Origin of the sequence: Microbacterium sufflavum, assembly GCF_023091155.1 — a bacterium.
Taxonomy (GTDB): domain Bacteria; phylum Actinomycetota; class Actinomycetes; order Actinomycetales; family Microbacteriaceae; genus Microbacterium; species Microbacterium sufflavum.
The window spans coordinates 943,247-1,056,161 of record NZ_JAHWXK010000001.1 but is presented as its reverse complement, the minus strand read 5'-3'; the positions used below and the strand labels follow the sequence as shown (position 1 = coordinate 1,056,161).

Below are 112,915 nucleotides of genomic sequence, written 5' to 3'. Positions count from 1 at the left end.
CATGAGAGTCGGTCGGAGAGAACCGCCGGGCTCAGCTGGGGATGTCGTGCGGGCCTTGCTTGCGTGAGGGGTGGGTGCGCGGTGCGGATGACGATGGCGTGGGGGAGTGGAGGGCATGTGGCACGCGGCGGCACGGTGTCGGCGGAGTGCCCAGGTGCGGCGAGGGACATCGGGGCCAGCTGCACGAGCCGTGAGTGCAGGGCATCTGCCCGAATCGGGCCGTTCCGCACCGGAAGCTGTGGGGCGAGGCACGGGGAGACGGGACTGCACGGCCATGAGCGGGCCTGCCGAGTCAGGAGCGGGGGGCTCCGACCGGCTGTCGCGGGCTGGTGGCGAGTCGTCGGTGAGCGCAAGACGCACGAGCGGGCGCGACCGCCGAAGGTGTGGTGTTCATGCGGGGGAGGAGGTGGGCGTGAGGAGGAGGCGGGTCTGGGGAAGAGGCGGGCGTAGGGAGGGGGCGGGCGTAGGGAGGAGGCGGGCGTAGGGAGGAGGCGGGCGTACGGAGGAGGCGGGCGTAGGGAAGAAGCGGCCGCTGGGGAAGAAGCGCGCGTAGGGAGGAGGCGGGCGTAGGGAGGAGGCGGGCGTAGGGAGGGGGCGGGCGTGGGGGAGAAGCGGGCGTGGGGCAGAAGCGGGCGCGGGGGAGAAGCGGGCGCGGGGGAGAAGCGGGCGTGGGGGAGAAGCGGCCGCAGGGACGAAGCGGCCGCAGGGAAGAAGCGAGCCTGGGGAAGAAGCGTGCGTAGGGAGGAGGCGGGCGTAGGGAGGAGGCGGGCGTAGGGAAGAAGCGCGCGTAGGGAGGAGGCGGGCGTAGGGAGGAGGCGGGCGTAGGGAAGAAGCGGCCGTTGGGTAAGAAGCGGCCGTTGGGAAGAAGCGAGCCTGGGGAAGAAGCGGGGTGGGGACGAAGCGGGGTGGGGAAGAGCGGGCGCCGAGGGTGGAGGCATGCGGGCCCCGACAACACGGAGGTCCGTCGGCTCACGAGACGCAGTGGACGACGGACCGCACCAGGGAAATGCGCGGACATGCGGTGTTGGCCCGATGGGGGCAAGCCCGGACGGAGACGGGACCGCGTGTGCTGGATCGCGGGGAGGGCTGGGTGAGCCGCGAGGTCGGGGCCATGAAGGGCGAGACGACGCGGTCGCTGACGGACCGAACACGCCGCGGAACGGGCGCAGTGTTTCACGTGAAACGGTGAAAGGCGCTCATGCGGGGCGGCGTTCGCCGGGGGGCAGGTCGGGGCTTCTTCAAGAACCGTCGCGGGTGGGGGAGGAGGTGCTGAGGGGGCAGCTCACGCGGCGGTTCATGTAGACGTGATCCTGGATGCGCCTGGTCGGGGATCTCCGGCGCGAGCGAGGAGGCCCGGCAGCTGTTTCAGACGACCGATTGCGGTCATCGATGCGGCACCGTGAGCGCGCGGCGCTCGCTCGCTGCGACGAGGAACTCCCGGAATCGATGCGGCTGCCGGTCGTGGGCCGGCACGAGCCGCGGACGGAAGTGCGCTCAGCGTCGATGCTGACGGGCGTGCGCGGTTCGAGGTCGGTCCCTGCGATTAGAGTGGGATGCGGCCCCGAAAGGAGTGGATGTTTCACGTGAAACAGTCCGAAAAGACACCGGCGAACGACTCGTTCGGGATGGATACGCCCCTCGCGCGTGAACTCGCCGACCTTTCCGCGCGCCGCAGGGCGCTGGAAGCCGTCGAGGTGGAGTTCACGGGGGAGACTCGGGTGCTCACCGTGTCGAACCAGAAAGGCGGCGTCGGCAAGACCACGAGTGCGGTGAACATCGCCTCCGCGCTGGCCGGACTCGGTGCCTCGGTTCTCGTGATCGACCTCGACCCCCAGGGGAATGCGTCCACGGCACTCGGGGTTCCGCACAACGCGGACACGCCGAGCGTGTACGACGTGCTGATCGATGAGTTCCCGCTCGCGGAGATCGTGCAGCCCAGCCCGGAGAACCCACGACTGTTCTGTGCTCCGAGCACCATCCACCTGGCGGGCGCCGAGATCGAGCTGGTGGCACAGGTCGCGCGGGAACATCGGCTCCGACGCGCTCTGCAGGACTACCTCGTCGACCACCCGGTGGACTTCGTGATCATCGATTGCCCGCCGTCGCTCGGGCTTCTGACGATCAACGCCTTCACCGCAGCGTCCGAGGTCTTCATCCCCATCCAGTGCGAGTACTACGCGCTGGAGGGTCTGAGCCAGCTTCTGGGAAGCATCCAGATGATCCAGAAGCACCTCAACCCGGCTCTGCACCTCTCCACCATCCTGCTGACGATGTTCGATGGCCGTACCCGGCTGGCGCAGCAGGTTGCGGAAGAGGTTCGGACGCATTTCCCCACCCAGGTGCTGAACACCGTCATCCCTCGGTCGGTCCGCGTGTCCGAGGCCCCCAGTTTCGGCCAGACGGTCATCGCGTACGACGGACAGTCCGCCGGCGCGATCGCCTACCGCGAGGCCGCTGTCGAGATCGCGTCGCGTGTGACGCAGAGCAAGGAGAAGTAATGGCGAAGCGCACTGGACTCGGCCGGGGCATCGGTGCCCTCATTCCGACCGCGGATCAGGCGGAGCGACCCGTCGACGTGTTCTTCCCCGGCGCGAGCCTGCGCCCGGACACGACCGACTCCGGCGCAGCCGCGGTTGCGGAAGCTACCCTCGAGGCGGTCCCCGGCATCCACCTGGTGCAGGTCGACCCGCACGCGATCGTGCCGAACCCGCGTCAGCCGCGGACGCACTTCGACCCGGAGGACCTGGCCGAACTCGTGCACAGCGTGCGGGAGTTCGGGGTGCTCCAGCCGGTGGTCGTGCGCAAGAACGGCGACGGCGACTACGAACTCATCATGGGGGAGCGTCGGACGCGGGCTGCACGCGAAGCCGGGCTCGACGCGATCCCGGCCATTGTGCGCGACACCGCCGACGAGGACCTCCTGCGCGATGCGCTCCTCGAGAACCTGCACCGCTCCGAGCTGAACCCGCTGGAAGAGGCATCGGCCTACCAGCAGCTGCTCGAGGATTTCGGCATCACCCAGGAAGAGCTCGCAACCCGCATCGGCCGGTCTCGTCCGCAGATCAGCAACACCATCCGCCTGCTCAAACTGCCCGTCCCGGTGCAGCAGCGCGTCGCCGCAGGAGTGCTGTCGGCCGGTCACGCCCGCGCGATCCTGAGCCTTGACACGCCGGAGGCGATGCAGCGCCTTGCCGACAAGGTCGTGAACGAAGACCTGTCGGTGCGCGCGACGGAGGTCGCCGCCAAGGCGCAGCCGAGCGCGGGGAAGACCCCGAAGGCCACGCCGGGAGCGCGACGGGCCTATCTGGACGAGGTGGCGGGCAAGCTCGGCGATCGCCTGAACACGCGGGTGAAGATCTCGCTCGGGACGCGAAAGGGCCAGGTCACGATCGATTTCGCGTCGATCCAGGACCTCAACCGCATCCTGGAGGAGCTGGGCGAAGAAGGGTACGGCTCCGCGCGCTGACCCCGCACGGTGTCAGGGAGGGCCTAGACTCGCGTCATCTTGACGATGCGGGGGTAGGTCATGAGCAGAGCAGCTGACGCGGCGAGCATCAAGCGCCGTGTGATCGCGGTCAGTATCGCCGCGGCATTGGGTGGCTTCCTCTTCGGCTTCGACACCGCGGTGATCAACGGTGCCGTCGACGCTCTCGCGGGCGACGTGTCCGGGTTCGACCTCGGTACCGGCCTCAAGGGCTTCGCCGTGTCGTCCGCGCTGATCGGTTGCGCGGTCGGCGCCTGGTTCGCCGGCCCGATCTCGAACAAGTTCGGGCGCATCCCGGTCATGGTCGTCGCAGCCGCCATGTTCTTCGTCTCCGCGATCGGCTCCGGTCTGGCCTTCAGCGTGGTCGACCTCATCATCTGGCGCGTGATCGGCGGACTGGGCGTGGGGGCAGCCTCGGTCATCGCTCCGGCGTACATCGCCGAGGTGTCGCCGGCCGCCATCCGCGGAAGACTCGGCTCGCTGCAGCAGCTCGCGATCGTCACGGGTATCTTCGCCGCCCTCCTCTCCGACGCGCTGCTCGCGGGAATCGCCGGCGAAGCGGATCAGCCGCTGTGGGGGCTCACCGCCTGGCGCTGGATGTTCATGGTCGCGGCCATCCCCGCGCTCGTCTACGGGCTCGTCTCGCTCCGGCTGCCGGAGTCGCCGCGTTACCTGGTGCGCAAGGGCGAGACGAAACGCGCCGCAGAAGTGCTCCAGACCGTCACCGGCACGATCGACACCGAGGCGAAGATCAAGGAGATCACCGGGACGATCGACACCGAGCGCGCCGAGTCGCTGCGTGACCTGCGAGGAAATCGCCTCGGGCTCAAGCCGATCGTCTGGATCGGCATCCTGCTGTCGGTGTTCCAACAGTTCGTCGGCATCAATGTCATCTTCTACTACTCCACGACGCTCTGGCAGTCGGTCGGGTTCGACGAGTCCAGCGCCCTGTTGACCTCGGTGATCACCTCCGTGACGAACATCGTGGTGACGATCGTGGCGATCCTCCTGGTCGACAAGGTGGGTCGACGGATCATGCTGCTGGTCGGTTCGGTCGGCATGACCGTCACCCTCGGATTGATGGCGCTGGCGTTCTCCTTCGGCACGCTGGATGCGCAGGGCACCGCGACGCTGCCCGACCCCTGGGCCACCGTCGCCCTCGTCTGCGCCAACGGATTCGTGGTGTTCTTCGGCGCCAGCTGGGGACCGCTCGTCTGGGTGCTCCTCGGCGAGATCTTCCCGAACTCGATCCGCGCGGGCGCCCTGGCGGTCGCGGCCGCCGCGCAGTGGGTCGCGAACTTCTTCATCTCCACGACGTTCCCGGCGTTCGCGGAGATCGGACTCACGTTCGCCTACGGGTTCTACGCATTCTTCGCCCTGTTGTCGTTCTTCTTCGTGTTCTTCAAGGTGCCCGAGACCAAGGGCCGGGAGCTCGAGGACATGACCGAGGACGCGAAGGTCGAGCGCCGACGGGGTCCCGCACGCGCGTAGGCTGGACGGATGACCGAGTCCGTCCCGCGCCGCGCCAGCCTGGAAGTGCTGCGCGCCGAAGCGGCCGACGAACTCGCCGTGCTGATCCAGGAGCGGCTGCTGGGCGGGGAAGACCCGTGGGAGTTCATGGAGGAGCTGCCGAGCGTCGACGAGCTCGTGGTGTACCTGCTCCGCGCTGACAACATCGCCGCGAACGACGGCGTGCGACCCAACGCCGCGCGGCACTACCGCGTGCTGCGACAGATCGCCCTGGAGTACCCGGAGCTCACCCCGGCGGTGTGGGGACTGCTCGACGAACAGCAGCGCCACCGCCGGTGGGATCCGCGCATCGCCGACGCCTCCTGACGGCTCTTTCGATTCCTCCGCGCGGCGTCCGCACGCATCGGCGGTGAGGCTCGACACGCGTGGATGCGTGGGGCGGTGCAACGGCGTGTGCGCGCGATGCGGCGGCGCGGGAAATGCGTGGGCTGGGCGGGCGAGGGGACGGCATCGGGCGATGCACGGGCGTGCGGGCGCGACGTGGCGGGGCGGGCGATGCGTGAGGCGGGCGCGATGCGGCGGCGCGGGGGATGCGTGGGCCGGGCGCGCTGCAGCGCGGGGGGCGGTGTGGGGGCAGTGCGAGGTGGGTGCGCGGCCGGCGCCGGGGCGAGGGAGGCGCAGGATCAGGGACGGGCGCGATGCACAAGACTTCTGAACATGATTTTCATAAATCGCTTCATGCTGGTAAAAAGGTGACAGCAACGCGGCGGGGCGGGCACTGACCGGCACTTCCGTGTGTTCATGAAAGACAAGGGAGTTCGCCATGACGTCACGCCTACGCATCGGAGCGGAGCGTGCAGCAGACCGGGCCGACCTGATCCCCGGGAGCAGGATCGGCCTGCTCACCAACTTCACCGGGACCATGCCCGACCTGTCCCGGAACATCGATGCGTTCACGGCCGCGGGTGTGCGACTGCATCACCTGTTCGGGCCCGAGCACGGTCTCGACGGCTCGGTGCAGGCGGGGGAGAGCACCGCGATCGAGCGCGACGAACGCTCCGGGCTCCCGTTCAGCGACACCTACCTCACCGAGGGTGCGGCGCTGGACGACATGATCGCCGCGTCCGGCGTGGATGCCCTCGCCTTCGACATGCAGGACATCGGGGTGCGCTTCTACACCTACATCTGGACCATGTACGACGCGATGCGCAGCGCCGCGCGCCTCGGGCTGCCGTTCACCGTGCTCGACCGACCGAATCCGTTGGGCGGCGCCGTGCTCGCGGGCCCCGGGATCGAGGGCGAGCGCTTCACGAGCTTCGTGGGGCGCAGCGACATCCACCAGCGCCACGGCCTCACCGCCGGGGAGCTGGCACGCCTCTTCGCGCGCCGCGACCTCGCCGCGGAGGGCCTCGAGCTCGACCTGCACGTGGTGACGCTGACGGACTGGGACCCCACGCGGGACTGGACCGCCACCGGACTGCCGTGGGTGCCGCCGTCGCCCAACATCCCCACGCTCGACTCGGTGTACGCGTTCGCCGGCACCGGGCTCGTCGAGGGCACGACCCTGAGCGAGGGGCGCGGCACCACGCGGCCGTTCGAGACCATCGGCGCTCCGTTCCTGACGGCCGCGTTCGCGGAGGACCTGCGCGGGCGCGACCTGCCGGGTGTGCTGTTCCGCGACATCGCCTTCCAGCCGACGTTCCACAAGCACGTGGGGGAGACCGCTCGGGGCGTGCAGCTGCACATCACCGACCACCGGGCGTATGACCCGGTGGGGACCGCCCTGGCGGTGCTGGAGGCCGCCCGTACGTCGGCGCCGGAGGACGTGCACAGCCTGGATGCGGGACAGCGGCTCGATCCAGGCGACTCCGGCTACGCGCTCGACCGCTTGTGGGGGTCCACCAGCCTCCGTGAGGCGCTGAACGCCGGGCGAGACCTGGCGGCGCTGTCCGCGGGGCCTCAGCGAGTCGCGGACGCGTACGGCGACGACGTGCTGCTCTACCCACGCTGAAAACTATTTCCGTCATGTTAATCGTGGCCAAAACTTATTGACATCGACGCGACGGTGAATGTACTTTCATTCCCATCGCGCTGCCGCACCCCCCTTCACCCGAGGAGATATCAATGGAGAGCATCGTCCGGACCTTCCGCGCGGGAGACGGCCCCGAGATCGCGCGAGCCTGGACCGAAGCGGCGCCCGCCGACGGCATCAGCTACGAGCGGTTCCGCGACCTGATCCTGCTCGACCGCAACTTCGACGCCGACGGCCTCTTCCTCGCCGAGTCCGACGGCGACATCGTCGGCGCGGTCTACGCCGTCCGCCGCCAGATCGCGGCCGACGGCGACGACCTGGAGCCCACCTCCGGCTGGATCCCGTTCTTCTTCGTCGTCCCGTCCGCCCGACGCCACGGCATCGCCACCACCCTGATGGCCGCCGCGAAGGAGTGGCTGCGCGGGCACGGCGTCGAGACCGTCTACTTCTCGTCGTACACGCCCAACTACTTCCTCCCCGGGCTCGACGCCGACCGCTACCCCGAAGCCGACGCGTTCCTGCGCTCCGTCGGCTTCCAGACGCAGTACACCTCGGTCGCCATGGACCGCACGCTCAACGACTACGCCATGCCCGACGACGTGCGCGCCCGCATCGCCGAGCTCCGGGACCAGGGCTGGACGTTCTTCTCGCCGACGGGCGACGACCTGGTCGACCTGATCGAGATCGCCGGCACCTTCAACGCCGACTGGTCGCGCGGTATCCGCGAGGGCGTGCTCGGCGGACAGTCGCTCGAGCGCATCATGGTCTGCCGCAACCCCGAGGGCGCCATGCTCGGCTGGGCCATGCACGGCACGTACGAGAACGTGCTGGAGCGCTTCGGCCCGTTCGGGGTGCTGCCGGAGAGCCGCGGCACGGGACTCGGGAAGATCCTGCTGCACCTCACGCTCGAGCGCATGCGTGCCCTGGGCGCCCACAGCGCCTGGTTCCTGTGGACCGAGGAGACCTCCGCCGCCGGACACCTGTACCTGAACACCGGGTTCGAGATCACTCGCACCTTCACGATCCTGCACGCCCCCACCGCCGCCTGACGCGGCCCACCCGAGAGGAATCACATGAAGTCTGCAGCACAGCGTCACCGCCGACGCCTGGTGACCACCGTCGCGCTCACGGGCGCGGCCGCGCTCGCCCTCGCCGGATGCACCACCGGGGCGGAAGGGGGCGGAGACGACGGCGTCGTGAAGCTCACCTTCCTCAGCCACTACGGCAGCGACCCGTTCAAGACCGGGATCGGCGACCTCATCGACCAGTGGAACGAGGAGAACCCCGACATCCAGGTGACCTCGCAGGCCGTCAACTTCGACGAGCTGCTCACCACCCTCAACGTGCGCCAGACCGGCGGACGCGGTGCCGACATCGTCAGCTCGTACTCCCTGTGGGGTGGGCAGCTGCAGGCCAACGGCGTGCTCTCCGCTCCGCCCAAGGACGTCGCGGCCGACATCACCGACAACTACAGCCCCGCGGCGCTCGCCTCGGTCACGACCGGTGACGGCGAGATCCTCGGATACCCGACCGAGTTCAACACGTACGCGCTGTTCTACAACAAGCAGCTCCTCGCCGACGCGGGCTACGACGCCCCGCCGGCGAACTGGGACGAGCTGGTCGAGGCCGCCAACGCCACCACGAAGAAGGACGGCTCGGGCAACACGATCGTGCAGGGCCTCTCCCTCATCCAGGACGGCGACAACCACACGGTGCACCCGTTCCTGTCGCTGCTCGACTCCGCCGGTGGCGAGTTCCTCGCGGCCGACGGGAAGTCCGCCATGGACGATAAGGCCGAGGACGTGATGCAGCTCGAGTCCGACCTGGCCGAGACCGGCGCCACCTCGACCTCGATCATGCCGACGAAGGCGTTCCCCACGGGCGGCGTGGCCATGGCCGTGCAGGCCGGCTGGTGGATCGGCAGCCTGAAGGCCTCGATGGGCGACGACTACGCCAACGTCGGCGTCGCCCCCGTGCCCGGCCCGGAGACCGGTGACGTGGGCTCCCTCGCCTACAGCTTCTTCACCGGCGTGAACTCCGGCAGCCAGCACCAGGAAGAGGCCTGGAAGTTCCTCAGCTGGCTCAACTCGCACGAGAACGAGGACGGCGTCACCGCCCTCGGCGACTTCCTCGCCACGCAGGGCCTGATCCCGCCGCGCACCACGGACGCGGAGATCCTCGGCCCGAAGTACCTCGCCGAGGAGCCGAACCTCGAGGCGATCTACGCCGCCGCCGACTACGCGATGGCCGAGTCGAACGCGTCGAACGCCTACGAGGCGAAGACCGCCACCAACACGGCGCTCAACGACATCATCGTCAACGGCGCCGACGTGAAGACCACCTTCTCGAAGCTGGTCAAGGAGATCGACGCCCAGTAGCACCACCGGAGGGCGGGGACCACGCGCGTCCCCGCCCTCCACCCCGAGACCACCCACGGAGGGCCGATGGCCAACCCCACTCTCATGACGGCGGCGCAGGAAGCCGCGGAGGACACGATCGCGGTGACGACGGTCGGGAAGAAGGCCAAGCCGCGTTCGCGTCGCTTCCGCCGCGAAGCCCGCGCCGGCTACCTGTTCCTCGCGCCCTCCCTGCTGTTCTTCACCGTCTTCCTGATCCTGCCCACCTTCTTCGCGATCTTCCTGTCGCTGTCGACCTGGGGCGGATACGACCTCACGAAGATCGAGTTCACCGGGTTCCAGAACTACCTGGAGATCCTGCAGATCGACAGCACGTTCGTGCAGCCGATCCTCATCAACACGTTCCTGTTCGCGATCATCGCCGTGATCCTCGCGGTCGGCGGCTCGGTCGTCGTCGCCCAGCTCATCGAACGCCTCAAGTTCCAGGGATTCTGGCGGTTCCTGTACTTCCTCCCCGTCGTGGCCACCGTGGTCGCGATCGGCAATGTGTGGAAGATGCTCTACCAGCCGGCCGGCCTCATCAACGCCGTGCTCAACGCCCTCGGCGTGAACTCCATCGGCTTCCTGTCCGACCCGAACCTCGCCCTCCCCGCGGTCGCCGTGGTGCAGGCGTGGGCCTCGATCGGCGCGGCCGTGCTCATCCTCACGGCGGGCATCAAGGGCATCGACAAGACCATGTACGAGGCCGCGGAGATCGACGGCGCGAACTCCTGGCGCACGTTCTGGAGCATCACGCTGCCGCTGCTGCGGCCCTCCCTGGTGTTCGTCTTCATCACCCAGTGCATCGCCGGCCTGCAGTCGTTCGCGCTCATCATCGTGATGACCAAGGACGGCGGACCCGCGAACGCCACGAACGTCGCCGCGTTCGAGATGTACCAGCAGGCGTTCAAGTTCGGCGCCTGGGGCACCGCGAGCGCCATGGCCATGGTGCTCTTCCTGATCATCTTCATCATCACGCTGCTCCAGCTCTGGATCAGCCGTCGCACCGGAGGAGACGACTGATGGGCGTCCGTCAGCGCAAGCGCCACCCGTTCCCGTGGATCTCCTACCTCGTGGTCGCCATCGGTGGCGTGATGATGGTGGTCCCGTTCTTCGACACGGTCTTCAGCTCGCTGAAGGGCCCCGGTGAGTACGGCATCTTCCCGTACCGGTTCTTCCCGGAGAACTGGACCTGGGACAACTACACCGCCGCGTTCGAGCAGCTGCAGCTGGACAAGCTGTTCTTCAACAGCACGGTCGTGACGCTCGTGGTCACCGCGTCGGTGCTCATCACCTCCGCGATGGCGGGCTACGCGCTCGCGAAGCTGCGGTTCCGCGGTCGCGACGTGATCTTCCGGTTCGTGCTCGCGACCATGATGCTGCCGCCGTTCCTGCTGCTGATCCCCGACTTCCTGATCATGCTGAACTGGCCGCTGGTGGGCGGCAACAACATCCTCGGCCAGGGCGGGTTCGGCGGTATGACGAACAACATCGTCTCGCTCATGCTGCCGTTCCTCGTCAGCGGGTTCGGCATCTTCCTGATGCGCCAGTTCATGGTGGGCGTGCCCGACGAGATGCTCGAGGCCGCGCGCATCGACGGCGCGGGGGAGTGGCGGCTGTTCTTCAACATCGTGCTGCCGCAGGCGACGCCGGTGGCCATCACCCTCGGCGTGATCACGTTCGTCGGCCAGTGGAACGAGTACATCTGGTCGTCGCTGATCGCCTCCGCGAACCCCGACCTGATGACGCTGCCCGTCGGCATCCAGATGCTGCAGAGCTTCATCGACCCGAACCGCACCATGCCGATCGTGATGGCCGGCATCGTCATCAGCACCCTCCCGGTGCTGCTGATCTTCCTGTTCCTGCAGAAGTACTACGTCCGCGGCGTCATGCTCAGCGGAATGAAGTGACCCCCACGAAACGGAGTGATGACAATGGGTAGGACCGTACTCGCCATCGGCGGGCACATCGGCGACATGGACCTCACGGCGGGTCCGACCCTCGCCAAGATGGTGCAGGAGGGGGACCGGGCGATCATCCTCGCGTGCACCTACGGCGAGCGGGGCCACCCCACGATCGCGCCCGACGAGTACCGGAAGCAGAAGGTGGCGGAGGGCGAGGCCTTCGCGGCGGCGATCGGTGCCGAGTTCCGCGTGCTGGACTACTCCGACGGCTTCCTGCCCGACGACGACTCCGCCGCGGAACAGATCGCCGACATCATCCGGCAGGAGAAGCCCGAGATCCTCATCACGCACTGGACCACGAGCATCCACCGCGACCACGAGCGCGCGGCGATCCTCGCGGAGCGCGGCCGGTTCCTCGCGTCTCTCCCCGTGGACAGCCCGTACGGACGCCACGGCATCTCGCAGTTCCTGCACGCGGACAACTGGGAAGACGCGGAGGGTTTCACGCCCGACCTGTACGTGGACATCCCCGACGCCGCGTTCGAGACCTGGCGGGCAGCCATCCAGGGCCAGGCCTTCGCCCGCGGAGAGACCTACGGGTTCCGGTACATCGACTACTACAGCGCGAACATGCTCGCGAAGGGCTGCCTGGCCGGCACCACCCGGGCGTGCGGCTTCAAGCGCGGCGACAAGGGCGCCGAGCTGGCAGGGCCGTGAGCCCCGAGCGCTCGACCGAAGGGCCGGAGGTGCGTCTGCGCCTCCGGCCCTTCCGCGTGGGCGACGAGGACGACCTCGCCGCCGTGTGCCTGCGCACCGGAGACTCGGGCGCCGACGCCACGGGCCTCTACCGCTCGCCACGGCTGCTGGGGGAGGTGTTCGCGCTGCCCTACGCGGCGTGGAGCCCCGAGACGTGTCTCGTGCTCGACGCCGGCGACCGCGTGGTCGGGTACGTGGTGTGCGCGCCCGACACGACCGCGTACGAGCAGTGGTTCCGGCACGCGTGGTGGCCTCCCCGCGAGGCGCGGCACCGGGGCGACCGTGCCGACGAGGGCAGGGATGCGACCATCGTCGCGTTCGCCCGGAGGATCGGTGAAGGTCGGGTGCCGTTCGTGGACCGCTACCCCGCGCATCTGCACATCGACCTGCTGCCCGAGGCGCAGGGCCACGGGTGGGGGCGGCGGTTGATCGACACGCTCGCGACGCTGCTGCGCGACCGGGGCGTGCCGGGGCTGCAGCTGACCGCCGGGACGCGCAACACCGGCGCCATCGCGTTCTACCGTCGCCTCGGCTTCGCGGAGCTGCATCGGACGGACGACGGCGTGACGTTCGGGATGCTCCTCGACGACGTGACCCCGCGGCACTGAGGGGCGGGGACGCAGAAGGGGTCGCACCCCCGGGAGGTGCGGCCCCTTCTCGTCGTCCGGGAGGATCAGCCGATGAAGTCGGCGAGGTCCTTCTCGAGGGCGAACTTCGGCTTGGCGCCGATGATGGTCGTCTTGACCTCGCCGCCGTGGAAGACCTTCATCGCCGGGATCGACGTGATCTGGTACTTCATGGCGAGCTCGGGGTTCTCGTCGACGTTGAGCTTGAGGATGGTGATCTTGTCGGGGTTGTCGGCCTGGATCTCGTCCAGCACCGGCGCGACCATACGACACGGACCGCACCACTCGGCCCAGAAGTCCACCAGCACGGGACCATCGGCCTGCAGCACGTCCTGCTCCCAGGTCGCCTGGCTCGTTGCCTTTGCACTCATCAGAGTTCTCCTTGTTCGAGGTTCGCCTGCTACAACAACGGGCGAGGGGAAAGTGTTCCCGGCGCTGATCAGGCCGTGATGACCTCGGCGGCCTCCGCGGCGGGGACCTCGACCGAGGCGTCCTCCAGATCGGCGAGGAAGTGCTCCGCGTCGAGCGCGGCGACCGTGCCGGTGCCGGCGGCGGTGATGGCCTGACGGTAGGTCGGGTCGATCACGTCGCCCGCCGCGAACACCCCGGGGACCGAGGTGCGGGAGGAGCGGCCGTCGACCCAGATCGTGCCCTCGGACGTGAGCTCGAGCTTGTCGTGCACGAGGTGCGTGCGCGGGTCGTTGCCGATCGCGATGAAGAGGCCGTCGAGGGGCAGGTCGCGCAGCGAGCCGTCGACCGTGGACCGCAGCTGCACGCCGGTGACCGCGGTCTCGCCGAGGATCTCCGCGACCTCGCTGTTCCACACGAACTCGATCTTCTCGTTCGCGAACGCCCGCTCCTGCATGATCTTCGAGGCGCGCAGCGTGTCCTTGCGGTGGATCACGTACACCTTGTCGGCGAAGCGCGTGAGGAAGGTCGCCTCCTCCATCGCCGAGTCGCCGCCGCCGACGACCGCGATGGTCTTCTGGCGGAAGAAGAAGCCGTCGCACGTGGCGCACCAGGACACGCCGAAGCCCGACAGGCGCTCCTCGCCCTCGATGCCGAGCTTGCGGTAGGCCGAGCCCGTCGCATAGATGATGGTCTTCGCCTCGTGCGTGGTGCCGGAGCCGAGCGTGACCTTCTTGACCGGGCCGGCGACATCGAGCTCGGTGACGTCGTCGTACAGGACCTCGGTGCCGAACTTCTCGGCCTGCTCCTGGAACTTGGCCATCAGCTCGGGGCCCTGGATGCCCTCCGGGAAGCCCGGGTAGTTCTCGACCTCGGTGGTGTTCATCAGCTCACCGCCGACCTCGACCGAGCTCGCGATGAGCAGCGGCTCCAGGTTCGCGCGTGCGGCGTAGATGGCAGCCGTGAATCCGGCGGGGCCGGAGCCGATGATGATGACCTGACGCATGTGATCTCCGTTAGAAAGGCGGTGCCGTCGAAAGGCGTCCGACTGCTTCAACCCATGGTAACCGCGGGGCATTCCCCAGCGGCAGGAGCGCGGGCCTCAGCGACCAGGGAGGAAACGGCGCACCAGGCCCCCCGCCGCCTTCAGCTCGGGCGCCCGCATCGCCGCCAGCAGCGCGATGTACACCGCGACCACGACGAGGCCGATGATCGCCGTGCCCACGGCGCCCTGGATCTTGTCCGAGGCGGTCCAGCCGTCGGCGCCGCCCATCAGCTGGAACACGCCCCACCCGGCGAAGCCCGCGGGAATCGCCGCCACCGCGAAGCGGCCGATCGAGGTCGCCCACGTGCGCACGCCGAGACCGCCGAGGCGACGATGCAGAAGCCAGGTCGCGACGACCGTCTGCAGGGTGCTCGCGACGGACTGGCCGAGGGCGACCGCGGCCGCGAGCATCGTGATCGGGATCACCCCGGCCTGGTACAGCCCGCCCGCGAGCAGCGCCGTCGCGACGATGAGGACGCACTGGAAGATCGTGAACCAGAACGGCGTGCGGGTGTCGTCGTAGGCGTAGAAGGTGCGCTGCACGATGAACAGGATCGTCAGCGGGATCAGGCTCACGAGGTAGCAGAGCAGAACCAGCGCGGCGGCCTCGGCGTCGGGCGCGGAGCTCGTGAACACGCGCGACGCGGGGATCGCAGCGGCGGCCACGGCGGCGACGGCCGCCACGATGAAGAACAGCAGCGTGCGGATGCTGCGCGAGATGTCGGCGCGCACCTCGGGGTCGCGTCCGGCCGCGGCGTGCTCGCTGATCTGCGTGAAGTAGGGCGTCCCGATCGACAGCACGATCACGGAGTACGGCAGCATGAAGATCAGCCACGCGTTCGCGGTGACCGTCGCGGAGGCGCCCGAACCGGAGGCCTCGCTCACGATGTTGCCCTGGAGCACGCCGGCGGCCAGGCTCGCGAACGCCATCAGGAAGGTCCAGCCGGCGAGCTTGCCGACTGTGCCGAGGCCCACGCCGCGCCAGTGGAAGTCGGGCTTGAGGGCCAGCCCGGTGCGCCGCCAGAACACGAGCAGCACCAGCGCCTGCAGCGCGATGCCGAGCGTGGCCGTGCCGCCGAGCGTGGCGATCATCGCGGGCGTCCACTCCGCCGCCTTCGTCGGCACCGGGGCGAACAGCGCCCCCAGGATCAGGAAGCCGATGATCGAGACGATGTTGTTGACGACCGGTGCCCACGTGAACGGGCCGAAGATGCGTCGCGCGTTGAGGGCCTCGCCCAGCAGCGCGTACAGGCCGTAGAAGAGGATCTGCGGGAGGCACCAGTAGGCGAGCGCGGTCGCCAGGGCCTGCGCCTCCAGCGGCGCCCGGCCAGCGACGAGCACGACCAGCCACGGGGCGGCGATCGTCGCGACAGCGGTGGTCGCGACCAGCACGACCGTGCCGAGCGTGAACAGCTTCGAGATGAACGCGTTGCCGCCGTCGGCGTCGGCCGTGGCCTTCACGATCTGCGGCACGATCACCGCCGTCAGCACGCCGACCGAGATCAGCGAGAACACGCTGTTGGGCAGGGTGTTGGCGAAGGTGAAGGCGTCGGCGGCCTCCGAGCCCACGGCGCCCAGCACGCCCACCAGCACGATGCTGCGGAGCAGACCGGTGAGGCGTGACACCAGGGTGCCGGCGCCGATGATGGCGCTCGCGCGTCCGAGGCTCGTCACGGGGTCTCCTTCGTCGGCGGGGCGTCGCGGTCGAGTGCGCGCTCCTGCGCCGCCGCCTCGGCCTCCTTCTCCTCGATCAGCTCGTCGACGGCCACCTCGACCGCGTGCTCCTCGATGGCCTCCCGGCGCTTGCGGCGCACCGTGCGCACCACGCCGAGGGCGATGAGCAGCACGGCGAGGCCGCCGAACACCACGAGCCCGATCGTCTCCCACTCCGCGCGCACCGCCACCCTCACCGACTGCTCGGACTGGATGGGCACGCCCGTGGGGCTGGACAGGCTGAGGCGGAGGTCGAGCTCGCCGCTGCCCACCCGCGCCGACACGGGCACCTTGACCCGCGTGCTCGACTGGGGCTGCACGACCGTCTCGATCATGGGCTTCACCTCGAGGCGCGGGTCGCTCGGCGAGGCGGACAGCCGCACGGTCACCGGCCACGGGAGGTCGTTGCGCACCGCGATCGGCAGGTCGGCGTTCGCGGTGAGGAGCTGGATGGTGCTCGACGGGGGGATGCTCACGCTCGACAGGGTCGTGGTCGTGCGGGCGCGGTGGGCCGCGACCTTCTCGGCGAACGCGGCGTCGGACGACCCCACCGCGATCGTGCGCAGGATGCGCATCCGCTCCGGGGCGAGCAGCACGTCGGGCTCGCTCAGGATCGACGAGAACGCGGTGAGCGACTGCTCGTCGGTGAGCAGGTTCACGAGGTCGGCCGAGCGGGGGGCGGCGGCCGCCTCCGGCAGCGTGACCGCGACGGGAGCGGCGGCGCGGACCGTCGACAGCTCGAACCCGACGGAGTCGGCGGCGGAGATCGCGTCGCGCAGTGCGTCGGCCGTGCGGGTCTCGTCGCGGTCGAGTCCGACCAGCAGCGGTGCGCCGCCCGTGGCGCCCTGCGCCAGGAACAGCTGCGCGGCGGCCTCCGCGAGCAGACGCTGCCGCACGACCGGATCCGACGCCCCGGCGGCGCCCGAGAGCGCAGCGGACGTCGCGGCGTCGGTCACCAGCAGGTCCTGTCCGCCCGCGGTGGCGTGTGCGGCGGTGGGTCCGCCGACCGTGTCGGACGACACGACCGTGGTCGTGCCCTGGCCGAGGTACCCCGCGAACGCCGTCACGTCGGCCTGGGTGAGGTCCTGCTCCGGCCACACGATGCGGGGGAGAGCGCCGTCGACCTCGGTGAGCGTCGCGTCGTCGGGCAGGGCGGGCGCGTTCGTGCTCCCCGGCGAGGGGCTCGGTGTCGACCCCGGCGCGGACGTGGGCTCGGCGGTGGCCTGCTGCTGCGGGAACGCGGCGGGGTCGAGGAGGGCGGCGAACGGCAGCGGGGACAGCAGCGCGCTCAGGCCCGTCTGCGCCTGCACCGTGACGTCGGCATCACCGAACTGCAGCGCGAACCGGGGGTTGGGGAGCTCGTCGAGCCGCGTCAGCCACTCCCTCGCCGACTCCGGTGCCGCGGTGCCGAGGGCGCGGATGGACGCGAGGATCGCGGGGTCGATCGCGAGTACGGCCGTGGTGCCGGAGACCCCGTCGAGCTGCGCCGTGAGCGCGCCCTCCGGTGCGGTCAGCGTCGTGAGCTCCTCCGCCGTCAGCAGGGCGCCGCCGGCCGGGGTCGCGGTGACGGGCACGAGGACGCCGACCGGGCTCGCCGAGGGCGCGTTGACCACCAGCACGCTCGTGGCCGTGGTGTCCCACGTGGCCGCGCGCTCGCCGCCGGTGTCGCCCGTGCGCGCCCCGGTCAGTGCCGCCCGCAGCGGGTAGACGCCGGGGGCCAGGGTCTCGATGGTCTCCTGCGGCACGAACACCGTGGTCGTGGCGATGCCGTCCGGGTCGGCGGCCTTCGACGCCTCGTCGCCGAGGGAGACGAAGGAGCCGTCCGTCTCACCGTCGTCGAGCCAGTCGCTCACGGCATCGGAGGTGGGGAGGGGCGTGCTGCCGAGCTCGATCTCGACCCGTCCGGCGCTCAGCTCGGTCTCGGTGCCGTTGGTGATCGTGACGACCGCTGACGTGGAGGTGCCGGGGGCGACCACGCCCCGCAGCCCGGCGGAGACGTGCAGCTCGACCGTGCGGGTGTCGTCGTCGCCCTTCTGATCCGCGGCGGCCGCGACCGCGGGAACCGCGACGGCGCACACGGAGGCGGCGATCACCGCGGCCGCCAGCCGTCGCAGGCGCACACGGAGGCCCGTGTGGGGGGTGATCGCGGTCATGAAGGTCTTCCTCGAACGCCGGGGAGGGGCGGATCGTGAGTACTGACCCTGCGATTCTAGGAGGCGCGAGGGAGGAGAACCCTGAAGACGCGTAGAGTGACGGCCGTGTCCGACGCCCCCGCACCCGTCCCCGACCCCGTCCGCAGCGCCCGCCTCGCCGCCGATCTCGACGCCGCCGACCTGCGGTCGGACCCGCTCCGGCAGCTGTGGGGCACGGAGGCCGACGACGCGCTCGGCCGCGGCATGCGCGAGCCGATCCTCCGCGCGATCGCCGACGACGACGGTGTGCTCGCGACCCTCGGCCGCCTGTTCGTGCTCGGGCTCCCGCAGCCGGAGGCCGCCGTCGCGTCGGCCCTCCCGACGCTCGGAGTGGATGGACTCGTGGCCCTGGGGCTCGCGCGCGTCGAGGGCGACACGGTCGCACCGTGCGCGCTGCTGCGCCCGCAGTCGTTCGTCGACGCCGACGGGGTGGGCGAGTGGTGGATCGCGAGCGACCTCGATGAGGTGGCGCTGGACGGCCCCTTGCCCGCCGACCACGTGCTGGGCGTGGGCGGGGCGTCGCGCACCCTCGCGGAGACCGTCGTGCCGGTGCAGGTGGAGCGCGCGCTCGACCTCGGCACGGGCTGCGGCATCCAGGCGCTGCTGGTCGCCCGGCGCGCGGGCACGGTGGTCGCGACCGACATCTCCCGCCGCGCCCTCGCCTACGCCGAGCTCAACGCGCAGCTCAACGGCGTGACGAACATCGACTTCCGCCACGGCAGCATGTTCGACCCGGTCGCGGGGGAGGCGTTCGACCTGATCGTGTCGAACCCGCCGTTCGTGATCACCCCGCGCACCGAGGGCGTGCCCGCGTACGAGTACCGCGACGGCGGGCTCGTCGGCGACGCGCTGGTGGAGACGTTCGTGCGCGCGGCCCCGGCGCACCTCACCCGCGGGGGCATCGCGCAGCTGCTCGGCAACTGGGAGTCCCGGCAGGGCGTCACCGGGCTCGCGCGGCTCGAGGCGTGGGTGCCCGCCGACCTCGACCTGTGGGTGATCGAGCGCGAGGAGCTGACGCCCCTGGCGTACGCGGAACTGTGGATCCGCGACGGAGGGACCACGCCCCGCGATGCCGCGTTCGTGCCGCTGCTCACCGCGTGGCTCGACGACTTCGCGGCCCGCGGCGTGACCGCGGTCGGGTTCGGGTACGTGCTGCTGCGCCGCGGCGGCGGCGAGCCCCTACGGCGGGTGGAGCGGCTCGGACAGTCGGTGTCGAACGTGGGCGCGGCGCTCGCCGCGGGGCTCGCCGCGCACGACGTGCTCGCGGCGGGGCTGCCGTCGACGCTGCTCGTGGCGCCCGACGTGACCGAGGCCAGACACCTCATGCCGGGCGACGACGACCCCAGCGTGATCGAGCTGCGGCAGGGCGGTGGCTTCGCGCGCACGGTGGGGGTGGACTCCGCGCTCGCCGGGTTCGTCGGCGCGTGCGACGGGGAGCTCACGGTGGCGCAGATCGTCGGCGCGCTGGCCGACCTGTTCGACGTGCCGCTGGCGGACCTGTGGGCCGACCTGGAGCCGAAGATCCGCTCCCTCGTGCGGGACGGCTTCCTGACACCGGGGGAATAGACGCGGCATCCATGCGTTCGAATACATCATGAAGGCTTTCGGATTCCTCTCCTTCGGGCACTACGCAGACGTGCCCGGCTCGGCGACCCGCACCGCGGGCGACATGCTGAAGCAGACGATCGAGATCGCGGAGGGGGCCGACGAGCTGGGCGTGAACGGCGCGTACGTGCGCGTGCACCACTGGGCGCGCCAGGCGGCCTCGCCCATGCCGCTGCTGACCGCCATGGCCGCGCGCACCGAGCGCATCGAGGTCGGCACCGGCGTGATCGACATGCGCTACGAGAACCCCTTCCAGTTCGCGGAGGAGGCCGCCGCGCTCGACCTCATCGCCGACGGCCGCATCGCCCTCGGCGTGAGCCGTGGTTCACCCGAGACCGCGCTGCGCGGCTACGAGACGTTCGGCTTCCGCGACACCGAGGACCCGGAGCGCGGCAGTGTGCTGGCGCGCGAGAAGTTCGAGATCTTCCTGCGCGCCATCGACGGGGAGCGCCTCGCCCCGGGCGACCCGCGCATGGTGGGTGCCGGGCAGTACCTGGCCATCGAGCCGCAGTCGCCCACCCTCCGCGACCACATCTGGTGGGGCTCCGGCTCGCGCGCCACGGCCGAGGAGACCGGACGCCAGGGCCTCAACATGATGAGCTCCACCCTCGTGACCGAGGCCACGGGACAGCCGTTCCACGAGCTGCAGCGCGAGCAGATCGACCTGTTCCGCGCCGCGTACAAGGAGGCCGGGCACACCGGGACCCCGCGGGTGTCGGTGAGCCGCAGCGTCTTCCCGCTGATCTCCGACATGGACCGCGCCTACTTCGGGCTGCGCAGCGAGGAGAACGGCGACCAGATCGGCGTGATCGACGGGTTCCGCTCCACGTTCGGCAAGACCTACGCCGCAGAGCCCGACGTGCTCATCCAGCAGCTGCTCGCGGACGAGGCCGTGATGGCCGCGGACACCCTCATGCTCACGATCCCCAACCAGCTCGGCCCCGAGTACAACCTGCACGTGCTGGAGGCGTTCGCGGAGCACGTGGCCCCGGCGCTCGGGTGGAAGCCGAACACCGAGGGACCCGTGCAGGGCGACCCGGTCGCCTGACGCCGGTCGCCCCGCGCCGTCCGCGGCTCGGATCAGCCCTTCGCGGGGCCGAACAGCTCCTCGCCGTGCTCGTGCAGGAGCTTGTACGCGTCGGCGAAGGTCTGCGGCTCGGGCTCGCCGGGCGTGCCGTAGCGCGCGATGAGCAGGCCGAGCAGCCCGCGTGCCGGCGGGGTCAGCGGCTTGAGGTGGTCCGCCTCGTTCGGCTGCGGCGTGCCCTCCTCGGGGTTCGGCGGCGTGTAGGCCGGGGTGGTCACGGGCCAGTCGGCCGGATGCCGCGGCCTGTCGAGGTTCACCACGTTCATGAGCGTGTTCGCCGACTGGTCGCGGTCGTTGAGCGGCTTCAGGCCGTGCAACCGCGACAGCGTCGCGGTGACCGAGCCGTGGTGCATCTCGTCGTGGATGATGGTGCCGCGGCGGGTGTACGCCGACACCGCGATCGCGGGCACCCGGCAGCCCAGACGGTCGAACGTGAAGCCCATCTCGCCGGCCTTCGTGTCGGGCGTCGGCTTCGTGGCGGCGGGCGGCGGCACGTGGTCGTAGCAGCCGCCGTGCTCGTCGAACGTGATGAGCAGCAGGGTGTTCACGGCGTTCGAGCCGTCGGGGGTCGCACTCGTGCGCACCGCCTCGTAGATGTCGTGGATCAGGCGGGCACCGGCGCGCACGTCCGAGATGGCGCTGTCGAACACCGGCTCGCCGTCGACCACGCTCTCGCGCGGCGACCCGAACGGCGGGTGGAAGTCGTTGTGGTCGTAGACCATCCGCGGCTCGATGAACGCGTAGGCGGGGAGGGTGCCGTTCTTCGCGTCGGCGTAGAAGTCCTCCATCGTGCCGAAGTGCTCGGTGCGCCAGTACTTCTCCAGCACCGCGGCGTGCAGCATGCCCGTGAACGACACGAGCTGCAGCTTGTCGATGTAGATCTTCCAGCTGACCTTCGCGTCTTCCAGCCGGTTGAACACGGTGGGTGCCGCGGGGGCGTCGATCCACTTCTTGTAGCCGCCGCCGGCCTGGTTCGTGACGAAGCCGTGCGAGGTGGACGCGTGGAAGAACGAGCGGTTGCAGAACGTCTGCGAGGGGACGGCCGCGTACCAGTGGTCGAACACGGCGAACTCCGACGCCAGGGTCGACAGCACCGGCAGCATCTCGGGCGAGAACGAGCCCATGATGTGCCGGGCCTCGTCGACGCTCGGCTCCGTGCCGCCGCGGAGCCGCCGGAAGTTGATGATGTAGTCCTCGAGGAAGCCCGACATCGTCGCCTTCTCACCGTGCGTCGGGGCGTTGAACGGCGCGGACATCTGGTCGACGAACAGGTCGGCGTTGGTCTTCGGGTCGACCGTGCCGAAGATCTGGGTGTTGACGTGCGGGTACTCCTCGCCCGGGTCGGGGTCGGGCAGGCTCATGATCCGGTCGGTGTCGCCCTGGTAGACGTGCGCATCGACCACGGTGCCGTCGGCGGCCGTGTTGCTGTGCGAGCCGAACGCGAGACCCTCGAACGTCTCGCCCTTCGGCAGCGTGTCCTTCGTGTAGAGGTAGCCGAGCAGGTTGTCGAACGAGCGGTTCTCGCCCATCACCACGACCACGTGGTCGAAGCCCGGCTCCTTCCGCGGCGTGAGGGCGGCGAACGGATCATCGCCGGTCGCGAAGCCGTCGCGCGGGTTGTTCCCCGCCACGGACGCGCCGATCGCCGCGCCTCCGGCCCCGCCGATGACGGCCCCCGCGAGTGCGGCACCCCCCACCTTGAAGAACCCGCGGCGGGACGTGTCGCGGGGGGCGGGAGACGGGGAGGGGGAGTCTTCGTCGGCCATGCGCCGATCCTATGACCGGGCGGGGCGGCTCCGCAGGGGTTGGGCGCTGTTCACAACTCCGGAGAAATCGAGCCCCATGGCCGGATCGCAGCGCAGGAGACGACGTGTCGCCCGAGAACTCCGGAGTTGTGAATGGTTGAGGGCGGGTCAGGCGGCGGGGATCCAGAGCACGGCGCCGTCGCGCCAGCCGAGGCCGGCGGGGCCCTCGGGGATCGGCTGCTCGTGGCGGGGGCGGACGACGCGCAGCCGCTTCCCGGCGAACTCGACGATGTAGACCACGTCGGCACCGCGGTACACGTGCGCCACGACCTCGACCGCCACCGGGGCGTCCGCGCCGACCGTCGGCGCCAGGTGCAGGTCCTCCTGACGCAGCACCACCTCGCCCGAGCCGTCGGCGCCCGCACCGGTCAGCGGCACCTGCACGCCCGTGCCGTCGACCGTCGCGGTCACACCGGAGCGGGTCGCGGGGAGCAGGTTCGCCGCCCCGATGAAGTCCGCCGCGAACGGGGTGCGCGGGGAGCCGTACAGCTCGGCGGGCGCACCCTCCTGCTCGATCACGCCGCCGTTCATCAGCACGATCCGGTCGGACAGGCTCATGGCCTCCTCCTGGTCGTGCGTGACGAACACCGTGGTGAGGCCGAGGGTGCGGTGCAGCTCCTTCAGCTCCACCTGCATGTCTTCCCGCAGTCGCGCGTCGAGGTTCGACAGGGGCTCGTCGAGCAGCAGCACCCGCGGCTCGAACGCGATCGCTCGGGCGAGGGCCACGCGCTGCTGCTGGCCGCCGGACAGCTGGGCGGGCATGCGGTCGGCGAGGTGACCCATCTGCACGCGCTCCAGCGCCCGCACCGCGAGCTCCTTCTGCTCGGCCTTGGGCTTGTCGCCGGCCATCCGCAGCCCGAAGCGCACGTTCTCGACCACGCTCATGTGCGGGAACAGCGCATAGCTCTGGAACATCATGCCGAGGTGCCGCTTCTCGGGCGGCAGCTTCGTGACGTCCTGTCCCGCGATCTCGATCGTGCCGCTGCTGGGCGACTCGAGCCCGGCGATGCAGCGGAGCAGCGTGGTCTTGCCGCAGCCCGACGGACCGAGCAGCGAGACGAACTCGCCGGACCGCATCGAGAGGTCGATGCCCTTGAGCACCTTCGTCCCCTTGAAGTCCTTGGTGAGTGAGGTGATGGTGAGCGTTGTCATCAGACGAACAACCTTCCCAGGCCGATGATGCGTTCGAGGACGATCATGAGGACGACGGTGAGCAGGACCATGAGGGTCGAGACGGCCGCCACGGTGGGCGACGTGCTGAACTCCAGCTGGCCGTAGATGGCGATGGGCAGCGTCTCCAGCTGCGGGGTGCGCAGGAAGAGGGCGATGACCGCATCGTCGAACGAGATGTTGAAGGCGAAGAACGCGCCGGCCGCGATGCCGGGGCGGGCGATGGGGAGCACGACGAGCCGGTAACGGTTCCAGGTGCTGGCGCCGAGGGTGCGCGCGGCCTCCTCGGTGAAGTGGTCGGCGCGCGTCATCACCCCGGTCACGGTGCGCATCACGTACGGGATGGCGATGACCACGTGGATCGCGATCAGCACGCCGACGTTCGGCGAGCCGATCGTCAGGGACGCGATCGACAGCGCACCGATGGCGAGGATGATCGTGGGGATCGTCAGCGGCGACATCAGCAGCGCCTGGATCGCGGCCCCGCCGGGGACGCGGAAGCGGGTGAGCGCCAGCGCGGCCGCCGTGCCGATCGCCGCGGCGACGATCGCGACCGTCACACCCACCACGAGGCTCAGGCGGAACGGCTCCAGGTAGGTGTCGGAGGTGAGCGCCTCCACATACCAGTCGAGCGTGAAGCCCTGACCGGGGAACGTGAGGAAGCGGTTCTCGCCCACCGAGGCGCCGGCGACGACGAGCAGCGGCACGAGCATGTACAGCGTCACGACGACGCCGAGGAGGATCGCGAGGATCCGGCCGAGGATCGGAACGGAACGGACCATGGTCACACCTTCTGCTTCCCGAGCCGGGACGTGGCCGCGAGCACGAGCATGACGCCCGCGAACAGCAGCACGGCCTGCGCCGCCGCGAACGCCCAGTCGAGGTTGGTGGTCGCGTCGACGTAGATGGTCTGCGCGAACACGGGGATCTGCGAGCCGCCGATGAAGCGGGGGGTGATGAACGAGCTCACCGACAGCACGAACACCAGCGAGGCGCCCGCGACGATGCCCGGCACCGACAGCGGCAGCACCACGTGGCGCAGCGTGCGCCAGAAGCCGGCGCCGAGCGTGCGCGACGCCTCTTCCAGCTGCGGCCTGATGCCGGAGATCACGCCGAGGATGCTGAGCACCGCGAACGGCAGGAGCACCTGCACCATCGCGATCACCACGCCCGTCTCGGTGCCGAGGAAGCCCTGGGTGCCGCCGACGAGGAGCTCCGCGCCGGGGATCTGCATCATCAGGCCCGACGGACCCATCAGCACCACCCAGCCGAACGTGCGCACCACGACGCTGGTCATCAGCGGCAGGATCACCACGATCAGCAGGAACGAGCGCACCTTCGAGCCGGCCCTGGCCATGATGTACGACAGCGGGATGGCGATGACCAGCGTGATCACCGTCTGGATCACCCCCAGGCGGAGCGAACGCAGCGCCGCCTGGAGGTGATATTCGCTCGCGAACAAGCGGGTGAAGTTGTCGAGGGTGAACCCGCCTGCCGGCGATTGCACGCTCATGAGAAGCATGCCGGCCACCGGGGTGAGGAAGGCGAGCGCGAGCAGCACGATCGCCGGCAGGAGCAGGAGCCAGGGCTCCCTACGGGTTCGGACGCTCATTTGGTGATCAGCGCATTCCACTCATCGGTCCACGCCTGACGCGACGCGGCGATGTCGCCGGGCGCGTAGACGACGACGTCGTCGAGCTCGTCGCCGGTCAGCACGGACTCGGCCGCCTCGTCCGACAGCTCGGCCTTGGTGTTGACCGGGGAGTAGCGCATGTTCTCCGCGAAGACGGCCTGCGCCTCCGGGCGCAGCTCGAAGTCGATGAACAGCTTCGCCAGGTCGGGGTTGTCGCGACCCTCGACCACGTTCGCGGTGATGAGCGACGCCGTCGCACCCTCCTCGGGCACGATGAACTCCACCGGGAGACCCGCGTCCTGCAGCGTGCCCGCGTAGTCCATGGCGTACGGCGCGAGCCAGGTGTCGCGCTGGGCGAATGCGGTCTGCAGGTCGGGCGAGGTCGGCACCACGATCGCGTCGCCCGACGAGGCCAGGGCCCCGAGCTCCGAGATCGCCTCGGACGGGTCGTCGATGCCGCCGCCGAGGGTGTCGGCCACCCGCAGCATCGACAGCACGCCGTACGTGTTCGAGAAGTCGGTCAGCGCGATGTGACCGGCGTACGCGTCGTCGAACAGGTCCTCCCACGAGGTGGGCGCCGGAGCGTCCGCCTCGGTGTTGTAGACCAGGCCGATCGGGGCGAGCTGGATGACGGGGCCCTCGCCGCGCTCGAGACCGGCGGTCGCGATGTCGATCAGGTCGCCGGACTCCGACAGGTCGTCGGCGGCGATCGGCGCGATGAGGCCCTGCTCGGCGGCGGTGAACTCCTGGCCGCCGGAGAAGTGCACGACGTCGATCTGCGGGCTCGCCTTCTGGGCGGTGACCTGCGCGAGCGCGTCGGCGCTGTACAGGGTGATCAGCTCGACCTTCGCGCCCGTCTCCTCCTCGAACGGGTCGACGACGGCCTCGATGAAGGCCTTCTCCCAGTCGCCGCCGAACGACGTGACGACCAGGGTCTCGCCGGCGAACTCCTTCTCGCCGCCGGACGCGGAGGACTCGTCGTCACCGGCGGCACAGCCGGCGAGGACGAGGGCGCCGGTGGCGACGAGCGCTCCGGCGGTGAGGATTCTGCGGGTGTTCATGCACTGCTCCTTCGGGATGGGTCCAGCACGGGGGGAGGGGTGACGCCTAGAGGCGTCCGAGGGTGAGCTGCTTCGCTCCGTCGATGCGGATCGCGGCGCTCTCCTGAGCGAACTCCGCGAGTCCTTCGGTGATGCCGGCCCAGATGTTGACGGGTGTCCATCCGAGCGGGCCGAGAATACGGGCACCACGATCGTAGAAGACGCCGATCTCATACCACTCGAACGGCAGTCCGCCCATCTGCATCGGGCGCTGCCAGTACCACTGCAGATCACCGGGTGCGGGCACGACCTGCTGGTTCTCGGCGGGCACGGCCTCCGGGTCGAAGTTCTGCGCCTCCTCGGGCAGTCCCATCATGACCTCGGGCCCGGCGTACATCGCGTGCATGGTCTGCATGGTGACCGGCTTCTCCAGCGCGCCCCACATCGCCTCGCACGTGCGGGGGGCGAGGTCCTCGAACAGCGTGGCGACGGCGCGGACGCCGTTCTCGTACTCGAGGAAGATCTGCTTGGTCATCGGGTTCCTTTCTTCGCGGCGGAGGATTCCGCCGCTCGTTCACGGGCGGCCTCGACGAACGCCGCGAACAGCGGGCGCTCCTCGGCGGCCTCATCGGGGTCGATCATCTTCTCGGGGTGCCACTGCACCGCCCAGAAGGGCCAGTCGCCGTCGGTCTCGACGGCCTCGACGATGCCGTCGGGCGCCCAGGCCACGGGCCGCAGGCCGGGCGCGGACCGATCGACGGACTGGTGGTGGATGGTGTTCACGATCCGCTCGGTCGTGCCGTACAGGGCGGCGAGGCGGCTGTCCTCGGCGAACACGACGGGGTGCCGCGCCGAGAGCTGCTCGTCGGCGCCGCGCACGGGATGGTGATGCTCGGTGGCGGGGATGTCGACGATCAGCGAGCCGCCGAAGGCGACGGTGCTCACCTGCAGGCCGCGGCAGATCGCGAGCACGGGGAGGCCGCGGTCGCGGGCACCGAGGGCCAGGGCGATCTCGTAGCCGTCGCGGGCGGAGTCGTACGTCTTGCCGTCCTGCGGGGCGCCACCGTAGCGGGAGGGGTGCACGTCTTCCCCGCCGGAGAGCACCAGCCCGTCGAGACGGTCGAGCACCTCGTCCACCCCGCCGGTGGGCGGCAGCAGGACGACGGCGCCGCCGGCCGCCTCGACCGGCGCGGCGTACTCGGCGCCGAGCGTGTGGGCCGGGCGACCCGTGCCGAGGTCGGTGTCGATGAGGCGGCGCCACGTGGTGATGCCGATGAGCGGACGGGTCACGACAGCTCGATCCAGGTGGTCTTGAGGTCGGTGAACTTCTCCATCGCGTGCAGGCTCTTGTCCCGCCCGAAGCCGGAGCCCTTGACGCCCCCGAACGGGATGGTCATGTCGCCCTCCTCGAAGCAGTTGACCCACACGACCCCGGCGCGCAGGCGCCGCGAGAGGGTGTGCACGGCGTTGAGGTCGGTGCTCCACAGCGCGGCGGCAAGCCCGTACTCGGTGCCGTTCGCGATGGCCAGGGCCTCCTCCACGTCGTCGTACGCGATGACCGAGAGCACCGGGCCGAACACCTCGCGCTGTGCGACCTCGTGCTGCGGGGTGACCCCGAGCACGACGGGGGCGAAGTAGCTGCCGCCGTCGACCGCGGCGAAGCGCTCGGGGCTGCCGGCCGCCAGCTCGCCGCCCTCGGCCTGTGCCCGCTCCACGAAGCCGGCGATGCCGGAGAGCTGCTTCTCGCTGACGATCGCGCCCATCGAGGTGCCCACGTCGAACGGGTCGGCCGGGAGCGTGGTGCGGGCCACGTCGGCGGCGATCTCCAGGGCGCGGTCACGCTGCGCCCGCGGCACGAGCAGCCGCGACGAGGCCGTGCACATCTGGCCCTGGTTGTAGAAGCAGCCGTCGGCGGTCGCCCGCACGGCGCGCTCCAGGTCGGCGTCGGGGAGCACGAGGCTCGCGGTCTTGCCGCCCAGCTCGGGCCACACCCGCTTGCCGTTGGAGGCGGCGGCGTAGCCGAGGAACCGGCGGCCGACCTCGGGGGAGCCGGTGAAGGTGACGACGTCGACGTCGTGGTGCTCGCCGAGGGCCCGGCCGGCGATGTGCCCGGCACCGGGGGTGACGTTGAGCACGCCGGCGGGGATGCCCGCCTCGTGCGCGAGCTCGGCGAGGCGGAGCGCGGAGAAGGTGGTGTGCTCGGCGGGCTTGAGCACCACGCTGTTGCCGACCGCGAGCGCGGGGGCGAGCTTCCACGCGGTCATCGTGAGCGGGAAGTTCCACGGTACGACGGCGGCGACCACACCGGCGGGTTCGCGGGTGACGAGGGCGAGGCTGCCCGGCGCGGTGACGGGCAGCTCGTCGAGCACCTTGTCGACGGCCTCGCCGTACCAGCGGAAGCAGTTCACCACGGCGCGCAGCTCGGTCTGCAGGGCCTCGCGCACGGGCTTGCCCATCTCCAGCGAGATGGTGAGGGCGAGCTCTTCGGCGTTGTCGTGGATGAGCTGCGCGAACGCGATCAGGCGCTGCCCGCGCTCGCGGGGGGCGATGCGCGACCAGACGCCGGAGTCGAACGCGGCGCGGGCCGAGCGGACGGCGCGGTCGACGTCGGCGTCCGAGGCGGCGGCGATGGGCGGCAGGGCGCGACCGTCACGCGGGCTGACCGGGGCGAGCGGCTCGGCGGTGCCGTCCTCCCACGCGCCGTCGATGAACATGCGGGTGCGCAGGGTGAGCGTCGCCGCGCGGTCCGCCCAGTCGTCTCCAGTAGCCGTGAACACGATCGTCCTCTCCAGGGGTGATGGCCCTGGAGAGGATACTCGCCCTATTTCGCCACTAGGTCAAGCTATAGCGAACGATCTCGCCATTTCTTTACACTCCCGTAACAGAATCGGCCTATAGCCGGATGGCTCCCGTCGGCATGTCCTGCGCCAGCGCCTCGGGCGCCTCGTCGACGATCAGCGAGCCGCGAAGCACCGGGGTGATCACGACGAGCGACTCCACGACCTCGAGCCCGTCGTGCCCCGCGACCGCCGGTCCCGTGAGGAAGTCGTAGAACGCGTCGGCATCGGTCACCAGCACGTTCATGAGCAGCTGCGAGGTGCCCGTCGTCGCCACGATGAACTTCACCTCCGGAGCCGCGGCCAGAGCCGTGCCCACCTTCTCCAGCCGGTCCATCGGCACGCGCAGCCACACGAGAGCCTCCAGGCCCAGCCCGAACAGGCTCGGCACGATCTCGGTGCGCGGATGCATCAGGCCGCGCCGGTTCAGCGACTCCATGCGGCGCCGGGTCGTGGTCACGTTGAGGCCCAGGGCGCGGGCGAGCTGCGCCACCGGCATCCGCCCGTCCTTCAGCAGCAGCCGGATCAGCGCCTCCTCGTCGGCGCTCAGCGCATCGGCCGGATCGACCTCCGAGCCCGACGACTCGTCGAGCATGCGCACCTGCTCGTCGGTCAGCACGCCCACCCGCCAGTCGTGCCCCGAGCGGAAGAACTTCAGCACCGTGGTGACGTTGATCGACGCGATGCCGTCGACCTCCGGGAAATCGGTGAACAGCAGCTCGCGGATCGACGCGTCGTCGTGGGGGAGCAGCATGCCCGCGATGTCGCTGCTGCCCTCCAGGACCGACACCGAGGAGGCGTCGGTGCGCCGCGCGAGGGTGCGGGCGACGTGCCACAGCGCGTGCGGCTCGGTCGTGATGCGGAACAGCACGGCCCGGGCGTGCAGCACCCTCGCCGGGTCGACGTAGGTGGAGACCCGTACGAGGCCGCGGTCGAGCAGACGCTGTCCACGGCGGGCGACCGTGCGCTCCGGCAGGTCGATGGCGCGCGCGATCTCACCCCACGACGCCCGCCCGTTCACCTGTAGGGCCGCGGCCACGATCCGGTCGGTCTCGTCGGCCATCACATCGTTCGCGGGCACGGGTTCTCCTTCGCGGGTTCGGGCACGTGAAGGTTATCCCAGGACCACGACGCGCGAAGGCGCCGCCGGAGCCGAAGCCCCGGCGGCGCCCTCGGTCACGCGGGCGGCTACTCCGCCTCGGTGGACTCCGCCGTCGAGGCCTCCGTCGCCAGCGCACGACGGCGGCGCAGCGCGAACAGGCCGAGGCCCGCGGCGAGCAGCACGACCGCGGCGACGATGTACGGCACGCTGTCGGCACCGGTCGTCGCGAGATCGCCGTCGCTCGCGCCGCCCGAGCCGCCCTGGCCCGGGGTGGTCGCCCCGCCGCCCGCGGCCGAGGTCACGGTGAGCGCGGCCGTGACCTCGGTGCCGTCCGGCAGGATCACGGCGAGTGTGTGCGCACCGGCCGGGGTGGCCGCGGGGATCGTGACGGTGCGGGAGAAGGACCCGTCGGCCGCGGCCGTCACCGTGCCCAGCGACACCGGGTCGCTGCGGAGCTCCAGCTGCAGCTCGGCACCCGCCGCGAAGCCGCTGCCTGAGACCGTGACCGTGCCGCCCGCCGCGACCGTGGTCGCGCCCAGCTCGACGGACGCGGGCTGCTCGGGCTCCGGCTCCTCGGTCACCGGGGGAGTGACCCCGGCCTCGGTCACCCACTTCTCGCCCGCGTCGGACTTGGTCACCGTGAACGTGTCGTACACGGCTCCCACGGGCAGGTCGGTCGACGCGGACGCCGTCTTCTCCGCCAGGTACGACCGGTACACGAGCTGGTTCTTCGACACGTCGATCACCTGGTACGTGGTCACGCCCTCGCCGCGCAGCACCTGGGTGGCGCCGTTGTTGGTCCAGACGTTCTTCTCCGGCGTCTCCAGGTCGTAGTGCTTCGCGCCCGAGTTCGACACCACGTACACGGGGCCCGTGGTGAGGCCGGGGGTGTCGGTCGCGTCGGTGTTCACGTAGCCGCGGGCGTACGTGTGGTCGTGGCCCATCAGCACCAGGTCGATGTCGTTGCGCTGGAACACGGGCAGCCACTCGGCACGCAGCACCGGCTCGTCACGGCCGGCCGACGCCGAGAACACCGGCTGGTGGAAGGTCACGACGTTCCACTTCGACGGGCTGTTCTGCAGCAGCAGGTCGAGCCACGCCGCCTGGAACCGCGTCCACAGCGTGCCGATCTGCGACGACGGGCAGTCCGCGCCCGAGCACGACGGGAGGCCGGCCGGGGTGAGGAAGGTCGTGTCGCGCGTCGCGTTCAGCGTGATGAAGCGCACGCCCTGGTAGTCGGTGTAGTACGCGGTCTCCGCGGCGAACGCGCTCCAGTGCTCGAAGAACGCGCGGTACTGCTGCGCCACGGGGGAGTCGCCCTTCGCGAGGTCGGCCAGGGCGCCGATCGAGCTCATCGAGGGGTTGTTGTGCGGGTACTCGAAGGCGGCCTTCCACGCCGTGAGCAGCTTGTCGCCGGAGTACTCGTGGTTGCCGGGGGCCGCCATCACGTTGGTGCGGACGGCCGAGTCCTGCATGCCCTTGAACCAGTTGAGCCACTCGTTCTCGTTGCTCGACGTGTTGATCAGGTCGCCCGCGTGCACGGAGCCGATGGAGCGCGGTGCGTTCGCCTCGGCCTGCTTCACGACGCTCGGCCACGTGGTGTCCAGACCGATCTGGGCGTCGCCGTAGTACAGGAACTGGAAGTCGGTGGCGTTCGGGTCGGCCGTGCGGAAGGTGAACCAGTCGCTCCAGCTGCCGGGGAGACCCACGCGGTAGCGGTACTCCGTCGCCGGGGTGAGTCCGGTCACGGTGGCCGAGAAGTGCTTGTTCGGGTTGCCGTTCACGACCACCGCGTCGTACGCGTCGACGACGCGCGTCTCACCGCCGGCCGCCGCGCCGATCTCGACCTGTCCGACCGTGTGCGAGGCGTCACCCGCGAGCCACGAGAACGACTGCGACACCTCGGGCCGCTCGGTCGGGGTGAGGATCACGCGCGTGGGCGGGGCGATCACCGGGGTGCCGGGGTCGGACGCGGGCACGAGCGTGAGCGACGACATGTCGAAGTAGATGTCGGAGCTGGTGGCGCGGTCCTGGAACAGCGACACCGCGATGGTGTTGGTGCCGTCGTGCAGCAGTGCGCCCTCGGCGCTGAACGTGCTGGTGAGCGGGTCGCCGTTGGAGTCGCCCGCGTACTCGACGTTGGTGGTGTCGGTGATGCGGCCGTCGACGTAGCGCGCGACCTCCGTGCCGTTGATCCACACGACGAGCGCGTCGTCGTAGGTGACGGTGCTCTGCAGGGCTGCGACCTGCTCGGCGACGCCGGCCCCGAGCTCGAACGTGGTGCGGAAGAAGTACGTCGGGACCGTGGGCGCCTTCACCCCGTCGAGGTAGTGGTTCAGGAGCGTCTTCGGCGTCTGCGGCCCGACAGCGCCGAGCTTGCCGTTCTTCGCGCCGAAGCTGCCCGGAGCGGTCTTCCAGGCGCTGTCGTCGAAGGCGGGCAGGGTCCAGTCGCGCAGGGCGGCCGGGGCGGGCGACGGGTCGGTGCCGTCGTCGAGATAGTGCCAGGCGGTGTCGCCGGTGATGAGCGAGCCGGTGGGCACCTCGGGGTCGGGTGCGGCGAGGGCCGCGGGAGCGACGACGGCGCCGCCGAGCACGGCGAGCAGCGCGACGGACGTGAGTCCGCGACGCCGCCACCGCACCGCAGGGGTGGGGGAGGTCATGTCAGTCCTTCGTGGGTGGGGTTCCGTGCTCAGCCGCACGGGGCCCGTCCAGCCCATCGAAGCCGGATGACCGTCACCTGACGCCGAGACGACGGGGAGGTGAACGCGGGCGCCCCGGTACGCTGGAACCCATGCTCAACATGGCCGACGGCCTCGCCCGTCTCGGCGCGCTCGCCGAGAATCCCGTCGTCCGCACCCTCGCGCAGGCGTTCGCCGAGGCCGGGTTCGAGCTCGCCGTCGTGGGCGGACCGGTGCGCGACGCCCTGCTCGGCCGGGAGACGCACGACCTCGACTTCACCACGAACGCCTCGCCCGACCAGATCCTCGCGATCGTGAAGCCCGTGGCCTCGGCGCACTGGGACATCGGTCGAGCGTTCGGAACGATCGGCGCGCGCGTGCAGGGCGAGCAGGTCGAGATCACGACGTACCGCGCCGACAGCTACGACGGGGTCACCCGCAAGCCCACGGTCGAGTTCGGCGACACGATCGACGGCGACCTCGTGCGGCGCGACTTCACCGTGAACGCGATGGCCCTCCAGGTGCCGGCGGTGAAGCTGATCGACCCGACCGGAGGCGTGGAGGATCTGGTGGCCGGGGTCCTCCGCACGCCCGCCGACCCGCGGGTGTCGTTCGGCGACGACCCGTTGCGCATGCTGCGGGCCGCCCGCTTCAGCGCCCAGCTCGGCTTCCGCGTCGACGACGACACCGCCGCCGCGATCACCGAGCTCCGCGAGACCCTGGCGATCGTCAGCCCCGAGCGCATCCAGTCCGAGCTCGTGCGGCTGATGCAGACCGACGACCCCGTGCGCGGCATCCGCGTGCTGGTCGACACCGGCCTTATCGAGGAGTTCCTGCCCGAGGTCAGCGAGCTGCGCCTCGAGGTCGACGAGCACCACCACCACAAAGACGTGTACGAGCACTCGCTCACGGTGCTGCGCCAGGCGATCGCGCTGGAGCACACCCGGCACCCCGGCGCCGCGCCCGACGTGCCGCTGCGCATCGCCGCCCTCCTGCACGACATCGGCAAGCCGCGCACCCGCAAGCTCGAACCGGGCGGGGCCGTGACCTTCCACCACCACGACGTGGTCGGCGCGCGCATGGCCCGCAAGCGCCTGCAGGCCCTGCGCTTCGACACCGCCACGACCGACGCCGTCGCCGCCCTGATCGAGCTGCACCTGCGGTTCTTCGGCTACGCGGAGGGCACCTGGACGGACGCGGCCGTGCGCCGGTACGTGCGCGACGCGGGCGACCTGCTGGAGCGCCTCCACATCCTCACCAGGGCCGACGTGACCACGCGCAACAAGCGCAAAGCCGCCCGGCTCTCCGCGGCCTACGACGACATCGAGTCGCGCATCTCGGCGCTGCGCGAGCAGGAGGAGCTCGACGCGATCCGCCCGGAGCTCGACGGCAACCGCATCCAGGAGGTGCTGGGCATCCGCCCGGGCCGCGAGGTGGGCGAGGCGTACAAGTTCCTGCTCGACCTGCGCCTCGACGAGGGCGTGCTCGGGCCGGAGGTCGCCGAGCAGCGCCTGCGCGAATGGTGGGCCGCCCGCGGCTGACCGCCCCTCCCCACGCGGGGCTCAGTGCAGCGGCGGACCCACGACTGCGGCACTGTCCGGCGGCAGCGTGAGCAGGCCGTCCGCGCGCGTGTGGGCTCCGGTCGACACGAGCTCCACCGCCTCGTCCGCGACCGCGAAGACCGCCCGGGCGGGGGAGAGGTTCACCAGCACCGACAGCGCCCCCCGGTCGATGCGGTACACGCGATGCTCCGGGCGGCCGTCGGTGGCGCGCACCTCGACCCTCGCGTGCGTCGTGTCGGGCTCCGTCAGCTCCGGCCGCTCCCGGCGCAGTCGCGCGAGGTCGCGGTACAGACGCAGCAGTCGCGTGTGCTCCGGTCGCTCGACCTCCGCCCAGTCCAGGTGCGAGCGGGCGAAGGTGCCGGGGTCCTGCGGGTCGGGCACCGCCGCCGGATCCCACCCCATGCGCGCGAACTCGGCCGTGCGGCCCTCGGCGACCGCGCGGCCCAGCTCCGGCTCCGGGTGCGAGGTGAAGAACTGCCAGGGCGTGGTCGCCCCCCACTCCTCGCCCATGAACAGCATGGGCGTGCCCGGGGCCGTGAGCGTGAGCACCGCGGCGACCGCGAGGCGATCGGGCGGGAGCGTGGCGGAGAGCCGGTCGCCCGCCGCCCTGTTCCCGACCTGGTCGTGATCCTGCGCGAAGGTCACCAGCCGCCACGACGGGACCTCGGGCGGGATCGGCGCTCCGTGCGGGCGGTCGCGGAACGTGGAGAACGTGCCGTCGTGGAAGAAGCCCCGGTCGGTGACCTTCGCCACGGCCTCCGGCGATGCGAAGTCCTCGTAGTAGCCCGTGGTCTCGCCGGTGAGCGCGACGTGCACCGCGTGGTGCCAGTCGTCCGACCACTGCGCGGTGAGCCCGTACCCTCCGGCCTCGCGCGGCAGGATCAGCGTCGGGTCGTTGAGGTCGGACTCGGCGATCAGCGTGAGCGGCCGGTTCTGCTGCGCCGACAGCGCGTCGACCCGCTCCGACAGCTCGCGCAGCAGATGCACGGGCCGGGTGTCGTGCAGGGCGTGCACGGCGTCGAGCCGCAGGCCGTCGACGTGGAAGTCGCGCAGCCACATCAGGGCGTTGTCGATGATGTACGCCCGCACGGCCGGCTCGTCGAGGTCGACCGAGTCGCCCCACGTGGTGCTGTCGCCCTCGCGCAGGTACGGACCGAACAGGGGCAGGTAGTTGCCGCTCGGGCCGAGGTGGTTGTACACGACGTCCTGCACCACGGCGAGGCCCCGGGCGTGCGCGGCGTCCACGAAGCGCTGATACGCCGCCGGGCCGCCGTACTCCTCGTGCACCGCGAACCAGAGCACGCCGTCGTAGCCCCAGTTCCACCGCCCGTTGACGGCGTTCACGGGCAGCAGCTCGACGTGGGTCACGCCGAGCTCCACCAGATGGTCCAGCCGGGCGACCGCCGCGTCGAGCGTGCCCTCGGGTGTGAACGTGCCCAGGTGCAGCTCGTAGATCAGCCCGCCCGCGAGCTGCCTCCCGGTCCAGTCGCTGTCGGTCCACGCGAACGCGGCGGGGTCGAACGCGGCCGAGGCCTCGTGCACGCCGCCCGGCTGCCGCCGCGACCGGGGGTCGGGGCGCAGGTGGTCGTCGTCGTCGATCAGGAAGCCGTAGCGCTCGCCGTCCGCCAGGATGCCGTCGCCCCGCCACCAGCCGTCGGCCGCAGCCGTGAGCTCCGTGTCGGTCGCGGTGCCGTCGGCCGCGAGCCGACGCAGCCGCATCCGCCGTGCCCGCGGAGCCCACACCTCCATCACGACCGTATCCCCCTCACCGCGCGAGCTCGATGAGCGCCACGGGATACGTGTCCAGCAGCTCGGCCAGCCGCACGGGCCCCGGGGCGATGCGGCGCCCGGTCAGCAGGTCGGTCCCGGGGATGTCCGGCCGCATCATCACGGTGTCGCCCCAGCCGCCGCGCCGCGCGAGGCCCACGGGCAACCGCGTCGCGATCGCGGTCGCCCCGCCGCGGTGCACCGCGACGGCATGCGCGGCGGCCGCCCCCTCGACCACGGCCGGGCGGTAGAAGCGGAACAGCTCCGGGTTGTCGCGGCGCAGGCGCAGCGCCCGGGAGGTGACCAGGAGCTTCGCGGCGCCGGAGTCGTCGATCGGCGGGAGGATGCCGCGGGCGACCTCGGCATCCAGCTCCCTCAGCATCCGCGCCCGCAGCGCGAAGTCGACCGGACGACGGTTGTCGGGGTCGACCAGCGACAGGTCCCACAGCTCGGAGCCCTGATACACGTCGGGCACGCCGGGGCCGGTGAGCTGCAGCAGCTTGGCGGCGAGCGAGTTCGAGCGGCCATGGCCCGCGATCTCCGCGACGAAGCGGTCGAGGATCGGGGCGGCGTCGCCCTCGACGGCCTGGGCGACGGCCGCGAGACCCTCCTCGAACGCGGCGTCGGGGCGCTGCCAGGTGGTGCGCTCCGCCGCCTCGCGCGCGGCCTTGGTGGCGTACGCCAGCAGACGCTCGGACGGGATCGGCCAGGCGCCGACCGCGGCCTGCCACAGCAGGGCGTCGAGCGGACCGTGGCCCGTGGTCGCCACGGCGCGCAGCTCCTCCAGCACCTCGGCCCATCGCTCCGGGACCTCGGACAGCACCGCGAGCCGCGCCCGGACGTCTTCCGAGCGCTTGGTGTCGTGCGTGGAGAGCGTGGTCATCGAGTACGGCCAGGCGGCGAGCCGGGCCCGCTGCGCCTCGTGGAACTCCTCGACCGTGACCGCGGGGATCGACGGGTCGGCCCCGACCTCCGTGAGCGTGCCCAGCCGCGTGTACCGGTAGAACGCGGTGTCCTCCACGCCCTTCGCCATGACAGCGCCGGTCACCTGGGGGAACCGCTGCGCGACCTCCAGCGACGTGTCCCTCAGCAGGGGTTCGAGCTCGGTGAACGCCGCGTCGAGGTCGGGCCGCCGCCGCCGCGCCTCCGCGAACGCCGCGCGCAGGTGCTCGCTGCCCTCCGGCAGATAGGCGCGATACACCGGGAAGCACGCGACCAGCTCGGCGAGGGCGTCGTCGGCGTGCACGATGCCGCGCGGCAGGGTGCGCACCAGGCGCCGCACCTCCGCGACCAGCAGGGTGTCCGCGATCATCCGCTTCGTGTCGTGGATCAGGTCGGGCCACGCCGGCGCGGGCGGAAGCCCCGTCTCGGCGCGCAGTCGTGCGTCCAGGCGGTCGAGTGCGGCCACGCCGTCGCGGTCGACGAACAGCCGGTCCAGCTCGGCCAGCGCGTCGTATCCCGTGGTGCCGTCCGTGCGCCACCAGGCCGGCAGCGCCTCGCCCGGCTCGAGGATCTTCTCCACGAGGGTGTACGCGCGACCGGTCGCGTCGGCCAGCTGCTCCAGGTAGCCGCCCGGGTCGACCAGGCCGTCCGGGTGGTCGACGCGGAGCCCGTCCGCGAGGCCCTCGCGCAGCCAGCGCAGGATCTCGCGGTGCGAGTCGGCGAACACGTCCGGCAGTTCCACGCGCACCCCGGCCAGCTCGGACACGGCGAAGAAGCGCCGGTAGGTGAGGTCGGTGTTCTGGTCCTCCCAGTACCGCAGCTCGTAGTGCTGGGCGGCGAGCAGTCGCGGCAGGTCGTCCGCGAGCGCGGTGGTGCCGGGGGCGAGGGGCAGCTCGTGCTCGAAGTAGCGCAGCACGCCGTCGGGGGCGTCGGCGGCCGGGGTCGCGTCGACCACGAGCTCGCCGTTCGCGCGGGCCTCGTCGGGCGCGGAGCCGAGCAGCGGCAGCAGGATCCGTCCGCCGCCGGCCGCCCAGTCGATGTCGAAGGCCGCCGCGCGCCTGGTCTGCCGCCCGAGCCGCAGCACCTCCCACCACCACGGGTTCTGTCGCGGCACCGCGACGCCCACGTGGTTGGGCACGATGTCGACCAGCACGCCCAGCCCCGCGTCGTGCGCGGCCGCGGCGAAGCGCTCGAGACCGGCCTCGCCGCCGCGGTCCGCGTCCACGCGGGTGTGGTCGACCACGTCGTACCCGTGGGTGGAGCCGTGCACGGCCGCGAGCAGCGGCGAGACGTACACCCACGAGGCCCCGAGGTCGGCGAGGTACGGCGCGAGCTCGGCCGCCGCGTCGAGCGGGAGATCCCGGCTGATCTGCAGGCGGTACGTCGACAGTGGCCGTCGGGTCATGCGTCGGCCTGCTCGCTCTGCGAGCGGAGCGAGGCGTCCACGGAGTCGTCGGTCGCGAGGGGTTCGCCGTCGATCTCGCGCAGCACGATCATGGCCTTGCCCTCCAGCGGGATCGCGGCGCGGGCATCGAGCGGACGGGTGTCGTCGATCTCGCCGGCGGTGTCGACGGCCACCGACCACTCGCGGCCGTGGCGTTCGTCGGGCAGCACCAGCTCGACGGGTTCGTCTCCGCTGTTGAAGTACACCAGGAAGTTCACGTCCTCCACCGGGCGGCCGCGGCGGTCGTTCTCGCGGATGCCGCGGCCGTTGAGGAACATCCCCACCGAGCGTCCGAAGCCCGAGTCCCAGTCCTCCGGTGCCATCGGGCCGCCATCGGGCCGCAGCCAGACGACATCCGGGATCCGCTCGCCGTCGTCCGCGCTCGCCGGTCGCCCGTCGAAGAAGCGGCTGCGGCGGAAGGTCGGGTGCTCGCGCCGGAGTCGTGCGACCGCGGCGGTGAACTCCACGAGCGGCAGGTCGGCGGCGTCCCAGTCGATCCAGGTGAGCTCGTTGTCCTGCGCGTAGCCGTTGTTGTTGCCGTGCTGCGTGCGCCCCAGCTCGTCGCCGTGCGAGATCATCGGCACGCCCTGCGACAGCAGCAGCGTGGCGAGGAAGTTGCGCTGCTGGCGCGCTCGCCGCCGGTTCACCTCGACGTCGTCGGTCGGGCCCTCGACGCCGTTGTTGTCGGAGCGGTTGTGCGATTCGCCGTCGTTGTTGTCCTCGCCGTTGTCCTCGTTGTGCTTGTCGTTGTACGACACGAGGTCGCGCAGCGTGAAGCCGTCGTGCGCGGTGACGAAGTTGATCGACGCGACCGGCCGCCGTCCGGAGTGCTCGTACAGGTCGGCCGATCCGGTGAGCCGGGCCGCGAACTCGCCCAGCGCCTGCGGTTCGCCGCGCCAGAAGTCGCGCACGGTGTCGCGGTACTTGCCGTTCCACTCCGACCACTGCGGCGGGAAGTTGCCCACCTGATAGCCGCCGGGCCCCACGTCCCACGGCTCGGCGATCAGCTTGACCTGCGACACCACCGGATCCTGCTGCACGAGCTCGAAGAACGCGGCGAGGCGGTCGACGTCGTAGAACTCGCGGGCGAGCGTGGAGGCGAGGTCGAAGCGGAACCCGTCGACGTGCATCTCCGTGACCCAGTAGCGCAGCGAGTCCATGAGCAGTTGCAGGGCGTGCGGGTTGCCGGCGTTGAGGCTGTTCCCGGTGCCGGTGTAGTCGGTGTAGTAGCGGCGGTCCTCTTCCAGGCGGTAGTACGCCTCGTTGTCGATCCCGCGCATCGAGAGGGTGGGCCCGAGGTGGTTGCCCTCGGCGGTGTGGTTGTAGACCACGTCGAGGATGACCTCGATGCCGGCCTCGTGCAGGGTGCGCACCATGGCGCGGAATTCCTGCACCTGCTGGCCGTGCTGACCGGTCGCCGAATAGGCGTTGTGCGGGGCGAAGAACCCGAGGGTGTTGTAGCCCCAGTAGTTCGACAGACCCTTGTCCTGCAGCACCGAGTCGTTGACGAACTGGTGCACGGGCATGAGCTCCAGCGCGGTGACGCCGAGGCGCTGCAGGTGCTCGACGACGGCGGGGTGGGCGATGCCGGCGTAGGTGCCGCGCAGCTCCTCCGGGATCTCGGGGTGACGCTGGGTGAGGCCCTTCACGTGCGCCTCGTAGATCACGGTCTCGGCGTACGGGGTCTTGAGGCGACGGTCGCCCGCCCACTCGAAGAACGGGTTGATCACGACGCCCTTCACCATCGCGGCGGCGGAGTCGTCGTCGTTGCGGGAGTCGGGGTCGCCGAAGTCGTAGCCGAACAGCGACTGCCCCCAGTCGATGTCGCCGGCGACGGCCTTGGCGTAGGGGTCGAGCAGCAGCTTGTTCGGGTTGAAGCGCCGACCCTGCGCGGGGTCGTGCGGGCCGTGCACGCGATAACCGTACAGCTGCCCCGGCTGCACGGTGGGCAGGTAGCCGTGCCACACGTACGCGTCGACCTCGGTGAGCGGCACCCGGGTCTCGGTGCCGTCGTCGTCGAACAGGCAGAGCTCCACGCTCTCCGCGCCCTCGCTGAAGAGGGCGAAGTTGGTGCCCTGTCCGTCGAACGTCGCGCCCAGCGGGTAGGCCTCGCCCGGCCAGATCTCGCGGCTCATCCGGCGAGGGCGTGGTGGCGCGAACCGGCGGCCATGGCGCTGACGATGCCGACGGCGTGGTCGAACTCGTAGACCTGCGCGACCTCGACGGCGCGCGCATAGGGGTGACCGAGGTAGCAGACGTAGAGGGGCGGCACGACGTCAATGTAACCCACGGGCGAGGCGGGGTCGACGACATATCTGTCGAAGTCGATCCGCTCGCAGGACTGCTCAGCGGCACCGGCGGACGGAGGCGTCTGCGTGCGCTGCGGGGAGCCAGTGGGGATGGGGGTCTCGACGTTCATGGCGTCTCTCCTGACTCGTGGGTGTGACCTCACGATAGGAAGCGGGACGGATTCGGAGAACGCCATTGCCAGGGCGGCCGGGAGGGGGTATGGGACCCGCCCTCCGGGCCGCCGGGCGCTCAGTTCTCGCGGCGCCTCTCGAATTCCGAGAACACGACGCCGGACTCGTACGCGGTCGTCTCCACGGCGTCGAACCGCTCGGGGCGATACGGGCGCTCGCCGAAGAGGGGGATGCCCGAGCCGAAGAGGAGCGGCTGGCGTTTGAGCACGAGCCGGTCGATCTCGTCGGCGAGGGTGGCCGCGAGGGCGCCGCCTCCGCACAGCCAGATCGCACCGCCGTCCTCCTGCTTGAGCCGGCGAACGACCTCGACCGGGTCTTCCGCCGTCACCTCCAGGTTCTCGGCCTCGGCCGTGTGCGCGCGGCTGAACACGATCTGGCGCAGGTGCCGGTACGGGCTCGGCAGGCCGCCCACCTGATAGGTGTTCCAGCCCATCAGCACGGTGTCGAACACGTCGTTGCGCTGCTCGATGCCCAGCGCCTCGGCGGCGACCGTGGGGATCGTGTCGGCGAACCGGGCGTTGATGCCGTCCATGTGGTCGCCCTCGACGAGGAAGGCGTCGAACTTTCCGCCCGGGCCGGCGATGAAGCCGTCGAGCGTGACGGCCACGTAGTACACGAGTTCTCGCATGATTCTCCAATCACTACATCTGTCGCGGTTGAGACTACAACAGCCGTAGTGATTGCGCTAGGGTCGAGGCATGGTCAAGAACGAGTCGCGTCGCCGCGTGATCGCCGACGCCGGGCTGACGGTGCTGGCCCGCGAGGGCTCGCGCGGACTCACCCACCGGGCCGTCGACGTCGAGGCGCAGGTGCCCACCGGGACCACGTCGAACTACTTCCGCAGCCGCGAGGCCCTGATCGAAGGACTCGTCGACCGCATCGGGGAACGGCTCGCTCCGACCCCCGAGGATCTGGAGCGTCGCGCCGCCGGCACCCCCGGCCCCGCGCTGTTCGCCGACTACGTGCGCGACATCGTGCGTCGGCTCACCGGCGACCGCGACGTGACGCTCGCCCTGTTCGAGCTGCGCCTGGAGAGCGCCCGGCGCCCCGAGCTCGCGGCCGTGCTCGGCGCGTGGCAGCGCGCGGGCTTCGACGCCGACGTGGCCTTCAACACCGCGGCGGGCCTGCCCGGCGGACGCGCGGAGATCGCCCTGTTCCACTACGCGATCGACGGCCTCCTGCTCGACCGCCTCACCACCCCGATCGACCCCGACGCCTCGACCGATGCCGTGATCGACGCCCTGGTCGCGGGCCTGCTCCGCTGAGCCTTCGAGCCCCTGCCCGGGAGGAGTCCCGCGGGGGCGCGAGGCGATATTCCGCCGCAGGTCCAACGCTCCTACACTGAGGGCACGCCCGTTCTCGACGAAGGAGATCGCGTGTCTGCACCGTGGCAGGGAACCCACGGGTCTCTCCCCGAGGCCCCGCGCCTGCTCGTCGAGCGTGCGCACGAGGAGCTGATCGCCGGGAACCTCGACGACCGCCGCCTGCAGGAGGTGCGCCCGCTCGTCCGGGAGTCGTGGGAGCGGTCATGGCGGGGTCGCGTCGGACCGGAAGGGCTTCCGCCGCTCGACCTGCACGCCGAGGAGCTGGAGGAGTACCGCCTCGCGCATCCGCTCGCCTCCGCGATGGACCTGATCCGTGCCCTGCTGCTGCCGGGCTCCTCGGAGGACTCCGGGGTCGTGATCGCCGTCGGCGACCAGGCCGGGCGGCTGCTGTGGATCGAGGGCGACGCGCAGCTGCGCTCGCTCACCGACGGCATGGGCTTCGTGGCGGGGGCGAACTGGTCGGAGGCCGCCGTGGGCACCAGCGCACCGGGCACCGCGCTCGCCCTCGGGCAGTCGGTGCAGATCCGCGGCGCCGAGCACTACAACCGGCTCGTGCACCCGTGGTCGTGCAGCGCGGCGCCCGTGCGCGACCCGGAGACCCAGCGGGTGCTCGGCGTGATCGACATCACCGGCGGCGCCGAGGTCGTCACCCCGCAGGCCCGGCTGCTCGTTGACGCGACCGCCCGTGCCGTCGAGTCCGAGCTGATGGTGGCCCGGCTGCGGCGGCGCGCCGAATCCCCGCGCGGCCGTCCCTCCCCGAAGCCCCGAGCGACGGCGACCGCCCGCGCGCGGCTGCACGTGCTCGGCCGCGACCGCGCGCGGCTGGAGACGGAGTCCGCGCACGAGGAGGCGGTGATCGAGCTGAGCGCGCGGCACGCCGCCATCCTCCTGATGCTCGCGGTGCACCGGCAGGGGCTCTCCGCCGAACGGCTGTGCGAGCTGGTGTACGGGCCCGACGTGTCGCCCGACACCCTGCGCCCGGAGATGGTGCGGCTGCGGAAGGTGCTGGAGCGCGCGGCTCCCGACCTGGTGCCCGAGTCCCGCCCGTACCGGCTGCCCGTGCCGCTCGAGACCGACGCCCACGACGTGCTGTCGCTGCTCGACCGCGGCGCCCACCGCGTCGCGCTCACCGCCTACCGCGGCGCCGTGCTGCCCGAGTCGACCTCACCGGGCGTGGAGGAGTTCCGCGACACCGTGCGCGCGGCGCTCCGGGAGGCGATGCTGTCGGAGGCGAGTCTCGACGTGCTGCTCGCGTACGCGGACATCCCCGAGGGGCGGGAAGACGCGGAGGTGCTGCGGCTCGCGCTGGAGATGCTGCCCGCGCGCTCGCCGCGGCGGGCGGGCCTGGTCACCCGCATCGAACGCGCTGTCGGTGGCCCCGCGTAGCGTCCGGGCATGACCGAGATCCGTCCGTTCCGCGTGCACGTGTCCGACGAGGTGCTCGACGATCTGCGCGCCCGCCTTCGACGCGCGCGGCTGCTCGACGACTCGCCCCGGCGCATGCGCTCCGGCATGAACGCGGCCTGGCTGCGCGAGCTCGTGCAGTCCTGGGCGGAGTGGGACTGGCGGGCGCGGGAGGAGTGGCTCAACGGCTTCCCGCAGTTCCTCGCCGAGGTCGACGGCACCGACATCCACTTCGCGCACCTGCGCTCCGAGCGGCCCGACGCCCCGGCGCTGCTCCTCATGCACGGCTGGCCGCACACGTTCGCGCTGCAGCTCGACGCCGCGGCGGTCCTCGACGACGTCCACGTGGTGGTCGCCAGCCTGCCCGGTTTCGCGTTCTCGCAGCCCTACGCCGACGGTCCGGCCGACGAGCGGCGCTTCGCCGCCACGATGCACCGGCTGATGACCGAGGTGCTGGGCTACGACTCCTACGTCACCTACGGCGAAGACGTCTCGGCGAACGTGAGCGATCTGATCGCCGCGTCATACCCCGAGCAGGTGGCGGGCATCGTCGCGACCCATGCGCACTTCGGCACGCCGGAGGAGCGGGCGGCCAGCGACGACCCGGAGGTGCAGGCGTTCTTCGCCCGGCTCGACGCCGAGCACGGACCGAACGGGTCGTACGGGCACGTGCAGTGGGCGCGGCCCGACACGCTGGCCGCGGCGCTCAACGACTCCCCGGCGGGGCTGCTCGCGTGGATCGCCGAGAAGCTGTCGGAGTGGGCCGACACCGACGGCGACGACCCGGCGGCCGTGGAGGCCGTGATCTCGCGCGACCGCATCCTCACCGAGGCGATGATCTACTGGGTCACGCAGAGCATCGCGAGCTCCTTCCGGCCGTACTACGAGGGCGCCGACACTCCCGCTCCGATGCCGCCGGTCACGGTACCCGCCGCGGTGTTCATCCAGCGCCACGAGCACGACTACCCCGAGGGGCTCGCCCGCGGCTACTACCGCGACCTGCGCGTGTTCGAGCGGCTCGAGCACGGCGGGCACTTCACGATCGCCGAGGTACCGGGGGCGATGGCCGAGCGGTTCCGCGCCTTCCTCGCCGCGCTCCCCTGAGGCTGCAACCTCCTGCAACGTTGCGCACGGGGCTGCAACGGGGAGCCGCCTACCGTCGGAGACAGCCGCTGAGCATCGAGGCCGCGGCCCACCCGTCGAAGGAGACCCCATGACCATCGTCGAAGAAGACGTGTCCCTCGCCTACGCCGCTCCGGGGCAGCCCGGTGCCGTGGCCACCTATCGCCCCCGCTACGGGCACTACATCGGCGGCGAGTTCGTCGAGCCCGTGAAGGGCCAGTACTTCGAGAACATCAGCCCGGTCAACGGCAAGCCCTTCACCGAGGTGGGCCGCGGCACGAGCGAAGACGTCGACCGCGCGGTCGACGTGGCGTGGAGGGCATTCGCCACCTGGGGCAAGACCAGCCCCGCCGAGCGTTCGGTGCTGCTGAACCGCATCGCCGACCGGATGGAGCAGCACCTGGAGGCCATCGCGGTCGCCGAGACCTGGGAGAACGGCAAGCCCGTGCGGGAGACCCTCGCCGCCGACATCCCCCTCGCGATCGACCATTTCCGTTACTTCGCCGGGGTCCTGCGGGCGCAGGAGGGCGGCATCAGCCAGCTCGACGAGAACACCGTCGCGTACCACTTCCACGAGCCGCTGGGCGTGGTCGGACAGATCATCCCGTGGAACTTCCCGATCCTGATGGCCGTGTGGAAGCTGGCGCCGGCGCTCGCCGCGGGCAACTGCATCGTCATCAAGCCGGCCGAGCAGACCCCCGCCTCGATCCTGTTCCTGTTCGACCTGATCGGCGACCTCATCCCGGCCGGCGTCGTGAACATCGTGAACGGGTTCGGCATCGAGGCCGGGGCGCCGCTCGCGCAGCACAAGCGCATCCGCAAGGTGGCGTTCACGGGCGAGACCACGACCGGGCGGCTGATCATGCAGTACGCGTCGCAGAACCTCATCCCGGTGACGCTGGAACTGGGAGGCAAGAGCCCGAACGTGTTCTTCGAAGACGTCGCGCGCTCCACGACCGACCCGTTCTACGACAAGGCGCTCGAGGGCTTCACGATGTTCGCGCTGAACCAGGGCGAGGTGTGCACGTGCCCGTCGCGGGCGCTCATCCAGCGCTCGATCTACGACGGCTTCCTCGCCGACGGGCTGGAGCGGGTGAAGAAGGTCGTGCAGGGCAACCCGCTCGACCCGGCGACGATGATCGGCGCGCAGGCGTCGAACGACCAGCTGGAGAAGATCCTCAGCTACATCGACATCGGGAAGCAGGGCGGGGCGCGACTGCTCGCGGGCGGTGAGCGGGCCGACCTCGGCGGCGACCTGAGCGACGGGTTCTACGTGCAGCCGACCGTGTTCGAGGGCACGAACGACATGCGCATCTTCCAGGAGGAGATCTTCGGCCCTGTGCTGTCGGTCACCTCGTTCGACGACTTCGCCGACGCGATCTCGATCGCCAACGACACCCTGTACGGTCTCGGCGCGGGGGTGTGGAGCCGCAGCGGCGACACGGCCTACCGCGCCGGCCGGGCGATCGAGGCCGGCCGGGTGTGGACGAACACGTACCACCAGTACCCGGCGCACGCCGCGTTCGGCGGGTACAAGCAGTCTGGCGTCGGCCGGGAGAACCACAAGATGATGCTCGACCACTACCAGCAGACGAAGAACCTCCTGGTGTCGTACGCCGAGGGCCCGATGGGCTTCTTCTGATCCGCCTCCCGGGCGGGCGCGGCAGCGTCCGCCCGGGATACTCCGGTCGTCGAGCGAGCGACGCGCGAGCGGCGGGGTCTCGCTCGACGACCGGGCACCACGGAAGGACGAGCACATGACGGCGAGCACCCCCGAGCGGGTCGCGGTGACGGAGCCCGCGGCCGCACTCGTGCGTGAACTGACCGCGCAGCACGGTCCGCTCATGTTCCACCAGTCGGGCGGCTGCTGCGACGGCTCCGCGCCCATGTGCTACCCCGTGGGGATGTTCCTCACCGGTCCGGGCGATGTGCTGCTCGGACGGCTCGACGTGGGGCTGACCGAGCCCGTGGAGGTGTTCATGTCGGCGTCGCAGTTCGAGTACTGGAAGTACACGCACCTCACGATCGACGTGGTCCCCGGTCGCGGCGCCGGCTTCAGCGTGGAGGGCCCGACGGGTCTGCGGTTCCTCATCCGCTCGCGCATGCTCGACCCCGCCGAGCTCCTGTCTCTCGGGCTCGCCTGACCGTACGGTGATCTGCCGTACACTGGGGTGATGAGTACTCCCCTGAAGAACGCCCGCCTGGAGTTCCGCGTCACCTCGGAGCAAAAAGCGGCGATCGAGGAGGCGGCTGCCATCGAGGGTCGTACGGTGACCGACTTCTCCGCTGCGGCCCTCGTGGAGCGGGCGGAAGAGGTGATCCAGCGCGACCGCAGGATGCTCGTCGACATGGTGCGCTTCGACGCATTCATCGAGGTGATGGACCGCCCGGCGCGGTCCATCGACGGGCTGCGCACGCTCCTGGACCGGGAATCTGTGTTCGTTGACTGAGTTCCTCACGCCGCGGCCGCTCGCCGTGGGCGACGCGCTCGCCGACTTCCGGTGCGGGGTGGAGAGCCTCGATATCTGGCTCCGCGGGCGCGCGCGTCGCAACGAGAAGAGCGGCGCATCGCGCACCATGGTCTCGGTCACGCGCGAGGGCCGGGTGGCCGGGTATTACTGTCTGTCCGCGAGTTCGCTCGACCGTGCCGAGGGTCCCCGTCCGGTGTCGGCAGGGATGCCGTCGTCCGTGCCGGTCGTGCTCCTCGGTCGGCTCGCCGTCGATCAGGAGTTCTCGGGGCTCGGGCTCGGGGCCTCGCTGCTGCAGCACGCGACCCTCCGTGCGCTGGAGGCCGCGGCCACGATCGGCATCCACGCCGTCCTGGTGCACGCGATCAGCGACGAGGTCGTGCCCTTCTACGAGCGCTTCGGCTTCACGGGCTTTCCCGGAGAGCGCCGCACGCTGTACCTGCTGACGAAGGACGCCCGCGCGACGCTCACGCGGTGAGGCCGTCGAGCATCGCCCGGGAGGCGCGGGTGCGGGCGCGCAGCGCGTCGGCGAGGGCGGCGACCGCGGGGAGCCGCAGCGACTCGGGCCGGGCGACCATGTAGTACGGCAGCTTCTCGGCGAACACCGACGGCAGCAGTCGCACCAGGTCGTCGTGGCGGTCGGCGGCGAAGCACGGCAGCAGCCCGATGCCCGCGCCCGCCCTGGTCGCCTCCACGTGCACGAACACGTTCGTCGACGTGAGGCCGTCCTGCATCCCGGGCACGAGCCGGCGCGGGAGGTCGAGTGCGTCCACCTGCAGCATCGAGTCGACGAAGTACACCAGGCGATGCCGCTCCAGCTCCTCCCGCGTGGCCGGCGTGCCCGTGCGCGCGAGGTAGTCGCGCGAGGCGTACATGCCGAGCGTGTAGGTGCCGAGCTTCACCGCGTGGGCTCTGCGGGTCTGGGGTGCGCCGACCACCACCTCCAGGTCGAGCCCGGCGCGGTGCTCGGCCGCCCGCCGCGTCGCGGCGACGATCTCGACGGTCAGCCGCGGATGCTCGAGGCGCAGGTCGGCGATGGCGGGCGCCGCGATGTAGGCGCTGAAGCCGTCCGTGGCCGACATCCGCACGACGCCCGCGACCGGGTCGGGGGTGTCGTCGCCGCCGTCGTCGAGCTGCGATAGTGCGGCCTCGATGCGTCCTCCGGTCTCGGCGGCGGTGCGCCCGAGGTCGGTGAGCTCCCATCCGGATGCGGACTGAGCCACGACCCGTCCGCCGAGGGCGTCTTCCAGGGCGGCGATGCGCCGGGCGACCGTGGTGTGGTCGAGGCCGAGGTGCGTCGCGGCGCTCGTGTAGCGACCGGTGCGGGCGACCGCGAGCAGCACGAGCAGGTCGTCAGCCCGGGGTCGCCTCGTCGCCTCCATTCTGCAATTATGCACAGGGGCTGCGCGTGACTGGGCATTGCTGCAGCCTCAGCGCCCGCCGACACTGGTCGGGAGGTGTCACCGTCGACACCCGAAGGAGAGACATGGCATCCCCCACTGCTGCATCCCCGACCGCCGCACCCCCGTCGAAGCTCAAGCGCGTCGTCGCGGCCTCCATGGCCGGCACCGTCGTCGAGTGGTACGAGTTCTTCCTCTACGCCACCGCCGCGAGCCTGGTGTTCGGCACCTACTTCTTCCCCGCGACCGGATCCCCGCTGGACGGCATCATCGCCGCCTTCGTCACCTACGCGGTCGGCTTCATCGCGCGCCCGCTCGGCGGCATCGTGTTCGGGCAGATCGGCGACCGCTTCGGCCGCAAGCCCACCCTGCAGGCCACGATCATCATCGTCGGCGCCGCGACGTTCCTGATGGGCTGCCTGCCCGGGTTCCAGAGCATCGGCTACTGGGCCCCCGCGATGCTCGTGGCCCTGCGGTTCATCCAGGGCTTCGCGGTCGGCGGCGAGTGGGGCGGCGCGGTACTGCTGGTCGCGGAGCAGAGCCCCGACCGCTCGCGCGCGTTCTGGTCGAGCTGGCCGCAGGCCGCCGTCCCGGTGGGCAACCTGCTCGCCACGCTCGTGCTGCTCGTGAGCTCGTGGGTCATGAGCTCCGCCGCGTTCCTCGAGTGGGGCTGGCGCATCGCGTTCTGGCTGTCCGCCGTGATCGTCCTCGTCGGCTACTACATCCGCCGTCACGTGGAGGAGGCGCCGATCTTCCTGGAGGCGAAGGCCCAGGTCGAGACCGAGAAGGCCACCTCCTACGGCGTCGTCGAGGTGCTGCGCCGCTACCCGGTCGGCATCGTGCAGGCCATGGGCCTCCGGTTCGCGGAGAACATCGTCTACTACATCGTCGTCAGCTTCACGATCGTGTACCTCAAGACCGTGCACGAGTACGACACCAGCCAGCTGCTGCTGGCGCTGCTGATCGCACACGTGGTGCACTTCGCGGTCATCCCGCAGCTCGGCCGGCTCGCCGACCGCTGGGGCCGCAAGCCCGTGTACCTGACCGGCGCGATCCTCAGCGCGACGTGGGCGTTCTTCGCCTTCCCGCTGTTCGACACCCTCAACCCGGTGCTGATCGTGCTGGCGGTGACGATCGGGCTCTGCTTCCACGCGTTCATGTACGCACCGCAGCCGGCCGTGATGGCGGAGCTGTTCCCGACGCGCATGCGCTACTCGGGCGTCTCGCTGGGCTCGCAGGTGACGGCCATCCTCGCCGGCTCGCTCGCCCCGATCCTAGCGATCCAGTGGCTGCGCGACTTCGGCTCCTGGCTGCCGATCGCGATCTACATCGTGATCGCCTGCGTGGTCACGGCCATCGCCGTGCTGTCGCTGCGCGAGACCACCGGAATCTCCCTGCAGGCGATCGACGACGAGGACGCGGCGCGCACCGCGGCACGGCTGGACGCGGAGAAGGCCACCGCATGACGGATCTGCGCGGACGCCGGGCCCTCGTGACGGGCGGAGCGAGCGGGATCGGCGCCGCGTGCGTGCGCGCGTTCGCCGCCGCGGGGGCCCGGGTGACCGTCGCCGACATCGACGGCGACGCGGCGCGGGCCCTCGCGGCGGAGGTGGGCGGGGAGGCGTGGCAGGTGGACCTGTCCGACGTCGCCGCGCTCGCCGACGCGCGGATCGACACCGACATCCTCGTGAACAACGCGGGTGTGCAGCACGTCAGCCCCATCGAGGAGTTCGATCCGGAGCGGTTCTCGTTCCTCCTGCGGCTGATGCTGGAGGCGCCGTTCCTGCTGATCCGGGCCGCCCTCCCCGGCATGTACGAGCGCGGGTTCGGGCGGGTGCTGAACGTGTCGAGCGTGCACGGCCTGCGGGCCTCGCCGTTCAAGGCGGCGTATGTCGCGGCCAAGCACGGGCTGGAGGGCCTGTCGAAGGTCACGGCGCTGGAGGGCGCGGCCCACGGGGTGACGAGCAACTGCCTGAATCCGGGCTACGTGCGCACGCCGTTGGTGGAGAAGCAGATCGCGGACCAGGCGCGACTGCACGGCATCGCGGAGGACGAGGTGCTGGAATCGGTGCTGCTCACCGAGTCCGCGATCAAGCGGCTGGTGGAACCGGAGGAGGTCGCGGCGCTCGCGCTGTGGCTCGCGGGCGACGCGGCGGGCATGATCACCGGAGCGAGCCACACGATGGATGGCGGCTGGTCGGCGCGCTGACGGGCAGGCGCGTCAGGGTCGTGTGACCTCGGCGAGCACCGTCGTGCGCAGCCAGTCGGCGTAGCGGGCGGGCGTCCACCCGGACTGCGCGACCAGCTGCTGGTAGCTCTCGGGCGACAGCAGGAACGACAGGGCATCGGCGGTCGCGTCGGTGTCGGTGGCCGCGGGGGCGATGCCGCGCCGCACCAGCTCCGCCACGAACCCGCGGTAGTCCGCCGCCCGGTTCTCCAGGATGCGGCGGAGCGCTTCGTCGACGACGGGGTCGGACAGCGCGGCCCCGAGCAGGACGGTCCACAGGCCGTGCCCGCGCTGGTTGGCCGTGGTGATCTGGGTGAGCACGCCGTCGAGGAACGCGTCGTCGGGCAGGTCGAGCAGTCCGGAGGCGACCTCCGTCTCCACGAGTGACTCCGCGGCCTCCGACCCGGAGAACGTCACCTCGAACGCGGCGATCAGCAGCTCGGCCTTCGCCGCGGTGGTCTTCACGGTCTCGGCCGACACCCCGGCCTCGCGGGCGATGGCCGCGATCGTGGTCGCCTGGTAGCCCTGCGACGCGAAGAGGCGGGCGGCCGCGGCGACGATGCGCGCGCGCGTCTCCTGGGCCTGGCGGGTGCGCAGGGCGGACGTGTAGGCACGCGGGGCGGCTTCAGCCATTGACTTTCCTCAGGGGGTGATGAATACTTCCACGGTACAGTCAATCCTAACCGAAGGCACGCCATGTCCAGCTACCTCCTCACCTGCACTCCCGCTCACGGTCACGTGCTGTCCCTCCTGCAGGTCGCCCGGCACCTGGTCGACGCCGGGCACGAGGTCGGATTCCTCACCAGCGCCCGCTACGCCGACCGCGTGCTGGCCAGCGGCGCCCGCTTCCTTCCGCTGCCGCCCGAGGCCGACGTCGACCTCGACGACGCCGACGGCGCGTTCCCCGAGCGTGCGGGTCTCACCGGCCCCGCAGCACTCCGGTTCGACATGAGCACGCTGTTCGTGCGGCCCGGTGCCGCCCAGCTCGCGGCCGTGCGCGCCGAGCTCGCCTCCCGTCGCATCGACGCCGTCCTCACCGAGCCGCTCTTCGTCGGGGGTGCGCTGCTGCAGCTCCTGCCCGCGGCCGAGCGGCCGCCCGTGATCGCGCTCGGGATCTTCCCCCTCGGAGCCCGCAGCGTCGACACCGCGCCGTTCGGGCTGGGCGTCACCCCGATGCGCGGGCCGCTGGGGCGCCTGCGCAACGCGGCCCTGCGGCTCGTCGCCGAGCGCGCGATCTTCGGCGGGGTGCAGCGTGAGGCCGACGACATGGCGCGGCAGACCGTCGGCCGCGACCTCGGCGGCTTCGTGCTGGACTGGGCGGGACGCACCGACGCCTACGTGCAGTTCACGGTGCCCGAGTTCGAGTATCCGCGCGGTGACCTGCCCGACACGGTGCACTTCGCCGGACCGCTGCCCACGACCGCGTCCGACGCCCCGCTGCCGGACTGGTGGGACGACCTCGACGGCGACCGCCCGGTCGTGCACGTCACCCAGGGCACCATCGCGAACTCCGACTTCACCCAGCTCGTGCTGCCCGCGGTGCACGGGCTCGCGCCGTCCGACCTGCTCGTGGTGGTGACGACGGGCGGGCGTCCGAGGAACAGCCTTCCCGCCGACCTGCCGGAGAACGTGCGGGTGGCGGAGTACCTGCCGTACGACCGGCTGCTGCCGAAGATCGACGTGCTGGTCACCAACGGCGGGTACGGCGGCGTGCAGCAGGCCCTCGCCCACGGGGTGCCGATCGTCGTCGCCGGCCAGACGGAGGACAAGGTGGAGGTCTCGGCGCGCGTGGGCTGGTCGGGCGCCGGCGTGAACCTCCGCACCAACACCCCGGCGTCCGCCCAGATCGCCGCGGCCGTGCACCGCGTGCTGGCGCAGCCGTCGTTCCGCGTGGCGGCGGAGCGCATCGGCACGTCGATGCGCTCGGCCGATGCGTGGTCGACCCTGGATGGGGTGCTCGACCGGGTGACGCGGTCGTGGCCGGCGCGGGAGACCGTCGCGGAGAGCTGAGCGAGCGGTCCATTCCGGCGCATGGACGCAACAGGACGCAACGTCGACCGGTATACCATCCTGGGCAGGCGCCTCCCGGTGTCAGTCCCCAGCTGACCTGGCGGGCGCGACGGCATCGCCGTCATGCGGAGGGAACGTCGGAATTCCTTTCGATCCCGAGGGGGGATGGGGTGGGAGTCGATCCCCAGACGACACCCACCCCCACTTCGCACGCGGTCAGTTCCAGCGCGTCAGCAACCAGAACGCCGCGAAGCCGATCACCACGATCAGGGGAAGCCACGTCCCGGTGCGCTTGAGGCGTCGTCCCTGCGGCGCGACGCCCGGCGGCGGAGTCAGCAGGCCGACCGGCGGAGCGAACGGCAGTGCGTGCCCGCCGGAGGATCCCGCCGTGACGGGCGGCGTCCCCTGCGCAGCCAGCCGATCGTCGCGCCATCGCGCCCACTGGTCGAACTTCGTCAGCAGCGCGCCGACCGCGCCGAACAGCCACGCCCACGTCGCCGGATCCAGCGTCGACGCCTTGCGCTGCGTGTACAGGAACAGCCAGTCGTCGACGATCTCCACGTCGAGCTGAGCGGCGTGGTCGATGAACCGCGCCATGATGTCGGGCGTGAAGAGGTAGAGCGCATCCTGCTCGTAGCCCTCGGGGCAGTACAGGGTGAAGTGCCGGTCGAAGTCGCCCTCGAGCGACAGCCGCTGCGCCCGCTGGAACGACGCCGGCAGGTTGGAGCCGAAGCCGTTGTTGCCCGTCGCGTCGAGCACGATGTTGGGCAGCGGCACGTCGAGCTTCACGGCCACGTAGCCCCAGCGGTAGGTCGTGGAGTTCTTCCCCGACTGCACCGTGTACTGGTAGTTGCCGAACTCCACGAACCGCGGGTGGCTGCCGCGCACCAGGTCCGTGGCGAGGCGCGACCGGCCCAGCTGGAAGATCATGCCGGGCAGCGGCGGGTCGTCCACGCGCGGCTCGTACGTCATGCCGTTGGCCTGGGCGAAGCGGTGCAGCCGGTAGCGGGTGGCCTGACCGTTGCGCACGGCCATCCAGATGAGCACGCCGACCGCGGCCGCGAGCAGCACGATCAGCACGAGCGGGATCGCGGCCGCGCTGGGGGATCCGGTGGATGCGGCCAGGCTCAGCACCACCGTGAACAGGATCGGCAGCATCACCAGCCCGGCGATCGACACCGCGACGATCGCGATGATGGAGGACACCGCCATGCCCGATGTGCGCCGCGACCGCAGCTCGGCGGCGAAGGCGCGAACGGCGGCCGGGTCGACCGGTTCCGTGAGGGGACGGGCGTCGAAGCTCGGCGCCGGAGCGGGCGCCGTCACCGGTTCACCTCGTCGGCGTCCCACGTGAGGTCGGCGCCCTCGCGCAGGGCCAGCGCCTCCAGCCGCTCGTCCGTGCAGATCGCGCGGACGAGCTCGGGCGAGCCCGCGACGATCGTCGAGTCGAAGTCGATCTCCGAGACCAGGACCCAGGCGCGGTCGTCGGGCCACAGCAGGCTCGGACTCTGCGCCGACGGCGGGAACCCGTGCTCCTCGGCGGCGAGGTCGCGCCACGGCGCCCGCAGGACCCAGTCCGGATCGGCGAACTCCGATGCTCCGGCGGTGAACGGCACGTGGTCGCGCTGGGGGAGCCGCAACCGGGGCCCCTCCGAGATCTCGCGTGACAGGATGCCCTCCTGCCAGGTGGGCTTGCGGAAGCCGTTGTTGAACGGATCGTGGGTGCTGCGCTCCAGCATCGCCCGGTGGTGGGGGTCGTCGTCGAACCCGAGGAACGCGCGCGACGGCGTCTGTCCGAAGAAGCCGACCAGCCCGCCCCATCCCTCCCACAGCGCCGCGACCCCCGCGTCGGGTGTCGCGGTGTGCGCGGCGAGGTGGCCCGCCAGCACGGACAGCAGGTCGGGGTCGAGCTCCCCCTCCGCAGGGGCGTTGTACTCGCGCCCGTCCGGGCCGATCCGGGTGCGCCAGTCGCCGTCGACCGGGGTGCGCACGATCCGCTGCCACTGTGCGAGTGCGTGCATCGTGGTGCCGAAGACCGCGGCGGTGTCGGCCCAGGTCACGCGCTCGCCGGAGAACTGCGCGTCGAGCCGGCGGCGCTCGGGTTCCGGCAGGCGCTCCCACTCCTCGGGGGTGGGGTACGGGCGGTCGGGCAGGGAGCGCACGACCCCCGGATGGAACACGCGCGCGTAGGCGGGGAACCCGCGCGGCACCACGCCGTGCATGCTCGCGGTCACGTCGTCGTCGAGGCGGTCGCGCAGCCAGGCGCCGGGGCTCGGGTCGGCCATCCACTCCATGCGACCCACGGTACCGGCCGGGCCCGGGCGCCCGGCCTCCCGCGCGGCGGCGTCTGCGGCATCCTCCATAATCGAGGGGTGACTGCGACTGCGACCCTTCCCTCCCTCGACGGCCGACGCTTCCGCATGGTGTCGTCCACCACCTCCGCCGTCGACCCCGACGCCCCCAGCATCTTCGAGTACTTCGAGCGCGACGGCGCCATCTGGGGCGGGTACGAGGGCGACACGGTCACGTTCGGCAAGTTCATCGGAACCCGCACGGCCGACACCATCTGGGTGTCGTTCGTGCACGTCCTCAAGACCGACGGCACCGTCGTCACCGGCGACGGCGAGAGCGAGCTCGAGCTCACCGACGACGGCCGCATCCGCCTCGTCGAGCACTACGAGATGCACGGCCTGCCGCAGCTGAGCGTGGTCGAGGAGATCCCCGCCGCCTGACCCCCGGTCAGCGGGGCGGGAGGGTGTCGCGGCCGGGGGAGGCGGGTGTCCAGCGGGTCATGCCGAGCGGCACCTCGGTGTCGCGCTCCGGGAGGTCGGCGGGCAGCAGGTAGGGGCGGCGGACCACCTCGTCGAGCACCACGACGCTGACCACGGTGCGCACCTCGGGCAGCTGCGCGATCACCCCGGTGGAGAACTCGTGCACCCCGCTGACGTCGACCGCGCGGATCAGCAGCATCGCGTCGTGCTCGCCCGTGGTGATGGCGCACCACTCCACGTCGGGCATCTCGATGATGCGCTCCCGGAACGAGGCCCAGGCCTGCGGCATGACCGTGACGAACACGAGCGCGCCGATCGACAGTCCGGCCTTGGCGTGATCGACGCGGGCGCTGAAGCCGGTGATGACGCCGTCGTGCACCAGGGACTCGACCCGGGTGTAGGCGCTGGCGCGGGAGATGCCGACCTTCTCGGCCAGTGCGGCGATCGAGACGCGACCGTTATCACGCAGCACATCGAGGATTCTGTACGCCGTCTCATCCAGTGGGGCGGCACTTCGTCCAGAAAGCTTCGACGGATCCGCATCCTTGCTGGACATATTGCTCCTGACATCCGAGGTTCTGGACAAAGCGTGCCGATGTGACCCGCACTTGCTGGACACATCGTCGCATATGATGCGAATCTGATCACCGGTCGTCCACATCGGACATCACCGGAACCCGAATGTACTCCTCGCCCTTGGAGGCCCTCATGTCGTCACGCCGTTTCACGCCGGTCATCGCGCTCGGAGCCGTCGCGCTCCTGGCGCTCGCGGGTTGCTCGGGAGGGAACTCGGCGAACAACTCCGACGCGTCCCAGGGCTCCGACTCGCTCGTCATCGACACCGCGTTCTCGATCGAGACCGCCGACCCTGGTCACACCTACGACCCGACCGGCAACATGATCGCGAAGGCCCTGTACGAGACCCTCGTCGACTTCGAGGGCTCCGACGTCTCCACGCCGGTCCCCGGTCTCGCCTCGTGGGAGCAGAACGACGCCGCGACCGAGTTCACCTTCACCCTCGAGGGCGACCGCGTGTTCTCCGACGGCTCGCCCGTCGAGGCGAAGGACGTCGTGTTCTCGCTGCAGCGCATCCAGGGCATGGAAGACGCCAAGCCCAACTTCCTGCTCGGCGGCCTCACCATCACCGAGGTCGACGACAAGACCATCCGGTTCACGTCCGAGACCCCGCTGCTGCAGCTCCCGGCCATCCTCGCGAACCCGGCCCTCGGCATCGTGAACTCCGACGTGGTGATCGAGAACGGCGGCGCGATCGACGGCACCGACTCGGCGCAGGAGTTCCTCGACGGCGAGTCCGCGGGCTCCGGGCCGTTCGTGCTCGACACGCTCGACCTCAGCTCGCAGGTGGTCCTGAAGAGCAACGACGAGTACAACGGCGACGAGAAGTCGGCCTACAGCCGCGTGGTCGTGCGCAACGTGTCGGAGAGCGCCACGCAGCTCGCCAACCTCAAGGGCGGCGACTCGATGGTCGCGATGGACCTCAACGGCGACCAGGTCGCGGGCCTCGGCGACGACATCACGGTCGACTCGGTCCCGTCGGGCCAGACCATCTTCCTGCTGCTGAACCAGTCGCCCGCCGTGGCCGGCGAGCTGGCCAACGTGAAGATCGCCGAGGCGATCCGCTACGCGCTCGACTACGACGCGCTGCTCGAGCTCGCCGGTGCGGGCGCCGTGCAGGCGACGGGCGTGATCCCGCCCGGATTCGAGGGTGCACTCGACGGCGGCGTGGAGCAGGACCTTGACAAGGCGAAGGCCGCGCTCGCCGAGGCCGGCTACACCGGACAGACGCTGAAGCTGCAGTTCCCGAACGACTACCCGGTCGGCGGCGTGGAGTTCACCCCGCTCGCGGAGCGCGTGCAGGCGCAGCTCGAAGACGCCGGCATCACGGTCGAGCTCGCCCCGGCCCCGTTCGCGACCGAGCTCGACGCGTACGTCAACGGCACCGAGGGCTTCGGCCTGTGGTTCTGGGGTCCGGACTACGCCGACTCGGCGAACTTCCTCCCCTTCGCTCCCGGTCTGAAGGTCGGCCTGCGCGCCGGCTGGGCGGCCGAGGCCAACCCGGAGATCGCGGGCATCGCGGCGGGTGCCGCGAGCGCCACCGACCCCGCGCAGCGCGAGGCCGCGTTCACCGAGTTCGCCGAGGCGATGCAGGAGCAGGGTCCGTTCGTGCCGCTCATCGTCCCCGGCCGCAACATCTCCTCCGCGAGCGACGTGACCGGTGCCGTGTACAACTCCGTGTGGGAGATGGACATCGCCGAGATCGCCCCGGCCGGCTGAACGGACCTTCCATGACGACAGTGGCCGTGCAGAGGCAGGCGCAGCGGCGCCGTTCGCCTCTCGTCGGATACCTGCTGCGGCGGGCCGGGACCTCCCTGCTCCTGTTGGTGGGCGTGACGATCGTCACGTTCGCGCTCACCAACCTGGTGCCGGGAGACCCGGTCTCGGCCGCCCTCGGTGAGGGCGCGTCGCAGAACCCGGCGACTCGCGAGGCGTTCATCAAGGCGAACGGACTCGACCAGCCACTGTTCGTGCAGTACTTCATCTATATGGGGAACCTGCTCCGCGGGGACCTCGGCACGTCGCTGGTGACCGGACGCCCGGTCACCAGCGACCTCGCCACCGCGGTGCCCGCGACGATCGAGATCGCGATCGGGGCGATCATCGTCAGCCTCGCGGTCAGCATCGTGCTCGGCACGCTCGCCGCCTACCGCCGGGGCCTCGTCACCGACCAGGTCATCCGCGTGGTCACCCTCGTCGGCCTCAGCGTCCCCACCTTCTGGCTCGCGCTGGTCAGCTTCTACGTCTTCTTCCTGGAGCTGCGCATCGCGCCGGGCTCGGGGCGCATCTCGCCGTCGATCACCCCGCCGCCGCGCGTGACCGGGCTCTACACGGTCGACTACCTGCTCAACGGCGACGGCGTCGGCTTCTTCGATGCGCTCGCCCACCTCGCTCTTCCCGTCATGGTGCTCTCGCTCGTGACCATCGGCCTGCTCACCCGGTTCATCCGCACGTCGGTGCTGGAGGTGCTGGGCAGCGACTACGTGCGGGCCGCCCGCGCCAAGGGCCTCCCGGCCATGCGCGTCATCCTCGACTACGTGCTCCGTGGAGCCTCGCTGCCGATCCTCACCGTGGTGGGCGTCGCATTCGGGGCCCTGCTGTCGGGCACCGTGCTCGTGGAGTCGGTGTTCGCGTGGCCGGGCCTGGGCACGTACGCCTACAACTCCGCCGCGAACCTCGACCTGCCCGGAATCATGGGCGTCGGCCTGGTCGTCGGCGTCATCTACCTCCTCATCAACTTCATCGTCGACCTGCTCTACGGCGTGCTCGACCCGAGAGTGAGGATCGCATGAGCCGCATCGACGCCGCCGCCGGCCCCTGGCGCTTCCGCTTCCGCTGGCCCCGCGCCTGGCGCACCCCGCTCGGCATCATCGGCACCGTGATCGCGGCGGCCTGGATCGTCATCGCCTTCACGGCGCAGTGGTGGGTGCCGTACCCGCCGAACGCGCAGGTGCTGCCGCGACTGCAGGAGCCGGGCATCGACACGATCCTCGGCACCGACGGCAACGGCCGCGACATCTTCTCGCGACTGATGACCGGAGCGACGGTGAGCCTGCCGCTCGCGCTCATGCTCGTGATCGCGGCGATGATCATCGGCACGCTGATCGGCGCCGTCGCGGGCTACTTCGGCCGCGCGGTCGATGAGACGCTGATGCGCATCACCGATCTCTTCATGGCGTTCCCGACCGTGATCCTCGCGATGGTGGTCGCCGCGTCGCTCGGCCCGTCGCTGTTCAACGCGGTGATCGCGGCGATCGTGGTGTCGTGGCCGCAGTACGCCCGCGTCACCCGCAGCATCGTGCTCGGCCTGCGCGGACAGAACTACGTGATCGCCGGACGCCTGCTCGGCCACTCGCCGCTGCGGACGCTGTTCGTCGACATCCTCCCCAACATCGCCGGGCCCGTGCTCGTGCTCGCCACGCTCGACATCGGCGCCGCGATCCTGCTGCTCTCCGGCCTCTCCTTCCTCGGCCTCGGCGCGCAGCCGCCCACCGCCGAGTGGGGGTCGATGATCTCGGGGGCCATGCAGAACTTCGACGCCTGGTGGCTCGGGGTGTTCCCCGGTCTCGCGATCCTCACGGTCGTGCTGGCGTTCAACTTCCTCGGCGATGCGATGCGCGACGTGCTCGACCCGACCGCCGAGGTCACGCACGAGAAGGAGGCCGACCACCAGGCCTCCGCGACGGGGGTGCCCGCATGACCGCCGCGCTGAGCATCCGCGATCTCACGGTCGACATCGGCCGTCCGCTCGTGAAGGGCGTGTCGCTCGAGCTCGAGGCCGGGCGCATCCACGGCCTCGCGGGCGAGTCGGGCTCCGGCAAGACCCTCACCTCGCTCGCGGTGCTCGGGCTGCTGCCGCGGCAGGCCCGCACGGGCGGCTCGATCACCCTCGCGGGGGAGGAGCTGCTCGGCCTGAAGCGCCGCGGCCTCAACCGCATCCGCGGGAAGCGCATCGCGATGGTGTTCCAGGACCCGTCGGCGTCGCTGCACCCGCAGCTCCCGGTCGGCCGCCAGCTCACCGACCACATGCGCGTGCACCTCGGCCTCACGGGCGCCGCGGCGCGCGAGCGGGCGGTGGAGCTGCTGCAGACCGTGCAGGTGCCGAACCCGGCGGAGGCGCTGAAGCGCTACCCGCACCAGTTCTCGGGCGGGCAGCGGCAGCGCATCGCGATCGCGTGCGCCCTGGCGTGCGACCCCGAGGTGCTGCTGGCGGACGAGCCCACCACGGCGCTCGACGTCACGGTGCAGGCCGGCATCCTGCAGCTGCTGCGCGACCTCGCCATCGAACGGAACCTCGCCGTGCTGCTCGTGACGCACGACCTCGGCGTGATGAGCGCGATCGCCGACACCGTCGCGGTCATGAAGGACGGCCGCATCGTGGAGCTCGCCGACCGCGAGACCCTGTTCCTGCACCCGCAGCACGAGTACACGCGGATGCTGCTCGCCGCCCTCCCCGGCTCGCGCATCGAGGCGCCCGCGGTCGACGCGACGGACCAGGTCGATGCGGTCGACCCGATCGAGGAGGATGCGCATGAGTGAGGTCAGCGTCCTCGACGCGCGCGACGTGGTCGTGCGCTACCCGGGCAATCCGCCGGTGATCGCCGTGAACGGGGTGTCGGTCCGCGTCGCCGCGGGGGAGACCGTCGCGCTGGTCGGCGAGTCGGGCAGCGGCAAGTCGAGCCTCGCCCGCGCCGTCGTCGGCATCGAGAAGACCGCCGCCGGCACGGTCGAGTTCCGCGGTGCCCCGGTCGCGCCGCTCGGCATCCGCCGCCGGTCGACCGCCCTGACCGGGATCCAGATGGTGTTCCAGGACCCGTCGACCTCGCTGAACCCTCGCCGACGCATCGGCGACCAGATCTCCGACGGCATCGCCACCGCCCGAGCGCGCGGTGCCGCCGGATCCACCGTGGAGGAGTGGCTCGAACGCGTCGGGCTGCCCGCGAACGTCCGCACCCGCTTCCCGCACCAGTTCTCGGGCGGGCAGAAGCAGCGCATCGCGATCGCCAGGGCCCTGGCCGCGCGGCCCTCGCTGCTCGTGGCGGACGAGCCCATCTCGGCGCTCGACGCGTCGACGCAGACGAGCGTGGCCGGACTGATGCGCGACCTGGTGGCCGAGTCCGGCGCCGGCATGCTCTTCATCTCGCACGACCTCGCCGTGGTGCGCCGCATCGCCGATCGCACCCTGGTCATGTTCGCGGGACGGGTGCTCGAGTCGGGCCCCACGGAGCAGCTGTGGTCCGCGCCGCAGCACCCCTACACGCAGGCCCTGCTCGCGGCCATCCCCGAGCCGGACGGCGCCGGCCGCATCCCCGACGCCCCCTCCACGGACGACCGCGGCGTGTGGGCCGAGGTCCCGCCCGTCGCCTACTGACGCGGGGCCGGACGGCGAAGGGCCGGGGCATATGCCCCGGCCCTTCGTGTCATCCCCGGATCACACCGGGGCGACGATGTTCTGCTTCACGTCCCACTCGGTGATCTCCATCGCGATCTCCAGCGACTGGCCCTCGACGGACGCGGTGCTCTTCGATGCGAGGTTGACGTAGTCGGCGGTGACCTCGAACGCCACGTCGACGGTCGTGCCCTGCTGGTCGACCGAACCGGTGATCAGGAACACCTTCTGGCCGAGGCGCTCGCCGGTGCCGCTCACGGTGAAGTCGCCCGCGAGGGCCTCGGCCGCGGCGGCGGGGTCCATGGCGGCGACGTCGGCCGCGCTCGTGCTGAGGCCCGCGATGATCGGGTCGCTGGAGTCCGGGTCGGCCGGCTGCCAGTCGCTCGACGGCGACTTGACCCACACGTCGTCGCCGATCGCGACGATCGAGCCCATCGGCGAGATCGACTCGAGGGCCTTCTCGGAGGGGTTCACCCGGGCCGTGCTCTCCATGCCCATCACGCTCGTCTTGGCGGCGTAGCCCGCGGAGTCGGCCATCGCGTCGGCGATGCACGTGCCGAGCGCCGTGCCGTCGACGGTCGCGCCCTCGGCCAGCTCGGGGCAGTCCGTGGCCGGTGCGTCGGCCTCCTGCGATGCGGCCGTGCTCGGCTTCGCGTCGGCCGGCTTGTCCGATCCGCCCGCCGAGCATCCGGTGAGCATGACGGCGGCGGCGAGAACGACGCCGACCCCCCACTTGTTGACGCGCATGGCGCCCCCCTCCAGTCATGTGCCCGATGACGGTCATCGGGCACGCCCTCCAGCATGCCAAGCCGCGGGCCGATCGGTGGGAGGCGGCTCGGAGGAATGTCCGCTAGACTGTCGAGGTTGTCTGCCTTCCGGCACCCACTCGGGTTCCACGGGCGGGCACGTGCACACACCCTCCTGCTCCCGGGAAAGTCCCGAGAGCCGTTCTAGTCCGAAGGAGGTGGGTAAGTGACGCACCAGTACGAACTCATGGTCATTCTGACCCCCGAGATCGACGAGCGCCAGGTCGCCCCGACGCTCGACAAGTTCCTGAAGGTCATCACCAACGATGGTGGCTCGATCGAGAACGTCGACATCTGGGGCAAGCGCCGTCTGGCCTACGAGATCCAGAAGAAGACCGAGGGCATCTACGCCGTCGTCAACTTCACCGCGACCAGCGCCGCCACGCAGGAGCTCGACCGTCAGCTCAAGCTGAACGAGCAGATCATGCGCACCAAGGTCCTGCGCGCGGAAGAGGCTCAGGCGATGATCGCGTCCGAGGCCAAGCGCTCCGAAGAGAAGGCTGCCCGCAAGGCCGCCAAGGCTGCGAAGGCCTAAGTCTCATGGCCGGCGAAACCGTCATCACCGTGGTGGGAAACCTCACGGCCGACCCCGAGCTGCGGTACACGCAGAACGGGCTGCCGGTGGCGAACTTCACCATCGCATCGACGCCGCGCAACTTCGACCGTGCCGCGAACGAGTGGAAGGACGGCGAAGCGCTGTTCCTCCGCGCGTCGGTCTGGCGCGAGTTCGCGGAGCACGTGGCGGGCTCGCTGACCAAGGGCATGCGCGTGATCGCGCAGGGCCGTCTGCGTCAGCGTTCCTACCAGGACCGCGAGGGCAACCAGCGCACCGCGATCGAGCTGGAGGTCGACGAGATCGGCCCCTCGCTGCGGTACGCGACCGCGCAGGTCACCCGTGCGGCCTCGAGCGGTGGCGGTGGCGGGCAGTCCCGTCCGCAGCAGCAGCAGGTGTCGGAGGAGCCGTGGTCCACGCCCGGCTCGTCGACCAGCGCCGACGCCTGGAGCACTCCGGGCAGCTTCGGCGACGACACCCCGTTCTGATCAATTCTCCGGATGCGCGCGAGCGCGCAGCGTCCGATCATCATCACTAAGGAAGAGCAATGGCTGGAAAGTCGAGCGGCGACCGCCGCAAGCCGCGGAAGGGCGCGAAGAACGCCGCCCCCGCGAAGTCCATCCGGGTCGGTGTCATCGATTACAAGGATGTCGCCACCCTCCGCAAGTTCGTCTCGGAGCGCGGCAAGATCCGCGCCCGTCGCATCACCGGTGTGTCGGTGCAGGAGCAGCGTCTGATCGCCACGGCGATCAAGAACGCCCGCGAGATGGCGCTCCTGCCCTACGCTGGCGCCGGCCGGTAAGGGGTACTGAGATGGCAAAGCTGATTCTCACGAACGAGGTCGCCGGGCTGGGTAGCGCCGGTGACGTGGTCGAGGTCAAGAACGGGTACGCCCGCAACTACCTCATCCCGCAGGGTTTCGCGACCGCGTGGACGCGCGGTGGCGAGAAGCAGGTCGCGTCGATCCAGGCCGCACGCCAGGCGCGTGCGATCCACGACCGCGACGAGGCCGTGGCCCTGAAGAACTCGCTGGAGGCCGCCAAGGTGCGCCTCGCGGTCAAGGCCGGCAAGGAGGGTCGTCTCTTCGGCTCGGTCAAGACCGCCGACGTGGCCGACGCGGTCGAGGCCGCCGGTCTCGGTGCGATCGACAAGCGCAAGGTGCACATCACGTCGCCCATCAAGGCGACCGGTGAGCACGAGGCGACCGTGCGTCTGCACGAGGACGTCACTGCGGTCATCACGCTGCAGGTCGTCGCCGCCAAGTAAGGCACGTCTGTCGAACGCCCTCCGTCCTCCGGGACGGGGGGCGTTCGTCGTTCTCCGGCCGCGACGCGCTCGGTGATCTTGGATCCAGAATGCAGAGTTTGAGCGCTTCGATCCGATAGCCTCTGACCCATGGTGAAGTCAGGGGACGCGGCCGCGTCTGCGAAGGATCGCGCCGATGCGCTGCAGAAGCTCGCCCAGCGACACGGGGCCGGGTACCGGTCGGTCGGCGCGATGGCGTACGACATCATCCGCGACGCGATCCTCGATGGCACGCTCCCGCCCGGAATGAAACTGCGCCAGGAGACCCTCGCCGAATCGATCGGCATCTCCCGCCTCCCGATCCGCTCCGCCCTCATCCAGCTCGAGGCCGACGGGCTCGTGGTGTTCCATGCCCGCCGCGGCGCGATGGTGCGGGCGCTGTCCACCGAGGAGGCCGGGGAGGTCTACCACCTGCGCATGCTGCTCGAGAAGGAGGCGCTGCGCCTGGCGATGGCGGAGATCACGCCCGAACGGGTCGAGCGCCTGCGGGAGCTCGCGAAGACCGCCGACGACATCTCCGAGGGCGGCGAGTTCGTCGAGGCGCGCACCGCGTTCTACGCCACCCTGTACGACGCGCAGGCCCGCCCGCTGCTGTGGGAGATGATCGAGCAGCTGCGGCTCAAGCTCGGGCGCTACGTGCTGGGGTGGCGGCTGGGGCCCGCGGGCTCACACGACCACTCGCACACCGAGCTCGTCGACGTGGTCGCGGCCGGCGACGCGAAGAAGGCGCTGGGCGTGCTGGAGGCCCACCTGACCCAGGTGCGCGACGGCGTGATCGCCCTGCTCGACGACGCGGCCGCGGAGGGCGCGGACAACTCCTGACGCGGCGCACGACTCGCGGCGGGCGACTCCGCCGACACACCGCTCCGCAGGCGCAGGACCGCCCGGGGCTCAGGTGACGGTGCCGCGGCGCGCGAAGCGGGGCTCGCGCCACACCTCGGTCTCCAGCACGTCGTGCAGCACGTCGACCGCATCCCACACGTCGGCGTAGGAGGTGTAGAGCGGGGTGAACCCGAAGCGGATGAGGTCGGGCGCCCGGAAGTCGCCGATGACCCCGCGCTCGATGAGGGCCTGCATCACCGCATAGCCGTCGTCGTGTCGCAGCGACACCTGGCTGCCGCGGCGGGACGACTCGCGCGGTGTGACCGACACGATGCCCCAGCGCTCTGCGAGCCGCGCGTCCACGAGCGACAGGAACAGCTCGGTCAGCCGCAGGCTCTTCTCGCGCAGCAGCTCCAGGTCGACGTCGTCCCAGATGTCGAGGCTCGCCTCCAGTCCCGCGACCGACAGCAGCTGCGGTGTGCCGACGCGGAACCGCTCGATGCCGGGCGCCGGGGCGTAGTCCACCGTGAAGTCGAACGGACGAGCGTGGCCGTGCCAGCCGGTGAGCGCGGGCCGGGCGGCGGCGTGATGGCGGGACGCGGCCCACAGGAACGAGGGTGACCCCGGGCCGCCGTTGAGGTACTTGTAGGTGCAGCCCACCGCGAAGTCGGCCCCGGCGGCGTTCAGGTCGATCGGCAGCGCCCCGGCGCTGTGGCACAGGTCCCACACCACCAGCGCCCCGGCGGCCTGCACGCGGCGCGTGACCTCGGCCAGATCGTGCAGCCGACCGGTGCGGTAGTCGACCTGGGTGAGCACGACCACCGCCACGTGGTCGTCGAGCACGTCGTCGAGCGTGGGGCCGTCGTCGGCGATGAGCCGCCGCTCCAGGGGTTCGCCGCCGCCGAGCAGCTCCTGCACGGCCTCCAGCATGTACAGGTCGGTGGGGAAGTTGCCGCGCTCGGCGACGATCACGCGCCGCCCCGGCCGCATGCGCACCGCCGCGACCACGGCCTGGAAGAGGCTCGCCGACGTGGAGTCGCCGAGCACGACCTCGCCCTCCGCGGCGCCGATCAGCGGGGCGATCCGGTCGCCGACCGTACGCGGCTTCGCGAACCAGCCCGCGTCGTTCCAGCTGCGGATGAGCCCGGTGCCCCACTCCTCGGTGATCACGCGCTGCACGTGCGCCGGGGTGTGCCGGGGGAGCGCGCCGAGGGAGTTGCCGTCGAGGTAGATCACGCCCTCCGGCAGCACGAAGCGGTCGCGGAACGACCCGAGCGGATCGGAGGCGTCGAGCGCCTCGCAGGTGGCGCGGTCGAGGGCGGTGCGGGTCGTGGCGCTGGGCGGGGTCGTGGTGCTCATGGGGCGGGTCCGTTCGGGTCGTGCGGTCAGCGGCCGAGGAAGCGCAGGGCGTTGTCGCGGAGGATGGCGGTCTTCTCGGCGTCGTCGAGGAAGGCGGAGCGGTGGACGACGTCGCCGACCGGTCGCTCGCCCAGGGGATACGGATAGTCGCTGCCGACCATCACCTGCGAGGCGCCGAGCGTGTCGACGAGCAGACGCAGCGCGGCCGGGTCGAACACGACGCTGTCGACGCTGAACCGGTCGAGGTAGGCGGAGGGCGGCTGTGCGCTCACGCCGATCACGTCGGGCCGCTGCCGCCACGCGTTCTCGAAGCGGCCGAGCCAGAACGCGAACGAGCCGCCACCGTGCGCGAACGCGAGCCGCAGCGACGGCGGAACGCGGTCGAACACTCCGCCGAGGATCAGCGCGATGATCGACAGGTGCGTCTCGGCGGGCATGCCCGTGAGCCAGCGGGCCATCCAGCGATCGAGTCGCGGCGAGCCGGCCATGTCCCACGGATGCACGAACACGGGGATCCCGCGCTCGGCGCAGTGCTGGAGGAACGTGACGATGCCGGCGTCGTCGAGGTCGCGGTCACCGACGTGGTTGCCGATCTCGACGCCGGCGTGACCGGAGGCGATCGCACGGTCGGCCTCGACGCACGCGGCATCCGGATCCTGCAGCGGCACCTGCGCGAACGGGATGAGCCGATCGGGTGCGGGGGCGCAGATCTCCAGCGCCAGGTCGTTGAAGAGGCGCGCGACCTTCACCGCCTCGTCTCCCGACTTGTCATAGGAGAAGAACAGCGGGGTGGGGGAGACCACCTGCATCTCCACCCCGTCAGCGTCCATGTCGGCCAGGCGCACCTCGGCATCCCAGCAGTCGTCGCCGATGCGACGGAACTCGGACTCGCCGAGCATGATCATCGCCTCGCGCTCGGAGTCCACGCGCAGGGTCGGCCAGAGCCCCGGCCCGACCTGCGTGGACAGGTCGGGCCAGGCGCTCGGCACGAAGTGCGTGTGGACGTCGATCGTGCCCAACGCCGCGTCAGCCCTTGCCGGGATGGACGGTGCCGCACTCGGGGCAGGTGCGCCCCTCCTCGCTGTCGTAGAACTCGCGGAACACCGGCGGCAGGTCCTCCACGATGTCGCGCACCTGCAGCTCGACCTCGTGCACCTTGGTGTTGCAGTTCGGGCAGAACCACGCGAACTTCTCCAGCGTGCCCTCCTCGCGGATGCGCTCGATCACGATGCCGATCGACCCCTCCTCGGGGCGCTGCGGGGAGTGGAACACGTTGCCGGGCAGCAGCCACATCTCGCCCTCGCGGATGTCGATGCGCTGCGGGCCGTCCTCCGTCTGGATGTTCACGTGCATGTTGCCGCGGTACTGGTAGAACCACTCCTCGTACGGATCGAAGTGGAAGTCGGTGCGCTGGTTGGGGCCGCCGACGACCTGCACGATGAAGTCGCCCATCGGCGTCCACGCGGCCTTGTTGTTGACCGGCGGCTTCAGGAGGTGCTCGTTCTCCGTGATCCAGGCGGCGAAGTCGATGACGGGTGGGATGGTGCTCATTTCTCCTCCTCGAGAGTGGCAGGGGTGGTGCGGTCGGGGCGCCTCGCGATCGCCTGGATCTCGAGGCGCAGGTGCGGATGCGGCAGGGCGTGCACGGCGACCGTGGTGCGGGCCGGGCCCTGCTCGTCGAAGTACTCGGCCCAGACGGCGTTGTAGGGGGCGAAGTCGTTCATGTCGACCAGGAACGTCGTGGCCTGCACGAGGTCGTCGAGGTCGCAGCCCGCGGCGGCCAGCACCGCGCGGATGTTCTCGATCACGGCGCGGGTCTGCACCGCGACGTCGAGCCGGGTCGCCCCGAACTCGTCGACCTCGGCGCCCGCGATCGTGTTGTCGGGGCGGCGGCTGGAGGTGCCCGACACGAACACGAGGTCGCCGCTGAGCTTGGCGTGCGGGAAGCGTCCGCGCGGGGTGGCCTTGCCCTCCACGAGGATGCCGCGGGACTCGGTCATGATGCTCCCTTCGGGCCGGACGACGCGGAACCGTCGTCCGTGCGGATCGTGACGCCGCCCAGACCGGTGACCGTCGCCTCGACCACACCGCGGTCGGGCAGGGGAACCGCGGCGGTCGCGGCCCCGGCGAGGAGCACCATGCCCGCCCGCAGCACGAAGCCGTGGCGCGCACCGAGTCGAGCGGCCGCGAGGACGGCGCGACCGGGGTCGCCGAGGATCGCGGCGGTCGAGCCCGTCGCGGCGATGCGGCCGTCGACCTCGAGCCGCACGGCCCGGTTGTCGATGGCGCCCGCGCGGTCGAGCGGTGTCCAGGGGCCGATCGCGTAGGCCGCGGCGGAGGCGTTGTCGGCCACCACGTCGGCGAGGCTGAAGCGGAAGTCGCGGTACCGGGAGTCGATGATCTCCAGGGCGGGGGCGACCGCGGCCACCAGTTCCGACAGCGGCCGGTCGACCGCGGATGCGTCCAGGTCGGCGCGCAGGAGGTAGGCGACCTCGGGCTCGATGCGCGGGTGGATGGCGGACCGCCGCGCGAACACGCCGTCGTCGTCCAGGCGCATGGCATCGGTCAGGGTGCCCAGGATCACGTCGTGCACACCCATCTGCTGCGCCTTGGCCTGACTCGTGAATCCGAGCTTGACCCCGGTGATGTGCTCGCCGCGGGCGACCCGTCGGGCGATGAGGGCGTGCTGCGTGGCGTAGGCCGTGGCGAGGTCGACCTCCTCCGTGGGCGACAGCTGGTTGATGGGCGCGGCCGTGCGCTGGGCGGTGTCGAGGGCGGCGGCGTAGACCGCGTCGGTGCTCATGAGGCCGCCCCCGCGGAACGCGCGGCGACCAGGTCGAGCGCGACATCGACGATCATGTCCTCCTGGCCGCCCACCATGCGCCGTCGTCCGAGCTCGACCAGGATGTCCCGCGCGTCGAGGTCGTGCTTCGCGGCCGCGCGCTCGGCGTGCAGCAGGAAGCTGGAGTACACGCCGGCGTAGCCGAGGGTGAGCGTCTCGCGGTCGACGCGCACCGGACGGTGCTGCAGCGGACGCACGAGCTGCTCCGCGGCGTCCTGCAGGGCGAACAGGTCGCAGCCGTGCTCCCACCCGAGCAGATCCGCCACCGCGACGAACGCCTCGACGGGGCAGTTGCCCGCTCCGGCGCCCTGGCCCGCGAGGGAGGCATCGACGCGGTATGCGCCGTGCTCGACGGCGGTCACGCTGTTGGCGACGCTCAGCGACAGGTTCTCGTGCGCGTGGATGCCGATCTGCGTCGCGGGGTCGAGCGCGTCGCGATAGGCGTCCACGCGTGCGGCGACATCGTGCATCGTGAGGCGTCCGCCGGAGTCGGTCACGTACACGCAGTGGGCGCCCGCCTGCTCCATGATCCGCGCCTGCTCGGCGAGCCCGCGCGGATCGTTCAGGTGGCTCATCATCAGGAACCCCGACACGTCCATGCCGTGCTCGCGCGCCCACGTGATGTGCTGGATCGCGACGTCGGCCTCGGTGCAGTGGGTGGCGACCCGCACGCTCGCGACGCCGAGGTCGCGGGCGCGGGCGAGGTCGTCGATCGTGCCGATGCCGGGCAGGATCAGGGTCGTCAGCACCGCCCGGTCCAGGACCTCGGCGGCGGCCGCGATCCACTGCCAATCGGTGTGGGCGCCGTGCCCGTAGGCGACGCTGGATCCGCCGAGGCCGTCGCCGTGCGCGACCTCGATCGCATCCACGCCCGCCGCCTCCAGGGCCCGGGCGATGTCGCGAACCTGGTCGGTCGTGTAACCGTGGCCGATGGCGTGCATGCCGTCGCGCAGCGTCACGTCCTGCACGTACACGCGCGGAGTCGAGCCGGTCATGCGGGAACCCCCGTCCGTCGGGCGACGAGTCGCTCGGCGGTGCGCAGGGCGGCCGAGGTCATGATGTCGAGATTGCCCGCGTACTCCGGAAGGTAGTGCCCGGCGCCGGTCACCTCCAGCAGCACGGTCACGCGCGTGCCGCGGAACGCCCGGTCGAGCGCGGGGACGTACCCCTCGTCGACCGCGTCGAACTGCACGTCCTGCGCGAGCCGGTAGCCGCCCACGTACCCCTGCACCGCGGCGACCATGTCGGTCACCGAGGTGCGGACGGCGTCGCGGTCGAGCGTGGCGGGGTCGCCCTCGACCAGGCAGTACACGGTGTCGCGCATGATGAGCGGCGGGTCGGCGGGGTTCAGCACGATGATGGCCTTGCCGCGCTCGGCGCCCCCGATCACCTCCAGCGCGCGGGCCGTGGTCTCGGTGAACTCGTCGATGTTCGCGCGGGTGCCGGGTCCTGCGGACTTCGAGGCGATCGAGGCGACGATCTCGGCGTATGCGACCGGGGCCACGCGCGACACGGCGGCCACCATCGGCACGGTCGCCTGCCCGCCGCACGTGACCATGTTCACGTTGGTGGCCCCGGCGTGCGCGTCGAGGTTCACCACGGGCACCACATAGGGGCCGATCGCGGCGGGGGTGAGGTCGACCATGAGTCGTCCGGCGTTGCGCACGAGGGCGTCGTTGCGGGAGTGCGCGCCGGCCGAGGTCGCGTCGAACACCAGCTCGACATCGGCGAACTCGGGCATCGCGAGCAGCCCGTCCACCCCCTCGTGCGTGGTGGCGACACCCAGGCGGCGGGCCCGCGCGAGGCCGTCCGAGTGCTCGTCGATCCCGGCCATCGCCACCACGTGCAGCGTGGTCGACAGCCGCTTCACCTTGATGAGCAGGTCCGTGCCGATGTTGCCGGAGCCGATGATGGCGATTCCCGTGGTCATGCCGCCGCCCCTTCCGTCGCCGTGCCGGAGGCCGTGCCGTGGAAGTCGGCGCGCACCTCTCCGAGTCCGTCGAGCCGGGCGCGGAACACGCCGGCCGTCGCGTCGACCATGGGCCCGAGCGCCCCGGACAGGATCACCTCGCCCGCGCGCAGCGGCTGTCCGCGCCGGGCGACCTCGCGCGCCAGCCAGGCCACCGCGATCACGGGGCTGCCCAGGCACGCGGCGCCGCTGCCGGTCGAGACGGGGCGCCCGTCGCGGTCGAGCGTCATGCCGAGCGCGGTCAGATCCAAGCCGTCGAGCCGGCGGGGGGTGGTGCCCAGCACGACCGCGCCGCTGGAGGCGTTGTCGGCGATGGTGTCGGTGAGGCGGATGTCCCATCCCGCCACCCGGGAGTCCACGACCTCGATCGCGGGCAGCACGAACTCCGTCGCCCGCAGCACGTCGGCGACGGTCGCGGTGGGGGAGCCGAGGTCGCGCCCGAGCACGAACGCCACCTCGGCCTCCGCGCGCGGCTGCAGGAAGCGCCCGAGGTCGAGCGGCTCCCGGTCGGCGTGGATCATGTCGTCGAGCAGCACGCCGTAGTCGGGGCTGTCCACGCCGAGCTGCGCCTGCACGACCGGCGAGGTGAGGCCGATCTTGCGCCCCACGATGCGCCGGCCCCCGTCCACGCGACGGGCGATGCCGAGCGACTGCACGGCGTACGCGGCGTCCTGGTCGGTGTCGCCGAGCAGGTCGCGCACCGCAGCGCACGGACGACCGGTCTCGGCCGCCCGCCGCAGCCGCTCGTCGGCGGCCCGCACGGCCTCGGTGTCGAGGAGCCCGGTCACAGCTGCACGCACACGTTCGTCGGCTCGGTGTAGAACTCGAGCGAGTGGTGGCCGCCCTCGCGACCGATGCCGGAGAGCCCCACGCCGCCGAACGGGCTGCGCAGGTCGCGCAGGTACCAGGTGTTGACCCACGACATGCCGGTGCGCATCTGCTGGGCGACGCGGTGACCGCGGGTGAGATCGGTGGTCCAGGTGACGGCGGCGAGCCCGTAGTCGGTGTCGTTCGCGAGCCGGATCGCCTCCTCCTCGCTGTCGAACGGGATGAGGGCGGCGACCGGGCCGAACACCTCCTCGCGCACGGTGCGGTCACTGTTGTCGAGCCCGGTCCACAGCGTCGGCTCGATCCAGGAGCCGCCGTCGAGTCCGTCGCCGAGGGTCGGCACCCCGCCACCCGCGAGCACCGTGGCGCCCTCCGACACCGCGAGGTCGAAGTACGACTGCACCTTCTGCCGGTGCGCCTGCGAGATCAGCGGGCCCGTGGTGGTCGCGGGGTCCTCCGGCCGACCGAGGCGCAGCCGCCCCGCGTGCTCGGCGAGCCCGGCCGCCACATCGTCGAACACCGACCGCTCGACGTAGATGCGCTCGGTGCACAGGCACACCTGGCCCGTGTTGAGGTAGGTGCTGCGGGCGAGCCCGGCCACCGCGGCGTCGAGGTCGGCGTCGGCGAACACGAGCGCGGCGTTCTTGCCCCCGAGCTCGAACGACACCGGACGCACGCGCGGTGCGACGGCCCGCATGATCGCGGAGCCCGTGGAGGACTCGCCCGTGAAGGTCACACCGTCGATGCCGGGGTGCGTCGTGAGGGCCTCGCCCGCGGAACCCGCGCCGAAGCCGTGCACCACGTTCACCACCCCGGCCGGCACCCCCGCCTCCGCGAGGATCTCGGCGAGCAGCGTGGCCGACGACGGCGTCTCCTCGGACGGCTTGATCACCACGGTGTTGCCGGTGGCGAGGGCCGGCGCGAGCTTCCACGTGAGCAGCAGCAGCGGCAGGTTCCACGGCACGATCACCGCGACCACGCCGAGGGGCTTGCGCACCGCGTAGTTGAGGGCGCGGCGGCCGTCGGGCAGTTCGGTGAGGAACGAGTCGAGCCCGGTGGCGGAGACCGTGTCGGCGAAGGAGCGGAAGTTCGCGGCGGCCCTGGCCACGTCGAGGTCGCGGGCGAGGGACTCGGGCTTGCCGGTGTCGCCGACCTCGGCGGCCACGAGCTCGTCGGCGCGGCGGTCGATCGCGTCGGCGACGCCCCGCAGCAGGCGGGCGCGCTCGGCCACCGTCATGCGACCCCACGGTCCGTCGAACGCGGCACGGGCGGCAGCCACGGCACGGTCGACCTGCTCGGCCCCGGCCTCGTGCACCTCGGCGATCAGCGTGCCGTCGATCGGGCTGATCTTGGCGAACGAGCCGATGCCCTCGACGCGCTCGCCGGCGATCAGGTTGTGGATCGCGCGGGGCGCCCGGCCCTGCTCGGCGGCAGGGCGGGGAGGCGTCATCGTCTCGGAAGGCATGCGCTCAGGCTAGGAACGTCGAAGGGATGCCGACAAATACTCTCTTGATGCACTGCCATGCCCCCACGGCTATAGTCCCGCTCATGGTCACCGATCGACTGCTCGACGGCCGGGTCAAGATCCGGCACCTCGTCCTCATCACCGCCATCGCCGACGAGGGCACACTCGTGCGCGCGGCCGAGTCGCTGCACATCACCCAGCCCGTCGTCACGCGCGGACTGCGCGAGGTGGAGGAGGTGCTCGGGGTCGCACTGTTCGAGCGCCTGCCGCGCGGGGTCAGACCGACGCCGTACGGGCACGCGTTCATCGAGCGGGCCCGGTCCGTGCTCGCCGAGCTGCGGGCGGCGGGGGAGGAGGTGCGGCTGCTGCAGTCAGGGCAGCTGGGCACGGTCACGGTCGGCACGCACCTGGCCGGGTCGAACCTGCTGCTGCCGCGGGCGATCGCGGGGCTGAAGGCCGAGCATCCCCGGCTCACGGTGGTGGTGCGCGAGGGCACGCCCGACACCCTGCAGCAGCTGCTGCTCGCGGGCGACCTCGACCTCACGGTGGGGCGGCTGTCGCCCACGGTGCCGGTGCGACTGGAGCAGGAACGGCTGCACCTCGAGCCGATCCGCCTGGTCGCGCGGGCCGGGCACCCGGTGCTCGGTGGTGCCAAGGCGCACTCGCTCGCGGAGCTCATCTCCTACCCGTGGATCTTCCCCGTGGCCCAGACCGCCCTGCGCGCGGAGCTGGAGGCGGTGTTCTTCCACGAGGGGCTGCCCCTGCCTCCCGACCGCGTGGAGTGCACGTCGATGCTGACGCTGCGCACGCTGCTGATCTCGACCGACGTGATCGCGGCGCTGCCGATGTTCATCGCGGTCGACGACCGCGAGCTGCGGATCCTGCCCACGCCGCTCAGCTCGATCCGGCGTTCGGTCGGCGTCACGCTGCCCAAGGACCGGGCGCCCTCGCCCGCCGCGACCGCCCTGCTGACGCACCTGCGCGAGGAGGGCGCGCGGCTCGCGGCCCTGGAAAGCGAGTACACGGAGGGGGAGCCGCGACCGCTCGGCTGATATGCCCCGATGGTCATGGCTCTGACCCGTATGGATATTGGACAGCATCGCGGCACCGGGTGAATCTGAGGGGGACGACACGACGTCGTGACGATCCCACCCGATTCAGCCAATGGAGGCGACATGGCCGGCTCTCCCTACGTGCCCGATGCGAAGAAGTACCGTCCGGAGGACTTCGAGCGCGTCGCCGGAGAACCGGCCGATCCCGATCCCTCCACGTGGGGCATGCAGCCCGACGGCACGTTCCTGCCGCCCGTCCACACCCCCTCCGTCCCGCGCGACGTGTTCGTCGACTGGCCAGGCCAGCTCGACTACCGCGACCCGGAGACCTACACGCTCAACGCGAAGGCTGAGGCGTTCTACCCGATCGTGGTGAACACGAGCCACTCGTGGCAGTGCATCTACGACTGGGACGGGCGGCGGCTGATGCTGCACTACGGCGGCGGCAACCACTGGAAGCTGTACGACATCACCGACCCGCGCGACCTCACGATCGTCGACGAGGAGCAGTGGGGCTGGGGTGACCCCCGCCCGCAGTTCGGCGCGACCACCGTGCAGTGGAACCAGGAGCTCGGCGCGTACATCGCGATCCAGGCGAGCGAGACCCCGCGGTACTTCCTCCAGGGGCGCGTCGCCAACAAGTGGCTCGACGACACGGTCGAGGGGCAGCTGAAGGAGTGGGAGGGCCTGCGGGGCTTCCGCACCTGGCGGATGGACGGCCCGAGCCCGCGCGAGTGGACGCTGCTCACCGAGGTGTCGACCGACCCGAACCACTCGCCCGGCGAGATCCAGGAGGGCAACGGCGTGCTCGACCTCCCGGTGTACTACGGCGACAAGTACCTGTTCGTGGCCACCGCGCCCGACAACACCTTCACCAACCAGCCGTACCGCACCACGCTGTGGACCGCGGGCCACGCGGCCTACGACGTGTCCGACCCCGCGAAGCCCGAGCTGCTGTCGACCTGGTGGGTGCCCGGCTCGCGTGCCGGCGAGGAGGACGACTCCCCGTACCTGGCCGACAACGACCGCTGGAACAACAAGACCTCCTGGTTCGGCTCGCGCATGGGCGTGTTCCTGCCCCGCTCGGTCGAGTCGGGCTGGAAATACGGCTACGCGGCGCAGGGCGGCCAGGGCTTCTTCGTGCTCGACGTCTCCGACCCGACGGACATCCACCACGTGGGCTGGTGCCCGCTGCCGACGAGCGTCGCCGGCACCGAGGGCGACAACGTCGACACCACCCAGGTCGAGGAGACCGGGTACGTCTACGTCTCCGGCTATCCGATGAACACCGACTGCTACGAGCCCGCCAAGGAGATCTACCAGATCGACGTGAGCGACCCGACGAACCCGCGGGTCGTGCGCACGCTGCCCCGGCCCACGCCGCCCGCGGAGGCGGCCTTCACCGACTGGGCGCAGCGCCGCGGCTCGTTCGGCCCCAAGCGCTCCGGCTACTTCACCAACACCGGCACGCCGCACGGCGGGGTCATCCCGTACGCGTTCTACGCCGCCGGTCTGCAGATCTTCGACGTGCGCGACCCCGAGGACCCCAAGGTGGGCGCCTACTTCGTGCCGCCGATGGGACTGAAGGACGACGACGATCTCGCCGCACCCGTGCACGGCATCTTCGTCGAGTGGGACCGCAACCTCATCTGGCTGTTCGCGAACCACGGCATCTACGCCGTGTCGACGCCGCTGCTGGGGGAGCCCGTCACCGGGATCCCCTCCGCCGACGGCTGACCCCGGCCCCCGGAACTCCGGCGTCCGTCCTGCACTCGGGGGCGAACAGGACGGACCCCGGACCACCCGCCCCCCGTGACGCCCCACCCGAAAGCAGCTCATGACGCAGACAGTCCGGCCGTGGCCCGCCCTGTGGGCCCTGTGCATCGGCTTCTTCATGATCCTCGTGGACACGACGATCGTGGCGATCGCCAACCCGGTCATCCTCGCGGCGTTCGACGCCGACCTCACGACGGTGATCTGGGTGACCAGCGCGTACCTGCTCGCCTACGCGGTGCCGCTGCTGATCACGGGCCGCCTCGGCGATCGGTTCGGCCCCAAGCGGGTGTACCTCGCGGGACTCGTGCTGTTCACCCTCGCCTCCCTCGCGTGCGGCCTGTCCGGCAGCATCGAGATGCTGATCGCGGCGCGGGCCGTGCAGGGCTTCGGCGCCGCGCTGATGACGCCGCAGACGATGGCGATCATCGCCCGCGTCTTCCCGCCGCGCGGCCGGGGCCAGGCGATGGGGGCGTGGGGTGCCGTGGGCGGCCTCGCGACGCTCGTCGGGCCGATCCTGGGCGGCGTGCTCACCGACACGGTCGGCTGGGAGTGGATCTTCTTCGTGAACGTCCCGGTCGGCGTGGTGGCGTTCGTCGTCGCGTGGCGGCTGGTGCCGGATCTGGACGGCCACCCCCATCGGTTCGACCTGCTCGGCGTGATCCTCTCGGGTGCCGGGCTCTTCCTCCTGGTCTTCGGACTCCAGGAGGGGGAGGTGTACGACTGGGGTGTGATCGCCGGTCCGGTCACGGTGTGGGGGCTGATCGCCGCGGGCGTCGTGCTGCTGGTGCTGTTCGTGGTGTGGCAGCGCGTCAGCCGCGCCGAGCCGCTCATGCCGCTGGCCCTGTTCCGCGACCGCAACTTCTCCGTCGCGAACGCCACGATCTTCCTGGTGGGGGTCGGCATCACCGCGATGCCCGTGCCGCTCGCCTTCTACTTCCAGGTCGCCCGGGGCCTCGACCCCACGCTCGCGGCCCTCATGCTCGCGCCGATGGCGGTGGTGTCCGGGGTGCTCGGGCCGTTCGTCGGAAAGCTCAGCGACCGGGTCGGACCGCGCTGGGTGACCTTCGCCGCGTTCACGATCTCGGCGGTCGCGATGGCCTGGTACGCCGCGACCATGACGCTCGATGCGCCGTTCTGGCTGCTGCTGCTGCCGTCGGCGCTGCTCGGGGTCGGGGTGTCTGGCATGTTCGGGCCGCTGGCCTCGACCGCCACGCGCAACCTGCCGCACACGCAGGCCGGGGCGGGCTCCGGGGTCTACTCGACGACGCGGCAGATGGGCTCCGTCATCGGTTCCGCCCTGCTGGCCGTGCTGATGAACGTGACCCTGGCGGCGCAGATCCGCGGGTTCGTGCCCGGTGCGATCCACCCCGGCAGTGTGCTGTCTGACGAGGACGGCGCGGGGCTGGCGCGGGCGATGTCGCAGTCGCTGCTGCTGTCGGCCGTGGCCTTCGGGGTGTGCGCGCTCGTGGTGCTGTTCTTCGTGAGGCCGCGGCCGTGGGGTGCACCCGCCGCCCCGCAGCCGGTGGCGGCGACGACGGGAGAGGGACGATGATGGCAGCGACGATTGTGGATCCAGAATCCAGAACAGACGCCCGAGAGAGGACGCCGATGACCGCGAACGCCGGGGGCGGACGACTCGTCGTCGACGCCCTGAAGAAGGACTACGAGCTCGACGGCGCCGCCGTCCCCGTCGTGAAAGACGTCACGTTCACGATCGAGCCCGGCACGTTCTACTCCCTCCTCGGGCCGTCGGGCTGCGGCAAGACCACGACCCTGCGCTGCGTCGCCGGGCTCGAGCGCAGCAACGGCGGAGTCATCTCGCTCGACGGGGGCGTGCTGTCCACCGGCACCCAGCACGTGTCGCCCGACAAGCGCGACATCGGCATGGTCTTCCAGAACTACGCCATCTGGCCGCATATGACCGTGTTCGCCAACGCGATCTTCCCCCTCCAGGTCGCCGGCTCCCGGCTGCCGAAGCAGGAGGCGAAGAAGCGCGCGATGGAGGCACTGGAACTCGTGCAGCTCGACCACCTCGCGCAGCGCCCCGCCACCGCGCTGTCGGGCGGGCAGCAGCAGCGACTCGCGCTCGCCCGCGCGCTCGCGCACCGTCCGCGGCTGCTGCTGCTGGACGAGCCGCTGTCCAACCTCGACGCGAAGCTGCGCGACACCATGCGCAACGAGCTGCGCAGCCTGCAGCGCAGCCTCGGCATCAGCGCCCTCTACGTCACCCACGACCAGTCCGAGGCGCTGTCGATGTCCGACCGGGTGGCCGTGATGAACGGCGGCCGCATCGTGCAGGAGGCCGCCCCGCGCGAGCTCTACGACCAGCCGGCCGACCGCTTCGTGGCGGACTTCGTGGGCCGCGTGAACATGGTGCCCGCCCGTGTGGTCGACCGCGACGGCAGCGGTGACGCGGTGGTCGAGGCACTCGGCACCCGGCTGCACACGCCCGTCCCCGACGGGGTCACGGCGGGCGACGAGGTCACGCTGACGCTGCGGCCCGAGGCCGTGCGCTGGCACGAGACCGCGGTCGAGCGCCCCAACGTCGTCCCCGTGCGCATCGTGCGGGTGGAGTTCCTCGGCGAGATCGTCGAGTACGAGGCCGAGGTGCTCGCCGGTGGCGAGACGGTCGGCACGATCGTCGGCCGCGGAGCTCCGCTGGCGACACCCCCCGAGGGCGGCAGGGTCTTCCTCGAACTGGTCCCGCACGCCTGCCGCGTGCTGGCCGCATGACGCAACCCGCACCACACCCGAGATCACGCACCTGATGTCAGAGAGGACATTCGGATCATGAAGAGAACACTGGGAGCCGTCGCCGGAGCGGCGGTCGTCGCACTCGCCCTGAGCGGCTGCGGCACGCAGGCCGAGGCGGGCGACGGCGAGAGCTCGCTGAAGGGCGACGCCGCCGCGGCCACGTGCGACGCGGTCGACGTCGGAGCCATCACGCGCTGCGAGAACTTCTACGACGACTACTGGCCCGAGATCGACAAGCAGCTCGACGCCCTCTACGAGCAGGCGAAGGAGGAGGACGGCGGCACCCTGGTCATCTGGGACTGGTACGAGCTGTCGCCCGACGTGATCGCCCAGTTCAACGAGCGCTTCCCCGACATCAAGGTCGAGACGCGGGGCCTCACCTACAACCTGTCGTCGGCGATCATCTCGGCCAAGGCCACCGGGTCGCGCAACACCGACGTCGTCTCCGGCTCGATCACCTCGATGGCCGCGATGTACGACGAGGGCTTCTGGGAGAAGGTCGACTGGCAGAGCTTCGGCGTGCCGGAGGAGTACCTCACCCTCGGTGCCCCCGAGCTCATGCCCGACAGCATCAACGGGTCGCTGCTGCAGTACAACACCGACAAGATCGCGGAGGTCCCGGCGTCGCTCGACGGCCTGCTCGCCCCCGAGTACACCGGCAAGGTGTCGGTCGCCGGCTACAACGCGGTGGTCTTCGCGGGCTACGGCATGGCCGAGGGCGAAGACGCGATGCTCGACCTGATCGACGAGCTGATGTCGTCCGGCACCATGAAGCTGCTCGAAGACCAGGGTGCCCCGCTGTCGAGCGGAGACGTGCCGGTCGCGCTCAACCAGACCCTGTTCAACCCGAACCCGTCGCTGCAGGTGGCGCCGTTCGAGCACTCCGGGGTGTGGGCGCAGTTCTCGGGCGTCAACTCCGATGCGAAGAACAAGCCGGGCGCCGCGCTGTGGACCCTGTGGAACGCGTTCGACCCCGACTGGATCCACCTGCGCATGACCGACGAGCGCTTCGCCAGCACGCAGGTGCCGTTCGCCGGGCTCCCCGCCGCGACCTTCGGCGAGGCCACGGGCCTCATGAAGACGAACGCCGATGCGCTTCTGCTCGGCCTCGACAGCGGTGCCGAGACCGAGACGCAGGACACCCGCGACGACTGGCAGGCGATGATCAACGCGGCCGACAAGGCGCTGAACGGATAACCATGTTCCAGGCACGACGGACCACGGGACGCCGGCGTCCCACCTCGATGACGATCGCGATGGTCGTCTCCGGGATCGTCATCTTCCTCCTGCTCGCGGTGCCGCTGATCGTTCAGGTGATCACCGCGTTCCGTGGTCCGTTCCTGCCCTTCGGGGTCTCGTCCGCCCGGTGGGGCGTCGAGAACTTCGTTACCCTGTGGCAGCTGCGCGAGGACTTCTGGGGCGTGCTCGGCGCGACCGGGGCCTTCGTCGGCGGCTCGACCCTGCTCACGCTGCTGATGGCGTTCGGCCTGGCCTGGGTCACCGTCCGCACCGACGCCCCGTGGCGCCGGCTCATCTCGGTGCTCGTGATCGTGCCGTACATCATCCCGCCGATCGTGAAGGCGCAGGCGTATCTGCTGATGCTGTCGCCCGAGTCGGGTGTGCTGAACCAGCTGCTGCGGCTGCTGCCGTTCGCGAGCGACGTGCCGATCGACCCGTATGCGTTCCCGACGATGATCGTCATCCAGGCGCTCACCAACGTGACCTTCCCGTACCTGATGATCGTGCCGATCCTGACGAACATGGACGGGTCGCTCGAGGAGTCGGCGCGGGTGTCGGGCGCGTCATGGCCGCAGACCCTGCGGCGGGTGACGCTGCCGATGCTGTGGCCGGGGCTGCTCGGGGTCACGGTGCTGACGTTCATCCTCGGCCTCGGCAGCCTGGAGGTGCCGCTGCTGTTCGGCCAGGAGTCGGGGCGCAGCATCTTCGCCCTGAAGCTGTGGACGCTGATCAGCTCGAACGCGGGGGAGCTGCCGCAGTACGGCCTCGCCGCCGCGTGGGGCCTGGTGTTCCTGGTGATCACCACGATCGCGTTCGCGGTGTACCTGAGGGCGACCAGGAACGCGGAGCGCCGCGCCTCCGTCTCGGGCAAGGGCTTCCGGCCGTCGACCATGCGGATGGGGCCGTGGAAGATCCCGGTCATGGTGCTGGTGGCCGTGTTCGTGCTGCTGACCGCGGTGCTGCCGCTGCTCGCGCTGCTGTGGGCGGCGATCACCCCCTATCCGGTGGCGTTCTCGATCGACGCGATGCTGAGCCGCACCGACTTCGGGGCGTTCGGGGTGGTGCTCGCCGACTCCGAGTTCTGGGTGTCGCTCGGGCGCACGGTGCTCATCGCGGGCGGGAGCGCCACGATCGCGGTGGTCTTCGCGACCGTGCTCGCGTACGGCATCGCCCGCAGCAAGAAGACCGGGTGGGTGAAGGCGCTCGACCTGTTCGCGTCGTCGTCGGTCGCGATCCCCGCGACCATCGCCGGCTTCGCGATGTTCCTCACCTTCATGGTGCTGAATCCCTACATCCCGCTCGCCGGGACGCTGTTCGCGCTCGTGATCGCCTACTCGTACCGGGTGTCGATCGCGTACCGCTCGTCGTACAGTGCGACGCTGCAGATCAGGCCCGAGCTGGAGGAGGCGGCGCTCACCAGCGGGGCCAGCAGGTTCCAGGGGTTCCGCCGCATCATCGCGCCGCTGCTGATGCCGACCGTGATGGCCGTGTGGATCCAGATGTTCATCCTCGGCACGAACGAGTTCACGCTGCCGGCGTTCCTGGCGACCCCGTCGTCTCGTCCGCTGTCGATGTACATCTACGCCATGATCAACCCGCGGTCCGCGCAGCTCTACGCACCCGATCAGGGCGCGGCGATGGCGCTGATCTTCACCCTCATGGTGTTCGCGATCGGCTACGGCCTGCAGTGGGCGCTGTCGCGCCGAGCGATCGGCCGCACCCGCAAGACCGTCGCCGCCGGTCTCCCCGACCTCGCCGCCGCCGCACCCGCCCCCGCCGATTCCGCCACCGTGACCCTCGCCGTGCAGCGCCGCCGCCGCTGAGTGGGCGGTACAGGCGGGTCGGTCGCGTCGGCTGTCTCCTGGACGATCGGTCTTGCCGCCCTCCTCGGATGGCGGAGGGCGTGACTCCGAAAGAGGACGGGTCGAGTACCGCGGCCGCGTATCGGCCCGGCCTTCCGGGCATCGAGTTCGTGCTTAGTGCCGGAATACTGCTGAGCCTGCATCGACGAGCTCCTGCGGTTTGACGGGGAACTCTCTGCGGCGTCAGCCTCTCCTGAAGCCGAGTCCCCCGAACGGCGGACAGACAGGTTCGAATGCGCGTCATAGCTTGAGCTGCGGCGGGTCGGCTGCTCACGGTGAGCGCGATGGATGGAGAAACTGTGCGTGTACATCAGAATCGGCGGATTGCGCTTGGCGCGTGTGTGGCGGTGAGCCTGCTCGCGACCGGGTCGCTGGGCTACATCGCTGGCTCCGCTTCGGCCCGGCCGGCTTCGACCCTCAACGGGACTCTGACGTCCGAGGCCTCGAGCGGCATAGAGGCCGTATCAGCCGGCGGTGAGGCCTCGACTCTGACGGGTGAAGCCGCCGAAGCCTATGAGGAGAACACGACTCCTATCCACCAGACCGACGTGACGTTCGACGAGAACACGGCGTTGTCGAGGGCGGAAGTTGAGGAACGAAAAGATGCACTAGCCGACCACTATTCAGTGGGACAGCCACTGAGCGCTGAGGACCTTGAGTTCATGCGCGCGTACTTGATAGACGCGGAGCCTCCCGCAAGTGCCAGTTCACCCGCGATCGAGGCTGCGGCATACGGCGGTGCCGAAGCCCGCATCGTCCCCGCTGCGTTGTACAACCTCAATCAATCGTTCAACGTGACAAGATCGGGGGCTGGCGCCACAGCGAACGCTAGTGGCCGCATTACTGGTGGTATCAATCTCGTGGATGCCAACTGGGGCGTTTCGTGGACGACCAAGCGCACGGGTGGCAAAGCGCTGACCAAGATCACGAGTTCGGTGAAGGCAGATGCATTCGGGGCGGTGGCTGCTTGGCCGTTTGTCGGACTGATCTACTCGAAGTCTTACAGCGCCACCTCACCAAGCGGGGCGAGTAGTTGGTCGTTCTCCCGGAACGGAAGAGTGACGGGCGCAGTAGCGTACATGCAGATGGATTGTCGGTCTTACGTGTACACCACCTCCGGGTCGTTTGCGCTGCCGTAAGGAGTACGAAGATGGACGCGTCACTTTTCAGCTGGTCGGGGCTGATCATCAGCTTGCTGGTCGTCGCGGCGATTCTCGCTGTCGCCTTCATTCTCGTGCGCGGCGTTGTTCGTTTCATCCAGCGACGAACTCGGCATCGTGCGAATGGAGGCGCGTTGGACGAGGGGCTGTAGTTCGGTCAACGAATGACGAGGGTGTGGGTGGTGTGTTCAGGCACGCCACCCACGCTTTTGTGCTCGACGCCAAACGCATGGCGCCGACCCCGGGAGCAACAAATCTCAATCCCACAGCTAGCCGCTTGACTTTTGGATCCAGTATCCATTCAATGGAGACAGCGACGACGCGAGAGGAGGGGCCATGCACATCGGGTACGCCGCGATGCTGGAGCAGGTCCAGCCTTCCGCCGTCATCGAGAACTGCATCGCCGCCGAGGCCCACGGGTTCCGCGGCATCATGGCCACGGACCACTTCCAGCCGTGGCTCCCGCGACACCGGGCCTCCGCGCACGTGTGGACCATGCTCGGCGCGATCGGCGCGCACACCACGGGCGACCTGGGTCCCGGCGTCACGACCCCCGGGTTCCGCACGCACCCGGCCGTGGTCGCGCAGGCCGCCGCCACGCTGGCCACGCTGTACCCCGGCCGCGCGTGGCTCGGGGTCGGCTCCGGCGACGCGCTGAACGAGCACATCACGGGCGGCTACTGGCCCGAGCCCGCCGAGCGCATCGACCGCATGTTCGAGGCCGTCGACATCATCCGCAAGCTCTTCACCGCCTCGCTCGCGGGCCGCGACACCCGCCACCGCGGCGAGCACTTCCGCATGGAGTCCACCCGGCTGTGGACCATGCCCCCGGCCGCGCCCCCGGTGTTCGTCGCCACGGCGGGCCCCGTCACCGCGCGCCGCGCCGGCCGCAACGCCGACGGCCTCATCACGGTCGCGGCCGAGGTCGAGCGCCTCGCCCCGCTGCTCGCACGCTTCGCGGAGGGCGCGAGGGAGGCCGGGCGTGACGCCGACACCCTGCCGCGCGTGCTCCAGCTGCCGCTGTCGTGGGCGCCGACCGAGGAGCAAGCGCTCGCCCAGGCTCACGCCGAGTGGCCCATCGCGGCGCTGCGCATGCGGCGAGGCGACGTGCGCTCGCCCTACGACTTCGAGCAGCTCGTGCGCGGCGTGACTCCCGACGACATGCGCGCGTCGATGCTGATCTCCGCCGACCCCGACGTGCATCGCGCGCAGATCCAGCGCTACGCCGACCTCGGCTTCACCCGCATCTACCTGCACAACGTGGGGCCGAACCAGCGGGAGTGGCTCGAGGTCTTCGGGCGCGACGTGCTGCCGAAGGTGCGCGCATGACCGCCCCCGGCCTGCACGTGTTCGCCCTCCCCGGCATGGGCGAGGTGCGCCCGGGCGACGACCTGGTCGCGCTCATCCTCGCCACGGGCGTGGAACTGCTGCACGGCGACATCCTCGTCGTCACGTCGAAGATCGTGTCCAAGGCGGAGGGACGCTACGTGCAGGCCGCCGACCGGGAGGCCGCGATCACCGCGGAGACCGTGCGCCTCGTCGCCTCCCGCACCCACGACGGCCACACCATGCGGATCGTCGAGAACCGCCTCGGCATGGTCGCCGCGGCCGCGGGCGTCGACGCCAGCAACACCCCCGACGGCTGGGTGCTGCTGCTCCCCGAAGACCCCGACCGCTCCGCCCGTGCGCTCGCCGCGGGGCTCCGCGCCGCGACCGGGGCCGAGGTCGGTGTGCTCCTCAGCGACACCCTCGGGCGGCCCTGGCGCGAAGGACAGACCGACGTCGCGATCGGCGGCGGCGGCGTGCACATGGTCGCCGACCTCCGCGGCACCACCGACCAGGCGGGCAAGGTGCTCAGCGTCACGACCCCGTGCGTCGCAGACGAGCTCGCCGCCGCGGCCGACCTCGTCAAGGGCAAGGCCAGCGGGAACCCGGTCGCCGTCGTGCGCGGCCGCGGCGACCTCGTGGGTCCGCTCGACCTGCCCGGCGCGTCGAGCATCGTGCGCGGCGCCGACCGCGACCTCTTCTGGCTGGGCACCGCCGAGGCGCTCGACCAGGGCTACCGCGACGGCTATGCGGCCGCGCGCGCCGAACTCTCCCCACCCGAACAGAAGGATGCGACATGACACTGACCCTCGGATACAAGGCCAGCGCCGAGCAGTTCGACCCGCGTGAGCTGGTCGAGATCTCGGTCGCGGCCGAGGCGCACGGCATGCAGTCCGTGTTCGCGAGCGACCACTTCCAGCCGTGGCGGCACACCGGCGGTCACGCCCCGTTCTCGCTCACCTGGATGGCGGCTGTCGGCGAGCGCACGTCGAGCATCCGCATCGGCACGTCCGTGCTCACCCCCACCTTCCGCTACAACCCGGCGGTGCTCGCCCAGGCGTTCGCGAGCCTCGGCTGCCTGTACCCTGAGCGGGTGATCCTGGGGGTCGGCTCCGGCGAGGCGCTCAACGAGATCGCCACCGGGTTCCGCGGCGCCGGTGAGCAGGACTGGCCCGAGTTCAAGGAGCGCTACGCCCGCCTGCGCGAGTCGGTGCGGCTCATGCGGGCGCTGTGGTCGGGCGACCGCGTGAGCTTCGACGGCGAGTACTACTCCACGCACGACGCCTCCATCTACGACCGGCCCGAGGGCGGCATCCCCATCTACATCGCCGCGGGCGGCCCGATGGTCGCCCGCTACGCCGGCCGCGCGGGCGACGGCTTCATCTGCACGTCGGGCAAGGGCCAGGAGCTCTACGTCGACCAGCTGCTGCCCGCCGTGAAGGAGGGCCTGGAGCAGTCCGAGCGCTCCTTCGACACGTACGACCGCATGATCGAGATCAAGCTGTCGTACGAGGAGACCAGGGAGGCGGCGCTGGAGAACACCCGGTTCTGGTCGCCGCTGTCGCTGTCGAAGGAGCAGAAGCACGACATCACCGACCCGGTCGAGATGGAGAAGGCCGCCGACGCGCTGCCCCTGGAGACCATCGCCAAGCGGTGGATCGTCGGCAACGACCCCGACGCGGTCGCCGCCGAGATCCAGCAGTACATCGACTGGGGCTTCAACCACCTCGTCTTCCACGCGCCCGGTCACGATCAGCGCCGGTTCCTGCAGCTGTTCGAGCGCGACATCGCGCCGCGGCTGCGCGGGTGAGGGCGCGGCCATGACGGGCGGTCTGCGTGTCGGGGCGTCACCGCACGCCCCGGCGCGGGAGTGGGTGGTCGTGATCCCGGTGAAGCGGGCGGAGTTCGGGAAGACGCGACTGCGGCTCCCGGGCGTCGACCGCGAGCCGCTCGCCCGGGCGATCGCGCTCGACACGGTCGAGGCCGCCGCGCTGTGCCCGCGGGTCGCGGAGGTCGTGGTGGTCACGAGCGACGAGGTCACCGCGGCCGCCCTGCTCCCGGTGCCCCGCGTGCGGATCGTGCGCGACCGCGTCGAGGGACTGACCGCGGCGATCGCGCAGGGGGTGTCTGCGGCGTCGACGCGGCTCCCGCGGGCCGTGCTGCTCGGCGACCTCCCGGCCCTGCTGCCCGACGAGCTCACCCGGGCGCTCGACTACGCCTCGGCCCACCCGCGGGCCTTCGTGCCCGACGCGGAGGGCACCGGCACCGTGCTCGCGACCGCCCGCGCCGACGTACCGCTGCGGCCCTGCTTCGGCGACGACTCGGCCGCCGCGCACCGCGCTGCCGGGTTCGCCGAGGTGGGGTTCCCCGTGCTGAGCGGGCTGCGCCGCGACCTCGACCACGCCGATCACCTCCGAGCCGCCCGACGGTGCGGTCTCGGTCCGCGCACGGCGGCGCTCCTCGCCCCACGTCTCGTGCTGGCATCATGACCGGGCCGGAGGACCCCGTCCCGTCCGGCGTCGGTGCCGGGCGGGCTGAGCCCGTCTCGTCTGCGACCCCGTCGGCGCGCGGGGCCACGCTCGCCGGAGCGGCCGCCTCGACCGACGTCGAACCCGGGCCCGAGGCCGCCCCGCGGATCGTCGTGCTCGCCGGGGGCGTCGGCGGCGCGAAGTTCACGGTGGGGGTGCGCGAGGCCGCACGGCGATGCTGGCCGGACGGCGCCGGGGGCACGCGCGCCCGGATCACCGTGATCGCGAACACCGGCGACGACCTGTGGCTGAGCGGCCTGCGACTCCAGCCCGACGTCGACTCGATGGTCTACGCGCTCGCCGGGGTCAACGACACCGCGCGGGGCTGGGGCCGGGCGGGCGAATCCGAACGCACCGCCGCCGAGCTGCACGCCTGGGGTGCCGGGTGGCCGTGGTTCACGCTCGGCGACCTCGACCTCGGCACGCACATCGCCCGCACCGGGTGGCTGCACGAGGGCGCGACCGTAACCGAGGTCGTCGCGCGGCTCGCGTCGCGCTGGCCGCTCGGGGTCGCGCTGCTGCCGATGACCGACACCGAGGTCGACACGCACGTGGACACGACCCTCGGGCGCATGCACTTCCAGGAGTGGTGGACGCGCCACCGGGCGACCGTCCCCGCGCAGCGCTTCGACAACCCGCGGATCGAGCGCGCGACCCCGGCGCCGGGCGTGGTCGAGGCCATCGCCGCGGCCGACGCCGTGCTCTTCGCCCCGTCGAACCCCGTGGTGTCGCTCGGGCCCATCCTGGCCGTGCCCGGGCTCGCCGCGGCCGTGCGGGCGGCCCCCGGTTCGGTGGTGGGGGTGTCGCCGATCATCGCGGGATCCCCCGTGCGGGGCATGGCCGATGCGTGCCTGGCCGCGGTCGGCCTTCCGCCCACGGCCGATGCGGTCGGACGGCACTACGGCCCCCGCGCCACGGGCGGCCTGCTCGACGCGTGGCTGATCGCCGAGGAAGACGCCCCTCTCGCGCCCGACCTCGAGGCGCGGGGGCTGCCCGCGCCCGTGCACCCGCTGTGGATGCGCGACCTCGACACCGCCGCCGCCCTCGCCGCGGCCGCTCTCGGGGAGGCACTCGGGGAATCACCCGGCTTATTTCCGGCCGTGCCGCGAGAGGCGCAGCGGCCCCGGCCCTAGCCTGGAGGCGCAGTCCCCGAGGCGAGGAGAGCGGCCATGAGCGAAGCGACCGAGACCACCGAAGTCCGTCACCCCGACGACGGCAGGAGACGGATCGTGAAGGTCGTCGGCGTGCTGGGCATCGTCGGCGGCATCGTGCTGATCATCGCCGGCATCGTCGTCTGGATCATGGTGTCGTCGCAGCTGCGGGCGGAGAACATCACGATCCCCGACGACGCGATGGCCTTCCAGGGGCAGACGGTCGCCGGACCGCTCACCGCCTACGTGCAGGCCGACATCATCCAGCACCACGCGCTCGAGGCGTCCGACGGCAAGACCTACGCGGAGCTCGCGATGGACGACCCGGTGCGGGCCACCCTGATGAACGCCTCGTTCCTGCGGGCGTCCCTGTTCACCTCCGTGGTGTCGTTCGGCGTCGCGGCGTTCGCGATGGGCATCGGCGTGCTGTCGATCCTGTTCGGCTGGGCCCTGCGCTCGCTGGCGGTCCTCCGCCCGCGCTCCGCCTGAGCACACGCACGCGCGGGGTCACCGCAGCACGGCGGGCTCGGGGTCGAACACGATCAGAGGGCGGCCGCTGCCCGCGCGGGACAGCACCTGCGCGTCGACCTGCCAGACGCGGGCGATGAGCTCCCGCGTCAGCACGTCGCCCGGGGTTCCCGCGGCCTGAACCCGTCCGTCCGCGATCACCACGATGCGGTCGGCGAAGGCGGCGGCGTGGTTGAGGTCGTGCAGTGCGGCGAGCACGGTCATGCCGTCGTCGGCGAGGTGACGGAGCAGTGCGAGCGCGTCGAGCTGGGCGCGGATGTCGAGGTGATTGGTCGGCTCGTCGCACAGCAGCAGCGACGGGCGCTGGGCGAGCGCCCTGGCGAGGTTCACGCGCTGGCGCTCGCCGCCCGAGAGCGTCGCGGCGTCGCGGTGGGCGACGGCGAGGGCCCCCGCGCGGACGAGGGCGTCGTGCACGGCCGCGGCGTCGCCCTCCTCGCCGTCGAAGGACAGCCATCCGCGGTGGGGCAGCAGCCCGAGCGCCACGATGTCGCGTCCGGTCAGCCCCTCGGCCGCCGACCACTCCTGCTCGACCAGGGCCACGCGTTGCGCACGGGCGCGGCGGCGCAGGTCGGGCAGCGACACCCCGTCGAGCGCGAGAGCCTCCACCTCGCCGCGGAGGGTGCCGGCGATCAGGCGCAGCAGCGTGCTCTTGCCGGAGCCGTTGGGGCCGAGAAGCGCCGTGACCGCACCGCCGGGCGCCGTGAGGGACAGGTCGTCGAGGATCGCCCGGTCGCCGTGGCCGAACCCGAGCCGCCGCGCGTCGAGGCCGTCGGTCCCCGGGCTCACGAGCGTGCCGTCCGTGGGCGCCGCCGCGGAGCGGATGCGGGTCCGGCGCTCGGCGCGCTCAGCCCACCAGTCGCCCCGCTCATGCCCTGGCCTTCCGCATGCGCAGCATCAGGGCGGCGAACACGGGCCCGCCGATCAGCGCCGTGACGATGCCGACCGGCAGTTCGCGCGGATCGAACACGGTGCGGGCGATCGTGTCGGCCCAGATGAGGAACACGGCCCCCGCGAGGAACGACACCGGCAGCAGCACCCGGTGCCGTGAGCCGACGACCGCGCGCACCGCGTGGGGCAGGATCAGCCCGACGAAGCCGATCGATCCGCTCACGGCGACCAGGGCCCCGGTGAGCAGTGCCGTGCAGACGAACAGCAGCACGCGCAGCCGGGTGACCGGCAGGCCCAGCGCCTCGGCGGCCGTGTCGCCGAGCACGAGGCTGTCGAGCGGGCGGGCGGCCGCCAGCAGCGGCACGGCGCACACGAGCGCGGCGGTCCCGGCCAGCGCGACCGAGGACCAGTCGGCGCCGCCGAGGGAGCCGAGCAGCCAGCTGAGGATCTCGCGGTAGCTGTCGGTTGTCGCGCTCCAGAAGATCACGAGGCTGGTCAGCGCGCCGAGCACCGCCGACACGGCGAGTCCGGCCAGCACCACCGCGGTCGCGGACGAGGCGCCGGCGGCCCTGGCCAGCCCGAGGGTGAGCGCCAGGGCGAGCAGTGCCCCGGCGAACGCCGCGAACGGCAGGGCCACGGCGGCGCCGAGCACGATCACGATCACGGCGCCGGTGGACGCTCCCGACGACAAGCCGAGCAGATACGGGTCGGCGAGGGGGTTGCGGGTGAGGGCCTGCATGACCGCGCCGCACAGCGCGAGGCCGCCACCGACCGCCGCGGCCGTGAGCACGCGGGGCACCCGTCCCTCCCACACGATCGCGTCGCGGATCGGACTCAGCCCGCTCGCGGCCCCGGTCAGGTGCGACCATGCGCTCGCCAGCAGCTCGGACGGCGTGATGTCGGCGGGACCGATGGCGACCGCCGCCACGACCGACCCCGCGAGCGCGAGCAGCAGCACCGCGGTTGCCGAGGCCGCGCGCCCCCGTCGCCGTGCCGGGCGGACGACCACGGCCGGGGCCGCCGCGCGCGGCGGCGCCGCCGCGACACTCACAGCTCTCCGAGCCGCGCGACGATCGCGGCCACCGCGTCGACGTTGCGGATCCCGGCCTCCGTCGCCGGGAAGTCCACGACCACGTACCGCTCGTTCCGCACGGCGTCGAGCTGGGCGGTCACCGGGTTCGACGCCAGCAGCTCCTGCTTCGACGCGGCGGTGTTCCACGCGGCGTCCACCAGCACGATCACGTCGGGGTCGGCCTCCGCGATCAGCTCCCACGAGGTCGAGGTCCAGGTGTCGTGCACCTCGGCGAACACGTTCTCCAGCCCCGCGGCCGCCATGATCATCTGCGGGGCGCCGATGCCCGCGCCGACGAAGGGCTGGTCGCTGCCCGACGAGTACCAGACGGCGGAGAGCCCGCGGTCGTCGGGGGCGATCGCGTCGAGGGCGGTCCGCTGTTCCGCGACGAGGGCCGCCGCGGCCTTCTGCTCGCCGAGCAGCTCGCCCGCCTCCGCGAAACCGTCGAACACGGCGTCGAACGTGAGCGGGTCGGGCATGTAGCCGGGCGCCTTGCACGCCGCCGGGGCGACGTAGGTGGCGATGCCCAGTTTCTGCAGGTCGTCCCGTTCGCCGGCGCCGTCGACCGAGAAGTTCGACTCCCATCCGGCGAACACCAGGTCGGGTTCGAGATCGAGCACGGCCTCCTTCGAGGGCACCTTGTCCGACACGGTGGGGATGCCGTCGGCCTCCGCCGCGAGCGCCTCGGGGAGCGGGCCGTCGGTGAAGGCGGAGCCGATGATGCGGTCGCCCGCGCCGAGGGCCAGGGCGAGTTCGAGGGTGGAGGACTTGACCGTGAGGATGCGCTGCGGCGGTCCGTCGAGGGTCACCTCGGTGCCGCAGTTGTCGAGGGTCGCACGGGGCCGGTCGGCGTCGGCGGCTGCGGGGGAGGCGGGGCCGCTCGCGCAGCCGCTGAGGCCCGCGGCGAGGAGGAGGGCGAGGACGGGGGTGGCGCCGAGCGCGCGGGCGGTGGGGGTCATGGTTCTCCGGAGGACGTGGGCGGGGAGGCGCGGGTGTGTGCGCGGTCGCAGTCCAGGTCGGGACCACCGGCGCCGGCCAATCGGGTCGGCGCGATGCGGTCATGCTACCTCGGATTTTGGATCCAATCAATACTGGATTCTGGATCCAAAATGGGTCATGATGAAGAAGCCCCACCGCCGCGGCGCACATCGCCCGATCGCGACGCCGCGTTCAGCCGAGAGGAATCCATGCAGACCACACCCGTCTCGTTCTTCAGCGAGGGCTCCCGCATCTCCGCGATCTGGCGGACCCCCGACCATGACGGCCCGTACCGCGCGATCGTGCAGGGGCCCGGCTGGCTCGGCCTCAAGGACGCCAAGCTCTACGTCCGCTACCACGAGGCCCTCGTCGCGGCCGGCTTCGCGGTGCTCGTGATCGACTACCGCGGCTTCGGCGACTCCGACGGCGACCGCGGCTACCTCTCGCCCGCCTGGCAGCTACAGGACCTCGTCAACGCCGTCACCTACCTCACCACGCGCGACGACGTGATCGCCGACGCCATCGGGGTGTTCGGCACCGGCGGCACCGGCGGTGGCAACGCGGTGCTGCTCGCCGACGTCGATCCGCGCGTCAAGGCCGCCGTCAGCCAGGTTCCCGTGGCCGACGGCGAGGACTGGCTGCACCGCATGCGCAGCGAGTACGAGTGGCTCGACTTCCAGAAGTCGCTCGACGACGACCGCCGCCGGCGCGTCACCACGGGGGAGGGCCGCATCGTGCACCCCCGCGAGGAGATCATGATCCCCACGGCCGAGCGTCGCGCCACCACCATCAAGGCCGACGTCGACGACCGCATCCCCTCCGCCGTGCCGCTCGCGTGCGCCGAGGGCATCATCGCCTACCGCCCCATCGACGCCGCGGCCCGCCTGACCACGCCGCTGCTCGTGATCGGCGTCGAGGGCGATGCGACCACGCCGACCGATCACGCCGAGGCGCTGTACGAGGCGGCGCGCGGCCCCAAGCAGCTCATCATGCAGCGGCACACCACGCACTACGCCGCCTACGACACGTACTGGGAGCAGACCACCCCGGTGATCGTCGGCTGGTTCGACACGCACGTGCGCCCCGCGCATCTCATCCACCGGACCACGCCGTCGCCCGCGATCGGCGAGTCCATCCAGACAGAATCCGTTCAGGAACAGGAGGTCGCGCGATGAGCGTCGATCTGAAGATCACCGGCGGCACCGTCGTCACCCCCGCAGGACCGGTCGTCGCCGACCTGCTCGTCGCCGACGGCCGGGTCGCCGGCATCGTCGCGGCCGACACCGACATCGACGCCGCGCGCACGATCGACGCCACCGGCAAGCTCGTGCTGCCCGGCATGGTCGACGTGCACGTGCACACCCGCGAGCCCGGCTACGAGCACAAGGACGACATCTACACGACCAGCCTCCAGGCCGCGGCCGGCGGTGTCACGACGATGTTCGGCATGCCCAACCTCAAGCCGCCCACGACCGACGTCGCCACCCTCACCGACGTGTTCCGGCGCTACGAGGAGTCGTCGATCGTCGACTGGAACCACAACCCCGCCCCGACGAAGTTCGACGAGATCGCGGGCATGAGCGACCTCGGCATCCGCGCCTACAAGATCTACATGGTCGTCGACACGGGCCGCGACTACCCGCACCCCTCCGGAACCGGCATCCACGACCACGGGCACCTGCTCGAGATCATGGACCACATCGCCCAGACCGGGAAGCGCTTCATCGTGCACCCGCACGACCAGGCGCTCATGGACTACATCGAGGGCGCCTACCTCGCCCGCGGCGAGAACACCCCGCAGGGCTACGCCTCCGCCTACGCCGCGCGCGAGGGCGTGATCTGGGACACCGCGATCGACGTGGTGCTGCGGCTCGCCGAGGCCTCCGGCTGCCCCGTGCACATCGCGCACATCCAGACCCGGCGCTCGATCGAGGCCGTGCGCCGCGCCAAGCAGAACGGCATCGACGTCACATGCGAGGTCAACCACTGGGCGCCGTTCCTGTCCACGTGGGACGACGTGGAGACCCTCGGTCCCTACGCCCTGAGCTACTGGGTGCCCGACGACAACCGCACCGCCGTGTGGGAGGGCATGCGGGACGGCACGATCGACATCGCCGCCAGCGACCACGCCCCGCACACCCGCGAGGAGAAGGAGGTCGGCTGGACCAAGATGTGGAGCTCGCACACGGGCACCCCGGGCATCCAGTACTACTACGAGCTCATGCTCGACGCCGTGAACAAGGGCGAGCTCGACCTGCAGCGTGCGATCGACATGGTCGCCCACATCCCCGCCGCGAAGTTCGGCCTGGAGGGCGTCAAGGGCTCCCTCACGATCGGCGCCGACGCCGACATCGTGATCGCCGACCTGGCCGACGAGTGGACCATCACGAACGACGACGTGCTGTCGAAGATCGGCTGGACCCCGTACGACGGGCGCACCATCAGCGCCCGCATCCAGCGCACGCTGGTGCGCGGAGAAGACGTGTACGTCGACCGCGAGGTCGTCGGCGACCCCGCCTTCGGAAAGCTCGCCGCCTCGGCGGAAGACAGGGCGGCACTGGCCGCAGAGAGGAACTGACATGAAATTCGGACTGCTGCTGCCGCACTTCGGCGAGGAGGCGAGCAAGGAGAAGCTCCTGGAGGGGTCGAAGCTCGCCGAGAGCTTCGGATTCGACTCCGTGTGGGTGCGCGACCACCTCGTGTTCGAGCCGCACGGCGAGATGGAGAAGCCCAACCGCACGTTCTACGACGCGCTCACCACGCTCACCGCCATCGGCGCGGTGACCGAGAAGATCGAGCTCGGCACCGGGTCGCTCATCCCGTTCCGGCACCCGCTCGTGACGGCGCTGATGGCCGGCACCATGACCCAGCTGCTCGGCCCGCGCCTGATCCTCGGCTTCGGCGCCGGCACGTTCGACCACGAGTTCGAGGCGATCGGCTGGGGCGACCTGGACCGTGTGGAGATGGTGCGCTCGAACGCCGAGATCCTGCGCCGCGTGTTCACCGAGAACGACGTCACCTACGACGACGGCATCTTCTCGTTCGAGAACGTCACCATCGAGCCCAAGCCCGTCGGCGGTCGCATCCCGTTCTGGTACTGCGGCGCGACCCCGCGGTCGGCCCGCCTCGCGGCGGAGTTCGCCGACGGCTGGATGCCCGGCCGCACCGGCCTCGCCACGATGGAGAAGCGCATCCAGACCATGCGCGAGATGACCGACGAGAACGGCCGGCCGATGCCGACCATCGCCGTGATCCCGCCCACCTCCATCGAGGACACCCGCGAGGAGGCGCTCAAGCACGTGAACATCCCCGGCCTGCTGGCGTGGGCGAACAAGGCGAAGTTCGCGGTGAAGCCGCCGTCCGGCAGCTTCGAGACCGTGGAAGACCTGGAGGGTCAGCTCATCGTCGGCAGCCCCGACGAGGCGGTCGATCAGATCCGCCGGTTCGAGGAGATCGGCACCGAGCACCTGGTGTTCGACTTCCGGTTCAAGTTCGATCGGTTCTTCGAGCAGATCGAGCTCCTCGGCACCGAGGTGCTTCCTAAGCTGCGATAAGCCGCGCACCCGAGCGCGGCGACAAGACGAGAGGTCGACGATGACTGACGTGAAAGACACCGCACCCTCCGCCACGGACCCGTTGATCTCGGTCACCGGACTCTCCGTGAGCTACGACGTGGCGCGCACGGGGAAGAAGCTGATCGCGATCGAGAACGTTGACCTCGACGTGTTCGAGGGCGAGTTCATCACGGTGCTCGGCCCGTCGGGGTGCGGCAAGACGACGTTCATGAACGTCATCGCCGGCCTCGTCGCGCCGAGCACCGGGTCCGTCCTGGTGGACGGCACGGAGGTCGACGGCCCGGGACCCGACCGGGCCGTCGTCTTCCAGGACTACGCGCTGCTGCCCTGGCGCACGGTGTTCGACAACGTGAAGTTCGGGCTCGAGATGCAGAAGGGCCTGCGCACGGCCGACTGGCGCGAGCGCGTGCAGGAGGCCATCGACATGGTGGGCCTCAAGGGCTTCGAGTCGTCGTACCCGCGGGAGCTGTCCGGCGGCATGCAGCAGCGGGTGGGTCTCGCCCGGGCGTTCGTCGCCGAGCCGCGCATCCTGCTGATGGACGAGCCGCTGGGCGCCGTCGACGCCCTCACCCGCGAGGTGATGCGCGACGAGATCGAGAAGCTGATCGAGAAGACCGGCAAGACCGTCCTGTTCATCACGCACTCGATCGAGGAGGCGATCCTCCTGGGCGACCGCATCGTGGTGTTCAAGAGTCACCCCGGCGCGATCAAGGAGATCATCACCACCGGGATCGAGCGGCCGCGCTCCGAGCGGTCGGTGCAGCACGATCCCCGCTTCCTCGAACTCCGCGACCACCTCTGGGAGGCGCTGGAGGGCGAGGCCACGGCGGCAGCGGTGTCGAAATGAGCGCGCTGCTCGCCACGGGACCGAACCTCGGACGCGGCGGGGTCGCCGCCTGGCTCGCGGGGCTGAGCACGCGCGGCAAGGCCGCGGTCATCGCGGTCGAGGTCGTCGTGCTCCTGCTGCTGTGGCAGCTCGTGGTCGGAGTCCTCGGCTGGATCAACCCGGTCTTCCTGCCGCCCCCGCTGTCGATCGCGCAGGGCTTCGGGGAGATCATCGCGAACGGGTCGCTCGCCGCGAACGCCGGGATCTCGGCGCAGGCGTGGCTGACCGGCTTCGCGCTCGCCGTGGTCGTGGGCATCCCGGTCGGCCTGCTGATGGGCTCGTCCCTCCCGGTCGACCGCGTGGTCGGTCCGATCGCCTGGACCATCTACGCCACCCCGTCGATCGCATACCAGCCGCTCGCGAAGGCCTGGTTCGGCTTCGGCATCGGACCGGTGATCTTCCTCGTCACGATCAGCGCGATCTTCCCGATCCTGCTGAACGTCGCCGCGGGCATGCGCACCACGAACCCGTCGATCATCCGCGCTGCCCGCGTGTACGGCGCGGGCCGCCTGCGGCTGTACCGCTCGGTGTACCTGCCGTCGACGATCCCGTTCCTGTTCGCCGGTCTCCGCCAGGCGGTCGTGCTCGCCACGATCGGCATGGTCGTGGCCGAGCTCGCCGGGTCGTCGAGCGGCATGGGCGCGCTCATCATCCGCGCCTCCAACACGTATCAGACGGATCAGGCGTTCGCGGCGATCGCGATCGTCGTGGTGTGGAGCGTGGGCATGACCCAGGTGGTCACCGCGATCGAGCGCGGCGTCGCGCCGTGGACGAGGAAGGGCAGGCGATGAGCGTCGTCTCGGCAACCGGCACCGTGCGGATCGTGCGGCCCCGGCGCGTGGTGCGTGCGGGCGAGGGCAGGTGGACGCTGCTGCTGATCGCGGTCGTTGCCGCCGTGCTGCTCGTGTGGGAGGCGGCGGTCACCTGGTTCCAGTGGGTGCCCGAGGCGTTCCTGCCCGCCCCCAGCGCGATCGCCGTGGCCTTCGGGCGGCTCATGGTCGACCCGGAGTTCTGGGGCGCATTCGGCTTCAGCGTCACGAACCTGCTCATCGGCCTCGCCATCGCGATCGTCGTGGGTGTGGTCGTGGGGCTCGCGGTCGGCTGGTCCCCGGTGCTGCGCTTCATGGTGGCCCCGTTCCTGTGGGTGCTGTACTCCACGCCCAAGGTCGCGCTCGCTCCGCTGTTCATCCTGGGCCTCGGGCTCGGCAGCGAGTCGAAGATCGCCCTCGTGATCCTGCTCGCGGTGTTCCCGATCCTGCTGAACACGATGGAGGGCGCGGTCACCGTGAACCCGTCGCTCGTGAACGCGGCACGCGTGTACGGCGCGAAGGGCATCGGGCTGGGGTGGAAGGTCATCTTCCCGGCGACGCTGCCCTACAGCCTGTCCGGCATCCAGCGCGGTGCAGCCCTCGGCTTCACGGGCGAGGTGCTCGGCGAGTTCCTCGGCGGGACCGGGGGCCTCGGTCACCTGCTGGAGTTCGCGGCGTATCAGTTCCGCATGGACGAGGCGATCGCGATGGTCGTGGTGATGGTGATCATCGCGAACCTGACGCTGTTCCTCATCTCGGTGCTGCGCCGCAGGCTGGCGCCCTGGTACGACGAGCGCAAGATCGTCGGCTGACGCCGCCCCCGACTCCCGGCCCCCGTCTCATGCGCGACGGGGGTCGGGTCCGCCTTCTCGCCTCGCCGAGTGGTACGCTTTTCTGTACCACTCAGGAGGTGACGAGATGACGGCGATCTCCGCAACCGAGGCGCGGAAGAGTCTCTTCGGTCTCATCCAGCAGGTGAACGACGACCATGCTCCGGTCGAGGTCGTGTCCCGCCGCGGCAACGCCGTGCTCATGTCGAAGGACGACTACGACGCGCTCACGGAGACGGCCTACCTGCTGCGCAACCCCGTCGGCGCGGAGCGGCTCCTCTCGGCACTCGAGCGCGCCCGCCGAGGTGAGTCCGAGCAGCACGACCTGATCGACGAGTGAGCAGGCGGCTCGCTTTCGACCCGCACGGGTGGGAGGACTACACCGACTGGCAGGGCCAGGACCGGAAGACGCTGCGACGGATCAATCAGTTGATCGCCGATGTCCTCCGTGACCCGTTCGAGGGCATCGGCAAGCCGGAGCCCCTGAAGCACGTGCTCTCCGGCGCCTGGTCCCGCCGCATCGACCAGACCCACCGCCTCGTGTACTACGTGAGCGACGAGCAGATCGTGATCCTCCAGGCCCGCGATCACTACTGACCCGCGGACGCGACGAGGCCCCACCGCCATGCGCAACGGTGGGGCCTCGTCCGGGGTCGTGCGGCTCAGGGGTAGGGGAGCGTCGCCGGTCCCTCGTTGTCGAGCCCGAGCAGCTCCTGCGCCTTGAACAGGTGCGCGAGCTGCGCGTCGTCGAACTCCAGCGGCTCGAGCTTCTGCGTCTCGATCGTGGTGTCCCAGGCGTCCGCGTCGAAGTACAGGTTCGGGCAGGCGAGGTGGCCGTCGAGGATCCAGACGCTGTCGGAGTCGCGGAGCTCCTGCACGTCGAAGTCGTTGGCCTCGTAGATGTCCAGCGCCTCCTCCGCGTTCTCCGGGAACTCGCCCGGTGCCGGGGCGGTCATGAAGTCGGTGGCCTTGAGTGTGGCGCGCAGGAACCGCACGAGCGAGTTCGGGTTCTCCTTCACCCAGGCCGTGCCGGCGATCTGCACGTCGTTGGCCCAGTTGCGCAGCGACTCCACGACGATGTTCGCGCCGTGCTCCTCGAGCGCCGCACGGTCGTCGGCGTAGAAGGGCTGCAGCGAGATGCGGTCGTTCACGAAGAACTCGGTCCACGATTCGGAGCCGGGTCCGGGGTAGACGACCTCGGCGTTGATGCTCTCGAGGTCCCAGCCCTCTTCCGCGAGCACCTGTGCCCGCTGGAACTCGGCCGGGTCGCCGGGGGTTCCGGCGAGGACGATCGAGGTGCCGTCGAGGTCTTCGACGCTCTCCACGTCGGACTGGGCCGCGAAGTCGAAGTTCTGGCGGCAGTAGTGGCCCGACACCAGGTCGATCTCCACGCCGCCGCGGATGGCGTCGATCACGGTGCCGGTGGACTCAACGCCGATGTCGGCGCTGCCGCTCGCGACCGCGGCGGTGACGTTGTCGGCGGTGATGACCTCGACGGTGAGGCCCTCCTCCTCGTAGTAGCCGAGGTCGGTGCCGAGGACGAACATCGAGTACATCGTGACGTCGGGGAAGGGGATGGCCACCGTGATGCTGGTGTCTTCGGCGGCGCCGGGTTCCCCGTCACCGAGGTCGACCGGGCCTTCGGGTGCGGGTGTCGGCGAGGTGCAGCCGGCGAGCAGCGTCAGTGCTGCTGCGCCTCCGGCCACGGCGAGGCCGAGCCTGGTTCTTGTCGTGCGCATGACTCTCCATTCGGGCAGTGCGTGCGCCCCTTCGTGAGGGGGGCGTCTCACGCGGATTTTGGGATACGGTATCCAATTTGGTATCGGCTGTCCATGCTTCGGCCGATATCGTGCTGACAACGGGGTCTGGACGACCACGATGAAAATTGGATACAGTATCCGAAACAGTCCCACGATGAAGAGGTGACCATGCGTGCCGCCGTGCTGAGCAGCCACGACCTGGACGGCCTGACCGTCACGGAGTCGGCGGTGCCGTCGGCCGCTCCGGGCGAAGTGCTGATCCGCGTCGAGACCGTGGGCATCAACCAGCTCGACCTCAACGTCATCGCCGGCGTCGACCCCGGAGCGCACGCCCGGCTCCCGCGCATCCTCGGCATCGACCCGGCGGGGCAGATCGTCGCCGTCGGCTCCGGCGTCGACCCCGCGCGCCTCGGCCAGGCCGTGGTCGTCAAGCCCAACATCGCCTGCGGCACGTGCCCCCGCTGCCGCGAGGGAGACGAGGCCGACTGCCCATCGCAGACCGTCGTCGGCGTGCACCGCGACGGCGGCGCCGCCGAGTTCGTCGCGGTGCCCGCGCGCAACGCGATCGACCGCCACGGCCTGACCGCCGCCGACGCCACGGCCGTGGTGCACAGCGCCCCCATCGTGCTCAACGCCCTGCGGATCGCCGCGCTCGCCGCCGACGAGCGGATCCTCGTCACCGGTGCGGGCGGAACGCTCGGTCGCGCGGCCGTCGCGATCGCGCTCGCCCGGGGAGCCCGCGTGGTCGCCGCCTCCCGCCGGCCCCTGACGCCGGTCGGCGACGAGCGGCTCCTGCACGCGCCCGATCCCGCCGCCCTTACGGCCGCCCTCGCCGCGGAGGACGGCTTCGACGTGGTGCTCGACGTCTCCGGCCACGGCCCCACGCTGAGCGCCGGGGTCGCTGCGCTCGGCTGGGGTGGACGGGCCGTGTTCTGCTCGGCCTCGGTCGACCCCGACCTGCGGATCGATGCGCGCGACTTCTACCTGCGCCGCAAGCGCCTCGCGGGTGCCGCGAGCGCCCGGTACGACGACGTGGCGGAGGCCCTCGCGCTCGCCGCCGCCGGGGTGCTGCCGCCGCTCGCGGGCGCCCGGTACGCGCTCGACGACATCGCCACGGCCTACCGCGACTTCCCCCGCGCCGGCGACGGGAAGGTGATCGTGGATGTGCGCTGACCACGGGTATCGAAGAGGAGACCAGACGTGACGAGTACTGCACTGCCGGGCGCCGGGGCGCTCGCCGGGATCCGGGTGGTCGAGCTGGGCCAGTACATCTCCGGTCCCTTCGCGGCGAAGCTCCTGGCCGACCTCGGTGCCGAGGTGATCAAGGTCGAGTCGCCGGAGGGTGACCCGATGCGCCGGTGGGAGGGTCGAGCGACCATGAGTCCGCAGTTCGCCGCGTACAACCGGGGCAAGCGCGGGGTGGTGCTCGACCTCAAGAGTCCGCAGGGGCTGGCGGCGCTGTTCGCCCTGGTCGCGGAGGCCGACATCGTGCTCGACAACTTCCGCCCCGGGGTGGCCGAGCGGCTCGGCTTCGGTCCGGAGGCCCTGCACGCGCACAACCCGCGCGTCATCACCTGTTCCATCACCGGCTTCGGCCCCACGGGACCCTCGGCGAAGCGTCCCGCGTACGACACGGTGATCTCCGCGACCGGGGGCATGTACAGCCAGGTCGTCCCCGCCGACACGATCCGCCCGCTCGGCCCCGCGTTCTCCGACCTGCTGTCGGGGATGTCGGCGGTCCAGGCGGTGCTCGCGGCCCTCCACGCCCGCGACGTGAGCGGGGAGGGCGAGCACGTCGAGGTGTCGATGGTGGGTGCGCTGCTCGACTTCCTTACCGAGTCCGCCTCGGCGTTCCTGGAGACAGGGCAGGTATCGTCGCCGGACTCGCGTCCGCGTCGCGCCCAGGCGTACGCGTGCCGCGGCTCCGACGGCAAGGCGTTCGTCATCCATATGTCGGTGCCGGAGAAGTTCTGGACCGGGCTGCTCGACGTGCTGGAGCGGCCCGACCTCGCCGACGACCCCCGGTTCGCGACCAGGGAGGGGCGCGTGCGGAACTACGACGAGCTCGACGCGGTGCTCAAGGAGATCGCCGCCACCCGTCCGCGCGCCGAGTGGCTGGAGCGCCTGGCCGCGCACGACATCCCGCACGGCCCGCTCAACACGATGGGCGACCTGTTCGACGACCCGCAGATCGCGAGCATGGGCCTGGTCGAGAAGATCGCGGGACCGGGCGGCGCGGTGCGCGTGCCGGTGCCGAGCACCCGGTTCCACCGCAGCGGCCGGCCCGAGCTGGTCTATGCGCCCGCGCTCGGGGCCGACACCGAGGAGCTGACCGGTCTGCGCACCGCGGCCGGAACCCTGAACGAAGGAGCGGCCTGATGCCCGGCATCGACGACCTGGTGGCGATCGACGTGCACACCCACCCGCAGACCGAGGAGTTCATCGCGGCGATGGGCACGCGGCACACGCAGATGGCCGCGCACTTCGGACGGGAGCGGCCGGTCGTGTCGTTCGCCGAGCAGGCCGACCAGTACCGCGACCGCAGGATGATGGCCGTGATCGTCAACTCCGACTCGGAGACGACCAGCGGGATCAAGGGCGCCCCCAACGACCTGCTGGGCCGGGCGCAGCGAGACCACCCCGACGTGTTCCTGGCCTTCGCGGGCATCGACCCGTGGAAGGGCGAGGCGGCGATCGCCGAGATCCGCCGCATGCACGACGAGTACGGCATCAAGGGCGTGGGCGAGCTGAACCCGTCGCGGCAGAGGTTCCTGGCGAACGACCGTCGGTTCTGGCCGATCTGGGAGACCTGCGCCGCGCTCGGGCTGGTGGTCATGTTCCACTCCGGGTTCCCCGGTGCGGGCGCCGGCACCCCGGGCGGCGGAGGGTACCGGCTGGAGAACGCCCGCCCCGTGCCCTACATCGACGACGTCGCGGCCGAGTTCCCCGAGCTGAACATCATCAGCGCGCACCCGGCGTGGCCGTGGCACCTGGAGAACCTGGCGATGGTGTGGCACAAGTCGAACGTGTACCTCGACCTCTCCGGCTGGGCTCCGAAGTACCTGCCACCCGAGGTGGTGCGCTACGCGGACTCGCTCATCTCCGACCGGGTGCTGTTCGGCTCGGACTGGCCCGTGATGACCGCGGACCGGTGGATGGCGGAGTTCGACGAGCTCGGCTTCAAGGAGGAGTCGCGCCGCAAGATCCTGATCGACAACGCGCGGAAGCTGTTCCGGCTGTGACCGCGGAGAAGGGAGCCGACCGTGGCTGAACTGGTGCTGGCGGCGGCGACCCCGCACAACCCGCTGCTGTGGCGCGCGATGCGGGAGCCGTATCCGCCCGACCTGGTCGCGGTCGAGGCGAACTTCCGGCGCATCCGTGAGGCGATCGCCGAGGCCGAGGTCGACGCGCTGATCGTGCTCGGCACCGACCACGTGCGGCAGTTCTTCGCCGACAACTCGCCCGCGTTCATCGTCGGCAAAGCCGCGTCGTACCACGGCACGTACGAGAACGAGGTGCGCACGTTCGGCATGGAGTACGCCGAGCTCACCGGGCATCCCGAGCTCGCGGCGCAGATCGCCGGACGCGAGGTGCTGCCCGAGGCGATCGACTTCTCGGTGTCGCACGAGTGGCGGCTCGACCACAGCTTCGTGCTCCCGCTGCAGTACGTACGGCCCGAGCTCGACCTGCCGATCGTGCCCATCCACGCGAATGCCATCCTGCCGCCGCTGCCCTCGGCCGCGCGGTTCGCCGCGCTCGGACATCACCTGCGCGCTGCGGTCGAGTCGTGGGACGGCGGGGCCAGGGTGGCGCTGCTCACGTCGGGCCACATGGCCACCGACGTCGGAGGGCCGCGCACGTTCAACGGCTCGCCCGACCCCGCGTTCGACGCCGAGGCGGTCGGGTGGATGCGCGACGGCGACCTCGACGCCGCGATCGCCGGCTGCCGGTTCGACCGCATCATGGCGGCGGGCAACGTCACCTACCAGTACGTGAACATCGTCGCGGCGCTCGCCGCGATGCAGGGCCGCCCGGCCGAGCTGGCGGAGGCCACCACGTCGCGTTTCGCCTCGAGCCCGTTCTTCCTGTGGAGGTCTGCATCGTGAGCAGGTACATGATCGGCAAGTTCATGCGGGCGGTCGAGATGAGCACGGCCAACGTGAACGCGTACGTCGCCGATACCGAGGGCTTCGTCGACCGGTGGCTGGCGGGCGGCGCCGGGCCGGATGCGGTCGCCGACGACCGGGAGCTGACGCCGCAGGAGCGGGCGGCCTTCATCGCGCGCGACTACGGGGCGCTGTACGGGCTCGGGGCGCATCCGTACCTGCTGTGGCACTTCACGGAGGCGGTGTACGAGCACGAGTACACGGAGGGCTTCGGCTGGCGCGAGCTCGTGGAGCGCTACCGGGCGGCGATCATCCCGCACGGCGAGGTCGACGACATCCTCTGAGGCGGGCGGAGAAGATCCGCTCTTGACAGGATTTCCGCACGTGCTGTTTATTTAGCTACGTGCAAAAAAAACTATCCGAGGTCCGGCTCGACGCCGCGGCGATCCGCGCGCACCACCGTCGCGTGCTGCTGCAGCTGCTGCGCTCGCACGGCCCGCTGTCGCGTCGCGATCTGTCCCGCGCCTCGGGCCTGAGCGCCGCCGCCGTGATGAACGTGGTCGTGGAACTGGTCGACGCAGGCCTCGTGGCGGAGGAGATCCCCGCCACCCGGGAGGCCAGGGTCGGCCGCCCGAGCACCGACGTCGCCCTCACCGGCACCCACCACGTGCTCGCACTGCAGATCGGCGCCGGGTTCCTCCAGGCAGGAGTGGTCGAGCTCACCTCGCGCGTCGTGGCGTCCGAGCAGATCCGCTTCCCGGTCCCCACCGCGCCCGAGGGTGTGCTCGACCTCGCGGACGAGCTGCTGCAGCGGGTGATGGACACGGCGGGCATCTCGCTGGAGCAGGTGCTCGGCCTCGGCGTCGGCGTGGCCGGCATCGTCGACGCGAGCCGCCGCGTGAACATCTCCGCCCCCACGCTCGGCTGGACCGACGTGCCGATCGCCGAGCACTTCGAACGCACCCTCGGGCTCGACGTCGTGCTCGACCACAACGTGCGCGCCATGGCCGCCGGCGAGTCCCGCTACGGCACCGGCCAGGGGCTCGAGAGCCTCGCCTTCGTCTACGTGCGCACCGGTGTCGGCGCCGGCCTGATCCTGGGCGGCGCCGAGTACCGCGGCGGCACGCACGGCGCGGTCGAGATCGGCCACCTGCGCGTCGAGCAGGACGGCCCCACCTGCACCTGCGGCGGCCGCGGCTGCCTGGAGACCGTGGTCAGCGATGGCGTGCTCCGGCGGCGCATGATCGACGCCGGGCTGCTCGACGACGACCGCGCCCCCGACGACCGCACCTGGACGGAGGACTTCGTCGCCGCCGTCGAGGCCGCCGACCCGCGGGCGCTGGAGGTGCGCGACGACCTCGTCCGGCACCTCAGCACCGCGCTGCTGAGCATGGTCAACCTCCTCAACCCGCAGCAGATCGTGCTGGGCGGACTGCTGTTCGACCTGGCCCCGGTCGTGATCGAACCCGTCAGGGCGGCCCTCGCGGAGCAGGTCATGCCCGTGCTGCGCGACGGTATCCGCGTCGAGCCGCCGCGCTTCGGTGCCGACGCGGGCATGATCGGCGCCGCCACCATCGCCCTGGACACCTTCGTGTTCGGGCCTCCCCTCCTTCCGACCGCCCCGGTCGGCTGACACCAACGGGCTCCCACGCAACGAAGGGAAAGAGCCATGATCGACGCCACACCCGAGACGGCGACCACGACGCTCTCGGTGCCGCGCGCCACGAGAGCGCGCCGCACGACCGTCCGCACCGAGAAACCGCTGACGCTGCTCTACCTCTCCACCCTGGTGCTCGGCATCGCGGTGTGGTGGATCATCGCGGTCGTCAGCGACAACCCGCTCGCCCCCACGCCGATCGCCGTGGTGCAGAGCTTCTGGGAGGGACTGCTCGACGGCAGCCTGCTGCTGAACACCGTGGCGAGCGTGCAGCGCGTCGTCATCGGCTTCCTCCTTGGCGTGATCGTCGCCGTCCCCGCCGGCTTCATCATGGGCTGGTATCGCTGGGGCCGCGGGCTGCTCGAGCCGTGGGTGCAGTTCTTCCGCACCGTGCCACCGCTCGCGCTCATCCCGCTCGTGATCGTGTTCCTCGGCATCGGGGAGCCGGCGAAGATCTTCGTCATCTTCCTCGCGTCGTTCCTCTCGTGCGTGCTCGCCACCTTCCAGGGCGTGCGCAACGTCGACACCACCCTCGTCAACGCGGCTCGCGTGCTCGGCGCGAGCGACGGCACGATCTTCCTCCGCGTGGTCGTCCCGGCCTCGCTGCCGTTCATCTTCGTCGGCACCCGCGTCGCCCTCGGCGCGGCCTGGGCCACGGTCGTCGCCTCGGAGCTCATCGCGGCGGCCTTCGGTCTCGGCCGCATGATGCAGGCCGCCTCGCAGTTCCTCGACACCCCGCGCATCGTCGTGGGCATCATCCTCATCGGCGCGCTCGGGTTCGCGATGGACCGTGCCCTGCTCTTCGCCGAGAACAAGCTCACCGCCTGGCAGGAGGTCCGGAAATGACCGCGATGATCTCGATCCGCGGGGTCTCAAAGCACTACGAGACCAGCCGCGGCACGGTCCGCAGCCTCGACGACGTCGACCTCGACGTGGCAGACGGGGAGTTCATCACCCTCGTCGGGCCGAGCGGCTGTGGCAAGAGCACCCTGCTGAACCTGATGGCGGGGCTCCTCGACCCCACCGAGGGGGAGGTGCTCGTGGGCGGCCGACCGGTCACGGGGCCCGGGCCCGACCGGGGCGTGATCTTCCAGCAGTATGCGCTCTTCCCGTGGCTCACGGCCCGGCAGAACGTCGAGTTCGGCCTGCGGATCCGCGGCATGAAGAAGGCCGAGCGCGAGCAGGTGGCCCAGCACTACCTCGACCTCGTGGGCCTGGGCGACTTCGCCGGCGCGCTGCCGAAGGAGCTCTCGGGCGGCATGAAGCAGCGCTGCGCGATCGCCCGCGCCTATGCCGCGCAGCCGTCGATCCTGCTGATGGACGAGCCGTTCGGCGCGCTCGACGCGCTGACCCGGGTGAGCATGCAGGAGAACCTGCTCGAGACGTGGCAGCAGGAGCGGCGCACCGCCGTGTTCATCACCCACGACGTGGACGAGGCCGTGTTCCTCGCCAACCGCGTGATCGTGATGAGCCCGCGGCCCGGACGGATCACCGAGGTGATCGACGTGCCGCTCGCCTACCCGCGCACCGAGGAGATGCGCCTGTCTCCCGAGTTCGCCGCCCTTCGCGCCCGCGTCTGGCGCGGCGTGCACCACCAGCCGGAACCCACCACCGCCTGACCCGGCGGATCCGCACCCGCACGACCCACCGCACTCCCACCCGATCACGTAAGGAACCCGATGATGCGCTTCCCCACCCGGACCCGTCGGGCGGCCGTCGCCGCCGCGGCCGTCACCGCACTCACGATCGCCCTGTCCGCCTGCACGGGCTCGGCCGAACCGGCCCCCTCGTCCGACGCCGGAGGCGAGGCCCGTGAGCCGGTCTCCCTGAACGTCGGCTACATCGACACGAGCATCAACGGCGTCGGCGTGATCGCCGCCGCGAACGAGCTGGGTCTGTGGGAGAAGTACGGCCTGGACGTGACGCTGACGCCGTTCACGAACGGCCCCACCCAGATCCAGGCGATGCAGGCCGGCCAGATCGACGTCGGGTACATCGGCGCCGGGGCGACCTGGCTTCCGGCGACCGGACAGGCGACCGTGATCGTGCCCAGCGAGACCTCGCTCGGCGACGTGGTGCTCGCCCGCCCGGGCAGCGGCGTCGAGGATCCGAAAGACCTCAAGGGGCAGCGCGTCGGTGTGCCCGAGGGCGGGTCGGGGGAGATGATCCTCGCGCTCACGCTCCTGGAGGCCGGGCTCACGTTCGACGACGTCGAGCGCGTGGTGCTCGACCCGCCGAGCGTCGTCAGCGCCTACGTCGGCGGGCAGATCGACATCGCCGCGATCTTCTCGCCGCTGAGCGCGCAGATCCTCGACAGCGTGCCGGACACCGTGACGGTGGCCGACAACGCCTCGTTCCCGGAGACGTCGTTCCTCGGGTCGTGGGTCGCGTCGAACGAGGCCGTCGACGGCAAGGCCGACGCTGTGCAGCGCTTCCTTGAGGTGTACGCCGAGGTGAACGACTACCGCATCGACGACACGGAGCAGGTCGTCGAGTGGGCCTCCGCCGCGTCCGGTGCCCCGGTCGACCAGCTGACGCAGCAGGCGAGCATCTCCGGGTGGACGCCGTCCGACGAGATCCTCGCGAACAACGAGGACGGCACCACGTTCGAGCAGTACGAGTCGATCATGCGGGTGTTCGTCCAGTCCGGTCGCATGGAGGACATGACCGATCCGGCGTCGTTCGTCAACACCGAGCTGTTCGCTGCCGCCATGAAGGACCGCTCGTGACGGGTCCCGTCGGGCTGGGCATCGTCGGCTCCGGTTTCGTCGCCGAGTTCTACCTCCGGGCCCTGGCGGAGGTGCGCGACCACGAGGTCGTCGCCCTCGCCGCGCGCTCGCCCGAACGGGGCAGAGAGCTCGCCGGCCGGTTCGGCGTGCGCGACGTGGTCGCCAGCGTCGAGGAGCTGGTCGCCCTGGCCGATGTCGACATCGTGGTCGTGGCCGTGCCGCAGGACGCGCACCTCGACGCGGTGACGGCCGCGGCCGCCGCGGGCAAGGCCGTGATCTGCACCAAGCCGCTCGGTCGCAGCGGCGCGGAGGCCGCGGCGTGCCTGGCCGCCGTCACCGCCGCGGGCGTGTGGCACGGCTATGCGGAGACCGCGGTCTTCTCGCCCGCGGTCATGCACGCCAAGGCGATGGTCGACGCGGGCGGCATCGGTCGGGTGCTCACCGTGCGCGCCCGCGAGGCCCACGGCAGCCCGCACAAGCACGCCAGGGAGATCGCGCGCATGGGCGGAGGGCCGCTGCGCGGTCTCGGCTGCCACGGTGTCGCCGTCGGGCGCTGGTTCCTGGAGGGCGCGACCCCCGTGGAGGCCTTCGCGTGGGGGGACCGGCTCGACCGCGACGACGTGGACTCCGAGGACAACGCGGTCCTGCTCATGCGGTTCGACGACGGTCGTGTCGCCCAGGTCGAGGCCGGCTGGACGCACCGCCCCGGGCTGGACAACCGGCGCGAGATCCACGGCTCGGACGGCTGGCTCGGCGTGGACGAGACCGGCCCCGGTGCCCTCGCGGCGTTCGCGGGACAGGAGCTCGGTTACGTGGGGGAGAAGGCCGGCTCGACCCGCGGCTGGCTGCGGCCCGTGCTCGACGAGCCGCGCACGTACGGCTACCACGGCCAGTTCGCGCACTTCATCGAGAGTTTCCGCGCGGGTGTCGCGCCGCGGCAGACCCTGGCCGACGGCGTCATCGACAACGCGGTGATCGACGCGGCCTATCGCTCCATGACGACCGGTCGCTGGGAGCCCATCGACCTCTCCGGGCTCACGGCCCCTCCCGCCGAGATCGCCACCGACGCGTACCACCGCCCCGCAGAGAGAGAAGCACGATGACCGCCCGGCGACCGAACATCCTCATGATCCTCACCGACGACCACGCCACGCATGCGATCGGCGCCTACGGGTCGGTGGTGAACACGACCCCGCGCATCGACGAGATCGCGCAGTCCGGTCGTCGCGTCGATCACTGCTACTGCACGAACTCGCTGTGCACCCCGAGCCGCGCCAGCATCCTGACCGGCACGTACAGCCATGTCAACGGCGTCTCGACCCTGGTGACCCCCATCGACGCGAGCCAGCCGACGTTCGTGTCGCAGCTCAAGGAGGCGGGCTACCGGACGGCCATCGTCGGCAAGTGGCACATGGGGGAGGGGCCCGGCCATGATCCGCAGGGCTTCGACTACTGGGCGGTGCTGCGCGATCAGGGCGAGTACTTCGATCCGCAGATCCTCACCGCCGACGGCGTGCACATCGAGAAGGGCTACGCGACCGACATCATCACCGACCTGTCGCTGCAGTGGCTCGAGTCGCTGGAGGGCGATGAGCCGTGGTGCCTGCTGATCCATCACAAGGCGCCGCACCGCGCGTGGGAGCCCGACGAGGCGCACGCCCACCTGTACAGCGACCCGATCCCCGTGCCGTCCACGTTCACGGACGACTACGCGGGCCGGGCGAGCGCGGCGAAGCATGCCACCATGCGCATCGCGGAGCACCTGACGCTGGACGACCTCAAGGTGGAGCCGCCGCAGGACCTGACGCCCGACGAGCTCGCGCTGTGGAAGTACCAGCGGTACATGGAGGACTACCTGCGCTGCGTGGCCTCGGTCGACGACAACGTCGGGCGGGTGATCGACTGGCTCGGCGCGCACGGCGTGCGGGATTCGACCCTCCTCACGTACAGCTCCGACCAGGGCTTCTTCCTCGGCGACCACGGGTGGTTCGACAAGCGCTTCATGTACGAGGAGTCGATCCGGATGCCGCTGCTCGTGTCGTGGCCGGAGCGGATCGCGCCCGCGGCCCCGATGGAGCAGATCGTGACGAACGTCGATTTCGCGCAGACCTTCCTGGATGCCGCCGGGGTCGATGCGCACGAGCGGATGCAGGGGAAGAGCTTCCTTCCGCAGCTGACCGGATCCGACGAGCCGACGCGCGACGCGTTCTACTACCGCTACTACGAGAACGACGACGAGAACCACCATGTGCTCGCGCACTACGGCATCCGCACGGAGGCCCACAAGCTCATCTACTTCTACAGCGACGGGATGGGTCTGCCCGGGTCGTCGCCGTTCCGGTTCGCGCCGGAGTGGGAGTTGTACGACCTGGAGGCCGACCCGGACGAGCTGGTGAACGTGTACCACGACCCCGCCTACGCGGAGGTGCGCGAGCAGCTCAAGGTGCGGCTGTGGGAGCTGCAGGCCGAGCTGGGCGACCAGCCCCACGCGAGTCAGCCGATACCCGCGCTGACGAGCTGAGCGCAGGCGTGAACGGATGCCCCGTGGCGGTTCGCCACGGGGCATCCGCGTGTCGCGCGGCCGTCGCGCTCGGCAGAGGAGGTGCGGGGGACGCACCGCACGAGCGGACGCTGCCGCGCACCGGCGGAGCCGTGTCTCCTCCCCCGAGGACACCGGCGCCGCCGGGGCTCAGCGCCTACGCCGTGCGACGGCGCAGCAGGCCCGCACCTCCCAGAAGCAGCAGGGCGGCGATCGCCCACAGCGCGGGCGACGGTGCACCGCCGGTCATGGCGAGACCGGTGGCCTCACCGGAGACGGCTGCGCCCGACGCCCAGGCCATCCCGGACGCGCCCGGAGTGGTGCCGGGGTTCGTTCCGGGGGTGGTGCCGGGGTCCGTGCCCGGGTCGGTTCCGGGGTCGGTTCCCGGGTCCGTACCGGGGTCCGTACCGGGGTCCGTGCCCGGGTCAGTTCCGGGGTCGGTTCCGGGCGTGGTGCCCGGGCCGGTCACGGTGCTCTCGCCCACGACCGAGATGGCGTTGCCGCCGATCGTGATCGGAAGCGTCACGGGCAGACCCAGCTGGGTGCCGCCGAGGATGCCGCCCTCACCGGTGGTGATCCCGCCGCCGGTCGCCGGAGCGGTCGGGGTGGTCCCGGTGCCGGTGGTCCCGCCGGCGACGGTGGCGTCGTCGAGCACGGAGATCGCGTTGCCCGTCACGCCGATGGGGGCGGTGACGGGTGCGGTGACCTGGGTGCCGCCGAGGATGCCGTCCTCACCGGTGGTGATCCCGCCGGCCGCGGGTGCGGTCGGGGCCGTGCCTGTGCCGGTGGTGCCGCCGGTGACGGTGGCGTCGTCGAGCACGGAGATCGCGTTGCCCGTTACGCCGATGGGGGCGGTGACGGGTGCGGTGACCTGGGTGCCGCTGGCGGTGCCGTCCTCACCGGTGGTGGTGCTGCCGCCGGCCGCAGGTGCGGTCGGGGCCGTCGTCCCGGTGCCGGTGGTGCCGCCGGTGACGGTGGCGTCGTCGAGCACGGAGATCGCGTTGCCCGTCACGCCGATGGGGGCGGTGACGGGCGCGGTGACCTGGGTGCCGCTGGCGGTGCCGTCCTCACCCGAGGTGGCGGGCATGCCGCCGGTGGCGGGTGCGGACGGGGTGCCGCCCGTGCCGGTGGTGCCGCTCGTGGCGTTGTCTCCCAGGAGCGAGATGGCGTTGCCGGTCACGGTCACGGGGGCCGTCACCGGGGCGACGACCTGGGTGCCGCTGGCGGTGCCGTCCTCACCCGAGGTGGCGGGGGCGCCGCCGTTCGCGGGTGCGGTCGGGGCCGTGGTCCCGGTACCGGTGGTGCCGCCGGTGACGGTGGCGTCGTCGAGCACGGAGATGGCATTGCCGGTCACGCCGATGGGGGCGGTGATGGGTGCGACGACCTGCGAGCCGCCGACGACGCCGTCCTCACCCGAGGTGGCGGGGCTGCCGCCGTTCGCGGGTGCGGTGGGAGCCGTGCCGGTGCCGGTGCCGCCGGTGCTGGCGCTGTCGCCGAGCAGCGAGATGGCGTTGCCGGTCACGGTCACGGGAGCCGTCACGGGGGCGACGACCTGCGTGCCGCTGGCCGTGCCGTCCTCACCGCTGGTGCCCGCATCGACGCCGGTCGCGGGAGCCGGTGCTGCGGCCTCCGCGTCGGTCGAGGCCGACTCGCTGTCGCCCAGGAGCGACAGCGAGTTGCCCGACACGGTCACCGGGGCGTTCACCGCGAGCAGGGCCTGCGTGCCCGAGAGCACACCGTCCATGCCGTCGGTGTCGAGGGAAAGCACCCCGGCCGCGTCAGGGGCCTGGGGAGCCGCGCTCTGGGGTGGAGCGGCGGCCGGGGTGCTGGTCGTGGAGTCGTCGGTGAGGCTGATCGCGTTGCCCGACACGGTGACGGGCAGGTTCACGGTCAC

At 71.0% G+C, this 112,915-nt stretch carries 107 protein-coding genes (1 of these 107 only partly in view); 68 read left to right on the top strand and 39 right to left on the bottom strand.

The window, feature by feature from the left end; genetic code table 11:
* Window positions 1–1,574: 1,574 nt before the first annotated feature.
* The 11 genes from KZC56_RS05260 (at window position 1,575) to KZC56_RS05210 (ending at window position 12,650) form a co-directional block, all read left to right on the top strand.
* On the top strand, window positions 1,575–2,498 hold the full coding sequence (locus KZC56_RS05260) for a ParA family protein (RefSeq protein WP_247638035.1): 924 nt from the start codon (window positions 1,575–1,577) through the stop codon (window positions 2,496–2,498).
* Entirely contained in the window at window positions 2,498–3,466 is a 969-nt protein-coding gene (locus tag KZC56_RS05255; RefSeq protein WP_136045153.1) for a ParB/RepB/Spo0J family partition protein, read from the top strand. Before KZC56_RS05260 ends, KZC56_RS05255 begins: the two co-directional genes overlap by 1 nt.
* 60 nt (window positions 3,467–3,526) lie before the next feature.
* Window positions 3,527–4,975, top strand: coding sequence for a sugar porter family MFS transporter (locus KZC56_RS05250; RefSeq protein WP_206252159.1), 1,449 nt, complete (start codon window positions 3,527–3,529; stop codon window positions 4,973–4,975).
* 9 nt (window positions 4,976–4,984) lie between these two features.
* Window positions 4,985–5,320: a tryptophan synthase subunit alpha gene (locus KZC56_RS05245; RefSeq protein ID WP_136033761.1), complete on the top strand. Its 336-nt coding sequence runs from the start codon at window positions 4,985–4,987 to the stop codon at window positions 5,318–5,320.
* Between the two features lie 457 nt (window positions 5,321–5,777).
* Window positions 5,778–6,965, top strand: coding sequence for an exo-beta-N-acetylmuramidase NamZ family protein (locus tag KZC56_RS05240; protein WP_247638034.1), 1,188 nt, complete (start codon window positions 5,778–5,780; stop codon window positions 6,963–6,965).
* A 113-nt stretch (window positions 6,966–7,078) separates the two neighbouring features.
* On the top strand, window positions 7,079–8,035 hold the full coding sequence (locus tag KZC56_RS05235) for a GNAT family N-acetyltransferase (protein WP_136037082.1): 957 nt from the start codon (window positions 7,079–7,081) through the stop codon (window positions 8,033–8,035).
* Between the two features lie 24 nt (window positions 8,036–8,059).
* Window positions 8,060–9,364: an extracellular solute-binding protein gene (locus KZC56_RS05230; protein WP_136033767.1), complete on the top strand. Its 1,305-nt coding sequence runs from the start codon at window positions 8,060–8,062 to the stop codon at window positions 9,362–9,364.
* A 66-nt stretch (window positions 9,365–9,430) separates the two neighbouring features.
* Window positions 9,431–10,405, top strand: a complete 975-nt coding sequence (locus tag KZC56_RS05225) for a carbohydrate ABC transporter permease (RefSeq protein ID WP_205812707.1) — start codon at window positions 9,431–9,433, stop codon at window positions 10,403–10,405.
* Window positions 10,405–11,292 (top strand): carbohydrate ABC transporter permease, encoded by an 888-nt coding sequence (locus KZC56_RS05220; protein WP_136033769.1) that lies wholly within the window; start codon window positions 10,405–10,407, stop codon window positions 11,290–11,292. Before KZC56_RS05225 ends, KZC56_RS05220 begins: the two co-directional genes overlap by 1 nt.
* A gap of 24 nt (window positions 11,293–11,316) precedes the next feature.
* Entirely contained in the window at window positions 11,317–12,003 is a 687-nt protein-coding gene (locus KZC56_RS05215) for a PIG-L deacetylase family protein (protein WP_136033771.1), read from the top strand.
* Complete coding sequence (locus tag KZC56_RS05210) at window positions 12,000–12,650, top strand: GNAT family N-acetyltransferase (RefSeq protein WP_247638033.1); 651 nt, start codon at window positions 12,000–12,002, stop codon at window positions 12,648–12,650. Before KZC56_RS05215 ends, KZC56_RS05210 begins: the two co-directional genes overlap by 4 nt.
* A gap of 65 nt (window positions 12,651–12,715) precedes the next feature.
* Here the strand turns inward: KZC56_RS05210 and trxA are convergent, their stop codons facing one another.
* The 4 genes from trxA to KZC56_RS05190 form a co-directional block, all read right to left on the bottom strand.
* Entirely contained in the window at window positions 12,716–13,039 is a 324-nt protein-coding gene (trxA, locus tag KZC56_RS05205; protein ID WP_136033773.1) for a thioredoxin, read from the bottom strand.
* Window positions 13,040–13,107: 68 nt separating this feature from the next.
* A complete protein-coding gene (gene trxB / locus KZC56_RS05200; RefSeq protein WP_206252162.1) occupies window positions 13,108–14,082 on the bottom strand; it encodes a thioredoxin-disulfide reductase in 975 nt (324 codons plus the stop codon).
* A 96-nt stretch (window positions 14,083–14,178) separates the two neighbouring features.
* Entirely contained in the window at window positions 14,179–15,795 is a 1,617-nt protein-coding gene (gene murJ / locus KZC56_RS05195; RefSeq protein WP_247638032.1) for a murein biosynthesis integral membrane protein MurJ, read from the bottom strand.
* Entirely contained in the window at window positions 15,792–17,987 is a 2,196-nt protein-coding gene (locus tag KZC56_RS05190; protein WP_247638031.1) for a DUF6049 family protein, read from the bottom strand. Before KZC56_RS05190 ends, murJ begins: the two co-directional genes overlap by 4 nt.
* 96 nt (window positions 17,988–18,083) lie before the next feature.
* Here KZC56_RS05190 and KZC56_RS05185 point away from each other — a divergent pair, with 96 nt between their 5' ends.
* The gene (locus tag KZC56_RS05185; RefSeq protein ID WP_247638030.1) at window positions 18,084–19,592 is read left to right on the top strand and encodes a DUF7059 domain-containing protein; all 1,509 of its coding nucleotides are present in this window, start codon (window positions 18,084–18,086) and stop codon (window positions 19,590–19,592) included.
* 28 nt (window positions 19,593–19,620) lie between these two features.
* Window positions 19,621–20,679, top strand: coding sequence for an LLM class flavin-dependent oxidoreductase (locus tag KZC56_RS05180; RefSeq protein ID WP_136037430.1), 1,059 nt, complete (start codon window positions 19,621–19,623; stop codon window positions 20,677–20,679).
* A 32-nt stretch (window positions 20,680–20,711) separates the two neighbouring features.
* Here KZC56_RS05180 and KZC56_RS05175 read toward each other — a convergent pair whose 3' ends face one another.
* The 10 genes from KZC56_RS05175 to KZC56_RS05130 all read right to left on the bottom strand — a co-directional run bounded on the left by KZC56_RS05175 (window position 20,712) and on the right by KZC56_RS05130 (window position 32,962).
* The gene (locus KZC56_RS05175; RefSeq protein ID WP_247638029.1) at window positions 20,712–22,481 is read right to left on the bottom strand and encodes an alkaline phosphatase family protein; all 1,770 of its coding nucleotides are present in this window, start codon (window positions 22,479–22,481) and stop codon (window positions 20,712–20,714) included.
* A 147-nt stretch (window positions 22,482–22,628) separates the two neighbouring features.
* On the bottom strand, window positions 22,629–23,672 hold the full coding sequence (locus KZC56_RS05170; RefSeq protein ID WP_136045690.1) for an ABC transporter ATP-binding protein: 1,044 nt from the start codon (window positions 23,670–23,672) through the stop codon (window positions 22,629–22,631).
* Window positions 23,672–24,472, bottom strand: a complete 801-nt coding sequence (locus tag KZC56_RS05165; RefSeq protein ID WP_206252167.1) for an ABC transporter permease — start codon at window positions 24,470–24,472, stop codon at window positions 23,672–23,674. The genes KZC56_RS05170 and KZC56_RS05165 overlap by 1 nt, the downstream gene beginning before the upstream one ends.
* 2 nt (window positions 24,473–24,474) lie before the next feature.
* On the bottom strand, window positions 24,475–25,302 hold the full coding sequence (locus tag KZC56_RS05160; RefSeq protein ID WP_136037433.1) for an ABC transporter permease: 828 nt from the start codon (window positions 25,300–25,302) through the stop codon (window positions 24,475–24,477).
* Window positions 25,299–26,384, bottom strand: coding sequence for an ABC transporter substrate-binding protein (locus tag KZC56_RS05155; RefSeq protein ID WP_136045691.1), 1,086 nt, complete (start codon window positions 26,382–26,384; stop codon window positions 25,299–25,301). The genes KZC56_RS05160 and KZC56_RS05155 overlap by 4 nt, the downstream gene beginning before the upstream one ends.
* A gap of 46 nt (window positions 26,385–26,430) precedes the next feature.
* Window positions 26,431–26,898: a DUF3830 family protein gene (locus tag KZC56_RS05150; protein ID WP_136033794.1), complete on the bottom strand. Its 468-nt coding sequence runs from the start codon at window positions 26,896–26,898 to the stop codon at window positions 26,431–26,433.
* On the bottom strand, window positions 26,895–27,653 hold the full coding sequence (locus tag KZC56_RS05145) for a gamma-glutamyl-gamma-aminobutyrate hydrolase family protein (RefSeq protein WP_247638028.1): 759 nt from the start codon (window positions 27,651–27,653) through the stop codon (window positions 26,895–26,897). The genes KZC56_RS05150 and KZC56_RS05145 overlap by 4 nt, the downstream gene beginning before the upstream one ends.
* The gene (locus KZC56_RS05140) at window positions 27,650–29,140 is read right to left on the bottom strand and encodes an aldehyde dehydrogenase family protein (protein WP_136033798.1); all 1,491 of its coding nucleotides are present in this window, start codon (window positions 29,138–29,140) and stop codon (window positions 27,650–27,652) included. Before KZC56_RS05140 ends, KZC56_RS05145 begins: the two co-directional genes overlap by 4 nt.
* Window positions 29,141–29,255: 115 nt before the next feature.
* Window positions 29,256–30,281, bottom strand: a complete 1,026-nt coding sequence (locus KZC56_RS05135; RefSeq protein WP_136045693.1) for an Lrp/AsnC family transcriptional regulator — start codon at window positions 30,279–30,281, stop codon at window positions 29,256–29,258.
* 107 nt (window positions 30,282–30,388) lie between these two features.
* Window positions 30,389–32,962 carry a purple acid phosphatase family protein gene (locus tag KZC56_RS05130; RefSeq protein WP_247638027.1) on the bottom strand — a complete coding sequence of 858 codons (2,574 nt, stop codon included), beginning with the start codon at window positions 32,960–32,962 and terminating at the stop codon, window positions 30,389–30,391.
* A gap of 131 nt (window positions 32,963–33,093) precedes the next feature.
* Between KZC56_RS05130 and KZC56_RS05125 the strand changes: the two genes are divergently transcribed.
* Window positions 33,094–34,521, top strand: a complete 1,428-nt coding sequence (locus tag KZC56_RS05125) for a CCA tRNA nucleotidyltransferase (protein ID WP_247638026.1) — start codon at window positions 33,094–33,096, stop codon at window positions 34,519–34,521.
* A gap of 21 nt (window positions 34,522–34,542) precedes the next feature.
* Here KZC56_RS05125 and treZ read toward each other — a convergent pair whose 3' ends face one another.
* The 5 genes from treZ to KZC56_RS05100 all read right to left on the bottom strand — a co-directional run bounded on the left by treZ (window position 34,543) and on the right by KZC56_RS05100 (window position 41,803).
* Window positions 34,543–36,291: a malto-oligosyltrehalose trehalohydrolase gene (treZ, locus tag KZC56_RS05120; RefSeq protein ID WP_247638859.1), complete on the bottom strand. Its 1,749-nt coding sequence runs from the start codon at window positions 36,289–36,291 to the stop codon at window positions 34,543–34,545.
* Window positions 36,292–36,307: 16 nt separating this feature from the next.
* Window positions 36,308–38,656, bottom strand: a complete 2,349-nt coding sequence (treY, locus tag KZC56_RS05115; RefSeq protein ID WP_247638025.1) for a malto-oligosyltrehalose synthase — start codon at window positions 38,654–38,656, stop codon at window positions 36,308–36,310.
* On the bottom strand, window positions 38,653–40,830 hold the full coding sequence (glgX, locus tag KZC56_RS05110) for a glycogen debranching protein GlgX (RefSeq protein WP_206252175.1): 2,178 nt from the start codon (window positions 40,828–40,830) through the stop codon (window positions 38,653–38,655). The genes treY and glgX overlap by 4 nt, the downstream gene beginning before the upstream one ends.
* Entirely contained in the window at window positions 40,827–41,114 is a 288-nt protein-coding gene (locus KZC56_RS05105) for a hypothetical protein (protein WP_136033824.1), read from the bottom strand. Before KZC56_RS05105 ends, glgX begins: the two co-directional genes overlap by 4 nt.
* 119 nt (window positions 41,115–41,233) lie before the next feature.
* Window positions 41,234–41,803: a dihydrofolate reductase family protein gene (locus KZC56_RS05100; RefSeq protein WP_247638024.1), complete on the bottom strand. Its 570-nt coding sequence runs from the start codon at window positions 41,801–41,803 to the stop codon at window positions 41,234–41,236.
* Between the two features lie 70 nt (window positions 41,804–41,873).
* Here KZC56_RS05100 and KZC56_RS05095 point away from each other — a divergent pair, with 70 nt between their 5' ends.
* From KZC56_RS05095 to KZC56_RS05065, 7 genes are all read left to right on the top strand, one after another.
* On the top strand, window positions 41,874–42,440 hold the full coding sequence (locus KZC56_RS05095) for a TetR/AcrR family transcriptional regulator (protein WP_247638023.1): 567 nt from the start codon (window positions 41,874–41,876) through the stop codon (window positions 42,438–42,440).
* Window positions 42,441–42,551: 111 nt separating this feature from the next.
* Complete coding sequence (locus tag KZC56_RS05090) at window positions 42,552–43,886, top strand: GAF domain-containing protein (RefSeq protein WP_247638022.1); 1,335 nt, start codon at window positions 42,552–42,554, stop codon at window positions 43,884–43,886.
* 9 nt (window positions 43,887–43,895) lie between these two features.
* Window positions 43,896–45,008 carry an epoxide hydrolase family protein gene (locus KZC56_RS05085; protein WP_247638021.1) on the top strand — a complete coding sequence of 371 codons (1,113 nt, stop codon included), beginning with the start codon at window positions 43,896–43,898 and terminating at the stop codon, window positions 45,006–45,008.
* Window positions 45,009–45,117: 109 nt separating this feature from the next.
* Window positions 45,118–46,668 (top strand): acetaldehyde dehydrogenase ExaC, encoded by a 1,551-nt coding sequence (gene exaC / locus KZC56_RS05080; RefSeq protein ID WP_136033837.1) that lies wholly within the window; start codon window positions 45,118–45,120, stop codon window positions 46,666–46,668.
* Window positions 46,669–46,783: 115 nt separating this feature from the next.
* Entirely contained in the window at window positions 46,784–47,170 is a 387-nt protein-coding gene (locus KZC56_RS05075) for a DUF779 domain-containing protein (RefSeq protein WP_206252180.1), read from the top strand.
* 30 nt (window positions 47,171–47,200) lie between these two features.
* The gene (locus tag KZC56_RS05070) at window positions 47,201–47,476 is read left to right on the top strand and encodes a type II toxin-antitoxin system TacA family antitoxin (RefSeq protein WP_136033841.1); all 276 of its coding nucleotides are present in this window, start codon (window positions 47,201–47,203) and stop codon (window positions 47,474–47,476) included.
* A complete protein-coding gene (locus tag KZC56_RS05065; RefSeq protein ID WP_247638020.1) occupies window positions 47,469–47,972 on the top strand; it encodes a GNAT family N-acetyltransferase in 504 nt (167 codons plus the stop codon). The genes KZC56_RS05070 and KZC56_RS05065 overlap by 8 nt, the downstream gene beginning before the upstream one ends.
* Here KZC56_RS05065 and KZC56_RS05060 read toward each other — a convergent pair.
* Window positions 47,962–48,876, bottom strand: coding sequence for a LysR family transcriptional regulator (locus KZC56_RS05060; protein ID WP_247638019.1), 915 nt, complete (start codon window positions 48,874–48,876; stop codon window positions 47,962–47,964). The two genes, KZC56_RS05065 and KZC56_RS05060, sit on opposite strands and share 11 nt — an antisense overlap.
* A 104-nt stretch (window positions 48,877–48,980) precedes the next feature.
* Here KZC56_RS05060 and KZC56_RS05055 point away from each other — a divergent pair, with 104 nt between their 5' ends.
* Complete coding sequence (locus KZC56_RS05055; RefSeq protein WP_136033847.1) at window positions 48,981–50,360, top strand: MFS transporter; 1,380 nt, start codon at window positions 48,981–48,983, stop codon at window positions 50,358–50,360.
* A complete protein-coding gene (locus KZC56_RS05050; protein WP_247638018.1) occupies window positions 50,357–51,103 on the top strand; it encodes a 3-hydroxybutyrate dehydrogenase in 747 nt (248 codons plus the stop codon). The genes KZC56_RS05055 and KZC56_RS05050 overlap by 4 nt, the downstream gene beginning before the upstream one ends.
* Before the next feature lie 12 nt (window positions 51,104–51,115).
* Here the strand turns inward: KZC56_RS05050 and KZC56_RS05045 are convergent, their stop codons facing one another.
* Window positions 51,116–51,754: a TetR/AcrR family transcriptional regulator gene (locus KZC56_RS05045; RefSeq protein WP_247638017.1), complete on the bottom strand. Its 639-nt coding sequence runs from the start codon at window positions 51,752–51,754 to the stop codon at window positions 51,116–51,118.
* A 63-nt stretch (window positions 51,755–51,817) separates the two neighbouring features.
* Between KZC56_RS05045 and KZC56_RS05040 the strand changes: the two genes are divergently transcribed.
* Window positions 51,818–53,131, top strand: coding sequence for a glycosyltransferase (locus KZC56_RS05040; RefSeq protein WP_247638016.1), 1,314 nt, complete (start codon window positions 51,818–51,820; stop codon window positions 53,129–53,131).
* 216 nt (window positions 53,132–53,347) lie between these two features.
* Here KZC56_RS05040 and KZC56_RS05035 read toward each other — a convergent pair whose 3' ends face one another.
* Window positions 53,348–54,457 (bottom strand): DUF3137 domain-containing protein, encoded by a 1,110-nt coding sequence (locus tag KZC56_RS05035; protein WP_247638015.1) that lies wholly within the window; start codon window positions 54,455–54,457, stop codon window positions 53,348–53,350.
* Entirely contained in the window at window positions 54,454–55,425 is a 972-nt protein-coding gene (locus KZC56_RS05030) for a hypothetical protein (RefSeq protein ID WP_247638014.1), read from the bottom strand. Before KZC56_RS05030 ends, KZC56_RS05035 begins: the two co-directional genes overlap by 4 nt.
* Before the next feature lie 78 nt (window positions 55,426–55,503).
* Between KZC56_RS05030 and KZC56_RS05025 the strand changes: the two genes are divergently transcribed.
* The gene (locus KZC56_RS05025; RefSeq protein ID WP_240744643.1) at window positions 55,504–55,863 is read left to right on the top strand and encodes an avidin-fold protein; all 360 of its coding nucleotides are present in this window, start codon (window positions 55,504–55,506) and stop codon (window positions 55,861–55,863) included.
* A gap of 7 nt (window positions 55,864–55,870) precedes the next feature.
* On the opposite strand, the gene KZC56_RS05020 is transcribed toward KZC56_RS05025, so the two are convergent.
* Window positions 55,871–56,458: an Lrp/AsnC family transcriptional regulator gene (locus KZC56_RS05020; protein WP_206252186.1), complete on the bottom strand. Its 588-nt coding sequence runs from the start codon at window positions 56,456–56,458 to the stop codon at window positions 55,871–55,873.
* A 152-nt stretch (window positions 56,459–56,610) separates the two neighbouring features.
* Here KZC56_RS05020 and KZC56_RS05015 point away from each other — a divergent pair, with 152 nt between their 5' ends.
* From KZC56_RS05015 to KZC56_RS04995, 5 genes are read left to right on the top strand one after another with little or no spacing between them, the layout of a single operon-like run.
* Entirely contained in the window at window positions 56,611–58,197 is a 1,587-nt protein-coding gene (locus tag KZC56_RS05015; RefSeq protein ID WP_136035825.1) for an ABC transporter substrate-binding protein, read from the top strand.
* An 11-nt stretch (window positions 58,198–58,208) separates the two neighbouring features.
* Window positions 58,209–59,270 carry an ABC transporter permease gene (locus tag KZC56_RS05010; protein WP_136033861.1) on the top strand — a complete coding sequence of 354 codons (1,062 nt, stop codon included), beginning with the start codon at window positions 58,209–58,211 and terminating at the stop codon, window positions 59,268–59,270.
* On the top strand, window positions 59,267–60,178 hold the full coding sequence (locus tag KZC56_RS05005; RefSeq protein ID WP_136033863.1) for an ABC transporter permease: 912 nt from the start codon (window positions 59,267–59,269) through the stop codon (window positions 60,176–60,178). Before KZC56_RS05010 ends, KZC56_RS05005 begins: the two co-directional genes overlap by 4 nt.
* Entirely contained in the window at window positions 60,175–61,017 is an 843-nt protein-coding gene (locus KZC56_RS05000) for an ABC transporter ATP-binding protein (protein WP_206252188.1), read from the top strand. Before KZC56_RS05005 ends, KZC56_RS05000 begins: the two co-directional genes overlap by 4 nt.
* Window positions 61,010–61,849, top strand: coding sequence for an ABC transporter ATP-binding protein (locus tag KZC56_RS04995; protein ID WP_247638013.1), 840 nt, complete (start codon window positions 61,010–61,012; stop codon window positions 61,847–61,849). The genes KZC56_RS05000 and KZC56_RS04995 overlap by 8 nt, the downstream gene beginning before the upstream one ends.
* 60 nt (window positions 61,850–61,909) lie before the next feature.
* On the opposite strand, the gene KZC56_RS04990 is transcribed toward KZC56_RS04995, so the two are convergent.
* Window positions 61,910–62,614 (bottom strand): hypothetical protein, encoded by a 705-nt coding sequence (locus tag KZC56_RS04990; protein WP_206252189.1) that lies wholly within the window; start codon window positions 62,612–62,614, stop codon window positions 61,910–61,912.
* Window positions 62,615–62,839: 225 nt separating this feature from the next.
* On the opposite strand from KZC56_RS04990, the gene rpsF reads away from it, so the two are divergent.
* The 5 genes from rpsF (at window position 62,840) to KZC56_RS04965 (ending at window position 65,353) form a co-directional block, all read left to right on the top strand.
* Window positions 62,840–63,208, top strand: a complete 369-nt coding sequence (gene rpsF / locus KZC56_RS04985) for a 30S ribosomal protein S6 (protein WP_021201450.1) — start codon at window positions 62,840–62,842, stop codon at window positions 63,206–63,208.
* Between the two features lie 5 nt (window positions 63,209–63,213).
* Window positions 63,214–63,714: a single-stranded DNA-binding protein gene (locus KZC56_RS04980; protein ID WP_136033869.1), complete on the top strand. Its 501-nt coding sequence runs from the start codon at window positions 63,214–63,216 to the stop codon at window positions 63,712–63,714.
* Between the two features lie 59 nt (window positions 63,715–63,773).
* Window positions 63,774–64,028, top strand: coding sequence for a 30S ribosomal protein S18 (rpsR, locus tag KZC56_RS04975; protein WP_017203799.1), 255 nt, complete (start codon window positions 63,774–63,776; stop codon window positions 64,026–64,028).
* Between the two features lie 11 nt (window positions 64,029–64,039).
* A complete protein-coding gene (gene rplI / locus KZC56_RS04970) occupies window positions 64,040–64,492 on the top strand; it encodes a 50S ribosomal protein L9 (RefSeq protein ID WP_136033871.1) in 453 nt (150 codons plus the stop codon).
* Between the two features lie 129 nt (window positions 64,493–64,621).
* Window positions 64,622–65,353: a GntR family transcriptional regulator gene (locus KZC56_RS04965; protein WP_247638012.1), complete on the top strand. Its 732-nt coding sequence runs from the start codon at window positions 64,622–64,624 to the stop codon at window positions 65,351–65,353.
* 69 nt (window positions 65,354–65,422) lie between these two features.
* On the opposite strand, the gene kynU is transcribed toward KZC56_RS04965, so the two are convergent.
* Genes kynU through KZC56_RS04920 form a run of 9 tightly spaced genes read right to left on the bottom strand, consistent with a single transcriptional unit; the run spans window position 65,423 to window position 73,816 of the window.
* On the bottom strand, window positions 65,423–66,712 hold the full coding sequence (gene kynU / locus KZC56_RS04960; RefSeq protein ID WP_206252191.1) for a kynureninase: 1,290 nt from the start codon (window positions 66,710–66,712) through the stop codon (window positions 65,423–65,425).
* Between the two features lie 26 nt (window positions 66,713–66,738).
* On the bottom strand, window positions 66,739–67,731 hold the full coding sequence (locus KZC56_RS04955) for an amidohydrolase family protein (RefSeq protein ID WP_247638011.1): 993 nt from the start codon (window positions 67,729–67,731) through the stop codon (window positions 66,739–66,741).
* Window positions 67,732–67,738: 7 nt separating this feature from the next.
* Complete coding sequence (locus KZC56_RS04950; protein ID WP_136033880.1) at window positions 67,739–68,263, bottom strand: 3-hydroxyanthranilate 3,4-dioxygenase; 525 nt, start codon at window positions 68,261–68,263, stop codon at window positions 67,739–67,741.
* Window positions 68,260–68,712, bottom strand: coding sequence for a RidA family protein (locus KZC56_RS04945; RefSeq protein ID WP_136033882.1), 453 nt, complete (start codon window positions 68,710–68,712; stop codon window positions 68,260–68,262). The genes KZC56_RS04950 and KZC56_RS04945 overlap by 4 nt, the downstream gene beginning before the upstream one ends.
* The gene (locus tag KZC56_RS04940) at window positions 68,709–69,515 is read right to left on the bottom strand and encodes a 2-keto-4-pentenoate hydratase (protein WP_247638010.1); all 807 of its coding nucleotides are present in this window, start codon (window positions 69,513–69,515) and stop codon (window positions 68,709–68,711) included. The genes KZC56_RS04945 and KZC56_RS04940 overlap by 4 nt, the downstream gene beginning before the upstream one ends.
* Window positions 69,512–70,549, bottom strand: a complete 1,038-nt coding sequence (gene dmpG / locus KZC56_RS04935) for a 4-hydroxy-2-oxovalerate aldolase (protein WP_247638009.1) — start codon at window positions 70,547–70,549, stop codon at window positions 69,512–69,514. Before dmpG ends, KZC56_RS04940 begins: the two co-directional genes overlap by 4 nt.
* Window positions 70,546–71,484 carry an acetaldehyde dehydrogenase (acetylating) gene (locus KZC56_RS04930; RefSeq protein WP_247638008.1) on the bottom strand — a complete coding sequence of 313 codons (939 nt, stop codon included), beginning with the start codon at window positions 71,482–71,484 and terminating at the stop codon, window positions 70,546–70,548. The genes dmpG and KZC56_RS04930 overlap by 4 nt, the downstream gene beginning before the upstream one ends.
* Window positions 71,481–72,311 (bottom strand): 2-keto-4-pentenoate hydratase, encoded by an 831-nt coding sequence (locus tag KZC56_RS04925; protein WP_247638007.1) that lies wholly within the window; start codon window positions 72,309–72,311, stop codon window positions 71,481–71,483. Before KZC56_RS04925 ends, KZC56_RS04930 begins: the two co-directional genes overlap by 4 nt.
* Window positions 72,308–73,816, bottom strand: a complete 1,509-nt coding sequence (locus KZC56_RS04920) for a 2-hydroxymuconic semialdehyde dehydrogenase (protein ID WP_247638006.1) — start codon at window positions 73,814–73,816, stop codon at window positions 72,308–72,310. The genes KZC56_RS04925 and KZC56_RS04920 overlap by 4 nt, the downstream gene beginning before the upstream one ends.
* Before the next feature lie 83 nt (window positions 73,817–73,899).
* Between KZC56_RS04920 and KZC56_RS04915 the strand changes: the two genes are divergently transcribed.
* From KZC56_RS04915 to KZC56_RS04850, 14 genes are all read left to right on the top strand, one after another.
* Complete coding sequence (locus KZC56_RS04915; protein WP_136033891.1) at window positions 73,900–74,868, top strand: LysR substrate-binding domain-containing protein; 969 nt, start codon at window positions 73,900–73,902, stop codon at window positions 74,866–74,868.
* Window positions 74,869–74,991: 123 nt separating this feature from the next.
* Complete coding sequence (locus tag KZC56_RS04910; protein WP_247638005.1) at window positions 74,992–76,605, top strand: LVIVD repeat-containing protein; 1,614 nt, start codon at window positions 74,992–74,994, stop codon at window positions 76,603–76,605.
* A 100-nt stretch (window positions 76,606–76,705) separates the two neighbouring features.
* Window positions 76,706–78,196, top strand: coding sequence for a DHA2 family efflux MFS transporter permease subunit (locus KZC56_RS04905; RefSeq protein WP_247638004.1), 1,491 nt, complete (start codon window positions 76,706–76,708; stop codon window positions 78,194–78,196).
* A 56-nt stretch (window positions 78,197–78,252) separates the two neighbouring features.
* Entirely contained in the window at window positions 78,253–79,377 is a 1,125-nt protein-coding gene (locus KZC56_RS04900) for an ABC transporter ATP-binding protein (protein ID WP_168387144.1), read from the top strand.
* 57 nt (window positions 79,378–79,434) lie between these two features.
* Window positions 79,435–80,595 (top strand): type 2 periplasmic-binding domain-containing protein, encoded by a 1,161-nt coding sequence (locus KZC56_RS04895; protein ID WP_136035839.1) that lies wholly within the window; start codon window positions 79,435–79,437, stop codon window positions 80,593–80,595.
* 2 nt (window positions 80,596–80,597) lie between these two features.
* The gene (locus tag KZC56_RS04890) at window positions 80,598–82,460 is read left to right on the top strand and encodes an ABC transporter permease (protein ID WP_247638003.1); all 1,863 of its coding nucleotides are present in this window, start codon (window positions 80,598–80,600) and stop codon (window positions 82,458–82,460) included.
* Between the two features lie 314 nt (window positions 82,461–82,774).
* Entirely contained in the window at window positions 82,775–83,638 is an 864-nt protein-coding gene (locus KZC56_RS04885; RefSeq protein WP_247638002.1) for a hypothetical protein, read from the top strand.
* Window positions 83,639–83,649: 11 nt separating this feature from the next.
* Window positions 83,650–83,811, top strand: coding sequence for a hypothetical protein (locus tag KZC56_RS04880; RefSeq protein WP_168443074.1), 162 nt, complete (start codon window positions 83,650–83,652; stop codon window positions 83,809–83,811).
* Between the two features lie 184 nt (window positions 83,812–83,995).
* Entirely contained in the window at window positions 83,996–84,988 is a 993-nt protein-coding gene (locus KZC56_RS04875) for a TIGR03557 family F420-dependent LLM class oxidoreductase (RefSeq protein ID WP_206252202.1), read from the top strand.
* Window positions 84,985–85,785 (top strand): coenzyme F420-0:L-glutamate ligase, encoded by an 801-nt coding sequence (gene cofE / locus KZC56_RS04870; RefSeq protein ID WP_136035289.1) that lies wholly within the window; start codon window positions 84,985–84,987, stop codon window positions 85,783–85,785. The genes KZC56_RS04875 and cofE overlap by 4 nt, the downstream gene beginning before the upstream one ends.
* A complete protein-coding gene (gene fgd, locus KZC56_RS04865) occupies window positions 85,782–86,795 on the top strand; it encodes a glucose-6-phosphate dehydrogenase (coenzyme-F420) (RefSeq protein WP_247638001.1) in 1,014 nt (337 codons plus the stop codon). The genes cofE and fgd overlap by 4 nt, the downstream gene beginning before the upstream one ends.
* A 10-nt stretch (window positions 86,796–86,805) precedes the next feature.
* Window positions 86,806–87,474 carry a 2-phospho-L-lactate guanylyltransferase gene (cofC, locus tag KZC56_RS04860; RefSeq protein ID WP_247638000.1) on the top strand — a complete coding sequence of 223 codons (669 nt, stop codon included), beginning with the start codon at window positions 86,806–86,808 and terminating at the stop codon, window positions 87,472–87,474.
* Window positions 87,471–88,646, top strand: coding sequence for a 2-phospho-L-lactate transferase (cofD, locus tag KZC56_RS04855; protein ID WP_247637999.1), 1,176 nt, complete (start codon window positions 87,471–87,473; stop codon window positions 88,644–88,646). Before cofC ends, cofD begins: the two co-directional genes overlap by 4 nt.
* A 36-nt stretch (window positions 88,647–88,682) precedes the next feature.
* Window positions 88,683–89,153, top strand: coding sequence for an aromatic ring-opening dioxygenase LigA (locus KZC56_RS04850; RefSeq protein WP_247637998.1), 471 nt, complete (start codon window positions 88,683–88,685; stop codon window positions 89,151–89,153).
* 18 nt (window positions 89,154–89,171) lie between these two features.
* Here the strand turns inward: KZC56_RS04850 and KZC56_RS04845 are convergent, their stop codons facing one another.
* From KZC56_RS04845 to KZC56_RS04835, 3 genes are all read right to left on the bottom strand, one after another.
* Complete coding sequence (locus KZC56_RS04845; RefSeq protein ID WP_247637997.1) at window positions 89,172–89,978, bottom strand: ABC transporter ATP-binding protein; 807 nt, start codon at window positions 89,976–89,978, stop codon at window positions 89,172–89,174.
* Window positions 89,979–90,057: 79 nt separating this feature from the next.
* Window positions 90,058–91,131 (bottom strand): putative F420-0 ABC transporter permease subunit, encoded by a 1,074-nt coding sequence (locus tag KZC56_RS04840; protein ID WP_372490557.1) that lies wholly within the window; start codon window positions 91,129–91,131, stop codon window positions 90,058–90,060.
* Entirely contained in the window at window positions 91,128–92,111 is a 984-nt protein-coding gene (locus KZC56_RS04835) for a putative F420-0 ABC transporter substrate-binding protein (RefSeq protein ID WP_247637996.1), read from the bottom strand. Before KZC56_RS04835 ends, KZC56_RS04840 begins: the two co-directional genes overlap by 4 nt.
* 228 nt (window positions 92,112–92,339) lie before the next feature.
* Here KZC56_RS04835 and KZC56_RS04830 point away from each other — a divergent pair, with 228 nt between their 5' ends.
* The 8 genes from KZC56_RS04830 (at window position 92,340) to KZC56_RS04795 (ending at window position 98,827) form a co-directional block, all read left to right on the top strand.
* Window positions 92,340–93,305: an alpha/beta hydrolase gene (locus tag KZC56_RS04830; RefSeq protein ID WP_136035178.1), complete on the top strand. Its 966-nt coding sequence runs from the start codon at window positions 92,340–92,342 to the stop codon at window positions 93,303–93,305.
* On the top strand, window positions 93,302–94,708 hold the full coding sequence (locus KZC56_RS04825) for a dihydroorotase (protein ID WP_136036801.1): 1,407 nt from the start codon (window positions 93,302–93,304) through the stop codon (window positions 94,706–94,708). The genes KZC56_RS04830 and KZC56_RS04825 overlap by 4 nt, the downstream gene beginning before the upstream one ends.
* A 1-nt stretch (window position 94,709) precedes the next feature.
* Entirely contained in the window at window positions 94,710–95,684 is a 975-nt protein-coding gene (locus KZC56_RS04820) for an LLM class flavin-dependent oxidoreductase (protein WP_136035176.1), read from the top strand.
* A 40-nt stretch (window positions 95,685–95,724) separates the two neighbouring features.
* Window positions 95,725–96,552: an ABC transporter ATP-binding protein gene (locus KZC56_RS04815; protein WP_136035175.1), complete on the top strand. Its 828-nt coding sequence runs from the start codon at window positions 95,725–95,727 to the stop codon at window positions 96,550–96,552.
* Complete coding sequence (locus tag KZC56_RS04810) at window positions 96,549–97,382, top strand: ABC transporter permease (protein ID WP_136044370.1); 834 nt, start codon at window positions 96,549–96,551, stop codon at window positions 97,380–97,382. Before KZC56_RS04815 ends, KZC56_RS04810 begins: the two co-directional genes overlap by 4 nt.
* Window positions 97,379–98,212 (top strand): ABC transporter permease, encoded by an 834-nt coding sequence (locus tag KZC56_RS04805; protein WP_136044371.1) that lies wholly within the window; start codon window positions 97,379–97,381, stop codon window positions 98,210–98,212. Before KZC56_RS04810 ends, KZC56_RS04805 begins: the two co-directional genes overlap by 4 nt.
* A gap of 106 nt (window positions 98,213–98,318) precedes the next feature.
* A complete protein-coding gene (locus KZC56_RS04800; protein ID WP_136035172.1) occupies window positions 98,319–98,570 on the top strand; it encodes a type II toxin-antitoxin system Phd/YefM family antitoxin in 252 nt (83 codons plus the stop codon).
* Window positions 98,567–98,827 (top strand): Txe/YoeB family addiction module toxin, encoded by a 261-nt coding sequence (locus tag KZC56_RS04795; RefSeq protein ID WP_247637995.1) that lies wholly within the window; start codon window positions 98,567–98,569, stop codon window positions 98,825–98,827. The genes KZC56_RS04800 and KZC56_RS04795 overlap by 4 nt, the downstream gene beginning before the upstream one ends.
* A gap of 65 nt (window positions 98,828–98,892) precedes the next feature.
* Here KZC56_RS04795 and KZC56_RS04790 read toward each other — a convergent pair whose 3' ends face one another.
* Complete coding sequence (locus tag KZC56_RS04790) at window positions 98,893–99,969, bottom strand: ABC transporter substrate-binding protein (RefSeq protein WP_136035170.1); 1,077 nt, start codon at window positions 99,967–99,969, stop codon at window positions 98,893–98,895.
* A 189-nt stretch (window positions 99,970–100,158) separates the two neighbouring features.
* Here KZC56_RS04790 and KZC56_RS04785 point away from each other — a divergent pair, with 189 nt between their 5' ends.
* The 11 genes from KZC56_RS04785 to KZC56_RS04735 are packed head-to-tail and all read left to right on the top strand — an operon-like array spanning window position 100,159 to window position 111,003.
* On the top strand, window positions 100,159–101,163 hold the full coding sequence (locus KZC56_RS04785; protein ID WP_247638858.1) for an alcohol dehydrogenase catalytic domain-containing protein: 1,005 nt from the start codon (window positions 100,159–100,161) through the stop codon (window positions 101,161–101,163).
* A gap of 27 nt (window positions 101,164–101,190) precedes the next feature.
* Entirely contained in the window at window positions 101,191–102,369 is a 1,179-nt protein-coding gene (locus tag KZC56_RS04780) for a CaiB/BaiF CoA transferase family protein (RefSeq protein WP_247637994.1), read from the top strand.
* Window positions 102,369–103,232 carry an amidohydrolase family protein gene (locus KZC56_RS04775; protein WP_247637993.1) on the top strand — a complete coding sequence of 288 codons (864 nt, stop codon included), beginning with the start codon at window positions 102,369–102,371 and terminating at the stop codon, window positions 103,230–103,232. Before KZC56_RS04780 ends, KZC56_RS04775 begins: the two co-directional genes overlap by 1 nt.
* A gap of 21 nt (window positions 103,233–103,253) precedes the next feature.
* A complete protein-coding gene (locus tag KZC56_RS04770; RefSeq protein ID WP_247637992.1) occupies window positions 103,254–104,096 on the top strand; it encodes a DODA-type extradiol aromatic ring-opening family dioxygenase in 843 nt (280 codons plus the stop codon).
* Window positions 104,093–104,440, top strand: coding sequence for a hypothetical protein (locus KZC56_RS04765; RefSeq protein ID WP_136035165.1), 348 nt, complete (start codon window positions 104,093–104,095; stop codon window positions 104,438–104,440). Before KZC56_RS04770 ends, KZC56_RS04765 begins: the two co-directional genes overlap by 4 nt.
* Window positions 104,441–104,499: 59 nt before the next feature.
* Window positions 104,500–105,729: an ROK family transcriptional regulator gene (locus KZC56_RS04760; protein ID WP_247637991.1), complete on the top strand. Its 1,230-nt coding sequence runs from the start codon at window positions 104,500–104,502 to the stop codon at window positions 105,727–105,729.
* Window positions 105,730–105,765: 36 nt separating this feature from the next.
* The gene (locus KZC56_RS04755; RefSeq protein WP_136035163.1) at window positions 105,766–106,599 is read left to right on the top strand and encodes an ABC transporter permease; all 834 of its coding nucleotides are present in this window, start codon (window positions 105,766–105,768) and stop codon (window positions 106,597–106,599) included.
* Window positions 106,596–107,372: an ABC transporter ATP-binding protein gene (locus KZC56_RS04750; protein ID WP_136035162.1), complete on the top strand. Its 777-nt coding sequence runs from the start codon at window positions 106,596–106,598 to the stop codon at window positions 107,370–107,372. The genes KZC56_RS04755 and KZC56_RS04750 overlap by 4 nt, the downstream gene beginning before the upstream one ends.
* Before the next feature lie 60 nt (window positions 107,373–107,432).
* Complete coding sequence (locus tag KZC56_RS04745; protein WP_247637990.1) at window positions 107,433–108,482, top strand: ABC transporter substrate-binding protein; 1,050 nt, start codon at window positions 107,433–107,435, stop codon at window positions 108,480–108,482.
* Window positions 108,479–109,585, top strand: a complete 1,107-nt coding sequence (locus tag KZC56_RS04740) for a Gfo/Idh/MocA family protein (RefSeq protein WP_247637989.1) — start codon at window positions 108,479–108,481, stop codon at window positions 109,583–109,585. The genes KZC56_RS04745 and KZC56_RS04740 overlap by 4 nt, the downstream gene beginning before the upstream one ends.
* Complete coding sequence (locus KZC56_RS04735) at window positions 109,582–111,003, top strand: sulfatase family protein (protein ID WP_136035159.1); 1,422 nt, start codon at window positions 109,582–109,584, stop codon at window positions 111,001–111,003. Before KZC56_RS04740 ends, KZC56_RS04735 begins: the two co-directional genes overlap by 4 nt.
* Before the next feature lie 175 nt (window positions 111,004–111,178).
* Here the strand turns inward: KZC56_RS04735 and KZC56_RS04730 are convergent, their stop codons facing one another.
* On the bottom strand, window positions 111,179–112,915 hold the 3' portion of the coding sequence (locus KZC56_RS04730) for a beta strand repeat-containing protein (RefSeq protein WP_247638891.1). The gene runs 318 nt beyond the window's last position; 1,737 of the gene's 2,055 nt are visible here — the last part of the coding sequence; its start codon lies beyond the right edge, outside the window — the gene reads right to left on this strand; the stop codon is at window positions 111,179–111,181.

Excerpts from the sequence above, each read along its gene's own strand:
- KZC56_RS05260 (WP_247638035.1), top strand. The coding sequence starts at position 1,575 with ATGTTTCACGTGAAACAGTCCGAAAAGACACCGGCGAACGACTCGTTC.
- KZC56_RS05255 (WP_136045153.1), top strand. The coding sequence starts at position 2,498 with ATGGCGAAGCGCACTGGACTCGGCCGGGGCATCGGTGCCCTCATTCCG.
- KZC56_RS05250 (WP_206252159.1), top strand. The coding sequence starts at position 3,527 with ATGAGCAGAGCAGCTGACGCGGCGAGCATCAAGCGCCGTGTGATCGCG.
- KZC56_RS05245 (WP_136033761.1), top strand. The coding sequence starts at position 4,985 with ATGACCGAGTCCGTCCCGCGCCGCGCCAGCCTGGAAGTGCTGCGCGCC.
- KZC56_RS05240 (WP_247638034.1), top strand. The coding sequence starts at position 5,778 with ATGACGTCACGCCTACGCATCGGAGCGGAGCGTGCAGCAGACCGGGCC.
- KZC56_RS05235 (WP_136037082.1), top strand. The coding sequence starts at position 7,079 with ATGGAGAGCATCGTCCGGACCTTCCGCGCGGGAGACGGCCCCGAGATC.
- KZC56_RS05230 (WP_136033767.1), top strand. The coding sequence starts at position 8,060 with ATGAAGTCTGCAGCACAGCGTCACCGCCGACGCCTGGTGACCACCGTC.
- KZC56_RS05225 (WP_205812707.1), top strand. The coding sequence starts at position 9,431 with ATGGCCAACCCCACTCTCATGACGGCGGCGCAGGAAGCCGCGGAGGAC.
- KZC56_RS05220 (WP_136033769.1), top strand. The coding sequence starts at position 10,405 with ATGGGCGTCCGTCAGCGCAAGCGCCACCCGTTCCCGTGGATCTCCTAC.
- KZC56_RS05215 (WP_136033771.1), top strand. The coding sequence starts at position 11,317 with ATGGGTAGGACCGTACTCGCCATCGGCGGGCACATCGGCGACATGGAC.
- trxA (WP_136033773.1), bottom strand. The coding sequence starts at position 13,039 with ATGAGTGCAAAGGCAACGAGCCAGGCGACCTGGGAGCAGGACGTGCTG.
- trxB (WP_206252162.1), bottom strand. The coding sequence starts at position 14,082 with ATGCGTCAGGTCATCATCATCGGCTCCGGCCCCGCCGGATTCACGGCT.
- KZC56_RS05190 (WP_247638031.1), bottom strand. The coding sequence starts at position 17,987 with ATGACCGCGATCACCCCCCACACGGGCCTCCGTGTGCGCCTGCGACGG.
- KZC56_RS05180 (WP_136037430.1), top strand. The coding sequence starts at position 19,621 with ATGAAGGCTTTCGGATTCCTCTCCTTCGGGCACTACGCAGACGTGCCC.
- KZC56_RS05175 (WP_247638029.1), bottom strand. The coding sequence starts at position 22,481 with ATGGCCGACGAAGACTCCCCCTCCCCGTCTCCCGCCCCCCGCGACACG.
- KZC56_RS05170 (WP_136045690.1), bottom strand. The coding sequence starts at position 23,672 with ATGACAACGCTCACCATCACCTCACTCACCAAGGACTTCAAGGGGACG.
- KZC56_RS05165 (WP_206252167.1), bottom strand. The coding sequence starts at position 24,472 with ATGGTCCGTTCCGTTCCGATCCTCGGCCGGATCCTCGCGATCCTCCTC.
- KZC56_RS05160 (WP_136037433.1), bottom strand. The coding sequence starts at position 25,302 with ATGAGCGTCCGAACCCGTAGGGAGCCCTGGCTCCTGCTCCTGCCGGCG.
- KZC56_RS05155 (WP_136045691.1), bottom strand. The coding sequence starts at position 26,384 with ATGAACACCCGCAGAATCCTCACCGCCGGAGCGCTCGTCGCCACCGGC.
- KZC56_RS05150 (WP_136033794.1), bottom strand. The coding sequence starts at position 26,898 with ATGACCAAGCAGATCTTCCTCGAGTACGAGAACGGCGTCCGCGCCGTC.
- KZC56_RS05130 (WP_247638027.1), bottom strand. The coding sequence starts at position 32,962 with ATGACCTCCCCCACCCCTGCGGTGCGGTGGCGGCGTCGCGGACTCACG.
- KZC56_RS05125 (WP_247638026.1), top strand. The coding sequence starts at position 33,094 with ATGCTCAACATGGCCGACGGCCTCGCCCGTCTCGGCGCGCTCGCCGAG.
- treZ (WP_247638859.1), bottom strand. The coding sequence starts at position 36,291 with ATGGAGGTGTGGGCTCCGCGGGCACGGCGGATGCGGCTGCGTCGGCTC.
- treY (WP_247638025.1), bottom strand. The coding sequence starts at position 38,656 with ATGACCCGACGGCCACTGTCGACGTACCGCCTGCAGATCAGCCGGGAT.
- glgX (WP_206252175.1), bottom strand. The coding sequence starts at position 40,830 with ATGAGCCGCGAGATCTGGCCGGGCGAGGCCTACCCGCTGGGCGCGACG.
- KZC56_RS05105 (WP_136033824.1), bottom strand. The coding sequence starts at position 41,114 with ATGAACGTCGAGACCCCCATCCCCACTGGCTCCCCGCAGCGCACGCAG.
- KZC56_RS05100 (WP_247638024.1), bottom strand. The coding sequence starts at position 41,803 with ATGCGAGAACTCGTGTACTACGTGGCCGTCACGCTCGACGGCTTCATC.
- KZC56_RS05095 (WP_247638023.1), top strand. The coding sequence starts at position 41,874 with ATGGTCAAGAACGAGTCGCGTCGCCGCGTGATCGCCGACGCCGGGCTG.
- KZC56_RS05085 (WP_247638021.1), top strand. The coding sequence starts at position 43,896 with ATGACCGAGATCCGTCCGTTCCGCGTGCACGTGTCCGACGAGGTGCTC.
- exaC (WP_136033837.1), top strand. The coding sequence starts at position 45,118 with ATGACCATCGTCGAAGAAGACGTGTCCCTCGCCTACGCCGCTCCGGGG.
- KZC56_RS05075 (WP_206252180.1), top strand. The coding sequence starts at position 46,784 with ATGACGGCGAGCACCCCCGAGCGGGTCGCGGTGACGGAGCCCGCGGCC.
- KZC56_RS05070 (WP_136033841.1), top strand. The coding sequence starts at position 47,201 with ATGAGTACTCCCCTGAAGAACGCCCGCCTGGAGTTCCGCGTCACCTCG.
- KZC56_RS05060 (WP_247638019.1), bottom strand. The coding sequence starts at position 48,876 with ATGGAGGCGACGAGGCGACCCCGGGCTGACGACCTGCTCGTGCTGCTC.
- KZC56_RS05055 (WP_136033847.1), top strand. The coding sequence starts at position 48,981 with ATGGCATCCCCCACTGCTGCATCCCCGACCGCCGCACCCCCGTCGAAG.
- KZC56_RS05050 (WP_247638018.1), top strand. The coding sequence starts at position 50,357 with ATGACGGATCTGCGCGGACGCCGGGCCCTCGTGACGGGCGGAGCGAGC.
- KZC56_RS05045 (WP_247638017.1), bottom strand. The coding sequence starts at position 51,754 with ATGGCTGAAGCCGCCCCGCGTGCCTACACGTCCGCCCTGCGCACCCGC.
- KZC56_RS05040 (WP_247638016.1), top strand. The coding sequence starts at position 51,818 with ATGTCCAGCTACCTCCTCACCTGCACTCCCGCTCACGGTCACGTGCTG.
- KZC56_RS05030 (WP_247638014.1), bottom strand. The coding sequence starts at position 55,425 with ATGGAGTGGATGGCCGACCCGAGCCCCGGCGCCTGGCTGCGCGACCGC.
- KZC56_RS05020 (WP_206252186.1), bottom strand. The coding sequence starts at position 56,458 with ATGTCCAGCAAGGATGCGGATCCGTCGAAGCTTTCTGGACGAAGTGCC.
- KZC56_RS05015 (WP_136035825.1), top strand. The coding sequence starts at position 56,611 with ATGTCGTCACGCCGTTTCACGCCGGTCATCGCGCTCGGAGCCGTCGCG.
- KZC56_RS05010 (WP_136033861.1), top strand. The coding sequence starts at position 58,209 with ATGACGACAGTGGCCGTGCAGAGGCAGGCGCAGCGGCGCCGTTCGCCT.
- KZC56_RS05005 (WP_136033863.1), top strand. The coding sequence starts at position 59,267 with ATGAGCCGCATCGACGCCGCCGCCGGCCCCTGGCGCTTCCGCTTCCGC.
- KZC56_RS05000 (WP_206252188.1), top strand. The coding sequence starts at position 60,175 with ATGACCGCCGCGCTGAGCATCCGCGATCTCACGGTCGACATCGGCCGT.
- KZC56_RS04995 (WP_247638013.1), top strand. The coding sequence starts at position 61,010 with ATGAGTGAGGTCAGCGTCCTCGACGCGCGCGACGTGGTCGTGCGCTAC.
- KZC56_RS04990 (WP_206252189.1), bottom strand. The coding sequence starts at position 62,614 with ATGCGCGTCAACAAGTGGGGGGTCGGCGTCGTTCTCGCCGCCGCCGTC.
- KZC56_RS04980 (WP_136033869.1), top strand. The coding sequence starts at position 63,214 with ATGGCCGGCGAAACCGTCATCACCGTGGTGGGAAACCTCACGGCCGAC.
- rpsR (WP_017203799.1), top strand. The coding sequence starts at position 63,774 with ATGGCTGGAAAGTCGAGCGGCGACCGCCGCAAGCCGCGGAAGGGCGCG.
- rplI (WP_136033871.1), top strand. The coding sequence starts at position 64,040 with ATGGCAAAGCTGATTCTCACGAACGAGGTCGCCGGGCTGGGTAGCGCC.
- KZC56_RS04965 (WP_247638012.1), top strand. The coding sequence starts at position 64,622 with ATGGTGAAGTCAGGGGACGCGGCCGCGTCTGCGAAGGATCGCGCCGAT.
- kynU (WP_206252191.1), bottom strand. The coding sequence starts at position 66,712 with ATGAGCACCACGACCCCGCCCAGCGCCACGACCCGCACCGCCCTCGAC.
- KZC56_RS04950 (WP_136033880.1), bottom strand. The coding sequence starts at position 68,263 with ATGAGCACCATCCCACCCGTCATCGACTTCGCCGCCTGGATCACGGAG.
- KZC56_RS04945 (WP_136033882.1), bottom strand. The coding sequence starts at position 68,712 with ATGACCGAGTCCCGCGGCATCCTCGTGGAGGGCAAGGCCACCCCGCGC.
- KZC56_RS04940 (WP_247638010.1), bottom strand. The coding sequence starts at position 69,515 with ATGAGCACCGACGCGGTCTACGCCGCCGCCCTCGACACCGCCCAGCGC.
- dmpG (WP_247638009.1), bottom strand. The coding sequence starts at position 70,549 with ATGACCGGCTCGACTCCGCGCGTGTACGTGCAGGACGTGACGCTGCGC.
- KZC56_RS04930 (WP_247638008.1), bottom strand. The coding sequence starts at position 71,484 with ATGACCACGGGAATCGCCATCATCGGCTCCGGCAACATCGGCACGGAC.
- KZC56_RS04920 (WP_247638006.1), bottom strand. The coding sequence starts at position 73,816 with ATGCCTTCCGAGACGATGACGCCTCCCCGCCCTGCCGCCGAGCAGGGC.
- KZC56_RS04915 (WP_136033891.1), top strand. The coding sequence starts at position 73,900 with ATGGTCACCGATCGACTGCTCGACGGCCGGGTCAAGATCCGGCACCTC.
- KZC56_RS04910 (WP_247638005.1), top strand. The coding sequence starts at position 74,992 with ATGGCCGGCTCTCCCTACGTGCCCGATGCGAAGAAGTACCGTCCGGAG.
- KZC56_RS04905 (WP_247638004.1), top strand. The coding sequence starts at position 76,706 with ATGACGCAGACAGTCCGGCCGTGGCCCGCCCTGTGGGCCCTGTGCATC.
- KZC56_RS04900 (WP_168387144.1), top strand. The coding sequence starts at position 78,253 with ATGACCGCGAACGCCGGGGGCGGACGACTCGTCGTCGACGCCCTGAAG.
- KZC56_RS04895 (WP_136035839.1), top strand. The coding sequence starts at position 79,435 with ATGAAGAGAACACTGGGAGCCGTCGCCGGAGCGGCGGTCGTCGCACTC.
- KZC56_RS04890 (WP_247638003.1), top strand. The coding sequence starts at position 80,598 with ATGTTCCAGGCACGACGGACCACGGGACGCCGGCGTCCCACCTCGATG.
- KZC56_RS04880 (WP_168443074.1), top strand. The coding sequence starts at position 83,650 with ATGGACGCGTCACTTTTCAGCTGGTCGGGGCTGATCATCAGCTTGCTG.
- KZC56_RS04875 (WP_206252202.1), top strand. The coding sequence starts at position 83,996 with ATGCACATCGGGTACGCCGCGATGCTGGAGCAGGTCCAGCCTTCCGCC.
- cofE (WP_136035289.1), top strand. The coding sequence starts at position 84,985 with ATGACCGCCCCCGGCCTGCACGTGTTCGCCCTCCCCGGCATGGGCGAG.
- fgd (WP_247638001.1), top strand. The coding sequence starts at position 85,782 with ATGACACTGACCCTCGGATACAAGGCCAGCGCCGAGCAGTTCGACCCG.
- cofC (WP_247638000.1), top strand. The coding sequence starts at position 86,806 with ATGACGGGCGGTCTGCGTGTCGGGGCGTCACCGCACGCCCCGGCGCGG.
- cofD (WP_247637999.1), top strand. The coding sequence starts at position 87,471 with ATGACCGGGCCGGAGGACCCCGTCCCGTCCGGCGTCGGTGCCGGGCGG.
- KZC56_RS04850 (WP_247637998.1), top strand. The coding sequence starts at position 88,683 with ATGAGCGAAGCGACCGAGACCACCGAAGTCCGTCACCCCGACGACGGC.
- KZC56_RS04835 (WP_247637996.1), bottom strand. The coding sequence starts at position 92,111 with ATGACCCCCACCGCCCGCGCGCTCGGCGCCACCCCCGTCCTCGCCCTC.
- KZC56_RS04830 (WP_136035178.1), top strand. The coding sequence starts at position 92,340 with ATGCAGACCACACCCGTCTCGTTCTTCAGCGAGGGCTCCCGCATCTCC.
- KZC56_RS04825 (WP_136036801.1), top strand. The coding sequence starts at position 93,302 with ATGAGCGTCGATCTGAAGATCACCGGCGGCACCGTCGTCACCCCCGCA.
- KZC56_RS04820 (WP_136035176.1), top strand. The coding sequence starts at position 94,710 with ATGAAATTCGGACTGCTGCTGCCGCACTTCGGCGAGGAGGCGAGCAAG.
- KZC56_RS04815 (WP_136035175.1), top strand. The coding sequence starts at position 95,725 with ATGACTGACGTGAAAGACACCGCACCCTCCGCCACGGACCCGTTGATC.
- KZC56_RS04810 (WP_136044370.1), top strand. The coding sequence starts at position 96,549 with ATGAGCGCGCTGCTCGCCACGGGACCGAACCTCGGACGCGGCGGGGTC.
- KZC56_RS04805 (WP_136044371.1), top strand. The coding sequence starts at position 97,379 with ATGAGCGTCGTCTCGGCAACCGGCACCGTGCGGATCGTGCGGCCCCGG.
- KZC56_RS04800 (WP_136035172.1), top strand. The coding sequence starts at position 98,319 with ATGACGGCGATCTCCGCAACCGAGGCGCGGAAGAGTCTCTTCGGTCTC.
- KZC56_RS04790 (WP_136035170.1), bottom strand. The coding sequence starts at position 99,969 with ATGCGCACGACAAGAACCAGGCTCGGCCTCGCCGTGGCCGGAGGCGCA.
- KZC56_RS04785 (WP_247638858.1), top strand. The coding sequence starts at position 100,159 with ATGCGTGCCGCCGTGCTGAGCAGCCACGACCTGGACGGCCTGACCGTC.
- KZC56_RS04775 (WP_247637993.1), top strand. The coding sequence starts at position 102,369 with ATGCCCGGCATCGACGACCTGGTGGCGATCGACGTGCACACCCACCCG.
- KZC56_RS04755 (WP_136035163.1), top strand. The coding sequence starts at position 105,766 with ATGATCGACGCCACACCCGAGACGGCGACCACGACGCTCTCGGTGCCG.
- KZC56_RS04750 (WP_136035162.1), top strand. The coding sequence starts at position 106,596 with ATGACCGCGATGATCTCGATCCGCGGGGTCTCAAAGCACTACGAGACC.
- KZC56_RS04745 (WP_247637990.1), top strand. The coding sequence starts at position 107,433 with ATGATGCGCTTCCCCACCCGGACCCGTCGGGCGGCCGTCGCCGCCGCG.
- KZC56_RS04735 (WP_136035159.1), top strand. The coding sequence starts at position 109,582 with ATGACCGCCCGGCGACCGAACATCCTCATGATCCTCACCGACGACCAC.